The sequence below is a fragment of the bacterium genome (assembly GCA_040755755.1).
In the GTDB taxonomy this organism is placed as follows: Bacteria; SZUA-182; SZUA-182; order DTGQ01; family DTGQ01; genus DTGQ01.
The window spans coordinates 1-115,343 of the sequence record JBFLZW010000033.1 but is presented as its reverse complement, the minus strand read 5'-3'; the positions used below and the strand labels follow the sequence as shown (position 1 = coordinate 115,343).

At 49.4% G+C, this 115,343-nt stretch carries 84 protein-coding genes and 1 pseudogene (1 of these 85 running past the window's edge); 50 read left to right on the top strand and 35 right to left on the bottom strand.

The genetic code is table 11. The features are described from left to right. Positions 1 to 2,876: the 5' portion of a carboxypeptidase regulatory-like domain-containing protein gene (locus tag AB1611_11445; GenBank protein MEW6380205.1), read on the bottom strand. Its footprint begins 2,086 nt before the window's first position; the window shows 2,876 of its 4,962 coding nt (coding positions 1-2,876); it begins with the start codon at positions 2,874 to 2,876; its stop codon lies beyond the left edge, outside the window. Positions 2,877 to 3,311: 435 nt separating this feature from the next. Between AB1611_11445 and AB1611_11440 the strand changes: the two are divergent. From AB1611_11440 to AB1611_11355, 18 genes and pseudogenes are all read left to right on the top strand, one after another. Further along, positions 3,312 to 3,545, top strand: a pseudogene (locus AB1611_11440) (transposase). An 827-nt stretch (positions 3,546 to 4,372) separates the two neighbouring features. Beyond that, complete coding sequence (locus AB1611_11435; GenBank protein ID MEW6380204.1) at positions 4,373 to 10,363, top strand: chitobiase/beta-hexosaminidase C-terminal domain-containing protein; 5,991 nt, start codon at positions 4,373 to 4,375, stop codon at positions 10,361 to 10,363. A gap of 209 nt (positions 10,364 to 10,572) precedes the next feature. After that, positions 10,573 to 10,836: a hypothetical protein gene (locus AB1611_11430; GenBank protein MEW6380203.1), complete on the top strand. Its 264-nt coding sequence runs from the start codon at positions 10,573 to 10,575 to the stop codon at positions 10,834 to 10,836. 175 nt (positions 10,837 to 11,011) lie between these two features. After that, positions 11,012 to 14,683, top strand: coding sequence for a helicase-related protein (locus AB1611_11425; protein MEW6380202.1), 3,672 nt, complete (start codon positions 11,012 to 11,014; stop codon positions 14,681 to 14,683). A 94-nt stretch (positions 14,684 to 14,777) separates the two neighbouring features. Beyond that, on the top strand, positions 14,778 to 14,993 hold the full coding sequence (locus tag AB1611_11420; protein ID MEW6380201.1) for a type II toxin-antitoxin system VapB family antitoxin: 216 nt from the start codon (positions 14,778 to 14,780) through the stop codon (positions 14,991 to 14,993). Next, positions 14,977 to 15,378, top strand: a complete 402-nt coding sequence (locus AB1611_11415) for a PIN domain nuclease (GenBank protein MEW6380200.1) — start codon at positions 14,977 to 14,979, stop codon at positions 15,376 to 15,378. The genes AB1611_11420 and AB1611_11415 overlap by 17 nt, the downstream gene beginning before the upstream one ends. Before the next feature lie 16 nt (positions 15,379 to 15,394). Next, positions 15,395 to 16,918: an AAA family ATPase gene (locus AB1611_11410; protein MEW6380199.1), complete on the top strand. Its 1,524-nt coding sequence runs from the start codon at positions 15,395 to 15,397 to the stop codon at positions 16,916 to 16,918. A 69-nt stretch (positions 16,919 to 16,987) separates the two neighbouring features. Continuing rightward, the gene (locus AB1611_11405) at positions 16,988 to 17,227 is read left to right on the top strand and encodes a DUF4160 domain-containing protein (protein MEW6380198.1); all 240 of its coding nucleotides are present in this window, start codon (positions 16,988 to 16,990) and stop codon (positions 17,225 to 17,227) included. After that, complete coding sequence (locus tag AB1611_11400; protein MEW6380197.1) at positions 17,172 to 17,450, top strand: DUF2442 domain-containing protein; 279 nt, start codon at positions 17,172 to 17,174, stop codon at positions 17,448 to 17,450. The genes AB1611_11405 and AB1611_11400 overlap by 56 nt, the downstream gene beginning before the upstream one ends. A 43-nt stretch (positions 17,451 to 17,493) precedes the next feature. Next, complete coding sequence (locus AB1611_11395; GenBank protein ID MEW6380196.1) at positions 17,494 to 19,407, top strand: DUF1156 domain-containing protein; 1,914 nt, start codon at positions 17,494 to 17,496, stop codon at positions 19,405 to 19,407. A gap of 18 nt (positions 19,408 to 19,425) precedes the next feature. Beyond that, positions 19,426 to 20,616 carry a hypothetical protein gene (locus AB1611_11390; protein ID MEW6380195.1) on the top strand — a complete coding sequence of 397 codons (1,191 nt, stop codon included), beginning with the start codon at positions 19,426 to 19,428 and terminating at the stop codon, positions 20,614 to 20,616. 182 nt (positions 20,617 to 20,798) lie between these two features. After that, entirely contained in the window at positions 20,799 to 21,038 is a 240-nt protein-coding gene (locus tag AB1611_11385; protein ID MEW6380194.1) for a type II toxin-antitoxin system Phd/YefM family antitoxin, read from the top strand. Then, on the top strand, positions 21,035 to 21,433 hold the full coding sequence (locus tag AB1611_11380; GenBank protein ID MEW6380193.1) for a type II toxin-antitoxin system VapC family toxin: 399 nt from the start codon (positions 21,035 to 21,037) through the stop codon (positions 21,431 to 21,433). The genes AB1611_11385 and AB1611_11380 overlap by 4 nt, the downstream gene beginning before the upstream one ends. Next, positions 21,427 to 21,831, top strand: coding sequence for a nucleotidyltransferase domain-containing protein (locus tag AB1611_11375; GenBank protein MEW6380192.1), 405 nt, complete (start codon positions 21,427 to 21,429; stop codon positions 21,829 to 21,831). Before AB1611_11380 ends, AB1611_11375 begins: the two co-directional genes overlap by 7 nt. Next, entirely contained in the window at positions 21,828 to 21,992 is a 165-nt protein-coding gene (locus tag AB1611_11370) for a HEPN domain-containing protein (protein MEW6380191.1), read from the top strand. The genes AB1611_11375 and AB1611_11370 overlap by 4 nt, the downstream gene beginning before the upstream one ends. Beyond that, positions 21,985 to 22,218: a HEPN domain-containing protein gene (locus tag AB1611_11365; GenBank protein ID MEW6380190.1), complete on the top strand. Its 234-nt coding sequence runs from the start codon at positions 21,985 to 21,987 to the stop codon at positions 22,216 to 22,218. Before AB1611_11370 ends, AB1611_11365 begins: the two co-directional genes overlap by 8 nt. A gap of 3 nt (positions 22,219 to 22,221) precedes the next feature. Beyond that, positions 22,222 to 22,452, top strand: a complete 231-nt coding sequence (locus AB1611_11360; protein ID MEW6380189.1) for a hypothetical protein — start codon at positions 22,222 to 22,224, stop codon at positions 22,450 to 22,452. 221 nt (positions 22,453 to 22,673) lie between these two features. Then, a complete protein-coding gene (locus tag AB1611_11355) occupies positions 22,674 to 26,138 on the top strand; it encodes a DUF499 domain-containing protein (protein MEW6380188.1) in 3,465 nt (1,154 codons plus the stop codon). A gap of 91 nt (positions 26,139 to 26,229) precedes the next feature. On the opposite strand, the gene AB1611_11350 is transcribed toward AB1611_11355, so the two are convergent. The 6 genes from AB1611_11350 to AB1611_11325 all read right to left on the bottom strand — a co-directional run bounded on the left by AB1611_11350 (position 26,230) and on the right by AB1611_11325 (position 36,282). Further along, a complete protein-coding gene (locus AB1611_11350; GenBank protein ID MEW6380187.1) occupies positions 26,230 to 28,212 on the bottom strand; it encodes an HDOD domain-containing protein in 1,983 nt (660 codons plus the stop codon). Between the two features lie 13 nt (positions 28,213 to 28,225). Then, a complete protein-coding gene (locus tag AB1611_11345) occupies positions 28,226 to 30,553 on the bottom strand; it encodes an EAL domain-containing protein (protein MEW6380186.1) in 2,328 nt (775 codons plus the stop codon). Then, positions 30,543 to 32,396, bottom strand: a complete 1,854-nt coding sequence (locus AB1611_11340; protein ID MEW6380185.1) for an ATP-binding protein — start codon at positions 32,394 to 32,396, stop codon at positions 30,543 to 30,545. Before AB1611_11340 ends, AB1611_11345 begins: the two co-directional genes overlap by 11 nt. A gap of 58 nt (positions 32,397 to 32,454) precedes the next feature. Then, positions 32,455 to 33,897 carry an aldehyde dehydrogenase gene (locus AB1611_11335; protein ID MEW6380184.1) on the bottom strand — a complete coding sequence of 481 codons (1,443 nt, stop codon included), beginning with the start codon at positions 33,895 to 33,897 and terminating at the stop codon, positions 32,455 to 32,457. After that, a complete protein-coding gene (locus tag AB1611_11330; GenBank protein MEW6380183.1) occupies positions 33,894 to 34,733 on the bottom strand; it encodes an ABC transporter substrate-binding protein in 840 nt (279 codons plus the stop codon). Before AB1611_11330 ends, AB1611_11335 begins: the two co-directional genes overlap by 4 nt. 220 nt (positions 34,734 to 34,953) lie before the next feature. Then, positions 34,954 to 36,282, bottom strand: a complete 1,329-nt coding sequence (locus tag AB1611_11325; GenBank protein MEW6380182.1) for a hypothetical protein — start codon at positions 36,280 to 36,282, stop codon at positions 34,954 to 34,956. A gap of 877 nt (positions 36,283 to 37,159) precedes the next feature. Here AB1611_11325 and AB1611_11320 point away from each other — a divergent pair. Both AB1611_11320 and AB1611_11315 read left to right on the top strand, forming a co-directional pair. Then, positions 37,160 to 37,618 carry a prepilin-type N-terminal cleavage/methylation domain-containing protein gene (locus AB1611_11320; protein MEW6380181.1) on the top strand — a complete coding sequence of 153 codons (459 nt, stop codon included), beginning with the start codon at positions 37,160 to 37,162 and terminating at the stop codon, positions 37,616 to 37,618. A 615-nt stretch (positions 37,619 to 38,233) separates the two neighbouring features. Beyond that, entirely contained in the window at positions 38,234 to 40,231 is a 1,998-nt protein-coding gene (locus AB1611_11315; GenBank protein MEW6380180.1) for a hypothetical protein, read from the top strand. A 126-nt stretch (positions 40,232 to 40,357) separates the two neighbouring features. Here AB1611_11315 and leuS read toward each other — a convergent pair whose 3' ends face one another. From leuS to AB1611_11295, 4 genes are all read right to left on the bottom strand, one after another. Further along, positions 40,358 to 42,928, bottom strand: coding sequence for a leucine--tRNA ligase (gene leuS / locus AB1611_11310; protein ID MEW6380179.1), 2,571 nt, complete (start codon positions 42,926 to 42,928; stop codon positions 40,358 to 40,360). 203 nt (positions 42,929 to 43,131) lie between these two features. Beyond that, entirely contained in the window at positions 43,132 to 43,443 is a 312-nt protein-coding gene (locus tag AB1611_11305; GenBank protein MEW6380178.1) for a type II toxin-antitoxin system RelE/ParE family toxin, read from the bottom strand. Further along, positions 43,440 to 43,664, bottom strand: coding sequence for an addiction module protein (locus AB1611_11300; GenBank protein MEW6380177.1), 225 nt, complete (start codon positions 43,662 to 43,664; stop codon positions 43,440 to 43,442). The genes AB1611_11305 and AB1611_11300 overlap by 4 nt, the downstream gene beginning before the upstream one ends. 264 nt (positions 43,665 to 43,928) lie before the next feature. Continuing rightward, positions 43,929 to 44,570 carry a hypothetical protein gene (locus tag AB1611_11295; protein ID MEW6380176.1) on the bottom strand — a complete coding sequence of 214 codons (642 nt, stop codon included), beginning with the start codon at positions 44,568 to 44,570 and terminating at the stop codon, positions 43,929 to 43,931. Between the two features lie 226 nt (positions 44,571 to 44,796). Between AB1611_11295 and AB1611_11290 the strand changes: the two genes are divergently transcribed. After that, entirely contained in the window at positions 44,797 to 44,931 is a 135-nt protein-coding gene (locus tag AB1611_11290) for a hypothetical protein (GenBank protein ID MEW6380175.1), read from the top strand. 14 nt (positions 44,932 to 44,945) lie between these two features. Here the strand turns inward: AB1611_11290 and AB1611_11285 are convergent, their stop codons facing one another. Further along, a complete protein-coding gene (locus AB1611_11285) occupies positions 44,946 to 45,305 on the bottom strand; it encodes a helix-turn-helix domain-containing protein (protein MEW6380174.1) in 360 nt (119 codons plus the stop codon). Between the two features lie 252 nt (positions 45,306 to 45,557). Between AB1611_11285 and AB1611_11280 the strand changes: the two genes are divergently transcribed. After that, a complete protein-coding gene (locus AB1611_11280) occupies positions 45,558 to 46,760 on the top strand; it encodes a metallophosphoesterase (GenBank protein ID MEW6380173.1) in 1,203 nt (400 codons plus the stop codon). Between the two features lie 17 nt (positions 46,761 to 46,777). Here AB1611_11280 and AB1611_11275 read toward each other — a convergent pair whose 3' ends face one another. After that, positions 46,778 to 46,981 (bottom strand): hypothetical protein, encoded by a 204-nt coding sequence (locus tag AB1611_11275; protein MEW6380172.1) that lies wholly within the window; start codon positions 46,979 to 46,981, stop codon positions 46,778 to 46,780. Positions 46,982 to 47,703: 722 nt separating this feature from the next. Here AB1611_11275 and AB1611_11270 point away from each other — a divergent pair. Then, complete coding sequence (locus AB1611_11270; GenBank protein ID MEW6380171.1) at positions 47,704 to 49,551, top strand: PAS domain S-box protein; 1,848 nt, start codon at positions 47,704 to 47,706, stop codon at positions 49,549 to 49,551. Between the two features lie 262 nt (positions 49,552 to 49,813). Here AB1611_11270 and cas5 read toward each other — a convergent pair whose 3' ends face one another. From cas5 to AB1611_11225, 9 genes are all read right to left on the bottom strand, one after another. Continuing rightward, positions 49,814 to 50,590, bottom strand: coding sequence for a CRISPR-associated protein Cas5 (gene cas5 / locus AB1611_11265; protein ID MEW6380170.1), 777 nt, complete (start codon positions 50,588 to 50,590; stop codon positions 49,814 to 49,816). A 22-nt stretch (positions 50,591 to 50,612) separates the two neighbouring features. Next, complete coding sequence (cas7b, locus tag AB1611_11260) at positions 50,613 to 51,572, bottom strand: type I-B CRISPR-associated protein Cas7/Csh2 (protein MEW6380169.1); 960 nt, start codon at positions 51,570 to 51,572, stop codon at positions 50,613 to 50,615. After that, positions 51,556 to 53,556 (bottom strand): type I-B CRISPR-associated protein Cas8b/Csh1, encoded by a 2,001-nt coding sequence (gene cas8b / locus AB1611_11255; protein MEW6380168.1) that lies wholly within the window; start codon positions 53,554 to 53,556, stop codon positions 51,556 to 51,558. Before cas8b ends, cas7b begins: the two co-directional genes overlap by 17 nt. 3 nt (positions 53,557 to 53,559) lie before the next feature. Continuing rightward, positions 53,560 to 54,333, bottom strand: coding sequence for a CRISPR-associated endoribonuclease Cas6 (gene cas6 / locus AB1611_11250; GenBank protein MEW6380167.1), 774 nt, complete (start codon positions 54,331 to 54,333; stop codon positions 53,560 to 53,562). A 290-nt stretch (positions 54,334 to 54,623) separates the two neighbouring features. Next, positions 54,624 to 55,562 carry a hypothetical protein gene (locus AB1611_11245; protein ID MEW6380166.1) on the bottom strand — a complete coding sequence of 313 codons (939 nt, stop codon included), beginning with the start codon at positions 55,560 to 55,562 and terminating at the stop codon, positions 54,624 to 54,626. A gap of 24 nt (positions 55,563 to 55,586) precedes the next feature. Continuing rightward, positions 55,587 to 58,226, bottom strand: coding sequence for a PEP/pyruvate-binding domain-containing protein (locus tag AB1611_11240; GenBank protein MEW6380165.1), 2,640 nt, complete (start codon positions 58,224 to 58,226; stop codon positions 55,587 to 55,589). A 91-nt stretch (positions 58,227 to 58,317) separates the two neighbouring features. After that, a complete protein-coding gene (locus AB1611_11235; GenBank protein MEW6380164.1) occupies positions 58,318 to 59,322 on the bottom strand; it encodes an NAD(P)-dependent oxidoreductase in 1,005 nt (334 codons plus the stop codon). A 41-nt stretch (positions 59,323 to 59,363) separates the two neighbouring features. Further along, a complete protein-coding gene (locus tag AB1611_11230; protein MEW6380163.1) occupies positions 59,364 to 60,014 on the bottom strand; it encodes an isoprenylcysteine carboxylmethyltransferase family protein in 651 nt (216 codons plus the stop codon). A 25-nt stretch (positions 60,015 to 60,039) separates the two neighbouring features. Then, entirely contained in the window at positions 60,040 to 61,002 is a 963-nt protein-coding gene (locus tag AB1611_11225) for an AfsA-related hotdog domain-containing protein (GenBank protein MEW6380162.1), read from the bottom strand. A 332-nt stretch (positions 61,003 to 61,334) separates the two neighbouring features. On the opposite strand from AB1611_11225, the gene AB1611_11220 reads away from it, so the two are divergent. The 3 genes from AB1611_11220 to AB1611_11210 all read left to right on the top strand — a co-directional run bounded on the left by AB1611_11220 (position 61,335) and on the right by AB1611_11210 (position 63,913). Beyond that, complete coding sequence (locus tag AB1611_11220; protein MEW6380161.1) at positions 61,335 to 61,754, top strand: DUF488 domain-containing protein; 420 nt, start codon at positions 61,335 to 61,337, stop codon at positions 61,752 to 61,754. A 106-nt stretch (positions 61,755 to 61,860) separates the two neighbouring features. Then, positions 61,861 to 62,658, top strand: a complete 798-nt coding sequence (locus AB1611_11215) for a hypothetical protein (GenBank protein MEW6380160.1) — start codon at positions 61,861 to 61,863, stop codon at positions 62,656 to 62,658. A gap of 64 nt (positions 62,659 to 62,722) precedes the next feature. After that, positions 62,723 to 63,913, top strand: coding sequence for a transglutaminase-like domain-containing protein (locus AB1611_11210; protein MEW6380159.1), 1,191 nt, complete (start codon positions 62,723 to 62,725; stop codon positions 63,911 to 63,913). A 25-nt stretch (positions 63,914 to 63,938) separates the two neighbouring features. Here AB1611_11210 and AB1611_11205 read toward each other — a convergent pair whose 3' ends face one another. After that, entirely contained in the window at positions 63,939 to 64,325 is a 387-nt protein-coding gene (locus AB1611_11205) for a type II toxin-antitoxin system VapC family toxin (GenBank protein ID MEW6380158.1), read from the bottom strand. Further along, positions 64,322 to 64,555 carry a toxin-antitoxin (TA) system antitoxin gene (locus tag AB1611_11200; protein MEW6380157.1) on the bottom strand — a complete coding sequence of 78 codons (234 nt, stop codon included), beginning with the start codon at positions 64,553 to 64,555 and terminating at the stop codon, positions 64,322 to 64,324. Before AB1611_11200 ends, AB1611_11205 begins: the two co-directional genes overlap by 4 nt. A 626-nt stretch (positions 64,556 to 65,181) precedes the next feature. Between AB1611_11200 and AB1611_11195 the strand changes: the two genes are divergently transcribed. After that, complete coding sequence (locus AB1611_11195; GenBank protein ID MEW6380156.1) at positions 65,182 to 66,978, top strand: LamG domain-containing protein; 1,797 nt, start codon at positions 65,182 to 65,184, stop codon at positions 66,976 to 66,978. A gap of 207 nt (positions 66,979 to 67,185) precedes the next feature. Here the strand turns inward: AB1611_11195 and AB1611_11190 are convergent, their stop codons facing one another. Next, on the bottom strand, positions 67,186 to 68,814 hold the full coding sequence (locus AB1611_11190; GenBank protein ID MEW6380155.1) for a PQQ-binding-like beta-propeller repeat protein: 1,629 nt from the start codon (positions 68,812 to 68,814) through the stop codon (positions 67,186 to 67,188). A 356-nt stretch (positions 68,815 to 69,170) separates the two neighbouring features. Between AB1611_11190 and AB1611_11185 the strand changes: the two genes are divergently transcribed. Further along, positions 69,171 to 70,862 (top strand): ABC transporter permease subunit, encoded by a 1,692-nt coding sequence (locus AB1611_11185; protein MEW6380154.1) that lies wholly within the window; start codon positions 69,171 to 69,173, stop codon positions 70,860 to 70,862. A gap of 22 nt (positions 70,863 to 70,884) precedes the next feature. Next, the gene (locus AB1611_11180; protein MEW6380153.1) at positions 70,885 to 72,195 is read left to right on the top strand and encodes a nitrate/sulfonate/bicarbonate ABC transporter ATP-binding protein; all 1,311 of its coding nucleotides are present in this window, start codon (positions 70,885 to 70,887) and stop codon (positions 72,193 to 72,195) included. Between the two features lie 10 nt (positions 72,196 to 72,205). Here AB1611_11180 and AB1611_11175 read toward each other — a convergent pair whose 3' ends face one another. Next, a complete protein-coding gene (locus tag AB1611_11175) occupies positions 72,206 to 74,266 on the bottom strand; it encodes a GGDEF domain-containing protein (protein MEW6380152.1) in 2,061 nt (686 codons plus the stop codon). Positions 74,267 to 74,550: 284 nt separating this feature from the next. On the opposite strand from AB1611_11175, the gene AB1611_11170 reads away from it, so the two are divergent. Beyond that, on the top strand, positions 74,551 to 74,700 hold the full coding sequence (locus tag AB1611_11170; protein MEW6380151.1) for a hypothetical protein: 150 nt from the start codon (positions 74,551 to 74,553) through the stop codon (positions 74,698 to 74,700). 236 nt (positions 74,701 to 74,936) lie between these two features. Here AB1611_11170 and AB1611_11165 read toward each other — a convergent pair whose 3' ends face one another. Next, on the bottom strand, positions 74,937 to 77,012 hold the full coding sequence (locus AB1611_11165) for a putative cobaltochelatase (GenBank protein MEW6380150.1): 2,076 nt from the start codon (positions 77,010 to 77,012) through the stop codon (positions 74,937 to 74,939). 4 nt (positions 77,013 to 77,016) lie between these two features. Continuing rightward, on the bottom strand, positions 77,017 to 78,063 hold the full coding sequence (locus AB1611_11160) for an ATP-binding protein (GenBank protein ID MEW6380149.1): 1,047 nt from the start codon (positions 78,061 to 78,063) through the stop codon (positions 77,017 to 77,019). Positions 78,064 to 78,723: 660 nt separating this feature from the next. On the opposite strand from AB1611_11160, the gene AB1611_11155 reads away from it, so the two are divergent. From AB1611_11155 to cobN, 9 genes are all read left to right on the top strand, one after another. Further along, complete coding sequence (locus AB1611_11155) at positions 78,724 to 81,054, top strand: TonB-dependent receptor (GenBank protein MEW6380148.1); 2,331 nt, start codon at positions 78,724 to 78,726, stop codon at positions 81,052 to 81,054. Positions 81,055 to 81,162: 108 nt separating this feature from the next. Beyond that, positions 81,163 to 82,029: an ATP-binding cassette domain-containing protein gene (locus AB1611_11150; protein ID MEW6380147.1), complete on the top strand. Its 867-nt coding sequence runs from the start codon at positions 81,163 to 81,165 to the stop codon at positions 82,027 to 82,029. Between the two features lie 12 nt (positions 82,030 to 82,041). Continuing rightward, positions 82,042 to 82,776 carry an ABC transporter permease gene (locus AB1611_11145; protein ID MEW6380146.1) on the top strand — a complete coding sequence of 245 codons (735 nt, stop codon included), beginning with the start codon at positions 82,042 to 82,044 and terminating at the stop codon, positions 82,774 to 82,776. Between the two features lie 14 nt (positions 82,777 to 82,790). Next, on the top strand, positions 82,791 to 84,575 hold the full coding sequence (locus AB1611_11140) for a TonB-dependent receptor (protein MEW6380145.1): 1,785 nt from the start codon (positions 82,791 to 82,793) through the stop codon (positions 84,573 to 84,575). 26 nt (positions 84,576 to 84,601) lie between these two features. Beyond that, positions 84,602 to 86,371 (top strand): PQQ-binding-like beta-propeller repeat protein, encoded by a 1,770-nt coding sequence (locus AB1611_11135; GenBank protein MEW6380144.1) that lies wholly within the window; start codon positions 84,602 to 84,604, stop codon positions 86,369 to 86,371. A 34-nt stretch (positions 86,372 to 86,405) separates the two neighbouring features. Further along, on the top strand, positions 86,406 to 88,043 hold the full coding sequence (locus AB1611_11130; GenBank protein ID MEW6380143.1) for a hypothetical protein: 1,638 nt from the start codon (positions 86,406 to 86,408) through the stop codon (positions 88,041 to 88,043). 14 nt (positions 88,044 to 88,057) lie between these two features. After that, on the top strand, positions 88,058 to 89,566 hold the full coding sequence (locus tag AB1611_11125; protein ID MEW6380142.1) for an energy-coupling factor transporter ATPase: 1,509 nt from the start codon (positions 88,058 to 88,060) through the stop codon (positions 89,564 to 89,566). A 12-nt stretch (positions 89,567 to 89,578) separates the two neighbouring features. After that, the gene (locus AB1611_11120; GenBank protein ID MEW6380141.1) at positions 89,579 to 90,463 is read left to right on the top strand and encodes an energy-coupling factor transporter transmembrane component T; all 885 of its coding nucleotides are present in this window, start codon (positions 89,579 to 89,581) and stop codon (positions 90,461 to 90,463) included. Between the two features lie 60 nt (positions 90,464 to 90,523). After that, positions 90,524 to 94,477 (top strand): cobaltochelatase subunit CobN, encoded by a 3,954-nt coding sequence (gene cobN / locus AB1611_11115; protein ID MEW6380140.1) that lies wholly within the window; start codon positions 90,524 to 90,526, stop codon positions 94,475 to 94,477. 492 nt (positions 94,478 to 94,969) lie between these two features. Here the strand turns inward: cobN and AB1611_11110 are convergent, their stop codons facing one another. The 6 genes from AB1611_11110 to AB1611_11085 form a co-directional block, all read right to left on the bottom strand. After that, positions 94,970 to 96,433, bottom strand: a complete 1,464-nt coding sequence (locus AB1611_11110) for an ATP-binding cassette domain-containing protein (GenBank protein ID MEW6380139.1) — start codon at positions 96,431 to 96,433, stop codon at positions 94,970 to 94,972. A 10-nt stretch (positions 96,434 to 96,443) separates the two neighbouring features. Then, positions 96,444 to 97,208: an energy-coupling factor transporter transmembrane component T gene (locus AB1611_11105; protein MEW6380138.1), complete on the bottom strand. Its 765-nt coding sequence runs from the start codon at positions 97,206 to 97,208 to the stop codon at positions 96,444 to 96,446. Between the two features lie 43 nt (positions 97,209 to 97,251). Further along, the gene (tsaA, locus tag AB1611_11100; GenBank protein MEW6380137.1) at positions 97,252 to 97,824 is read right to left on the bottom strand and encodes a tRNA (N6-threonylcarbamoyladenosine(37)-N6)-methyltransferase TrmO; all 573 of its coding nucleotides are present in this window, start codon (positions 97,822 to 97,824) and stop codon (positions 97,252 to 97,254) included. 44 nt (positions 97,825 to 97,868) lie between these two features. Beyond that, positions 97,869 to 98,423, bottom strand: a complete 555-nt coding sequence (locus tag AB1611_11095) for a hypothetical protein (GenBank protein ID MEW6380136.1) — start codon at positions 98,421 to 98,423, stop codon at positions 97,869 to 97,871. Between the two features lie 174 nt (positions 98,424 to 98,597). Then, positions 98,598 to 98,735, bottom strand: a complete 138-nt coding sequence (locus AB1611_11090) for a CooT family nickel-binding protein (GenBank protein ID MEW6380135.1) — start codon at positions 98,733 to 98,735, stop codon at positions 98,598 to 98,600. Between the two features lie 130 nt (positions 98,736 to 98,865). Beyond that, the gene (locus AB1611_11085; protein ID MEW6380134.1) at positions 98,866 to 99,612 is read right to left on the bottom strand and encodes an FmdE family protein; all 747 of its coding nucleotides are present in this window, start codon (positions 99,610 to 99,612) and stop codon (positions 98,866 to 98,868) included. A gap of 560 nt (positions 99,613 to 100,172) precedes the next feature. On the opposite strand from AB1611_11085, the gene AB1611_11080 reads away from it, so the two are divergent. From AB1611_11080 to AB1611_11030, 11 genes are all read left to right on the top strand, one after another. After that, positions 100,173 to 101,000, top strand: a complete 828-nt coding sequence (locus tag AB1611_11080; GenBank protein ID MEW6380133.1) for a methyltransferase domain-containing protein — start codon at positions 100,173 to 100,175, stop codon at positions 100,998 to 101,000. A 337-nt stretch (positions 101,001 to 101,337) separates the two neighbouring features. Further along, positions 101,338 to 102,735, top strand: a complete 1,398-nt coding sequence (locus tag AB1611_11075) for a radical SAM protein (protein MEW6380132.1) — start codon at positions 101,338 to 101,340, stop codon at positions 102,733 to 102,735. Then, positions 102,662 to 104,017 (top strand): MFS transporter, encoded by a 1,356-nt coding sequence (locus AB1611_11070; protein MEW6380131.1) that lies wholly within the window; start codon positions 102,662 to 102,664, stop codon positions 104,015 to 104,017. The genes AB1611_11075 and AB1611_11070 overlap by 74 nt, the downstream gene beginning before the upstream one ends. A gap of 5 nt (positions 104,018 to 104,022) precedes the next feature. Then, positions 104,023 to 104,334, top strand: coding sequence for a hypothetical protein (locus AB1611_11065; protein MEW6380130.1), 312 nt, complete (start codon positions 104,023 to 104,025; stop codon positions 104,332 to 104,334). A gap of 169 nt (positions 104,335 to 104,503) precedes the next feature. Beyond that, positions 104,504 to 106,663, top strand: coding sequence for a TonB-dependent receptor (locus AB1611_11060; GenBank protein ID MEW6380129.1), 2,160 nt, complete (start codon positions 104,504 to 104,506; stop codon positions 106,661 to 106,663). A 196-nt stretch (positions 106,664 to 106,859) separates the two neighbouring features. Next, on the top strand, positions 106,860 to 107,861 hold the full coding sequence (locus AB1611_11055; protein ID MEW6380128.1) for an ABC transporter substrate-binding protein: 1,002 nt from the start codon (positions 106,860 to 106,862) through the stop codon (positions 107,859 to 107,861). 37 nt (positions 107,862 to 107,898) lie between these two features. Next, on the top strand, positions 107,899 to 108,966 hold the full coding sequence (locus AB1611_11050) for an iron ABC transporter permease (protein MEW6380127.1): 1,068 nt from the start codon (positions 107,899 to 107,901) through the stop codon (positions 108,964 to 108,966). 26 nt (positions 108,967 to 108,992) lie between these two features. After that, on the top strand, positions 108,993 to 109,757 hold the full coding sequence (locus AB1611_11045; GenBank protein MEW6380126.1) for an ABC transporter ATP-binding protein: 765 nt from the start codon (positions 108,993 to 108,995) through the stop codon (positions 109,755 to 109,757). Between the two features lie 841 nt (positions 109,758 to 110,598). Next, positions 110,599 to 111,009 carry a hypothetical protein gene (locus AB1611_11040; GenBank protein ID MEW6380125.1) on the top strand — a complete coding sequence of 137 codons (411 nt, stop codon included), beginning with the start codon at positions 110,599 to 110,601 and terminating at the stop codon, positions 111,007 to 111,009. Beyond that, the gene (locus tag AB1611_11035; protein MEW6380124.1) at positions 111,006 to 114,377 is read left to right on the top strand and encodes a phage tail protein; all 3,372 of its coding nucleotides are present in this window, start codon (positions 111,006 to 111,008) and stop codon (positions 114,375 to 114,377) included. Before AB1611_11040 ends, AB1611_11035 begins: the two co-directional genes overlap by 4 nt. Beyond that, positions 114,361 to 114,630, top strand: coding sequence for a hypothetical protein (locus AB1611_11030; protein ID MEW6380123.1), 270 nt, complete (start codon positions 114,361 to 114,363; stop codon positions 114,628 to 114,630). Before AB1611_11035 ends, AB1611_11030 begins: the two co-directional genes overlap by 17 nt. 41 nt (positions 114,631 to 114,671) lie before the next feature. Here AB1611_11030 and AB1611_11025 read toward each other — a convergent pair whose 3' ends face one another. Further along, on the bottom strand, positions 114,672 to 114,854 hold the full coding sequence (locus tag AB1611_11025; GenBank protein ID MEW6380122.1) for a hypothetical protein: 183 nt from the start codon (positions 114,852 to 114,854) through the stop codon (positions 114,672 to 114,674). Between the last annotated feature and the right edge of the window lie 489 nt (positions 114,855 to 115,343).

Genomic DNA, 115,343 nt, shown 5'->3' with positions numbered 1-115,343 from the left:
TAATTCCCCATATTGTCAGTGGAAGCTGAAGAGTAAATCATCCCCGGCCACATCCCGGAGGTTGCACTCATCCCATAATAGTCGATCGGCAGTATGGCAGGAAGATCAGATGGGCCGCCACCGTACGAATAGCCAGACTCCGGCTGGGCTGCAACTATCGCTCCGGAAACCGGCTTGCCGGCAGCCAGATCGAGGACCGTACCCTTGATTATTCCGCCCTTCACGAGGGAAAAGTCAAGGCCGGTCTTCTCCTCGCCTTCTGCCCCGGCTACGAGTGCGGCCGAAGTTCCTGTGCCGTATTGGGCTGATAAGTATTCATTACGATAATCAACTGCTTCAAGCCGGTAGATTCCAGCCGCAAGGCCGGTTATCCGGTAGGTGCCGTCCTTGCCGGTATAGGCTTGCGACTGATACCTCGGATAAGCAGTGCAGGAGTCGGAGGACACTGTCTGATCCGCAGTGCGGATTGGCATCTTGCCGCTGCTGCCTGCCGGATCCGAAGAGTCATCGAGGGTAGCGGAAACCATAATCTCAGCCAGGGGCTTGCCATCCCTGGAAGTTACTTTCCCGGAGAGAATCAAACTTTTGGTCAAGACCATATCAGGCGCTGACAGACTGGCTGGAGGGGATACGGCGAGGCCGGATCGGCAGCCGTCCAGGTATTCCTGATTCTGGTCCCAGGCCCTCACAACGTAGGTTCCTTCAGACAGGCCGACCAGGGTGTAAGTCCCGTCCTCAGCGGTCATGACACTCCTGTTGACCGGGAAGGCGTAATAATTCCACGGCCTGGCCGGATCGGAATCAGGATAGCGTTCGAGGTCTGCGGACATTACGATCCCGGCCAGGGGTTTTCCGGCCTTGTCCACAACCCTTCCGCTGATGGAGGCACCCGGATTCATGGAGATTACCATGCCGCCCGTGGTGCTGCCTTCGGTTACTTTGAACGTGCGGGGCTTTTCCTCCCCGGCGTTCTGGCACCAGGCGGCCAGGAAGTTCCGGGTTCCCGTCTGATCCACAGCCACCAGGATATAGTCGTCTTCCGGCAGGCCGCGGATGATGAATTCTCCATCCGTATCAGTCACGTCTTCCGATCCGCTGCCGACGTAGTAGACACCCGGGTAACTATACGCTCCCTTGAATCCCAAATTTGCGGGTGTGGCTCTGACAGAGATACCGGCCAAGGGAGTGGACCCGGCAAGGACCTTGCCTTCCAGACGCCCCCCGCGCTTCAGGGAGATTTCGATACCTTCGAGAGAGGTCTTCTTTTCGGACAGTTCAAGATAATCCAGAGCATCCCCGTAACCCAGGGGATATTCCGGATAGCGGCCACTCAGATACCTGCCCTGCGGATCATACATGGTCAATTCATATTTGCCGTTTTCCAGGCCGGTAAATGCAAATTTCCCCTGCTCATCGGTCTGAACCGGGTTAATCCGGAGGTAGTCCACGGGTGGCAGACAGGAAAGAGGCGAGATATGGGAAACTGTTCCATATGGGGCATAGGATGACAATGACATGGCATCTGCGGCCGGGAGCATGACAGGATACGCTTCGTAATCGTAAGGATCATAAAATTTACTCAGACTGACCTGAATTCCGGCCACCGGAAGGCCGCTGGCCTTGTCGATGACCCGTCCCCGGATGATTCCCCTGCCGATAATGGGAGCAAGCTGGATATTGGCAGAGCCGGTCTCCTTTCCCGATTCCACCTGAACCTCCCTGGCCTGCTCTCTGTCCTGGGTATTCGGACAATAGGCACCCTGAAAGCCCGGGGCATACTGGACCAGGGGAACATAGGTGCCCGGCTCAAGGCCGCTGATGCGGTAAGTGCCATCAGCCTTGCTGACAGCCGGAGAGGATATAACATAAGCCGGATTGTCTCCGGTCATGAAGCAGGTGACTTCGGCACCGGCAACCGGTTTCCCATCTGCCTGGCTGGTGATCTTACCGGAAACCGTCCCGCCGCGCTTCAAGCTCAGGTTGCAGCCTCCTGTTGTCTGACCGGCTGATACCTGATACTGGTCTTCCTGAAGGATGTAGCCGCTATATCCGCTGGTGTATCCTTCGGCCATTGCGCTCAGCCAGTATTCCCCCTCCGGCAGAGCGGGGAAAGAGAAATTCCCGCTGGAATCGGAAAGGACGAGAAAGGCAGGATAATTATACTGACTCGATGTCTGGACCCGTGCCCCGCTGATCGGCAGGCCGGTGGCTGCATCGATAACCTTCCCGGACAGCTTCCCTCCCGGAGTCATGGACAGGGTAAAAGGCCCGGCGGTTTGCCCGGTATGCACCCGGATCTGAATGGCGGAAGTGAAGGATGGATAAGCATAGAGCAGGCTGCCCGCTGACTGAGGGGCATCAAGCCCATAGATCGAAGGCGCATATCCCTGGTCCTTGAGATCGTAGGCCCAGAGCCGGTACCTTCCTTCCGGCAGACTGCCGAGGAGAAAGGTTCCATCCGCCTTGCTCACTGTCCTGTAAACCTGGGGGGGTGATGAATCAGCGGCAGGGCCATAGGGGCTGTATGGACCATACGGATACAGGTAGGGATCAGGATCATTGCTTAATTCTTCAGGCATCCAGGGGGGAAAGGCGCTCAGATCATAAGGGAAAGGGGTATATCCGTAATACCCGTAAATGGAAGCGGTATCCGGCTGCTTCACGGCCAGAACCTGAATATTGGCCAGAGGCCGACCACTCTGATCAATAATCTGCCCCTGGATTGCACCTGTGGCTGCGCTTGCGGTCAGGCTTCCAGCTTGAGCGAGGCTACGTCCCATGATGATCAGCACGACCATCAACCAAATGCAGCCTAACCGGCAAGCGGCGGTTCTCAGGGAAAAACGTACAAAGTCCTCGGATTCATACGTACTCATTGACCTTACCTCCATTCTGTAATCAGGTCTCATGAAAAACATGATACACGATAGTAGTAACCACTCAATCCTGAGATTTATTTCTTATGGATAGTTATATCTTGAAACTTCATCCTGGCTTAAATCAAATTTATACCCTCCTTCCCTGCGGCCTCAAGCCCTGCATGATCATCGAGCATCCCCCGCTCCCCTCCCCCTGCCCTGGAATGATCGTTATGTCTTGGGTAAAAAATAGCCATGCTCCTGCAAAAGCAGGATATGGGTATTTAATTATTTTTCAGTATCTAATTAAGACGCGGCAGGATTGGGGGGGATTACGGCTATGCTGCTGCTCATCCCCCTCTTCCTCTTTTCCTTTTAGGGATTTTCACTTGAGTGAACTACAGATATCAGGTAGGCACAAGCGGCCTGCATCAAGCGGCCTGCAAATTTTCAAGTATGACTTTCAGATTATCTACAACCATTGATTTATGCTTATCTCTATTCCCCTGGGCACACTTCCGCACAGAGAAAGGCGCCATCAAGCTCCATACATTGCTGGACTTGCGTGGCAGCATTCCTTCATTTATCAAAATTACTGATGGCAAGGTTCATGATGTCAATATCCTTGATGAACTGGTTCCAGAACCAGGTTCATTCTATATCATGGATCGGGGCTATATCGAATGGCACTTACAGAAGCCAAGTTGGAACTCATCCACCGCGGCGGTAGCCGCTTTGGACTGCGGTGGCACGACACCGCTTTCCTGGGCATGGGTATGCCAGGCAGGTGATGTGCCAGGACGGGGCAGTATGCCAGGATGTGTGGTGTGGCGGTATGCCAGGAAGTCGTACCTGTGCGGTGAGCACTTCAAAGCAGCTTCCGCTGCGCTCCCAATGTCCACTCCAAAAGGCAATGGATATTATAAGGTACAGATGTTCCCCATCTTGTATGAAAGCCTCCATAACTCCCCTCCCCCTTGAGGGGGGAGGCTGGGTGGGGGTGATGGTTATTTTTCACCTTCCTCATCGAGAAAAGGAACATGGGGAACATAACCCTGGAAAAATCCCTTCCCAGCCCCACCCTGCATATGGCTGTTTCCGGGACTTGGGTAAAGTAAAGGCATTAAATATCTCTTACATTATATTGTTTTCGAGCAAATAGTAGGGTATAGTATTACCATCACTCAAGAGTTCCATACAGCATCATTATTGCTTATAGTTACTTCACTACCGGACACTTTTTATTCCCGACTCTGTATGTGTCTGTAAGTGCAAGTATTTCAAGTCATTCCCGCGTAGGCGGGAATCCAGGGGTTTGCTGTAACCATGCATGGATTCCCGCTTTCGCGGGAATGACAGTAAAAGTGTCCGGTAGTGAGATAGTTACCCGATTTCTGTGTACCGTATGCAAATTTACCCCATGATCAGAGGGGTTGCAGGAAATAAAGAATACAATTCAAGGCATAATTCGAGGCATAGAGAAAACAAGGAGTGTATGAGGTATGCATAAGGTTATGAGAGGTATCATTTACCGGGTTACCCGCTGTCATGATTTTCTTGCAGGCATGATTTTTATGAGTATTTTCCTTGTTCCCTTCCTCATGGTGCGGGCTCTGCCTCCGGTCTGGGCTCAGCAGGAAGGGGATGCGCCAGTCATCAGATCGATAACTCCGGCTTTGGGCTATACCAATACTGCCACTCCGATATCCATCCTTGGAGAAAATCTGACCATAGATACCAAAATCAGCATTTACGAAGAGGATCCTCTGCCGGGCAAAAGCTGCCGGGTTACGGGATGGGCGCAGGGCGTGCATGCTCAGGGGGATTATGTTTACGTGGCTGACGATACCCTGGGCCTTCAGATTATCGATATCAGCCAGCCTGACCAGCCAGCCATCCGGGGAAGCTACGACACTCCGGGCTGGGCCAGCGGGGTGCAGGTTCAGAGTAACTTTGCCTATATAGCCGATGGATATTCCGGCCTTCAGGTCATCGATATCAGCCGGCCCGATGCGCCCGCTTTGACGGGGAGCTATGACACTCCCGGCTATGCCTACGGAGTCTTTGTGCGGGGAACCTGTGCTTATGTGGCTGACGACCGCTGCGGCCTTCAGATCATCGATATCAGCCAGCCTGCCCGGCCAGCCCTCAGAGGAAGCTGCGATACCCCCGGCTCGGCTCACGGCGTTTTCGTGACCTCGGATTATGCATATGTGGCTGACGGTGATTCCGGCCTTCAGATCATCAATATCAGCCAGCCTGCACGGCCTGTCCTTGCGGGAGCTTTCGATACTCCCGGCAATGCCCTGGGGGTCTTTGTCTCAGGTGCCTGCGCTTATATAGCCGATGGCGGATGCGGGCTTCAGATTGTTGATATCAGCCAGCCCGCAAAGCCCGTGCTCAGGGGCAGCTACGGGTATCGAAGCGGCTCCGGCTGGGCCTGCGGGGTGTTTGTCCGGGAGAACATGGCTTTTGTGGCTGACGGCAATTCCGGCCTCCAGGTTATTGATGCCAATAATCCGGCCAGGCCAACCTTGAAGGCATTGTGCCGCACGCCAGGCTCCCCCTATGGGGTCGTTGTCCTGGCTAACTTCGCCTATCTGGCCGATGGCGGTTCCGGGCTCCGGATGGTCAATATCACGCATCTCGACAGCCCTGTCCTGCCCAGGAATTACGATACTCCGGGCTGGGCTTATGAAGCCTTTGTTCATAAGGGTTATGCGTATGTGGCTGACGGTGATTCCGGTCTCCAGGTTATAGGTTTCGATAATAACGGCCAGCCAACTCAGGCTGCAAGCCTGGAGACTTCGGGCCGGACGCAGGGAGTCCGGGCTTTGGGCAATTATCTCTATCTGGCGGACGGTGATTGCGGTCTTGCGATCATCGATATCAGCCAGCCGGTAAAACCCGTGCTGAAAGGGGCCTGCGACACACCCGGCCAGGCCGCTCAAGTGTTTATCACCGCTGACCATGCCTATGTGGCTGACGGTGATTCCGGCCTTGCGGTCATCGATATCACCCATCCCGACCAGCCCCAGGTTGTCGGAAGCTGTGACACTTCGGGCATTGCCCAGGGGGTCTTTGTTGCAGGCAGCCATGCCTATGTGGCCGATGGCGATTCCGGCCTTGCGGTCATCGATATCACCCATCCCGGCCAGCCGAAACTGACCGGGGTTTATAATACTCCGGGCTCCGCTCACGGGGTCTTTATTGCAGGCAGCTATGCCTATATAGCCGATGGTGATTCCGGCCTTCAGATCGCCGATATCAAAAACCCCGAGCAGCCGGTCTTTGCTGGAGAATATAATACCGAGGGCTCTGCACAGGGAGTCTTTGTGCTCGAAGGCTATGCCTATGTGGCTGATAAGGCCTCCGGCCTCGCGGTCGTCGATGTCAAAAACCCCGGACAGCCGCTGCCGATAGCCCACCTCGGCCCGAACCTGACCGGCCAGGCCGCGGGCCTCTGCCTCGACCAGGAGCGCATTTATCTCGCTTCAGGAGCATCCGGTCTTCAGACACTCTCGCGCCCGATTTTCTGGCTCACCCGGATCGAGCGGATAAGCTCCGGAGGAGGGCAGGCCCAGGTAACCATTCCTGCCGGTCTGCCGCAGGGTTTTTATACTGTCAGGGCCACCCGGAGCAGCAGCCTGTCCACCTGGCTGAGCAGCGCCTTTGAAATGACCACCGATAATCCCCTGATCCGCATCCTGTATCCCCAGGGCGGGGAGATATTCAAACAGACGGTCCGGATCCAATGGCTGGCTGATCAGGGCAGCGCCAGTCCGGAGGCGGTATCCATAGATCTCGACTATAGCCCTGACCGGGGAAAAACCTGGAAACCCATAGCAACCGGCGAGAAAAATGACGGGCAGTACGATTGGGATACCAGCCGGATGGCGGACGGGGATGATTATCTGGTCAGGGTGACCTGCAGGGCCGATGACCAGGGAGTGAGGAAAACCATCTCCCAGGCCGTCTCCGAAGCTTCCTTTTCCATCGCCAACAGCAATACCCGTCCGCAGGTTCTGGATGTATCGGCACAGCAGCAGCCGGATGGCCTGGTGGCTATTCACTGCCGCTGCCTCGATACCGAGCAGACCTCACTGACCATCTCCTTTCAGTATTGGGATGGCTCCGAATGGCGTCCGTGCAGCAGCGTGAGCACGGCGGGAAGGCAGCAGGCCGGACTGCCGCTGTCCGCCACCTGGAAGGCCAGGGAGGATGTTGCAGGCCGGTTCTACCCCCAATGCCGGATCAAGGTCACGGCAGATGACGGGCAGGCGGTTGATCATCTGGCCGAAGGAGAAAGCCAGCCCTTTGCCCTCGATACTGCCCCGCCAAAGTCTTCGGCCACCCCGGCCGGGGGCGTCTATGCCAGCCGGACAGCCGTTACCCTGACTGCAAGCGATGATTCGGCAGTGGCCGCCATATACTACACCACCGATGGATCCAATCCCACGATCTCATCACCCCGCTTCAGCGGCGGGCCGATAGCTATTGAGAACACGCTGAGCCTGAAATTCTTCGCCGTGGACAGCTTCGGCAATCAGGAGCCGATCAGGGTGGAAAATTACCGGATGTCCAAAAAAGTCGTTATCCAGGCTCCCGGCCCGGCATGGCCGGGATCGAGTATCAACGTTACCTGCCAGGTCCAGAAGCCGGACGGCAGCATGGCCGATCAGGAGGCGGTCAGATTTACCCTGTTGGTCGATGGAGCGGCGGTTTTTGGACCGGATACTGCGGTCGGCAAGGTGCTGCTGCTGAACAGCGCCCGCAACCAGGCCCTGGTGGAAACCGCTGCCGGAAAAGTGATCATCAGCCTGACCAACAGCCGGGCCGAGGAGGTGCATCTTGTGGTCAGGGATACGGAACGGATGGGGCTTGAGATTGCCTCCCCCGGCAGCGGCCTTGCAGGCCTTGCCATCAAATTCCTTGATCCTGACCTTGACGAGGATGGCGACGGTCTGACGAACCGGACCGAGGCTTCAGGCTGCCTGAAGATCAATAGCTCCGACTCGGATGGCGACGGTTTGCCGGATGGATATGAGTACAGCCACTCCTGCCTCGATCCCTGCGACGCCGGTGCCGGATCAGGCAGCAAGTCCAGCCACGGCCCTTACGGTGATCCGGACGGCGATGGAATCAGGAACCTGGCTGAATTTCGCTGGGGCACTGATCCCTGCCTGAAGGACACGGACGGGGATGGCCTGGATGACGGCCTGGAATGGGGCAAAAATGCTCAGCAGCCTCTGGACAGCGACACCGACGGCCTGATCGATGCCCTTGATCCTGACAGCGATAATGACGGGCTTTCCGATGGCCGGGAATATTTCACCCTGAAGACAAGTCACACCAGCCCGGACACGGATCAGGACGGATGGGTTGACAGCTTTGAGGTCGGACCTGATCCCAACCACCCGACCCTGTGCAGGAACGCGCAGGGGGAGCTCTCCCCCTGTGCTCTTGATGCCGGTAACGATCAGGTCAGGCCGGTTATCAAATCCATCCGGCCCGGATGGTCTGCCGACGGGATTTCCACGCTGACCGTGGATGGAGAAAACCTTACCGCATCCACCCTGCTTGGCATTTTCCGGGATGATCCTCCGGTCAGGGTGGGAGCGTGCGCCATCCCGCAGGGCGAGGCCCTGGGGGTATGCACCCGGGGAAATTATGCTTATGTGGCTGCCGGAAGCTCCGGTCTGGTCATCATCGATCTCAGCCAGCCCGATCAGCCGGTGGTAAAGGCAAATTGCCCCCTGGTGGAGAGTGCCTATGGAATCTGCATGGCCGGAAATTATGCCTGTGTGGCTGCCGGATATTCCGGTCTTTCGATCATCGATCTTGGCCAGCCCGACAGACCGGTGCTGAAAGGGAGCTGCAACACTCCAGGCTATGCCCGCGGAGTATGGGTTTTAGGGAATCTGGCCTATGTGGCCGATGAATGGGCAGGTCTTCAGGTCATCGATATCAGCCAGCCTGACAAGCCAGCCCTGATAAGCAGTCTGGCCACACCGGACTGGGCTTACGGTATCTGCGGGCAGGGGAATTATGTCTATATAGCTGCCGGGTATACCGGTCTGGTGGCCATTGATGTCACCCGGCCCCAAAGCCCTGCTCTGGCGGCTGGATGCGATACGCCAGGCTATGCCGAGGGCGTATCGGTTTTGGGAGGCTGCGCCTATGTAGCCGACGGCTATTCCAGCCTGCAGGTCATTGACCTTACCCGGCCCCGATATCCTTTTCTCATGACCGGGGTTGAGCTGCCTGACCGGATCCACGTGCTGGGACTGTCTTTGAGCGAAGAGTATCTTGTGGGCGCTGCGGGATCGGCAGGTCTGACTATCCTGAGCAGGCCGCATTTCTGGTCTGCCAGGACCACGGAGGTCAATGCTGCCGGTACGCAGATTACGGCGGTTGTCCCGGCCAGAATACCGGCGGGCTCCTATACGGTCAAGGCATCGAATCCTCCCTACGGTGTGGCGGATCCAATCGATATGACATTCGAAGCTACAACCAATACTCCGCCCCAGGTGCAGATTCTATCAGTCAGCCGGCAGGAAAAAGGGGCAATAGCCATAACCTATCGCTGCCTCGATCAGGAACAGTCTCTGGTAAACATCCAGTTCCAGTACTGGGACGGATCCCGATGGAGAGACAGCCGGGCGATAACCGAAACCGGCCCTCAACCCACGGGAGCAGACCTGACAGCCATCTGGCTGCCCGGCGAGGAGCTTGAGGGTCAGGAGCTTGCCGCCTGCCGGATCAAAGTCAAAGCTGATGACGGGCAGTCCGCAAACGGCTTTGCTGAAGCCCAAAGCGCCCCATTCCCCCTTGACACCAGACCCCCGGAAATCACTGTCTCTCCTGTGGGCGGCTCGTTTGCTTCCCCGCAAACCATAGCCCTCAGCACCGATGAAGCAGCCACCATCTATTACACTACCGACGGCACTGACCCGAATACCGGATCGAATTGCTATACCGGGCCGCTGCTCTTTTCAGGCACAACCACCCTGAAAGTTTTCGCTCTCGATTCGTATGGCAACCAGGGGGATATCAGAAAAGAAACCTACACTATCTCGACCGCCAGCCCCCCCCAGAACCAGCAGCCGGGCACACAAACCCAACCGGCAGCAGACACCGGTGGAGGTATCGGCGGAACCGGCGGAGGATTTTCTCAAACCGGCTGGGGATATTCTCCCTGGATCGCCAGCCTCTCCGGAGGGAACTGGCCCCAGTTCTCTTCCCCGCTGCCAGCGTTTACCTTCGGGACCTCTTCCACCTTTGGGACAATATATGGAGCCTTCAGTCCGCTCAATTCATTCAGCAGTTCCCCCTGGCTTTTTGGCAGCGGTTATCAGTATTATGAAAGCAGCGCTCTAGCTCCGGCCAGTTACTCTTACTCCGGCTGGTCCGGCTCCACCTGGCAAGAATCCGGCTGGACCGGCGGGGGCTTCCCCTGGACATCAATCTATACCTATAGCACCGTGAGCGGTTTCTCCTGGTAGCGGCAGAGTTAACTACAGAAGGCAGAATGTGAATTAATATACCCCGGCTGAGAGGATTGAAGGCAAAAAATTGAATCCTTTACTCATGAAATCGGGGTAGTATATAATTACAACAGAGAATGTAATTGCAGTAACAAGCCGCCGGTACTACCAGCAGTCCACCATATTTTGCAGGTTCCCACCAAAGGGAGGAAGGTTATGAGGAAGCAATGCCCAAAAAGGAGAGAGCCGATCTTCTGTCAATAGCCATGACTCTGGCTTTCCACCACTTTCAGGAAAGCTGGGTGAAAGGGTATTTCAAAGAGGAGATGCGGATGATTAAAACAGCCGATTTTATCCAGGAATGGATCGATGAGGAAATCGAGAAGGGAATTCAGCAGGGAATCCGGCAAGGTGTCAAAGAGGCCACGCAGCAGTCAATTATTGAATTTCTTGAGGGGCGGTTTGACATGGTTCCTGCGGAGATTATCTAATCAATCAAGCAGGTAAAGGAGATTTTAAAACTATTGATCCCTTGAGTAAAATCGAAACTTAAACACCAGTATTTTGCAGGTTTCCAAACCAAGGAGTGTAAAGCAGAAGTTCGTTACAATAACTTTGTACAACACCTCTGCTTTTCTCAAAGAGACTTGAAGATAAGGTGCTACCTTGAAGTATCAGATACCCCCAGACTTTCCCGACCGCATCAGGCAGCTTCGTCTCGAGTTCGGCTTAACCCAGAAAAACCTGGCGGAACTCATGTGTGTTTCCTATGCTTCAGTAAGCCGATGGGAAAATGGTCAATCACGACCATCAACGCTAGCCTGGCAGCGGATTCTTCGATCCGAGGCAATGGGAATTGAGGCCTTAAGTATTAACAATAATGCACATTATACGGTGAAAGAGCCTGAAATACCTCATGGAGCATATGGTGCATGCAGAGCAGCACATACAGCGGATGGTGGTAGTGAAAAAGTACAGGCCCCTGATACTGACTTTTCCTCTGACCCTGAAATTGTCCGGGTTGTGGCTGAAGGTGAGCGTCTCACCTATGGGTATCTTTTCAACCCTGTCCTGGCCACTGAGATTTCCCTGGTCGATCCTCTCCCCCATCAGCGGATTGCGGTCTATGAACACATGCTTCATCAGCCCCGGCTTCGCTTCCTCCTGGCCGATGATGCAGGTGCAGGCAAGACGATTATGACCGGCCTCTATATTCGGGAGATGCTGTCCCGTCAATTTATTCACCGGGTGCTGATTATCCCTCCGGCAGGGCTTGTGGGCAACTGGGAGAGGGAGATGCGCAGCCTCTTCAGCCTGCCGTTTCGGGTAGTTGCCGGGAGTCAGGCCAGATCCACTAATAATCCCTTTGTGGGATCTGACAGCGGTCTTCTCATTATCAGTGTGGATACTCTGTGCGGCGAAAGGATGTTCTCCTGTCTTCAGGACTCACTGGTTGCGCCGTATGATCTGGTAATCTTTGATGAAGCTCATAAGCTTTCTGCCGATCAGGAACCTGATTTTCGAATCCGCAAGACAGACCGCTATCGGCTTGCCGAAGCCCTGGCGGGAGCGCAGAACGAAGATCCGCGCTGGCGGCTTGACTGGAGCTGTCAGCATCTCCTCTTACTGACTGCTACTCCTCACATGGGCAAGGATTTCCCCTATTACTGCCTGTGGAAGCTCCTTGAGCCGGAGGTGTTCTCCACCTTTAAGGCATTTCAAGCCTGTCCGGCTGAAAGTCGCAAACGTCATTTCATCCGTCGAACCAAAGAAGAAATGGTACGGTTTGATGGAAGTCCCATCTATCCAACCCGCACCTCGGATACCCTGAGTTATGAACTTTCTCAAGGGGATGTAAGCGAGCAGAAACTCTACGATGAAACGACACGCTACCTGCAGGTATTTTATAACCGCGCCCGGATTCTCAATCGATCTGCTGCCCGGCTGGCCATGAGCATCTTTCAGCGCAGGCTGGCCAGTTCCACCTATGCCCTCATGAAGTCCTTCGAACGCCGTCTGAAAAGGCTTGATGGTCTGATCGATGATATCCGCTCAGGCCGCATTACCCCTGAGCAGCTTGCCATCCTTCAGCAAAAGCTTGAAAATATCCGCGACCTCCTGGATGAAAGGACGGCGGATGAAGAGGATACCATAGAGGGCCGTGAAGAACATGAGATCGCCGAAGACAGAGCCTTTGGAGGAGTTACTGCTGTCACTCTGGCCGAATTGGAGGCCGAGCGGCTCGAGGTGCAGAGTCTTTTCAACCTTGCTCAGCGGGTCCATGAAGCGGGAGAGGATTCCAAATTCGAAAAACTTCATGAGATCGTGCAGGATCCTCGGTATAAGAATGAAAAAATAATTATTTTTACTGAACATAAAGATACTCTTGACTTTCTGCTCCAGAGCTTTGAGCGGTTTGGCTTTACCGGAAAGGTTGCCCGGATTCACGGTGGTCTGCCATATCAGGAGAGGGAAGAGCAGATTGAGTTTTTCCGCAAATCCCCGGATGATGGAGGTGCGACTTATCTTATAGCTACAGATGCAGCCGGTGAAGGAATCAACCTCCAGTTTTGCTGGCTGATGGTCAATTATGATATCCCCTGGAATCCAGCCCGGCTGGAGCAGCGAATGGGGCGCATCCATCGGTATGGCCAGAAACATGATCCGGTTATCATCATGAATCTTGTAGCCGGAAGTACCAGAGAGGGCCGGGTGCTCAAAACCCTTCTTGAAAAACTGGAGCGTATTCGCAAAGAGCTTGGCAGTGATAAGGTCTTTGATGTTATTGGGCGGATGTTCGAAGGGGTATCCCTTAAAGAGTATATGGAAGAGGCAGTCACCGAGGAGGGAGCGGATGCGGCTCGAAAGAGGATTGAATGGACGATGACCAAAGAGCAGGTCCAGGCTCTTCGAGAACGTGAGCAGCGCCTGTTTGGAGATGGCGGTGATGTACGCAGAGAGCTTCCCCGCCTTCAGAAAGATGTCGAGCAGGAGACTTACCATCGTCTCCTGCCAGGGTATGTTCGCCACTTTATCGAAAAGGCTGCACCGCTTGTCGATCTTGGTCTGGAAGGAAATCTCGATGGCTGCTTTCATTTCACCGCCCAAAAGCCCGCCGCTCTCGATTTGCTGTGGCCCGCTCTTGAAACCTATCCTCCTCCCCATCGCAGTTCCTTCACTGTTTACAGGCCAAAAGATACATCAGAGGCCATCTTTCTCCATCCTGGCGATCTTTTCTTCGATCATTTTCGCGAGTATGTCTGCTCTCGCCTGAAGCGGGAAGCTCTCAAAGGGGGCATTTTTCAAGATCCAACCGCCCATCGCCCATACCTGTTCCATCTGCTCCTGATCACCATCGAAAGGCGGTCTCCTGAGACAAATGTCCTTAAGGGACAATCATCGGGTGGAGGGCTTGAAACAGTCAGAGTTCTTCAATACCGGCTTATAGGATTACGGCAGGAAGAGACCGGCCACATCGAAGCCTGTCCGGTAGAGCATCTTTTGCTGCTCAAAGGCGGGTGCGACCATCACTTCCCCCTAGGCGCATCGTTAGCTGCCGCTATCAGGGATTTCAAAGATATGGCCAGAACCTATGTCATTGAGCATATCGCCAGGCCGCTTGCCGAAAGCCACCGGCAATCCCTGCGGGAAACTCTCGCCGAGAGAGAAAGCTTCCTCCGCAAAGGATACGACTATCAGGAAGCGGAACTTGCGGCTATCCGAGCCAGGATTTCCGCTGCCGTCCGTCTTGGGGACCCAGGAGCCAAAGGTGAACATACCAGAATCAGGGAACGCCAGCGCAGGCTTATCCAGCGAAGGGATGAGGCTCTTGCCCGGCTTGGCCGTGAGCCCGAGCTCATCGCTCCCGGTGAGGTAATGTTTCTGGCCCATGCTCTGGTTATCCCTTCTCAGGACCCCGATGATATCCACCGGAGAGACGAGGACATCGAGGCCATAGCGGTCAGGGTGGCATGGTCCTATGAGGAGACACGCGGAGCCACGGTGAAGGATGTCTCAAAGCCGGAAGGCGCACGCTGTGCCGGTCTTTCTGACCGGCCCGGTTTTGATCTTCTTTCCGCTTATCCTGATGGCCGGGAGCGGGCTATTGAGGTCAAGGGCCGGGCCGGGACCGGCGACATCGAGATTACCGAGAATGAATGGATCAGTGCCTGCAACCTGCGCGACCGCTATTGGCTTTATGTAGTTTTCGAGTGTGCGACCCCTTATCCACGACTTATCCGTGTTCAGGATCCATTCAGGAAATTGGTGGCCAGGACCAAAGGAGGAGTAATCGTTGATGAGCGCAGCATTTTCGAAGCAGCGGAAGGAGAACAGTGATTCCCGGGATCGAATGTGATAATCCTTCAAAAAAATTGAAATGCACGATGGCATCTGATATGATGCTTAATATATATGCATATTGGGGGCACCAATGCGAACGACACTTGTTATAAAAGAAGACCTGCTCAATGAGGCCAAGAAGCTGTCTGGAGCCAGGACCAAGAAAGAGGCTGTAGAAATAGCCCTTGAGGAATTCATACGGCGCAGAAAAGCCAGGAAATTGCTGGAACTTGAGGGGAAGGTGGAACTTTCTTTCTCTCTCGATGAGTTTCTGGAAGGGAGGAGGAAGGATGTTCCTCATAGATAGTTCTGCCTGGATTGAGTATTTACGGCCTCAAGGGTCGAAAATGGTAAAAGAGAGGGTCAGGGAAGTTCTTGAGAAAGAAAGTGCGGTCTCCTGCGGTATTGTGGTTGTAGAGATATTACGAGGTGCCAGGGATGAGAAGACATATCAAGTGCTCAAGGAGACGCTTCTCTCACTCCCTCAACTTCCTATCGATGATACCGTTAGTGAAAGAGCGGCTCAATATGGCTTCCTCCTGGACAGAAAAGGAAAAACAGTTCCAACCACAGACCTTCTCATAGCTTCAGCAGCATATGGCCAGGCAATAGTCTTGCACGTAGATCATGATTTTGAGACCATAGGTTCTATTGTCAGTTTACAACAGGAAAGAATAGGAGCACCTGCTTGAGAAAAAGGGTCAGGTGATGGCTGCAAAAAGAAACAACATCTTGAGTGAGCAGATGCCTTTATTTGATCCTCTGCCGATCGAATTATCAGAAAACCTGCGTACCATGAATCCCTGGTGGAAGGATAAACCCGGGCTTCCATCACCCCAATTCCAGCGGTGGCCATTCAAGCGCCTGAAACATTTACTGGCTGAAGGACTGACCCCGGCCACCGTCTTACGGGGGCCCCGTCGTGTCGGGAAAACCATCCTCATGCGGCAGATCATAAAACACTTACTGCATGAGGGGATATCGCCAAACCGTATCCTGTATGTTCCCTTTGATGATCTTCCAACCCTGGCAGGTATTCGAGAGCCGGTGCTGGCGATCAGCCGCTGGTTTGAAAAGGAAATCCTCGGTGATACCTTCAATGCCAAAGCAATATCGGGGCAGACGGCTTTCATCTTCCTTGATGAGGTGCAAAATCTCGATACCTGGGCAGGGCAGATTAAAAATCTGATCGACAACCATGCAGTTCGTGTCCTGGTCACCGGCAGTTCCTCGCTTCGCATCGAAGCCGGGAGGGACAGTCTCGCTGGCCGCGTAACCACTCTTGATTTAGGCCCCCTGCTGCTCAGGGAAATTGCAGGACTTCGCTTTGGCTACTCAATCGAACCACTTTGGCAGGATAATGGATTTGATAAGCTTATGAGCGCGGATTTCTGGAAGCAGGCACAAACCCTTGCCCGAGAGGATGCGCAAATACGTCTCCTGGCTTTTCAAGCATTTTCGGAGCGGGGAGCATACCCGATTGCCCAGGAAAAATGTGTTTCTGCCTGGCCGGAATTGGCTGGCCATCTCAACGAGACCGTTATCAAAAGGGCTATTCAGCATGACTTGCGCATGGGGCCCCGGGGTGCAAAAAGGGATGAGAAATTACTGGAAGAAGTCTTTCGTCTTTGCTGCCGGTATGCAGGGCAGGCTGCTGGTCAATCGGTATTTGTCCCCGAAATTCAACAGGCGCTGGCTGGAAATATTGGCTGGAACAGGATTCTCACCTATTTACGGTTCCTTGATGGTACATTGCTCATACGGCTTATCCAACCCCTGGAACTTCGTTTGAAACGCAAGAAATCGCCGCCCAAGATCTGCCTCTGCGACCATGCCCTGCGTGCAAGCTGGCTCCAGGAGATAATACCTCTTGATCCTGGAGGACTTGCTGCCAATCCGCACCTGACTGATCTGGCAGGCCATCTGGCTGAAAGCATCCTCGGTTACTTCTTCGCCTCTATTCCCAACCTCGATGTCGCTTATTTTCCTCTACGCGGTCCTGATCCGGAGGTGGATTTTATCCTCACCGTGGGAACGCGGCGGATACCTATAGAAGTGAAATACCGAAGACGCATCGATCCCTATGAAGATACCCGCGGTTTGCGTGCCTTCCTGGAGAAGACCGTTAATAATGCGCCTTTCGGCTTATTGGTTACGCTCTGTGATGATGTTACCGTGCCTGACCCGCGCATTATTCCCATTTCGCTTTCATCACTCCTTTGGATGAGGTAAAATATGTGCGGTAATGCGGTAAACCTTGTCTGATTGAGGTTTAATGTGTTTGAATTAGGATAGTACCCTATGTCTCCAACGTTTTTTAGATATAAAAATCTTAGGTTTTATGTTAACAGCAGAGAAGAAAGGCGAAAACACATTCATGTCCAATCTCCGGATGGAGAAGTAAAAGTATGGCTGGAACCTGATATACAATTAGCCAGGAATTATGGGGTAAAAGAGAGCCAACTGAAGGAGATACTCACTATAGTTGGAGAGAAAAAACATGAGCTTAACGAACTCTGGGACAAGCACTTTAAATTGTGAAGTAACAGATATTAATAAAAATGGAATATGGATCTTTGTCGAGGGGAAAGAATACTTCATTCCATTTAAGGAATTCCCTATGTTTAGGGCTGTTACCGTAGAAAAGATCTTTAACATAACCTACTTACCACCGGATCATTTACATTGGAAAGAATTAGACATAGATTTAGAGCTCGATTCAATAGAACACCCAGAAAAATATCCCCTGGTATTTAAAGAATAGAGAACTATGGGTATGGGCGGTAAAACATACCTGCTGAGGTAACATGACTGATAAACCTCGTTTGATTGAAGTTGCCTTTCCCCTGAAACAGACCTCGATGGATTCAGTCCACGAGAAAAATGTCCGGCATGGGCATATCTCGACTTTGCACATCTGGCCTGCACGCAGGCCGCTGGCTGCCTGCCGTGCAGCGCTCATTGCCACACTTCTGCCCGATCCCGGCAACGAGGAAGAGCGCAGGAAGCTTTTGGAAAAGCTTGCCGGTAAGGTCATTCAGGTTTCCAAAAAGAAAAAACTGCCTGGCGGCAAGATCGAAGAGACCATTGCCGAGGAGACAGAGGGCGGTATCCTTCACTGGGGCCGGGAGTCTGGCCCCGATCTTGACTGGTTCCGCCAGGAAATCCGGAAAGTGTATGGAGGCAGGCCACCCAGGGTGCTCGATCCTTTCGCCGGAGGAGGAGCCATTCCGCTGGAGGCCATGCGCCTTGGGTGCGAGGCGACAGCCATCGATATCAACCCGGTAGCCTGGTTCATCCTCAAATGCACGCTTGAATACCCCCAAAGACTTGCCGGGCAATGCAGGCCGCTGCCATCTTTTGCCCTGGATTCCGTGGAATTCATGGAGAACTTTTTCAAAGAGGCAGGGAAATCGGCCAAAGTGAAGCCGGGCACAAGGCAGATGGTGTTGTCTCCTCCACCGGAGGTTGATCTTGCCTGGCATGTGCGGGCCTGGGGCTTTTGGGTGCTCCAGCGGGCCAAGACCGATCTTGAGCGATTCTATCCGGTGGTGGACGGAAAGCCCACTGTCGCTTACCTGTGGGCACGGACAGTGAAATGCAAAAACTGCCGGGCTACTGTACCGCTGCTCAAAACCCGGTGGCTGTGCAAAAAGGAAAAGAAGCGGGTCCTCCTGACTATGGAGCCAAATGCCGACCAGACAGGGGTGGTCTTTGGTGTTGAAACCGATGTGCCAACAGGGGAAGGCAGCGCAGCCCAAAAGCGTGAGCACGACAAGCAGATCGGCGCAGGCACCATGACCGGCTCCGGCGCACGGTGCCTGTGCTGTAAGGCGGCCATCATGACTATGGAAGATATCCGCCTCGAAGGAAAAGCCGGACGGCTTGGGGCAATCATGACCGCTGTCGTTGTGGACGGGGCAAAAGGCAAAGAGTATCGGATACCAACCGGGGAAGAGATTCGCCTGGCAGCGGAGGCGGAAAATGAGGTGGAACGCGTTTTTGCCGAGATTCCGTATGGGTTGCCGAAGGAGCCACTCCCAGGTAAGGAGGCACTTGGGTTCAGGGTGCCTCTTTATGGTCTTGATCAGTGGTACAAGCTCTTTACTCCACGCCAGCTCCTGGCGCTGGGCACTTTCGTCAAGCATACCCGCGCTGCACGCGATGCCATGAGGGGGGAGGGCTATCCGGAGGAGTGGGTGGAGGCAGTGGGGGGGTATTTGGCTCTAGCCATAGATCGTTTAGTGTCGTTCAATAGTGCCAATGTACGATGGAAAGTTGATGCTGAAGCAGTAGTTGATGCGTTTGCACGGTTTGCTCTTCCAATACTATGGGATTATTCAGAAGCAATTTCAATCAGCAAATTTGCTGGCTCTTATCTTCTCTGCTATGAACGAATTGCACTTGCGATTGGCACGGTACTAAGCCTTCAATCTTCTGAGATTCCAAGTATAATCAATAGATCAGCGACTACAGCTAAAGGTTGCGATTCTGATATTGTTATCACCGATCCACCATACTATGATGCCATTCCTTATTCTGATTTAATGGACTTCTTCTATATCTGGCTACGTCGATCACTACCTGGATCATCCCCTGAAATTGATAACGTATTCAATGATACCCTCGCCCCCAAATGGAATCACAACCAAAGCGATGGCGAATTAATCGACGACGCCAGCCGTTTTGAAGGGGACAAGCAAAAATCCAAGGCAGCTTAGGCAGCTTATGAGAATGGTATGTATCGCGCCTTTCAGGCTACCCACCATGCGTTGAGATCCGAAGGCAGACTTGTCATCGTATTTGCCCATAAGCAGCCAGACGCATGGGAAACTCTGGCTTCGGCTATCATTCGAGCTGGATTTGTAGTAGATGGAAGTTGGCCTATTCAAACTGAAATGGGTAATCGCACTCGCGCCCTCTCCTCCGCCGCCCTTGCATCCTCCGTCTGGCTGGTTTGCAGGAAACGGTCTGAGTCTGCCCGGCCAGGGTGGGACAACCGGGTTCTGGAGGAGATGCAGGCAAAAATCACCACCCGTCTGCGTGAGTTCTGGGATGCTGGCATCCGTGGGCCTGACTTTGTCTGGGCTGCCACTGGGCCAGCGCTGGAAGCCTACAGCAAACACCCCGTGGTAAAGAAGGCCAATGAACCTGGGCAACTAATGACTGTGTCAGAGTTCCTGCGCCATGTCCGGCGCATGGTGGTGGATTTTGTGGTTGGCCGCGTGCTCTCTGGCAATGGCGGGACTGAGGCAGTGAGCGGCCTGGACGATGTGACTACCTATTACCTCCTCCACCGTCACGATTTTGGCATGAAGGAGGCACCTGCCGGTGCCTGTATACTCTATGCCGTATCGTGCGGCCTGTCTGACCGGGATCTCGTCGGAACCTACGATATTCTTACCCAGACAGGAAGCTCATCCTCCGATGAGGACCAGGCGGAATCATTGGCAGAATCAGTCGATGGCGATGAAGATGGAGATGGAAATGGAGCCGGTGATACCGATGAAGATATCGACGAGGCCGACTCATCAGGATCTTCAGGCAGCAAGGTAAAACTGAAGCCCTGGAACAGGCGCAGGCAGAAGAAACCGGACCATGCATCACTTACCAAAGCCTCCCCCAATGCACGTCCGGTTCCGCTCATCGACCAGGTTCATCACCTGATGTACCTTTGGAAGGCGGGGGATGTGGTAAAAGTGGATGAATATCTCAATGCGAAGGGGCTTCGCAGGAATGCACTTTTTCACCAGTTCCTGCAGGCATTGATTGAGCTTGCGGCCTCTGGCAGCGAGGAGCGCTCTCTACTTGAGAGTATCAGTAATCATGTAGTGACAAGGGGCCTAGCCAGGAAAGATCGCTATTATCCTGTTGTTGAGTCACAGGGCGAACAAAGGCATACTTTTGTTAGCGGCTTTGCTCTGAAGTAGATATGAGGAAAAAGCGCGAATAGACATAGACGATATAATAGAAGGTAAAACAACACACCTTTTAAGGGCATCAAACTCCGTCATTCCCGCGAAGCAGGGCACTCTGTGGCAGCGGGAATCCACGAGTGATGGTGTAATGGTTATCGCATATGAGCGAGCATAATTAAAGGGATAAAGACCAGATGAAAATATTCACCTATAAAGAAGTAAAGGATAATTTCTCTAAAATTTTAGATATAGTAAAAAGCGGTGAGGAAGTTGAGGTAAGTACTGAAAAGGATAAAGAAATAGTCGCAGTTATAATTCCTTACAACAAATATAAAAAAAGAATGGAAAGACCTCTTGGCATCTTAAAAGGAAAAGCAAGTTATAAAATAAAGGATGATTTTGCAATAACGGATGAGGAATTGCTATCTTTATGAAATATCTGCTCGATACTCACTCGTTTCTCTGGGTGCTGTTTGATGATGATAAGCTATCTGAAAAAGTAAAAAAAATTGTAAGGGAGCCAGAGAATGAAATATATTTAAGTGTCATAACATATTGGGAAATATCGCTAAAATATTCCATCGGCAAATTAGAGCTCGAGGGAATTAGCCCTGATGAGTTACCAATTAAGGCACAAGAAATAGGAATTGAGACATTAGGGATATCAGCAGAAGAAACATCGAGTTTTTATCAATTACCTAAGATAAAACATAAAGATCCATTTGACAGACTAATAATTTGGCAGGCAATAAAAAGGAATATAGTCTTGATTTCAAAAGACGAAGAAATGAATAATTACAAGAAATTTGGATTACATTTATTATGGTAGTAAAGGCTAGCTACAATGGCCACACAAGAAGCACCAGAGGCTGCACAAAGAAAGGAATAATGATTAAAGATGACCATAGCTTTAGAAGAAAAAAAATACTAGAAAAGTTTGCCAGCCAACTCAGAGAAAAGCTTAGTGATAATCTTATCTTTATAAAAATGTTTGGTTCAAAAGCAAGAGGAGATTTCACTCAGGATTCAGATATAGATATCCTTATCGTTGTGAATAGGAAAACCATAGCGGTACGCGATGAAATATATAATATCTTATTTGAACTTGATCCATATTATGAATATAAGATTTCTCTCATTCTCTTTTCCCTGTATGAATATAAAAAAAATGAAGAGATGAAAAGCCCCTTTACTCAACACATTGACCATGAGGGGATCAACTTATGAATAATGAGCTATCCGAGTACCGGTTAAAAGAGGCTCAAGAAAAATTAGAATCTGCTATTATTCTTTTAAAAAGTAAAAAATATAAAGATTCCGTATCCAGATCTTATTATGCTATGCTTTCTGCTGTCAAGGCATTTACTGGCCACAAAGAATATGGATAGCCCAAAGCATTCCGGAGTAATCTCATTATTTAATCTTCACTTTGTAAGTAAAGGTGTTGTTGGAAAGGAATGTGGCAAAATAATAGCCAAAGCAAAGGATATTCGTGAAGAGGGAGATTATGGAGATTTCATAGTTGTCAGCGAAGAAGAAGCAGAGCTGCAGATTATCGATGCTCAAAAAATATTATCAGAAGTTAAACGGGTATTAGGAAAATTGAAAGGATAATGTATGGAAGCAATAAAAAAAATAACAACTATTAAAAATGGCTCTATTGCACTGAAGGAATTAGAGGCATTAAATAACCAAGAGGTTGAAGTTATTATTCTGCCTCTCACCGGTGGCCGGGAGGAAAATAGACCGCAAAGTCAAAAGGAACGGTTATTTCAGTTTAAAGGTGCAGTTGAGTCTGATTTTACTGATACATCAACCAATGTTGATACGTTGATATATGGCAAATGACAATCTTGACAATGTTATCTTACCCATCGACTGTTTCAGAATATGAATCTTACCCTTGAGAAAGAGTAGCGCTTTTCTCCCTCGCCCCTGAAGGGGAGAGGGAGAAAATATCCCTTTCTCTCGCAGGTTTTGAGGTTATTAAAAGGGAGTAAGGGAGTAAGGGAGTAAGGGAGTCATAACCTCCCGAATCCGGCACCGATTGTTTTTGGAGGATTCCCAAGATGAGTAGACCACTGCCGTGGACACCCTGGCACAGGGTTGTCCAGATCCGGGATGACCTGAGATCAGGCGAGCTTTCCCTGGCTGTTTTTGCTGCGGATCTCTATGACGTGACTATGGGAAAAGCACGCTCTGTCTATCAGAATCCGCACGATTTTTTTGCGCTTACCTATCCCACCTTTAATCTTCGCGAACTGGCCAGAGATGTCGTCGGTCGGCTGGCAGGAAAAAACAGCAAAGCCGTGCGCCAGCTTGAGCTTACCTATGGCGGGGGCAAAACCCATACCCTGATCACTTTGTTTCATCTGGTCAATGATCCGGCAGGGCTGCCGGACCTGCCCGCTGTCCAGGAGTTCATACAGCACATAGGATTGCCGATTCCCAAAGCCCGTATAGCTGTGCTTGCCTTTGATAAGCTCGATGTGGAAAAGGGAATGGAGGTCAAAAGCCCCGATGGCAGCATCCGGTGGCTGAAGAACCCCTGGAGTGTGCTTGCCTTTCAGCTTGCGGGAGCAGAGGGCTTGCGGCTGCTTCATGCTGAGGACAGGGATGATGAGCGGGACAGTGCCCCTGCCGAAAACCTTCTGGAAAGCCTTTTTTCAATCCCGGGGGAGAAAGAGGATTGCTCGACCCTGATCCTTATCGATGAGGCCCTGATGTATGCACGGGAGAGGATCGGTCTTGATCCGGCCTGGAGGGGAAAACTCATCAACTTCTTCCAGTATCTTACCCAGGCGGCAACCAAGGTTGACCGGTGCGCAATTGTGGCCTCGCTTTTGGCCACAGATCCCAGAAAGAGCGATTCCTTGGGAAAAGAGATTACCCAGGAGCTTTACGCCATATTCCGCCGGGAGCGGGAGGAGGGCGTGCAGCCTGTGGCCAAGGAAGATGTGGCCGAGGTTTTGCGCCGGCGCTTCTTCAGCCCTGAGTCCATCCGGGACCGGGAGGCTTTCCGGCCTCATGTGGTTGCAGCGCTCAAGGGTATTGCAGCTTTTGACGAGCAGACCCGCAAGGATGGGAAGATGGCCGAAGAGCGGTTTTTGAAAAGTTATCCGTTCCATCCCGATCTGACGGAGGTTTTTTACACCAAGTGGACCAACATGGAAGGTTTTCAGCGCACCCGGGGAGTATTACGAACCTTTGCCCTGGCCCTGCGCGATGCTGAAAAATGGGACGAGTGTCCTTTGATTGCAGCCAATGTCTTTCTGGGTGGCAGAGCCGGAAGCACAGGGATCGGCGAAGCTGCCAGGGAATTGACCACCATTGCAGCCACGGAAGAATATGAGGGAAAGAAGCAGGAATGGACAGGGATTCTCGAAGGGGAACTGGCCAAGGCCTGCCAGATCCAGACCGAAGTGGCCGGGGTGATGTTCCGGGAAGTCGAGCAGGCGGTGCTGGCTACGTTTTTGCACTCACAGCCCATTGGCCACAGAGCGCTGAGGCGGGAGTTGATGCTCCTTCTGGGTGCCACCCGGCCTGACAAGATCGAACTGGAAAAGGCACTGCACCGATGGACCGAGGTGTCCTGGTTCCTGGATGAAGGAGCAGTCAATGATGCTGATATTGGACCTGATGGGCAAAAACAGCTCCCAAAATCATGGCGGCTGGGATCAAGGCCAAACCTGAAGCAAATGCATCATGATGCCTGCATCCGCGTTCCGCCTGAGATGGTCGAGGACAGGCTCCTCAAGGAAATCAGCAGGCTCAAGAGCCTGACCGCGGGTGCATCCGCTGCCGGGGCAAAAGTCCATATGATGCCGGTGAGGCCAAAGGAAATCGAGGATGATGGAGAGTTTCACTATGCTGTCCTGGGACCAAAAACTGTGTCCGATCCCGGAAAACCCAACCCGGTGGCTGTCCGCTTTATTGAAGAAACCACTGCTGCCAGCCATCCGCGAAAATTTCGCAATGCACTGGTACTTGTGGTTCCATCCCGTGATGGTCTTGATATCGCCTGCAACGCCATCCGGGAATATCTCGGCTGGGAAGAGGTACGGTCTCAGCTCAAGGGTCAGGATATCGACCCTGTCCGTTCTGAGGTGCTGAGCGCAAATATCGAGGCTGCCCAGAAGAAAATCCCTGACGCTATCCGGCAGGCATACTGCATCGCAGTGACGGTCTCTGACAAGAACGAAGTCCAGGCCTTAAAGGTATCAATAGATGACAGGCCGCTCTTTACCATTATCAAGGATGATAAACGATCACGGATTCAGGATACCCTGATCAGTGCCGATGCCCTGCTTCCGGATGGCCCGTACAATTTATGGCGTGAGGGTGAAACCTCCCGGTGGGTAAAAGACCTGGTGGGATCGTTTGCACAATTTCCACATCTGCCGAAGATGCTGCGCCAGAAAGAGATTCTTGGCACCCTGGCCCTGGGAGCCAGAGAGGGTTTTTTTGTCCTTCAGACCACCCGGCCTGACCGCTCCGTCAAGACCTTCTGGCGGCAGGAGCCGGACGAGGCATCTCTCAAGGACCCTGGCCTTGAGGTTGTACTGCCTGAAGCAGCAATGCTTACCGAGATTTCCCCTGCCCTGCTGTCCCCCGGCGTGCTTCCAGGGCTCTGGGACGGAGCGGGAGCATCCGGGCTTCGGGACGGGGGAGAGATAGCAGGAGTTCGGGAAGATGCTGAAATAACGATCAGGGATGTCTATGGCTATTTCTCCGGCGGCCATGTGGTGAAGATCAGGAAAAGTGGCTATGAGGAGCCAATAACCATCCCGGGGGCAGAGAAGGCAGTGGTCGATGCAGCTATCGGTAAAGCCATCCAGAACGGCAGCCTCTGGCTGATCTGCGGCCCATCGAGCCTGTGGGCCGAAGAAGTCCCGCCGGGACTTTTGACCGAAGAGGCAAGATTGCAGGGGCCTCCACCGAGCATCACAGCTATGGGGATTCTGCCTGCCAATCTCCCACAGGCCTGGAGTACTCTGCCCGGCCCGACTGGCCTGGCTGGCCAGCCTGGTGCTGGTTCTGCTCAAGCCTGCCAGACTTCGACCGCTTGTGCGATCTCTAATGCCCTGGCCGACAAGGCCGGAAAACCTTACCCCTGGCGAACGGTGCGGGAAGCCATTGATGGAGCAATCCGGGCGCGGCTGCTGGAGCTTACCCTGGATTCCGGCCCCTGGCCATGCGGCTACTCGGAGGCGCAGAAAGTAAAGCTGCGAATTCCGGGCAACAGGCAGACACAGGCACCAGCCGCTCCATCGACCGTATCAACCTCAAAGCCACCAATACAGCCACCCGATGCGTTGAGGCCAGGTGCGGCTGCGGGCGAAGCTGAACTGAAATCCCATGAGATACAGGACCTTGCCGAAATAATCAGTGATCTTGTCGAGGCTGCGGTCGGATACGATCTGAAATTCCGGCTCCGTATCGAGCTTGGCGGCGATCCTCCACCTTCTGCTGAACTGGTGAAGAAGGTCAATGAAATACTGGCAGGCATTTCAAAGAATATTCAATTGCGGTAAGGGGCTCTGAAGACACGCGGCGGAGAGGACCAAAACCCGAAAATTATCTGCCTTGAACCTAAAATAAAGTAATTTGTTTGGATTTTATCTTCTATTCCCGATACACGGTGACTTTATTTCTTTTCTGCTTGGACTGATAGAGAGCCTTATCCGCTTTATTCAAAAGCCTTTCAGGTGTATCCATGGCGTTATTGAATGACGCCAGTCCAATGCTGAGCGTGATCTGGCATTTGGGGAAATTTTTCTGCCTGAGTAGTCCGTATCTTTCCACGATGACCCGGACCCGTTCAGCAAAGGTGAGAGCCCCCTGTATCTCCGTATTGGGCAGAATAACTAAAAATTCGTCGCCCCCGAGTCTTCCGACGATATCGATATTCCTGGAGTTGCTTTTAATAATTGCAGATACATCCTTCAAGACAAGATCACCCACCGGATGACCATAGGTGTCGTTAACCTCTTTGAAGTGATCGATATCAAAGAGAGCGATCGAAAATATTTGCTGAAAGCGGGCCGATCTGTTCACCTCGTTGCTCAATGAGGAATCCAGTTGACGCCGGTTATAGACTTCGGTCAGGGAATCAATTACCGCCATCTGAGCGGTGCACTGAAACAGTTTGGCATTTTCCAGGGCCATTCCCAGATTCAGGGCCAGAATCTCGATTACTTTGATCGTATCGGAGGAGATGGCCACACTGTTATCATGATTATCGATCAGGAGCAGATCGTTAACTTTTTGATCAGTCCTGATTGGGACCAGCAGTGTGTTGCTGCTTTGCAACGCCTTCAGGAAGTTAATCTCAGGCACCGATTCACTCTGACCATTTTTCAGATGAAGGATTTTTTTATCCCGGATAGAGGTGGACAGGAGAGCCCCGATCTCGTCATCCCAAGACAGGCCCAGGGTTGTAAGAGGTGTATTGTCGGGAAACTCGCCGCAGGATGCCTGGGGAATGATCATTTTTTTCTGCGGGTCCACGGAAAACCAGATAAGCCGGGGAAAACCAAGACCTTCTTTTACCCCCTGAAGAGCATTCTGGATGATTTCGGATGGTTTCAGAGTCTCCCGCGCTTTATAGGTAATCGTGTTCAGGGTGTTCAGCTCATGGATATGTTTTTCCAGTCTCTTTCTGGTATCGTCGTACAGTGAATTAATTCTTCCCAGTTCAAGATTCGCCTTTTGGAGAGCCTCTCTGAATCCCTTCAGGTCGTTTATCTGGAGGTTGAATATCTTGGCATTCAGGGCCACTTCCCTGTTCATCTCGTCCAGGATCGGTTCAATCTTTAAAGTATTCAGATTAACGATCTTTTCCACTTCGGGATTGAGTGTGGGATGAAAAAAGAAGTTGAATGAGCCAAGGGCCTGGGTCCAGCAGATAAAGTCAGCCACGGAAACGATAGCTGCCAGCTCATGGATGTCCACATGGCCTTTTTCCGGGCCATGATGCAGCTCGACAGCTTTCTGCAAAGCCGGAGGAAGGTTCCACTTTTCAAAAGCCAGTTTGCCGACTTCAGCATGATTAACCGACAGGTTTTCTTCCTCGAAGTGCAGAGACATGTCCGGGTTCATATTCAAATTCTTCATGTAGGCAAGATACTCATCAACCATGATCTGCTCGATGATGATCTTGCCCACATCGTGCAAAAGACCGGCTACATAGGCCTCATCAGGATTAGGGTATTTGATCAGCGAGGCAATGCTTTTCGCTACCGTAGCCACAGCCAGAGAATGGCACCAGAACTGGGATTTCGGGAAAAGGTAGCCGGCCTTGTTCTCCTGGGCCAGGTTATCGAATACCGAGAAGCATAAAAACAGCTTCTTGAGGGCATCGTAGCCAAGTATGGTCATGGCATGATCTACCGTACTGACCTTTTCCCGCAATGCATAAGCCGCGGAATTGACTACTCTCAGCACCTTGGAAACCAGGGCCTGGTCTACCCGGACAACCTCGGTAAGGTCTTTGACAGAGCTTTTGTCATCCAGAACGATGTTCAGAATGCGGGTTACAATTATGGGCAAAGTAGGAATATCTTCTTTGATTTTGACAATAAGCTCGTTTCGGGAAATCTTCTGCATGGTGAAAGATACCTTAACTTTTCAGGCCCCAGGGCGACTCGTTTATCCATCTCATAAGATGGTCTGCCGAAAGGGGGCGGCTCATAAAATACCCTTGAGCCACATTGCAGCCAAGCGTGGCCAGGCGATCGTATGTTTCTCTATTTTCAACTCCCTCGGCCACCACGGAAAGCCCAAGATTATGACCCAGGTCGATGGCGGTATTCACGATCATGACATCGCTGCTGTTCACTCCCATGCTCATGACAAAGGATTTATCGATCTTGATCTCATGAACAGGTAATCTCTTGACATAGGCCAGAGAAGAATGGCCGGTGCCAAAATCGTCAATGGCCAGACAAATGCCCATGTCACTCAGGCGGTTGAGAATGGACATGGCCAGCTCCGGATTGGCCATGACAGTGCTTTCGGTGATTTCGAGTTCCAGGAGGTCCGGCCTTATATCCCATTTTTCGATCAGGCTCTTTACCTGGTCGGGAAAATTCTCGTCCTGGAGGTTTCGCGCGGACAGGTTGACTGCCATGGTGAGGTTCAGGCCCTGGCTGCACAACCGGCTGCATTGGCGCAGTGCTTCATTCAGCACCCACAGGGTCAGCGGCCCGATCAGGTCAGTCTGCTCAGCCAACTGGATAAACTGGTCAGGAGGCATAAAACCATACTGGGGATGCTGCCAGCGTACCAGCGCCTCCACACCGGAAATATGGCCGGTCTCGATGTCTATTTTGGGCTGATAATACAGAACCAGTTCATTATTGTCGATAGCCCGGCGCAGTCCGCCGACCATGGCCAGGCGGCGGTGATTGTACTGATCACGTCCGGGGTCATAAATAGAGTAGCCGCTCCCGCTATTCTTGGCCAGATACATGGCTACATCAGCCCTCTGGATGAGAAGGTTGACATCTTCTCCGTGTTCGGGATAGAGAGTCAGGCCAATGCCCATACTGACTTCCAGCGATAATCCTTCAAGGATAAATGGCTGCCTGAAATTCTGAAGAATACAGTGTGCAACCCGGGTTGCTCTCTCCAAATCTGCGCCCGGCAGCAGCACGGCGAATTCATCGCCGCCCAGATGGGCCAGAAGGTTCTGTTCCGGCAGTATTTCCCGCAGTCTTTGTCCGATCTGCTGGAGCAGAATGTCACCACTGTTATGGCCGAGGGTATCGTTGATCTCCTTGAACCGGTTCAGATCCATGATAAGCAGTCCAAATGGCTTTCCTTCGCCCTGTCCGGCCACAATAGCCTCCCGCATCCGGTCTTTGAGCATGTTCCGGTTCGGGAGCCCGGTCAGGGTATTGTGCATGGACTGATATTCAAGCGCTGCTGCCTGGGTCCTGGTTTCGACATAAGCCCTCTGAAGCCGGATGCGGTTGATCTGGTTATGGATGGCAATGGATGCCGTATTGGCGATATAGGTCAGTATCTCCAGATCATTTTCGGTAAAGGAGAGATTATCCTCTTTCCAGGTAACGTTGATCACTCCAAGGGGCTGATCTCCCGAAGTCAGGCCGACCAGAAGAATGGGTATACTGATGAAGGACCGGGCATTGACTTCAACCATGCCGTCGAGATATGGGACCTGATCGAGGCTTTTGGCCAGAATCGCCTTTTTAGACCGAAAAACCTCACCCGATATCCGCTCTCCGATCGGTATGCTGGTTGAATTGACTACCTCTTCCGGAACGCCCCGTGATGCTTTGATCCGAAGCAGGCCGCCCTCGTCAAGCATTATGGATATCCGCTGGCATTTCAGCATTTCTTCGGTGAAGGAGACAATGTAGTCCAGGGTCTTTTGAAAATCCTCAATCCCGTTCAGGACGTTGGCAAACTGGTACAGTTCATGAATAATCCTGGCCTGGGCGGTAATTGTGCCCTGCATCCGGAATTTCTGGAGCAGGTGCCTGATGCTGATAATGAAGTCATGCTCATCCTCTATTGGCTTGGTGAGGTACTTATCCAGCAGGTTTTCATTGATAGCCATAATGGCTGATTCCATCCCGGCATAGCCGGTCAGGAGAACCCGGATGCTCTGCCGGGAAATCTTTTTAACCTCAGCCAGGAGCTCTATTCCTTTCATAAGGGGCATTTTCTGGTCACTGATAACCATAGCCACCGTTTCCCGGTTTTCCACCAGTTCCCTGAGTGTATCGAGAAAACTGAAGGGATTGTCAAAAAAAAGAAACCGGTACCAGACCTGCCCATCCGTTTCCTGATTGATTCTTTCCGGAAGGAAAAACTCCAATGATTTCAGGAAATTCTGGTCATCATCCACACAGATGACCAGTTGCTCTACGGGGTCAGATTGTGGAGCGTTATCTATATCCATGCCATTTTCAGTAGGCATTGCTCAAAGCCTCCTCCTTCACCGTTTCTTCCTGTTTCTCTCCAGGCTGCTCGGATTCAGGCACTGATGATTCAGCCTTGATCGGAAAGGTGATTTCAAAAACCGTATGACCACGTCTGCTTTCCACGCGAACCGCTCCTTTGTGCTTTTTGATGATACCGGAGACAATCGACAATCCAAGGCCGGTCCCCTTGCCAATATCCTTGGTGGTAAAGAAGGGATCGAATATTCTTCCTATCTTGTCTTCCAGAATCCCGATCCCGTTGTCAGTTACCGTAACTGCAATTCGATCATTCATCCTGCGGGTGCAAACGGCAATTTTTCCTTCCCAGCCATCGCCCATGGCATCGATAGCATCACAGGCATTGTTCAGAAGATTGGTCCATATCTGATGGACCTCGCTGGTGCAGGGTATCTCCGGCAGATCCGGGTCAAATTCCGAAGTCACCGTCACCCTGTGTTTCAGCCTGTTGTTCAACAGGACCAGGGCAGTATTGACCGACTCGTTCAATTGGGTCATTTCAATTCTGTCCTTATCAGTATAGGCATAGTACTTGAGCGCCCGAACAATCTCCTCGATCTTCCGGGAACTTGTCTGGACGATCCTGGTAGCCTGCGAGATACTTCCTATGGATTCCAGGAGGGAGAAAAGAGAAGAGTTCTTAAAAAGATCAGCAAACCGCCTGACCTTGTCCGGGTCCATAAAGTTGAACTTGGCCAGGGTTCCGGCCGTTCCCCGGTAGTTCGCGATACCCTGTTCCTTCAAGAGGTTTTCTACCCTGCGTATCTCCTGAAAGGTGGCAACCTGCGGGCCATTGGCCGAGACCCGGATCAGGTCCTGAAAGCACTCAACCAGGTTATCGGCAGGTACGTTCTGGTCCTTTTTGAAGGATTCAAGCGCCTGGGGAAGAGAAGTAATCCGATGTTCGAGATTCCTGGCCACATTATTGATAGCTCCAACCGGAGTATTGATCTCATGTGCTATTCCGGCAATAAGAACACCAAGAGAGGCCATCTTCTCATTCAGAACAAGCTGGCTCTGGGTGTTCTTGAGATCCTCGTAAGCTTTGTTGAGTTGAGCAGTTGCCTCCTGCACCTTGGATTCCAGATGCTGGTTGTAGTCCTCGATTTCCCGCTTCGATTTTTTCAGCTCGAGGGTCATATGGTTAAATGCCTGGGCCAGTTGCCCCAGCTCATCGCTGTGGATATCACTGACCTGAATATTATAATTTCCGGCTGCAATCAGCCGGGTTACTTCCATCAACCGGCTGAGCCGCTGGAGGATTACCCTGCGCAACAGGATATACAAAGCGATACTGGCTCCCATGATCGTAAAGACCAAAATGGTGATGATCCGCCGGTCGATAGCTGTCATGATGGCCTCAATGTCCTTGATGGAAATATGCATCTCAATGGCGGCAATAACCCTGGAACCCCGAAGGATAGGAAAAATGGAGCGGATGCCAAGCCTCGTCCGGTCAAACCGGGTAATCTTAAGGCTGGGTCTGGCCAGGTTAATGGCTCTGATCAGATCCTCGTCCCGGGTGACTGTCCCTTCATTCTCCGGATCAGAATCCGCCCGGTTAGTATACTTACTATCATACAGGGAAATGGACTTGATAATTCGATGGTAGGTCATATATTTTCTGACAATGTCCTTGAAACCTTCCGGGTCTCCGAGCCGAAGGTCATATTCATATTTGATATCGTGGACCAGTGAGGCGGTGAGGATCTCCGCAGTTGTCATCTTCTGATCCACAATATTCTGGTAAACCAGGCCCCTGATCATATAAGCGGCAGACAGTATGGCCAGAAGGAGAGATCCGGCCACCATGGCTATCATCTTGCCTCTTATTGAGAAGGAAGTAATTTTTTTCATGGCTGCCTTTCAGAACTGACCGCTACTCTCCTGAAAACGGAATGGTCATTATTTCCCTCAGCCTGCCGTCCAGTTGGAACGTCTGCCGGTACTTTTCTATCCAGACCGACACGGGATTCAGCCCGCTGGGAGGATATCCGCCCCAGGGTTCAAACATGGACTCCACCGATGGATCTTCATTGACGCAAATCCTGGCTGCCCTGGAATTTACGGCAAAAGAGCGGATGAGATCGCCGTCAGTACTCAGGATCGTATCACTGAGAGGAAACTGGTTTCCTTCCAGCCAGTCCCACAGGCTGTCCTCAGTCACACTCCGGATCCAGATGACCGGCCCGAACACTCCCTCACGAACGATGGGATCATGAGGACTGATCCCTTCCACTACTGCCGGTCTGAAATATGCTCCCTCGACATCGCCGCCGCACAAAATCCTGGCTCCGGGTGTTTCCCGAATAGCCCTTTGCAGCATCAGTGCCTGCTTCTCACTGAAAAGCGGGCCGATCTGAATCTCGGGATCCTGAGGATTTCCCATCCGCAAGGTCTGGAAATAATCGACCAGGGCATCTCTGACCTGCCGGTATATCGTATCCTTAGTTAAAACACCATTAATGGAGGTACAGGTCTCTCCATTATAACGGGTAGCTCCCTGGCCGATAATCCGAACCGCATCTTCCCTGGGATAGGTATCATCCAGGTAGAGAAGGCCGTTGCCCTGGCCGTCAAGGATGCAGACTTTTCCGGCCTCAAATGTCTGCATGAAAACCGGCTGGGCATACTGATTGCTTCCGATATAATGAATCAGGTCCACAGATTCCGAAGCACAGCAGGCATCGATAAAATCCCTGGCCAGGCAATTAACGATAATGATCCGTGACGGCGGCGGATCGCTCATGGCAATCGCTTCGGCCAGAAGTGAGCCGGTTGGACCGTTCTGCAGTGAAGGCCGCAGGATAACGCGCGATCCGGCATACAGGGCCGAGGCGATGATGATAATACTGAGTGAAAGGGATGCGTTTTGCGGAACAACTGCCGCCACGCAGCGAAAAGGGCGCTGGGTTACCCGGATGTCCCGTTTGGACACGCACGAATAGGAATGCCTGATGATCTGCTCCCTGAAAGCTTTGTCCTGAACGTAAATCTCGAAATCCTGCAAAAACTCTATCGAACTGTTGACGATTTCCCTGCTGTCCCGGACCACAAAGCCGGTTTCAAGGCAGGTTTTCTCCAGCAAAAGGTCCTGCCTGAGCAGAAGCTGCTCTTTCAGCCGCTGAAGAAAGGCAAAGACTTCCTTTTTCGGCAGCACAGGCGGCTGTCCGGCAAAGGTCGAGAGTGCCTGACCAATGATTTCTCGTGTGGCTAAAGGTACAATGCCAAGAGATGTGCCGGTCACCGGCGAGATTACTTCATGGGGGATCCCCTGGCTCGAAATGGCATTATTGATCAGGTTTCCGTATATGCTGCTCATTTTGCACTGATTCCGATCCGCTTCTGATGCTCATCCATGATACCCCATCGCTGAAAAATCTTTGCCAGTTCACCGCTCTCCTTCATACTCTTCAAGGCAGCATTAACAGCATCGAGGAGTGCTTTATCCTCCCTGCGCACGGCAATTACATAGGTGCCTTCTTCAAAAGACTCTCCGACATTTTTCAATTTCGGGTTTGTGGCACCGTAGGCTACGGCAATAGGTTTATCAAGGAGAACCGCATCCACCCGGCCATCTTCCAGATCCCGGTAGCTGTAGATGATTTCCGGATTGATCGTCACTTCGATTCCGGCCTCTCTGCGCAAAAGGTCCTCAGCCGCTGTGCCGGACAGGGTGGCTACCTTTTTCCCCCGCAGATCTTCCAGGGTAGTGATCCCCTCGGTCTCTTGTCTAACAGTGATCTGCTGAGAGTAGACAAAGTAAGGTTCTGAAAAAAGAACCAGTTTTCTTCGGTCTTCGGTATCCTCGATACCGTTCATGGCTATGTCGAAGCTCTCCTTTTGCAGTTCCGGAATAAGGTTATCCCATGCCTTGATGACTAATTTCTGTCTTACTCCCAGATGCCGGGCAATGGCCTCGGCTATGTCCATTTCAAAGCCGACATACATGCCCGGCCTGTTAGGATCCTGGTAAACGTAGGGAACTCCGCCGATCACATCAGCCCCCCACAACAGGACACCGGCCTTCTTCACCCTTTCGAGAGAGAAATCCTGTCCTCTCTGGCCAGGGTATGAACCCTGTTCGCTTTCCTTCTGGCAGCCCAGAATAAGGATGATGAGTAGCACCGGCCAGAAGTAATACATCAGTTTCTTCATAAGCTCCCTCCTCGTGTGTTTTGCCCTTGAGTCAGTTTCTCAAGAGGACTGGAATATTGCCGGCAGGCTTTTGTTCTGCGCCCTGATTTCTGTCTCGCGGCTCCTGCTCTGCATAATAGCCAAGGAGGGTCTGAACCACGTTGAGATAATCCCTGGGCAGAATGGCCAGCAGAGTTGCGATATTGGGGCCGTCAGCCTGCCCAAGGATCTTTCGCAGATATTACAGAAGCCTGGGAGAGGGCTTCTCCGAGTGAAGATAAGACCTGATAAGGTCATGGACATCCTGCTGGCCGTCAATTCCCTGACTTTCCCGCACAAACAGAACATAGAGGATAATTCCCCTGGCCGTCCGGGCTGTTTCCCGGTCTACAGAGCCGATAAGATCGGCCTCAGGCAGTTGAATCTTATACTCCCTGCCGTAATAAAACCGGGAAAAGCGGTTTCCATAGGCTACCAGGGACTTTTCTTCAATCAATCCCCGGGGTGTATTGCAGAGAGTGTGCAGCTCAAGATCTGATCCATTCAAATTCTTCTCATGGACAGCCTGCTTCGGAAGTTCCCTGCGTATATAATCGACATAACTCAATCCGGGCCGAACCGGATATTCCCGGCAGAAATTTTCCACAGAGGCCCTGGTCAGCAGAAGATCCCGCCGGCGGTTTACGGAGAAAAGTGCCTTGAAAACCGGGGGAGGAAGAATCTCCAGAAGCCTGAAGGAGAGCTCCCGGTCTAACATTACATCACCATACCGTACGATAGCAGGAACTTTGCCTCCGTAAAACTGCTGAGATAAGAAGCGGGAGATAGCGAAGCTTCCCAGCTCGGCCACGTGAGCCTTGGAAAAGGTCTCAAGGTCGATTCCGTACAGGTTCCAGCGGGCTGCACAATCGAGCTTCCAGCTCAGCTTGCCGCGAACCTCATCGATACTCTGAACCATATCCGATTTATTGCAGCGCTCACAGCCAAACCGGATGTCGCGGCCTTTTACCTGAAAGATATGGGTAGCGTCAATGGAGGAACATTTGGGACACTGGATGCGAAACAGGTTTCTCATGGAGAAATTCGTAAATCGCTGAGAGAGAAGCTCCTGCATCCTGGCATAGTTTTCAAAAGTAATGGAAATAAAATCCGCGTAATACCCTTTGCGGTAAGCATGATACGAGTCAAGCACGAGCGGAAAGATATCAAGGGAATGCAGTCTCCTGACGAGAGCCTGGGTAAAGTGCTGCGAATAATTCTCATGACAGTCGAATGGGTCGGGAATTTCAGAAATGGGACGGCCGCAATAGTGCTCGAAGCGGCTCAGCAGTTTTTCATTTTTATTGACACCCACTCTGAGTTGACGGTAATTCAGGGGATCATAACTGTCATTGATGAGATAAAGAACAGTATTCCTGCCCGTGCGCTCGAGATCTTTCTGTATTTTATCCCCTATAATAAATTCCCGGAGAGAACGCTCATCTCCCAGAAAGGCCGTAGTAAAACCGGTAGCTACTATGTAGGGGATTTTCTTCTTTCGCGGGGAATGGCCATTCAGCATGGCAGGCATAGGAGAGCTCTCCGTTTCCAAAGGTATCTGTTTATCCGTTTTCAACTTGCCCAACAGAGAGATTGGGAGTTACATCTACAAGCTGGATTAGTAAATTCCAGGTAATTACGACAGCGATATAAATACGACAGCGATATAAAGGTGATTATGGCCGCTCGTGTTCAGACGGTAATACACTTTTTAAAAAGCCTCCAATCCAAATAATGAATGGAATGGCTAATATATTTGAGCGATTATGATAACAATCTATTTATCGGGAAACCCCGGGGACAACTTCGGGAAAGCGCATGGTTAGTGGAGGTGTGTTGCCTGACACAGTGGTTAAGGGGTGATTTATTATGACCATTCCTCTATCATTAAGTGAAAGTCTCGTTGTAATGTTAGGGTAAATATTGATAAATTATGGTGTTAGAAGAGAGTAAAAGTGAAGGTATATTGATCCCCCTGATTCGAGGAGAAAAAGGGTGACTTACAAAAATGTCTTGCCTGACTACCAAAGAGTAATCGGATAACCAAATGGTTTTTAGCGGGGCAATGTTCGCTGCCACAGGGGTTTTCGATGTGGCGATTTATACTCTTTCCATAAAGTGTCTTGATGGTTAAAATATTTTCGTTTTTATGTAATAATTACTCCATTTAACCCTGTATTTATACAAAATCACAGAGGTGGCATTACTCTTGCTCTTCTATAAAGCCGTAAACAGCAACGGGAAATCACCTGATCAGAAGGGGGATATCCATAAGGAACAGAATGAGAGAAGGTCGTTGTGGAGCTTGAGGGTTCCCGTGGGAAACGTGATTGCGGAAAAAGAGAGTGCTTGATCTTTGTGTTTCTCTTTCACTCTAACTTTGCAACCTCTTGAAAGGAGGCACCACCATGGTAAGGAATCTGAAGAACCAACAAGGTTTTACCCTGATCGAGCTCATGATCGTTGTGGCCATCATCGGTATTCTGTCAGCTATCGCCATCCCCAACTTCATGACTTTCCGGCTGAAAGCAAAGACCTCGGAAGCCAAGGCCAATCTCGGATCGATCCGAACCTGCGAAGAGGCTTACAAGGCTGAACAGGAGACCTATTACGGCACTATCGCCCAGTATCCAACCTCTGTTCCCGGCGCAACCTCGGTAGCATGGACAAGCACGGCTACTGCATTTTCGGCCATCGGCTTTGCTCCTTCCGGTAAAGTATACTACAGCTATGAAGTAACTGCGGCTGACACCTCGGCCTTCACAGCCAAGGCCTATGGAAACCTCGATGATACTGCCCCCAACTCGACATACTCGATCACCAACGATGGTGATATCACCCGAGAAAGCGCTGCCGAGATATTCTAAGCATCTTATACCTATAATCGAAGTCCAGCCATCCCAAAACCACCTGCCGGAAAATCCCGGCAGGTAGTTTTATTCATTTTTGCCGGACAATTTTAATTCCTTCCATTCAAGAATATGGTATAATATAATCTAGGACTGTGCTTTTTTTCATAAGCGACCCGGATAAAGGCCAGACAGACCGCAATTATCAACTGTGATAGTGGTGAAGGATCTGAGTGAAGTGTTGGTGAAGAAAAAAAACTCTGCTTTTTTGATCAGGATTCCCGGATGTCGTATTATCACGCATGGCGTGATTTCCTTACTTATCGTTGTAATTCCCCAAGCATTTGAAGCATGTCCAGGTAAAACATATCGGGATTTGTATTTCAAGGCTCAGGGCATCCGGTAGCGAACTTTTTACTTAAGGAGGTGGTTAACCATGAGGAAAAAAGAACGGAGAGGAGGTGAAGATCGAAACGTAGTAAGGCCAGAAATAAGGTAAACAGTAAGGGAAATTGGAGGCAATAGCGTACGTTATCATTATGATATGGAAAGGATCGTTTGGAGGGGGGGACGTATGGTGGAAAAGTTGTATGTTTGTAGAATTTTTCTCTGAATAAAGAAGGGTTAGGCTTTATGAGTAAAGAAAGGTTAGGGTTTTTAAAGGTTTTGATTTTTTCCTTTGTTTTTATGACGGCAATCGGGTTTACTGTCAGCAGATGTACGGCTCAGGTCCTTGACACCCAGGTTATGCTGACAAATGAATTTTCGGTAGGAATCGGTGCCAATCCAGCCGATCCAGATGCATATCTGGTTGATAACTTTGAGTACTGGAAAGATCCTCGGGATATGGGATGGCAAGTCAAAGAGCCGGCTTATCCCGTGTGGGGCTATAATGTCGGTAAGGTAAAGTTTGCGACCACGACCGTTGACTTTCAAGAGGGAAGCAGAGTTCTTGACGTCTCGCGGCCATTTTCCGTTTTCCTGTTCAACACCCCCTATCAGGGTTACAAGATGACCAAGACCACTCAATACATTGATGCCACGGGAGCCAAAAAATACATCCCTGGTGCCTACAGCGTATTCAGCGTTAAAATGAATGGTGCAGTCGGTATCGAGCCCTGGTGTCTGCCTTCTCCTTTTATTACTTTTGATACAACCAACTTCAAGAACATCACCATCAGGCTCACCGGACGCGGCATCTATCCTCCAACTGAAGGAACACCAGGCAGTCCCCTTAAGGATGGGAGTACTATCACCGTACAAGTCGGCAGAGAGTTCCAGGACGGCACCTGGCACCTGATCTGTGAGGACCTTGAAAAAATTCTGGATAGCCGTGTTACGGGTGAGAACATAACACAGATCAAGTCGGTATCATTAGGTGGAAACCGCTTCAAGATGGATGATGTCATGTTCACCAAACCCGCCAAGTCCGTCATGAATAACGAGGCCCCGTATCTGTTCCGGATCGGCACGATCTACGCTCAGTTGTTCAATCCTGCAGATGTGAGAATTATCTATGCCGAGGATAAAGATCTTGGCATGAATCTCGAATGGGATACCACTCAGCAGAAGTACGTATTCAAGGGCATCCAGGATAATAACGGCATCTTCCACGGCCAGGCTGGTTTTAATCCCAATACCGCCCGGTTTGCAGCGCCCAAAAATCCTCAGACGGACAATCTGTTCTTCAAACTGACCGTTGGAGACCCCCTTGGACCGGTGTATACCGGCGCAGCTCCCATGCCGCTCGATCCGGACAATATTCCATTTATGTATATTCCCCATTATGGAGTTCCCGCCAGCCTGTGGGTGACCAATAAATTCGATACAAATGGCGCTATGGTCAAGGATGCCACAAATACCCTGTATGTCCTGGCTAAGGCTTTGCAGGCGGCTGGCTATACTACCTGGCCGGGAGTCCTGGTCCTTACACCGACCACAGGCCAGGTGCTTGAGGATATGGTCATTTGCTGTCGGGTAACTGACGGGCTTTTAACCGATGAGGAAATTTTCCCGGTTTCTGTGGTCAATTTCGATGTGACCAACCATCCACCCCTCATTGAGCAACTGGAAGACCAGTTCTTCACCGTTGGGGATATGGGTGTCTGCCAGATTACCGCTACGGATCCTGACCTTCAGGACTGCACCCAGCTTACCTATAAGGCAACCCTCAACGGAATTCCCAGCTATCAGTATGGCCCGTGGATGGATCAGATCATCCACCCGGTTGCCGGTACCGTCTCCTTCATACCGCAATTCGAGGGTGCTCTGACCTGTGAAGTGACGGTGAGTGATCCCCGGGGCATGTCAGCAGTCGGCACATTCACTATCTTCTGTGTAAATCCTGGAACATGGCTCAATCATCCACCTGTCGTGACCAGCATAATCCAGTCTCCTCAGGTAATCGATGCCGGCCAGATGTTTATCCTGAACGAATTGAACATTGTCGATCCTGACAATGAAATCCTGTACTACTCCTGCAATGTCGGTGCTGTCGGCAGGGATGGTATCTATACCTTCCAGAGCCAGTTCCCCGGCGAGTACCTGGTACAGATCACCGCCTACGATATTCACGGTGCATATGTTACCCAGTCCTTCGTGCTTCAGGTTAAGCCCTGGTGGTCTTATTGATGATTTATCATCTCACGGATAATTCCTGAACGAAATTACCGGGATGCACAACAAAAAGCGGGCAGCCACTCTTTGAGTGGCTGCCCGCTTCGTTTTTCTGGAGAATCGGAAGATTCAGCGTAACTCTCACTGGACAACGAAGTTTACAATCTTATCCGGCACGATAATCACTTTCCTGATCGTGTGGCCATCGATCATCTCACGGACCCGGTCAAGGCCCCTGGCCGTTTTTTCCAGGTCTTCCCTGGTGGTTCCCGGCTCGGTGGCAAATACTCCCCGAAGTTTCCCATTCACCTGCACCGCGATCTCGATTTCCTCCAGCCTCGCCAGATCTTCGTCATAAGCGGGGTAACTGGCCAGGAATATGGATTTGTCGTGTCCGAGGTAATTTCTCCACAGCTCTTCGGCAATATGCGGTGAAAACGGGGCAAGGGTGATTAAAAACCGCTCGGCCAGTTCCCTGGTGAAGGAATCACGGATCGAGGCAGCCTCATTGATAAATTCCATGAAGGCACTCACGGCCGTATTCAACTTGAAGGAGTTTACCCTTTCTTCGACTTTTTTGATCAGGCGATTGATCAACTGCTCCGCTTTCCTGGATGGTTTCTCAGCCGCAAAATCACCGGCGGTGAAAAACTGCCAGGTTTTTTTCAGGAAGGCATAGCATCCTTTGATGCCTTCATCGTTCCACTCGGAGTCAACGGTCGGATCACCGGCAAAAAGCTCATAGAGGCGCAAAGAGTCAGTGCCGTACTTTTCGACAAGATCATCCGGATTCACGCCATTCCCCTTTGATTTACTCATCTTTTCCAGAGACTTTTGCAGCAGGGTCCCGCATACCGGGCAGGATACCTCATCCCTGCCGAAAGCATCCCCGATCTGGTCTTCGAATATCCATCGGTTGCACGTGCCGCACCGATAAGCGGTCCTGCAGATCATGCCCTGGTTGAAGAGCTGCTCGAACGGCTCCTCGAATGGAACCACTCCCTCATCAAAGAGGAATTTGGTCCAGAAGCGGGCATATAAAAGATGGAGTACGGCATGCTCGATGCCGCCGACATACATGTCAACCGGAAGCCAGGTTTTGATATCCGCTTCCCTGGCTATAGCCTGCTCGTAATGGGGTGAAGCGTAGCGGATGAAATACCAGCTCGATCCTGCCCACTGGGGCATGGTATCCGTTTCCCGCCTGGCTGGTCCGCCGCACGATGGACAGGTCGTATTCCGGAAATCACTGATGGCGGCCAGGGGGGATTCCGCATCGCCGGTAGGCTGATACGACTCGACATCCGGCAATTTGACCGGCAGCTCGTCCTCCGGTACCGGCAGCGTGCCGCACCGCTCACAGTGGACAATCGGAATCGGCTCTCCCCAGTATCTCTGCCGGGCAAAGATCCAGTCCCGCAATTTATAATCAACGGTAGCTTTCCCCTTCCCCTCTTTGGCCAGCTCCTGAACAACCCTTTTCTTTGCCTGATCCACATTCAGGGAATTCAGATAGCTGGAATTGATCAGAGTGCCGTCGCCGGCATACGCGCTGACCAGATTGCCCTGCTCATCCCGCTCGGCCTGCGCGGAATAGATGACTTCGACAATCGGCAGACCGAATTTTCTGGCAAATTCAAAATCCCTCTGGTCGTGGGCAGGAACGGACATGATGGCCCCGGTCCCGTAATCCATCAGAACGTAGTCGGAAATGAAGACGGGAATGGGCTGATTATTGACCGGATTGATGGCATAACTTCCAGTGAAGCTTCCGGTTTTTTCCGTGGTGACTTTTTGTCTATCCACCGCGGACAGGGTCTGGGCTCTGCGGATATAGTCATTCACCTCAGCCTGTCTGTCCGGAGTGGTTATTCGCGGCACCAGAGGATGCTCCGGCGCAAGGACCATAAAGGTTGCACCAAAAAGCGTATCCGGCCTGGTGGTAAAAACATCGAGCCTGGCTTCCTGCTGATCGGTTGTTGTGACGCTGAAATGAACTATCGCCCCTTCCGAGCGGCCAATCCAGTTTCTCTGCATTTCCTTGACCTTTTCGGGCCAGTTCAGGCCATCCAGGTCCTTCAGCAGCCGCTCGGCATAGGCAGTGATCCTGAGCATCCACTGCTTTTTATCGATCCTTCGGATATTCGTCCCCCCGCACCGCTCGCATTTTCCCCCTTCGGTTTCCTCATTGGCCAGGACAACACGGCAGGAATCGCACCAGTTTACCGGCTGCTGCTTCTGGTAGGCGAGACCTTTTTTAAACATCCGCAGGAATATCCACTGGGTCCATCGATAGTAATCCAAATCGGTGGTGGCGACCTCGCGTGTCCAGTCGTAGACGCAGCCTATCTCTTTGAGCTGGCGCTTCATGTTCTCGATATTCTTCCGGGTGCTGATGGTCGGATGTATCCCCTTCTTGATGGCATCGGTCTCAGCCGGAAGGCCGAAATTGTCCCAGCCCATGGGGTGGAGCACCTTAAATCCCTTGAGCAGCTTGTAGCGGCTCCAGACATCGCTGATCACATATCCGCGCCAATGCCCCACATGAAGCCCGGAACCGGATGGATAGGGGAACATGTCCAGACAATAGTATGGAGGCCGGTCCGCATAGACCGGGTTATCAACAGTGTGCAGTTTTTCTTCCTCCCACTTACCCCTCCAGAGAGCTTCAAAGGTATTTGGCTGGTATAAAATATCCTTGTTTTTACTCATTCATTTCACTCCTTAATCCGGTTTTGTCATCAAAGAAGCAAGAGGTATAGATATTATCCATAGCTACTTGTTTTATTCTTATTAACCTGATGTAGAGCTGACTATCGGGCGGTGTTGGCACCACCCTGCCGATTGTAAGCGGGAGGGTGGAAGTCGACTTAGCTTACGCCGGTTTTTGGCGCACGGTCAGGCCAAAAGCCTTGTCAGGCTTTTAATTTTCCCTTCCTTATCCTATGCTTCCAAAAGGATGGATCTCTACTGCAATGCATGACTGCTACTATCAGAATATAATCTTCTTCTCTCGTGTAGAGAATTCCATAAGGAAAGCGTTTGGTAAGGCATCGGCACACATCTTCTTCGATTATTCTAAATAAGGCCGGGTTTGCAGTAATTCTTTGGATCGTATCTTCTACTTCATTGTAGAATGCCAATCCTAATTCAGGACTTTTTTCAGAATAATAGAGGGCAGCTTCACTAAATTCAATGAGTGCCTCGGGATGAAATTTATAGTTCATCTAATAACTAATTTTCTTACACATTCCAAGGCTTCTTCACCAGGTATCGGTTTAACTTTACCGTTTCGTACTTCATCACGGCGTTTTTTTGCCTCGGATATCCAGAGTCTTTCAATTGTTTCCTGCTCGAGGCTTTCTATCAACTTTTCAACAAGCTGAACCCTTGATTCACTCGGCAAAGACATCGCTTGAGCAGCTAGTTCATCAATGGTTATATCCATATAATTTCACCTCTTAAGAAGGATACTACATCGACTATTAAATATTTTCAAGGATACTTAATAAATCGGTCTATCCCCCTCGCATCTTTCCCAATAGACAATTTACTCAAAGCATGCAGCTTTGATAATAGCATTATGGGACAAAAAAGTAAATAATACCGCGAGGGCTGGGTAATCCTCTATCTTATCAAAACACCCTCTATCCCCTGTTGGGGCGGCCCCCATGCTATTATGACCGCCCCGATGCTCACGTCACGATAGTGGCTAAATACCCAGAATGGCTGCCGGTCCCAGCAGGGTTGTAGAGGCAGGCGGCAGAGCGGGGATAGTGGGCAGGGTGGGAGTTGTTCCCGCTGACAGCAATGAGAGTAAAAGCGCCAGGGGAACAGGAAGCGGTGCTGGCGGCGCATAAGCGGCATACGCTGACAGATAGGTTGTATTGGCAATAGGAACCTGTGTCAGTATCCAACTGGATGAAGTCGGCGGCAGGTAATCATAGTCGGAAGGCAGGGTGATTGGCTGGGGCAGGCCGGTTACCGGGTCGATCAGATAATCCGGCGGCCAGGGGTTGATGCCGTATAAAGGATCATAAAAGAGCATGCCTGCCGGAGTGTTATAGAGGAGCCAGGGATTTGACCAGGCCGGATCCCAGGTCAACCCGGGTTGAGCAGGCAGCACCGTGGTTTTTTCCAGATTGGTCACCAGGGGAATAGGATCTCCGCTGACAGGATCGATAGGCGATAGAGCAGGTGACCACAAAGGCCACAGCGTATCATAGGGCGGCAGAGCCACCCAGTTTTGTACCTGAGCAGCAGCCGGAAGACTGGTGGCAAGGATAACGCCGGTCATGACCACAACCAGAAATACAACCCTGCTCCGAAGAATTGCCTGATGTTTTCTGTGCATAGTGAAATACTCCTTTCATCGGTAATCCTGAGTTAAAAAAGCTGGAAAGGTAATACGGTATTTTAATCAAAGAGGAGGCTATTATTTAACCGTCCGCGGTATTTCCGCACCGTGTACTTAGGGAGAAATATCCTCCTGCACCGGACAGGCTTCTTCTCATGAACAGGAAACCCGAATTCCGGGAAAGCCGGAAATAGAGCCTTCCTGTGCCTGAACGAAGCCGTTCATGCTGAAGTTACACTATCCAAGAGGGCATCTTGAGACTTACCAGCAACTGATTTTATTCTATACCTTCGAGCAGTGGATTATCAAATTTTTCTTGGAAATTTTTGGCCAGCAGAGAGCGAGAATGCCATTGTAGATTTTGAGAAGAGATCAGCTCCTTCTGGCAAGCTCAGCCAGGTTTCGCATCTCATCCTCGGTCGATTTCTGCCCCCGTATTATTCTAAAAAGCTGAGGCAGCTCTTTGACCATGTCCTCATCCCGGACAATACCGAACAGCGGATGATTACTCTCAACCGAGGCCAAATCGAAGAAGGTATACCAGTCACCGGTACCAGGCTTCAGGCCGAGCTGTGAGGCCCATAATTGCAGTTTTCTTTCATCTTTCGGAGGTGGCAGGATACCTCGCTCAAGCTTACTCCAGTTACTGGGATCATGGCCGGTTTTTTTACAAAATTTGCATAATCCCATCCCCTGTTTCATTCTCAATTCCTGAATGAATTTCCCAAACATTGGCAGGTCCTCCTTATTTTTTGATGGCCGGTTAATACCCATAAGGCCTAAAATTGCGAAGGTAATAACTCATCGGCATTTTACTCAATTATTATCCATTCATTTTTAAACAAAAGTCGAAAAACGTTCAAATAGTAAACAAAAAAATTTCAGCCGATGTCTATTGGCAGCTTTTGCACTGCCGCTTGTGCAATTTTGTGGTATTATTCAGTGGTCAGTGGTCAGTAAAAAACCAGGTAAAGGAGGTAACCCTTGTCAGCGCCTTTCCTTCTCATCTTTGCCTTTTTGGTGGTATACGGCGGCATGCACGCTTATGCCTATTGTAAGGTGCAGCCGATTCTGCATCTTACCTCAAGTGGCCGGGCAGTGCTTGCCAGCATCATGGTGCTGATGATATGTGCTCCGCTCCTTATCCATTTCCTGAACAAAAGAGAACTGGAGCTTGCAGCCAGGCTGACAGCTTATACGGGATATATCTGGATGGGCTTTCTTTTTCTTTTCTGTACGGTATTTGCAGCAGCCGATATCTATAACCTGCTGATGGGCATTGGCGGGATAATCACGCGGTCAGATGTCAGCCGATTTACCTTGCCGGGGAAAAACTCATCTTTCCTTCTGGCTATGCTGGTTCTGATTATTGGGTGGTACAGCCTTTTCGATGCTCAACGGATCAGGACCGAAAGGATAACCCTGGCCACTTCCAAGCTGCCAACAGGAGTTTCCCGCCTTACCATTGTTCATATATCCGATGTCCACCTGAATCTCACGATGAGCCGTCGTTTTCTGAACAGGGTGATGGCAGCTATCCGTGAGGCCGAACCGGACCTTCTGATCTCAACCGGGGATTTTGTAGATGTGGAAGTCAACCATGTCGTGGATCTGGCTGATTTATTCCAACAGATTAAGCCCCGATACGGTAAATTCGCAGTCATGGGAAACCATGACTTTTATGCTGGCATTACCGAGGCGACCCTGGCTGCCCATCGAGCGGGATTCAAAGTCCTGCGGGGTGAAGGACTGACCGTTGCCGGAATCGTCAACATTGCAGGTATCGATGATCAGATCGGATCCCATCTCAGCCGGACAGCGTCAGGACCTCATAACGAGACAGCACTGCTCGCCGCTCTCCCTCGGAATCTGTTCACGATTTTATTAAAGCACCGGCCTGATATTAATGAGGCGAGCTGTAGCCTCTTTGACCTCCAGTTGAGTGGCCATACGCACGGCGGACAGCTATTTCCCTTCACCTGGGTCATCCATTTCCTGTACCCGCGGCAGAACGGGTTGTATAAGCTCTCTGGCCACAGTTTACTTTATACCAGCACCGGAACCGGAACATGGGGACCTCCGATGCGATTCCTGGTCCCCCCGAAAATCACCGTTATTGAGATAAAGAGGCAAGAGGAGAAAGGGGGCAGCAGTCAGGGTCAGTGGTCAGAAAAAACTGATACCTGATAATTCACAACCGATTTCTACAGGTGGGTTACGATCCAGCTCATGCTCACGATAAAAACTATTACCGGTTTCAGGATATCGAAGTTGTGTCTGGCACCTCGCACCGCGTCATTTGCATCCTGAAGTGGAGTACGGTAGAAAGATCTTACCACCCTGATGTAGCCTAAAAGAAACGATCCAAGAGCAAAAAGCCAGGCTAACGCGGTAAGATATCCATTCATTGCCAAATACCTGATATAATTATTCAGTGCTAATGCTATAATTCTCATAATCACTCATTAACCATCCTTACTATTCGGCGCATCTTCTTTCATGGCAAAAAGAAAAGCCGGGCTAAAAAAATCTCTCTCCTTAACTCAATCACTTTATTATTCGTTAGTCGATAGTATTGATATCTGCTCAGGCAGATAGGCTGGAAGTGCTTAACCTGGAAGAGAAGACAATATATCCCGACCGCAGCAAGAAAGGCTTTTCACCTAACAGCCCAATCCTCAACACCCTGAGCGGTTACTCTTATTGATAAATGCCCAGAGGAAACCCAGAATTTTGAAATCCAAAGAAAGATATTTATTCTCGCCTTTTAACCTCTGGCTCCAGAACGCTTTCCACGTACCTTTGTGACGGGCTAAAACGAAGCAGACTATAAGCTCTGTCATTGTCTGGGAGTATACACCATATATAATATACAGATCCTTACCTGAAAGTCAAACAAATTAAACATCTCGTAAAAATCAGGAGCACACTACCAGGCTTTGTTTTTCCAACCTTATAAAAAATGTGACAAGGCTGGTTTGTTTGGTATATAATAATATAAATGTCTATTGTTTTAGTGAAGGAGAAGGGCCAGAAGCAAAGACGCCACTCCAGGATACGTCAGCTTGTAGGAGGACGGAAAATTATGCTCCGGGCGAGTGAAGAGAGATATCGCTCTTTGTATTTCTCAATGAATGTAGCATTCGCTCTCTATGAAATCATTTATGACCAGACAGGCCAGGCTGTAGACTTCGTTATTATGGACGTTAACCATGCCTATGAGACCATGGTCAGGATGGAGCGGGAAAAGATAATCGGAAGAAAAGCATCTGAGATTTACGGCTCAGGCAGGCTGCCATATCTTGAAATTTACGACAAGGTAGTAAAAAGCGGACAGCCGACCACGTTCGAGATGTTTTCCCCCCTGATAGACAAACATCTGATTGTCTCTGTTTTTTCACCCGGTTCCGGACGCTTTGCCACCATGTTCACTGACATTACCAGATATAAGAAGGTAGAGGAGGCTTTGCGGGAATCGGAGGCGGAATATTCAACCCTCGTGAATCAGGCCAGGGATGGAATCGCCATTATCCAGGATGGCACTTTTCAGTTTGCCAATAATGCCCTCGGAAGTATGAGTGGTTATACGGTCCAGGAACTGCGTGACAAGCCGTTTCTCGATCTTTTAACTCCTGAATGCCGGGAGATGGCCAGCCAGAGACATGCATCCCATCTGGCAGGTGAGAAAGTACCTGCGGTCTATGAGGCGAAATTGAAAGGTAAGGATGGTGTTACGCGGGATGTGGAGTTTTCCATCAGTGTGATCCGGTATTATGGGAAACCCGCCATTATGGCCATTGCCCGTGATATTACCGAGCGCAAGCGGGTGGAAGAAGAACTGCAACGGGTTCAGAAACTTGAATCCATCGGCATCCTTGCGGGCGGAATTGCTCACGACTTCAATAATCTGCTGACAGCTATTGCCGGTAATCTCTCGTACGGCAAATTGTATGTCAAGACGGCAGGTGAAGCTTATGAGTCTCTTACTGATGCGGAAGCAGCCTGTCAGCAGGCCAAAAACCTGACTCAGCATCTACTCACCTTTTCCAAGGGAGGAGAACCGATCAAGGCAACCACTTCCGTCTCGGACCTGATCAAGGACGTTGTCAGCCTCGCCCAATGCGGTTCCAATGTAAGATTTGAGTTATCCCTGCCGGATGATCTGTGGTGGGCTGAAATCGATAAGGGGCAGGTCAGGCAGGCTGTCAGCAACCTGCTGATCAATGCTGACCAGGCCATGTCAGAAGGCGGGATAGTCAGCATCCAGGCCGAAAACGTTCTGATGAGCGATAATAACCGGCTGTCTCTCAAGCCTGGCAGGTATGTAAAGCTGTCCATCAGGGACCAGGGGACCGGCATCCGGAATGAGCATCTCCAGAAGATATTCGATCCCTATTTTACCACCAAGCAAAACAGAAGCGGTCTGGGTCTGTCCACTGCCTATGCCATTATCAAAAAACATGCAGGCTATATCAGCGTGGAATCCGAAGTTGGCGTGGGGACGATCTTCTCAATCTACCTTCCTGCCTCAGAGAGGGAAATCTTCACCGTTTACAGCGTGGCTGAGGAAAAGCCCCCCATCGGTCGGCGGAAGGTCCTGTTCATGGATGACCAGAAGATCATCAGGGATATGGTGAGAAGGATGCTGACTCATTTAAAGTATGAAGTTGAAATGGCCAGCGAGGGTGATGAAGCGATCGAGCTTTTCAAAAAAGCCCGGGAATCGAAAAAGCCTTTTCATGCTGTTATCCTGGATCTGACGATACCAGGGGGCAAAGGAGGCAAGGAAGTAATCCAAAAATTGCGTGAGATAGACCCGCAGGTCAAAGCAATCGTTTCGAGCGGCTATTCCAACGATCCGGTAATGTCTGACTATGCGCGCTACGGCTTCAGCGGCGTAGTCGTCAAGCCCTATGACTTCGACGAATTGAGCGAGACCCTGGCCAGATTAATCCAGGAACCTGCAAGGCCGGGATGATTCCGCAGGAAGAATTGCCATATTTCCCATTCCTCCCTAGGTAGACTTCTCGCAAACGGGCAGCCAGCTATTCAAGGGATCAATCCTGAATCTCGTTTCAATTCCTCATAGGTATACTTATCAGCTCTTGGCCGTTTGTCGTGCCTTGCGCTTTTCCAACCTTAATTTCAATTCCTCGAAGGTATGCTCATATCTCCTGTGCATGGCTCCCATGAGACTTCCAGTCTCTCGTTTATCACCTGGTTTCAATTCCTCATAGGGTTCAAATAAAAACAATATGGTCAGGCAGACCATCATCTGATGATACAACCGCATATTCACTGACATCGGCCGTAAACGGCCTGCCGGATCTCTCGTAGATGAAACTCGACACTTTCAGAAGCTCCCGGCCCTGTTTGAAAGCGGCTGGCATGCGCTCCTTCACGAACTGACAGCCCTGTGAGGCACAAAGGTCGATCCCCCGTTCATTGAGCTTTTCTCCATTGACCATTGATGAAATCCGGTCAGCAATACCCTGCCTGAGCTCATAGTCCCTCTCTCCCCGGTATTGGAAGTCAGCGATAAACTCCGATATTCCAAAATAGAGAGGATAGACACTGAATCCGGAGGCCATCTGATCCTTTAGCATCCTCATGATTGCCCCATCGGTATGCTGAAAATAAATGCGGTATTTGAGACTGCTCCCCTGATCCAAGGGAAGCAAGACCTCCATTGGCACCTGATACGGCACTCTTGCTCCACTGAGGAATCTTGCCAGTATATGGCGGGGATTGGAAAAATCGTTCTTATTTGTCCTGATATAGTTGATGGTCTGCATAAACCTGCGGCCAGGCTGGTGAATGGACGCCGCTATTCTTGTCCGCTCAGGTGACAGAAGGTCGTAATAGCCATCCCGCTCGATGCCAAGGATAGCCGCGATCATGCCACGGATAACAGTCGGCGGAGGAAGGTCATAAGTCAGGGAGGAGGAGTTGGTGTAAAATTTTCTGAAATGAGCGATTTTTCCCAGAATATCAAACACCACCAACCGCTCTTTCATTACCCGCATCACCTCAACACCCTCAAACCTCAAGGGGAATCAATTTACCCCGGATGCGATCATCCTCTCTCCAGCCGGAAATTTTCAAATCTGCATCCTGCCAGAAGAGTATCCGGGAAATCCTGTCGATTTTCGTGCTCAAAAGGGCACTGAGTTGACTGAGGTCGAGCGTAAAAGCGCTGACATCTCTCAACCCTTCCGTTTTATCGAGATTTACCCGGTCCCGTAAATCTCCGAGGAATGTCCGGCAGTCGTTATACTCCACCCTGATATACAGGCGGGGTGTCTGGCCTATCTTGCTTCGGGTAGTTGACTCCAGAGGAATGGCCTTGATCATCGATTCATCAAAAAGTGCAAGATCGTCCAGGCTCAGGGATGTTCTCTCTGCCCTCTTGGCACTGACAATCCCGTGGAAAGCGACCAGAGAGTAGTAGATCCTCCAATCCTTGCCAATAGCACCCTGGACTTTTTCAGCCTCGGAGCTGAAATGAGAGGTGATGGAGCTGGACTCCATCAGTTCCACCTTGTTCAGGGAATATCCCCAGTTGAACTGGATCGGGCCGGTAAAGGTTGCCGAGCCTCCAGCCCCTTCCTTGGCTTTTATCGGCATTGTGGCCCCGAAAAAGCGAACATCAATCAGCCGGGAAAGAAGCCAGTCGATCTGATTTCTCTCCAGCCTGGTCAGATTCAGGCTCTTGGAGCAATCTTGCCGGTATGACGAAAAAAGCGCCTCCAGTCTTTCGGTAACATTGAGCGCTTTATTGTCAACCTTGGCCACGAAAATGTCCTGGCCCTTATAGTCCTGCAAGTAATCTCTGATGTATCGCTTCAGTCTGACATCACTTACCAGATTTCGAGAGGTTTCATAATCCATCCGGGGTTTATTTTCATCATCCGGATCACCGTTGGGATTCGCTCCCTTGGCATCATAGATAAACAAAATATCGCTGTTTTTCGTTATCAGCTCACTCGTCCTGTCCATGGTCGAAAATGCCTCCCTTATCACCCTTGAAATTCCTGGCTGAAGATATGATTTTATTCGTTCTGTAGGCATACCCGGATAGAATGTAGAATACGTTCTGCTGAGAATTCAAGGTCCAGGTATTGATCCGTTTATCGAGCACCCTTTTCACTCCGGCAAAGATTCGCTCATTTTCGGGAGATAACCTCTTATACTGCTTCAGCCTGGCAAATATCTCATTACTGAACCTGATCAGCCTCTCAGCCTTCATCCCCTGGAAATCCAACTTTTCCAGGATCGGCTTGTTTTTTATCCTGGCATTAAACTGAGCACTTCCTACCTCCCCCACCAGGATTCCCAATCCGAAAAGCGCCTCCTGCTCGGCGGTATATTTCATTTCCTGAACAAAGACCCGAATCTCATCGGGAAAATCCTCTAATTGAATGCCATCCATTTTCCTCCATTCCCCCTTCAGCATATCGAGCCTCTCCAGGTAGAGTAATAAAAGGTTAGCTTTCAACATCGAAACAACCAGGGACTGATCGCCGTTTCCATCCCTTCCAAGGTTAAACTGCTCCCCCTGGTCCTGACGGCAGACCCTGGCCAGCCGTATGAACTGCTGAATCAAAAAGGTACAGTCTATCTTCCTGCCGGTAAAAAGCGCATCATAAAAGTCAAGGACTTTTTTAAATTCATAAGGGTTTCTTCTTTTATCAGCCCGTACGGGGAAAAGGTAATAGATGTTGTTCAGCCACAGCTCCCATCGGCTGTTTTTCCCGCCGAACAGTCTTTTACCCACTGCGGAAATCTCACCCGACACCTTTCGCATCATATCCAGCCGGCAGAGAGAAATGTCCTTGATAAGCTTCAAAACCTTGAACTCAGCCTGCGATTGTTGCCAAAACAGAATGTTGAACAGATAGCTTCTCCGCTCCTCCCGGCCGCAATGACCCTGCTCTCCATGACCATTTCCCCCAAACTGATCAAGGGATATTTTCTGGCCATCCGTCCTGAGCGTGGCCTCAAAAGAGGCCTTCAGCCATCGGGCCCATTTGGGGATATCTCCCTGAAACGAAAGGATGAACTCAGGGATGAGGTAGACGCTTTGACTGGCCAGGCGGGTAGAGAGGAAGTTTTTGGTAAAACTTTCACTGATTATCAGAGAACGATAGCAATCCCGGCAGAACGAAAGATTCTTATAAAAGTTCTTTTCCCCTCCCAGCTCCGAAGAAAATCCAATCTTATCCGTTATGTAATAGCTGAACCCAAGCCTGGTGGTATCGGATGACACCTGCCCTTGCCGTCCGCAGATATGACAAACGGAAATCAGGCTTTTACCAAACACATCATCCTGTTTTTTCCGCACAAGATACGCTGTGTAGTCTCCGAACTTCCGAATATCCTCTCCATTAATCCTTACCGTAAACAGGGAAACCTCTTTCCGGGAAATTCCCCGGCTATCCCTGACCCATACCCAAAAGTGCTGGGAAATCATTTTCAGCATCGACTTGCCATCTATCGGACATTTGCCTATTTTTTCCAGAAGGGCCGATCCCGGATAATCTTTCCGGCACCCGGAGAGATTACCGAGATTGAGGATAAATCTGTACCGTCTGGCGGACCCTTTCTGGGTGCCAAGATCATGGAAAAACCTTTCCCTGATTTTCAGCAGGTTAGTTTTCAGCTCCCCATCCGGCAGCGCGGCAATCAGATTGGGAATAGTCTGAGATAAAAGGTAGTCCACATTGCTGGTGGTTAATCTGTCCTGCGGGCTGTTTGCAGTTTCAACGTTGCCGACCCAAAGATATTTTCTGGGAGTCTCCTCATCCATTTCCTCAAAAGAAACATTGAGAACAGTATCCATCAGGTTGAATTCCATGATTCCCAAGTATGATGGTTTGTCACTGGTTCCCTTGGGAGCGACCGGCTCTATCAGGTTATCAAGAAAGCTGTCTTTTGATTCCCGTAAAACCGCTTCTCCGATCTCCTTGAGAGCTCCGATCATCCGCTATTCCTCACCCGTCTCCTGGTGACTGCTCTCCTGATCCGCTGCCACCTCAAAACAGCCAAATCCTTGTGAATTCTTGGCCCCCAGGCCGGTATTGTAAGCGACATCAAGGAGCTCAGCTCTGCCTTCCAGCTCATAGAGCCCATCCCAGGCCTTAATGACAAAATCTTTATATATCAGTATCCGCTCGTTTCTGTTACCGGAAAAAAGAGGGGTTATCGTTAAGGAATAATTGCACTTTTCGAGGTTCAGGATTTCAAACTTCTTTTGAATATTAGCTTCGATCTGCTCCGAAAACTCAGGTTCGAAAGGAGAGAAATAATAGGTTTTTTTTCGGCCATCTCCTTTTTGCATGGTGCTGTAAACTGTTATGGGGGACAGCATCGTGATTTTCATTTTTTCCGGCAACTCCCGGGGTACATGAATATGGATGGACTCAGGCCGCAGTTTATTCCTTCCGAGCATCACAAAATCCTGCCTGATCAAATGCTCAGCCAGGTCCTGCATAAACCAGCCGATAGGTGAAGCGATGACGAATTTAATGTTTTTAGAAAAAATAAATTGCCGGGAACACGTATCTACCAGAGGACTGGTTAAAATCCTTGAAAAGGTGAACAGCTTAAACTTCCTGTTGTGATGCAGGAACCCTTCCTGATGAAGTCGTGTTGCACTTTCCGGGGGCAGATGATGATAAATCATTCCCTGGAGAATCTGATTATGCTCAAAAGGGAGAACTACTTGTTTTTCTGAGGCTAAAGAGACTGTTATTCTCATAATTGATACTCTCTTTATGTTATATTGTTGTATATTTTTCAGTAACTTCGGCTCAGGAAAAAACCCTTTGGAGTAGTTGTCCAGCATTTAGTAAAATGATAATATAAACTCACTTTAATTTCAAGATAAAAATTAAATTATCTGCAATAATATCCATAACAAAACTAATAATCTTAATTTTGAGCAGTTATATTATCTGTCAATATTTAGTAAATCATTAGAGATTTGATAGCGGCATACGTATAGAAGTGAGGTTTGATAATAGTAATTACAAAGGCTTATGATCAATATTATCTGTACGCCATTAGGCCTGATTGAATAAAAGCATAGCTGAGAACAAGAATTAAAAACCACAGATAAGCGGCAAGTGCAGTCGCCCCCAAGGGGAATTTTTTATCTTTGGCCTTCAGAAAAAGCAGGACTCCGATAATCTGAGGCAGGATTGGAGTCAAAAACAGCCAATTGGCATAAAAGACCGTTACCATAAAGCAGGCGGTAACTAAAAATCCCAGTGAAATGCCAGTGCTTAAACCTGTTCCGGCAATCTCTGAATAAAGCTTTTCACCCGGAGCGGCGAACTTGTGCCGACAGATTTTTCTCGCAATTTCCCACTGTAAGTAAGCACATATAAAAGCGGCAATCAACCCGAAGAGAGAAAAAAACGGAAGATCCGCAGCCTTCAGCGAGGAGAACAGATAAACATAAAGAGCCGCCCCCACTTTTAACTGGATAGCCACCATCAGATTCAGAAACATCGTTTGTGCGAATTTTTCCGAGGCATGTTCCAGCCATAAGAGAAAGAGACTATACCCCATAATCATAATGCTTACAATTGTCAGTTTCCAGTGAATCCAAAAACTTAACGATATGACAACCATGCTGGTCCCGGCAAGATACAAGGTCATGTCACGGATCGTGACGATCCCCTGGGGCAAAGGCCGGTCCGGCTTAAACTGCCGGTCATATTCCAGGTCCTTGATTTCATCCACGGTCCTCATAAATAAAAAAAGACCGTAAACGCACACTATTCCTGCCAGGGACTCCGCGAAAGACCCTGCGCGAAAGTGGGAACAAAAGGCATCTGCCGGTTTATCCTGAAATAAGGCAAAGCCTGCAAGCAAAGAACAGAACCAGAGGGCAGCATAAACGCCATACTCCCAGACAGGGAACCGGGCGTTGACATACCACAAAAATACCAGGGCAGGTTTTTTTCTGACGGATTTCTCCATGAAACTCCCTCCCCATAGTGTTGGTCAGGTATTACCCAATATTTTCACAATACCGGTCGATCCATCTATTTCGATATAACTTCCCTCGGGAATCCTTTGAGTTGCATGAGGCAGGGCCACGATAGTCGGGATGCCAAATTTCCGGCCGGTGATAGCTGTGTGCGAGAGCATGCTTCCCCGCTCAACTACCATTCCCCTGGCGGAAAGCATGAGGAAAAGCCATCCGGGGTCGGTCTCTCGTGCAATAATGATATCCTCTTTCGTCACCCTGTGACGTAAGTCCGGATCTAAAATAATTCTCGCATAGCCGGAAACTTTTCCCGAACTTGAGCCAAGCCCTCTGAAAACTTTCAGGTCATTTTTCGCCCGCTCTTTTTCCTGCGGGATGCTTAAGGCGACAATATCAGATGTGGTGAACTCCTTTTCAGGCATGCTCTTTTGAAATTCTTCATATTCCTGTTTTCGCATCCGAATTACAGCGGCAAGGTTATAACTGACTCCGGTGCCTTCCAGATAATCGAAAATTTCATTTTTGGTCAGATAGAAAATATCCTTCGCCTCCGCAATGATGCCACGATGATAAAGATCGGAACCGATTGCCTGAAAAATATTCTTGCTGTAACCAAAAAGCTCGCTTCTCATATACCGTCCTTTTTCCCGGTAATATAAGAACCTGCGAAGCCTTTTCAATAAAAACCGCATAAACCATAACCGAAGCGGATATCCGCTGAGAGCTTTTTTCAGCCCCTCCTCGCCCAGCAGTCGGCTGGTGTGCTCTGCCTGCACAAGAGACTGGGCAGTAAGATCGGAATGGACGTATTTTTGGATCATCCGGATTAACTCCCAGGGGATATCCCTCAGATTGGGTTGTTCCAGCTTCAGTTCCTGGAATCCTCTGTCTCCATATTGATACAGATGAAGTTTTACTTCTTTTATAAAATCAGGGTCTATCTTCTGCTCTTCGATATAATTCCAGATATCTCCGGCATCTTTTTCCTGAAATACTTTCAATAAGACGGGGTCGCTTTTGACCATATCGGACAGCCTGACCACGGAGAGCACGATCTCAACCCCCATAAATTGACTGTCTCCGCACAGAAGATTATTCAATAAGGACTGGTCTATCCCCCACTTCTTTGCATATTTCTCAATCATTTTGTGGAAAAATACCATATATTGATAGTTTATCAGGGTGATTCCCCACCAGTTTCCCGCTTCCCGCCATACGTGACGATAATCCGAAGCTAAAGCCAGGGGGTGCTGGGAATGATATTTTGTTCCTCTTCGTGAGAGCATGAGGTTGTCCCACCACTTCTGGAATCTGATAAATTGAGAATCAAGGGTAAGAGAATTCATGACAGCACGAGACCATGCATAAACCCCAAACCCTATCTTTTTTTTCCTGTGATTGGGGCTGTGATTGAAACGGTGGTCTGGACTATGGTAGTAGGAATCCAGCTCTGCAACCAGACGCTCCCAATCCTGCCGGTAATTATCGAACAGGGGAGAGAGCGCCAGCATGTCATAAAAAGAAGAAACAGCATGGTATATCCTGCCGTCAATGAACCCGATAAGAGAATTCAGGGTATCCGCGACCGTATGCAGATCCCGCTCTTTTACCCCGCACCGGCGCAGGTAATCATAGTTGAGAAGCTGGTAGAAGGTGCGTGCGAAAGAATAGGTCAGTGGAGTAGTCAGACCGGGAAAACTTTCGGATACATTGGCGCTGCTCCATAACCGGCAGCGGGTATAATCGATGGCTATCGGCCGTGACTGGATAAAGTAGCATTCCCCCTCTCCGGTGATTGTCCCTTCTATATCCTGCGGAGTTTTAAAGATACTCTCGATGGTTCTTCCCGTTCTTACCAGAGAGGCGATTTCAGCCTCATTCAGACAGGGAACGGCCCGCTTTTCAGGCGGTACGGATTCCTTTTTCAGACCCCAGCCCTGGCGCTCATCGAAAACCAGCCTGTGGGCTTTCTCCCGGATTTCAGCATGTATTTCTCCTGTCCGGGCATTCATAAAATAATGGTCCGCTGCTACGGTTTCCTGTACTATCCCTTCTCCTATTCCGTATCCCGCGACTATGACACTGTCCCGGGAAATATTGTGCGGATTGACGGTAAACAATACAAAAGAGCGCTCTCCAGAAATCATTTTCTGAATCCCTACCGCCAGGCCGAATCCGCTTAACGGAAGATTCTGCTGATGCCTGTAAAGTATGCTCCTGGCAGTATAACCGGAAGCCCAGCATAAGAGTATTTGATGAAAAATCTGCTCCCGTCTGACAAAGAGAAAACTGTCACTCATTCCGGCAAAGGGATTGTCCTGTGAATCTTCGCCCGCTTCAAGCCGGTTGCCTATGCCTGAAGAGCGGACGGAAACCAGAGTGTCAGGTGAAAAATGCTGATCGAAGCAGGAGAGAATTTCCCTCTTCTGAGCTTGCGTAAATTCACCAGCGGCAATGAGCCGCTTAATGTCCTCTGCGGCATCCTGAATGCTCTTGAATTGAGAAAAATCGATCATCTGCAATCTCTTATGGATTAAGCCGGAAAGATTTTTCATTGCTTCTTCATAAAAACTCCGGGTCAAACAAAAAAAGGGCGGCACGGGGATCTTGTTTTTCCACAAGATGTGCAAATTGAAAAACTTCCACCCCACCATTCGTGGATCCATTTTTTCCTGTATGGAGACAATCTTTTTGGATGGAATTTTTCGTCGCATGACAGTCCTGTACCTCGAGGAAGCTTCCCCCCTATGGCTGTGGCCGGCTCTGGTAAGCCTTGAGCGCCTTTGACAGTACAGCCAGCGGGTCTCTTGTTATTATTTCAGATTTCTCCTTTCCGATTTCGGCAGAGAGTGCACTCACATTGAAAAAATGAGACTGCCCAATAAGCTCCAACCGGGTGGCCAGGGCGGCCGAGCTCCGGAAAGGAAGCAGGCGCAGGAGCTGCGGAATAATCGGCCGGAAGGGAATCCTTGTTCGCGGGAGAGGAAGGCTTAGGGTCTGGCAAATCGCGGTTATAATCTCATGGAAGTGGAGAGGCTGCTCGTAGCCCGCATGGAATGGGGCGCAGAGGGGGGAGCGGCTGTTTGCCCTGGCCAGGATTCGCCGGGCCAGGATGAGAATAATCCGCGCATAGTCATCGACGTCGATTACCGAGAAGGCCTGAAGCCCGGAGCCAACCACTATTCCGGCCTTTACTAGCCTAATCAGGCCGGGCAGAGTATACCTGTCCTCATTACCAAGGATGAATCGCGGCCGCAGAAGAAAAGCGCTTCGGCCCCGACCGGCCATAGCGCTCATGATTGCTGCCTCGGCTGCTGCACGGGATCTGGCCAGCTCTGTCTTCGGGCACAGGGGGGTGTTCTCCCTGATATCTTCCTGCGGTCCTTGCCCGTATACGGACGTGGAGCTTGAATAAATCAGTCCCAGGGTAGATGGGGAAAGCGCTGCCAGAAGCCGCTTGGTGCCATAAACGTTGATGAAATAAAAATTTTCCGGCTCAGAATCGATCTGTCTGGTCGCCAGGTGAATGACTACATGCGGCTCTTCCGGGAAGAGAGATTGAGGAATATCATGAGGCAGGCTCCCTGCAATAACCGTGGCAGAAGGAAGCGGAAAAGGTTCTTTCCCTGTTCGGACAAGCACCCTGGTTTGAACATCCCCTTGAGGGAGAGCAGCAATCTGCCTGAGGAGAGCTGAGCCGATAAAGCCTGTCCCCCCAAGCACCACCAGGCGGAGCTGATCAGATTGCATTTTTTACCTCATCCTTCACTGTCTTCCTGTTCCCCTCATAATTACCAGCAAAATGGTATCAGCCTCTTTTTCCTCTCAAAAGCTTCCCGGTAGCCCCGGATGGCAAAAAGAGCCTTTTCTTCAATGTAAATGCGCACCACGATGGCGGGAAGAAGAAAACCAAGTAACAGGGCCAGGCTTACCCAGTTGAAAAAGAAAATGACCAGGCCGATATGGCTGAGCAGCATGCCCGAATAGGCAGGATGTCTGAGCATCCGATAGGGGCCTGTGGTAATAAGCTTTTGGTCTTCCGGTAACCTGACCCGGTGTGAATAGCTGCGCCCGAGGACCCGAATCGCCCAAAGCCTGATACTGACACCACCCAGGAAAATCCCGATTCCAACCGGAATCCATAAGCCATCCCCGCTCCGCCAGCCTGGAATGGCCAGGGCGGAGATCACTACCGATGCTCTTCCCAGAGCATACACCTCGCACGTTCCGTGATCATGGTGAGTCTTTTCTCGACCTGTTTCGCCGATGGCTACGACTGATTCGAGCAGAAGCCAGATGAGATAAAGGCCAACCAGAAGCAAACCGGAGAACCGCCTGCTTCCGTCCCATCGCGGGAAATTGCTCAGAGTAAGGGCAATAATGGCCAGAGCGAAGGTTATGCCAAAAATACAAGGGATTTTTCCCTGCATTGAAACAGGCACTATCTGTTCGACCTCGCAACTCTCGTTATTTTTTCTTCTTCCATCTTTGTATCTTGTATATTTCCTTATGAACGGCCAATGATTTTATCGATCCTTCCCCCAAAGGTTCATCCCCGGCATATAAGATGACTTCAATTGTGCCCATGACCACCCCTCCAAAGCCGAAGGCTGGCTGACGGCGGGAGTTGAGTCTCAGGGTTTCATGGCGAAATACCGGTCGGCGGAGGGAAAACCGAAAAGATAGGAGGATAAAGGAAGCGTCAAGGGAGATCCCTCCGTAAGTATGGGCTGTCAGCAAAGAGAACTGCCGAATGGTTTCAAGGAGATAGAGCATGGAATAACATGAGCGCTCTTTGCCGGAAAGAATATGACCTTCGGGCGGCTTCAGAAGATCACACGTACACCCCTCCTCCGGCTCCTTTCTCAAATTTGCTATGACCACATTTTCAGGCCTCAGCTTATGCACAAATTTTCCCTCTGGCCGAAGCTCCTGCCGAGGCTGCCCCGGTGGTTCCAATGATCCCGGAGAAGATACCCCTCCTGGAGCAGGCTTTGATGCTGTCAAACCACCTTCCAGGTCAATCCGGCAGGCCGTTTTTTTCTTCTGGAATATCCGGCCTTCAAAGGCAAGGGAATAAGAGGATGAGGATGCATTTTCCTTCGGGATAAGCTCGATCTGTATCGGCACATCCTGTTCACACCAGCGCTGAAAGGAGATATCGACTTTTTTGATATATATCTCCTGATCCCCGGAAGGATTCACCCGGTCATAGGCGGTTTGAGCAAAGAGCTGAAACACGCCTTCGAGGAGCAGTATCCCCGGCACATGGTCGAGCGGATGATCGAAGAAATACGGATGGTCTTTCGGGACCAGCAAAGGAGCGCAGGCAATGCCCCTGGAGCGGTCATAGCTCACCGGACCAATAACGGTATTATCCGATCTCTCATTCGGTGAAGAATTCTTCCACAACGGTGCGGTTTTTCCCAAAAAATTGCTCCCCCCTAGCGAGTGATCCTGCTGATTCCCGGATAGGTGTTTTATGATTCACTGGGTGTGAATAGCAAATTATTTTTTCGGCACAAGCAAAAAATTTTAATGACTTTCCGTCATCCTGACATCCAGAATCATAGACGATCATACATCATCTTGATCAGAAAGGCTGCCTCGCCGTCAGAAAGGCTGCACCGAACATGAGCTATCATGACTGAACCTTCTTTGAAACAGCCGCCTGTTCTGTTCACCATTGGACATTCAACCCGCACCCCCTGGAGGATTTCATCGAAATACTCAAAGCCCGTGGTATTACCCTGATCATTGATGTGAGAACCGTCCCCCGATCACGCCGCAATCTCCAAGTCAATCGGGAGTCGCTCTCTCTCAGTCTGGAAGAAGCCGGCATCCGCTACCGGCATGCTCCTGGTCTTGGCGGTTTGCGGCATCCCCGTGAGGATTCTCCAAATACGGCCTGGCATAATGCTTCATTCAGAGGATTTGCCGATTACATGCAGACGGAAAAATTTGAAGAATCTCTACAGGCAATGATTCAGCAGGCCCAGGGAGAAAAGGCTGCCCTTATGTGCGCCGAAGCTGTGCCCTGGCGATGCCACCGTTCATTGATCGCCGATGCCATGACCGTAAGGGGGATAATGGTCGAGCATATCATGAGCCGAGCTCACCGAAAATCCCGCACCCTTACGGAACGGGCCAGAGTGGATGGCATAAAAATCAAGTATCCATAAATATTAAGCAATGGCATACATTACAACTAAATTTAATTATTGACATATTTATTGATTCTGTGCTATAGTATTTGTGATTATCTGCCATGAGAAAATGAGGATATGCATGAAACTGCCAACCCGACCCAACAAACAATCCTACTGGCAAAGCCAATCAATTTTCTCTTTGCTTTTCATGGTCCTGCTCATAGGTGCCGGTTGCGGTCATCACCATCATCCGGTCGTCAGAGAGAGAGGTAATCCGGAAGCTCAGAAGAAAGCGCAGGTCGAAAAGAAAACCCAGCCGGAAATTCCGGAGACAAATCAGGCGAAGATTCAGATGAAACCAGAGTTCAATATCCAGGGGAAAAGTGAGAGGGGGGAGAAAAAACTTCCATCGGCAACTTTGCCTGCCCGGCCAGATTGGATTGGCCGGCAAACAGCCGTAACAGACGGATGTCTCATTTTTTTCGGGGCGTCCTCAGATTGTCCCACCAGGGAATTGTCCCGCGCTCAAGCCCTGAAAGATGCCCAATTCAAGGCCGTGGACTATATCATCAGCCTGGCCAGATTAAAGTTTGAACGCCTGTCCGTCTCGAACAATCCGGCCAGCAGATTCATTGACCCCGACAGCATCGCCCACAACTACCGGGAATTCCTCTCGGCTGATATGGCTATGAGAGCCAAAGAGAGCGAGGTCTACGAGGAGGAGCAGAGCACACCTGCCGGGATTGTCCACCGAAGTTACATTCTGGTTAGAATGCCCCTGACTGTGGTTAAAAAGACTTTGAAGGATTTCACCAATTACTGTGCGGTCAAGGCCCGCAAGGCAGCAAAGGACGCACCTGATAAAGTGACTCAAAAGCAGGCCCGGAAAGAGGCAGAATTCTGGAAAACGCTAGATCCGGATATCTTTGCCCAATAAATCAGGCAAACAGGCAGCATTCTCTTATTGACTCTCCAGAGCAGAGAAGCTATACTACCCGCGTATGAAAAAATTTGCTCGAAGAGTACCTCCACAGCTCCTTCTGGTTGTGCTGACAGTGATAACTCTGGCCATCGGATTTACGCCGGTAACGGCATGGGGTGAGTTTATTATCCGTGAGATGGAAAACCCTCCTTTCTCCTCCAACGAGCTTTTCCCTGCATACGAAAACTTTCACCATCCGCGTATCCGGGAGCTGCGCCGGCGCTATGACCTGGATAAGGTTGTTGCCGGAGAAACCGATGAATTCCGGCGCATCATGTTACTTCGCAACTGGATTCACTCCACGATAGCCATCGACGATTACGATTCCACGCCCACCCGGATGGAAGCATTTGCCATTCTCGATGCCGCCAGAGCAGGCGGTAAGTTTAACTGTGCACATTTCAGCATTGTCCAGCATGCGGTATTGAACAGCTTTGGCTACCCGACCCGGTGCCTTGGGACTGGCCCGGGAATACGGCAGGAGGGGCTTGACGGCCACCATGCTGTTAATGAAGTATGGGTAAATAGCCTGAGCAAGTGGGTGCTGGTCGATGCCAAGTACGACCTCCACTTCGAAAAAGAAGGTATTCCTCTGTCTGCGCTTGAAATACGCGATGAGGTCTGGGATAACGAAGGAATATATATTGTTCCCGCTTTCGGGCTTGAGCGAAAGCCTGCGGTTCCGCAGATCAATGAGCGGGACTGGGGCATCTGGGCTACGCCGCTTACCTACCGCTGGTGCAGTTGGGAGACCAGCACCAACCAATTCACCTCATTTCCAGCCGCACCAAGTTCCACCCTGATCATGTTCGAGGATGATATTTTCCGCAGGTATACCTGGTACCGGGATGGAAGACCCCACTGGGCTTACGATACCCCCTATCTCATCACAACCACTCAGCGCGACTGGATCTACTGGACCCCCAATGTCATATCATCTACAGTCAAGGTTCAGAATGGTCAGGCTCACATTTTTCTGCTTTCTTTCACGCCAAATTTCAAAAGCTTCCAAATTAAAACTGCCGATGAAGGCTGGCAAGACTGTGAGGAAAGTCTGAAATTGCCCCTTGATAAAAAGCTCAATCAGTTTACCTTTCGCACGATGAATCTGTTTGAAGTCACCGGCCCTGAACACCGGATCGAAATTGACTGGCAGGCAAAGGAGCGCAATTCCTCGAAATCTGATATATCAGGGTCTCATCAGAGTTAAAGCTATATAACAGATATCCGCTTTTTTACCAAAGCAGGTTTACCTCATATTTGCCGAATATCTCATCTTTACTTACAAGATAGGCGCTCTCCACATTTGCTTGTGCAATCAACATGCGGTCAAAGGGATCATTGTGGTGCGAAGGTAAATTGTGTAACTCTAAAACATGTTCTAAACCAATAGGTAAAATCTGCATGTTATTTGTTTGCTGTTGACTTTCAATCAGTTCTTGTAACGGGAGTTGTAGTTTCAATTTACCCAATTGCAGTTTAATCTGCATCTCCCATACACTTGCAACACTCAACACCAAACTATTTTTAATATCCTCACATAGAGTAAGTACCTTTGGTGAAAGTCTGTCTGGTTCACTCGACCACCATATGAAGATGTGTGTATCTAATAACAGCTTCATACTGTTCCCACCCAAAACTGGTCTGGTAAGGGTTCGTCAAAATCATCACTTACCCAAATCTTTCCTTTATTCAATCCAGCAATGCGTGTTTGAGGATGTGGTAAAATGGGAACTATTTTCGCCACCAGCTTATCACCTTCGGCAATAATTATTTCATTACCTGCTGTAACCAGTGACAATATCTTGGATAACTGCGTTTGTACTTCATCGATATTTACTGTCTTGGTCATTACTATTCACTTTCCTTCTTAATGTTGGCTTATTTTTTTGTAACTACTCAGGGGCAAAGGCACAAAGGGGCAAAAACAGAAAGACACAGGGACAAAGGCGGAAAGAGGCGAAGAAGATACAATGAATGCAGAGCGATGTAATCGGAAAGCTGAGCAGCAAACAGGTAAAGTAAATTTGTGCATCTGCGCCTTTGCCCCTTTGACCCTGAGGAGTTACATTTTTTTAAGCATTGACTAAAGTAAGTATACCATGATTACCCATACTAAGTTAAGTAGTTAAGTAGTCAGTAACCAGTTTCGTGAGGGTGACGAGGAAAGTGTCATCGCGGGGGTGACGATTGGTTACAAAAAGCCACCACACTAAAGACCAAAATTAATATATTATCGAATTAATTTATATTTTACTTAATATTAATATTTTATTTTTATAATTATTATTTTATACTTGACAATCATATATTAAAAGTATTAAATTTTTATAGGCATTATTTCTAATACCAATGATTAACAGTTTATGGAAATCGTGATAAATAAACTGGTTTTAAAGTGGAATGGTAATATTAAATTAATAATTATTAATCGATCTAGTTTGTTAAATATTAATTTTAACGTTAAAGGAGGAGATCATGAGAAAAGCATTAATTCTCAGTGTAGTTTTAGGGCTAGTACTAATAGTTGGAATATCAACATCCTTCGCTCATTTGAATGATGGACTTGTTGCCCATTATGCATTTAACGGCAATGCCAATGATGAAAGTGGCAATGGAAATCATGGAACGGTATATGGAGCCGCCTTGAGTGAAGATAGATTCGGGATTGCAAATAGTGCATATGGTTTTGACGGAGTGGATGATTATATTGAAGTCCTTGATCATAGCAGCTTAGACATTGAAAAAGACATTTCGATTACAGGCTGGATTAAGGTGAGTGCAGTTACCTCTGAGTGGCTTGGCATTCTCAATAAGGCCGATCATGATGGCAATGATACATTTGAAATCTGTATAAACAGTGGTAAATATTTACATTTTCCCCTCAACTTCCAGTTCAGCGGCAGGATTGCATACAATAGCGATTCCGGCATATTCGAAGAAGGAGAGTGGCATTTTTTTGCAGTTATATACGATGGTCCTCATGTTAATATTTACATTGATGGAACTTTAAATCAATCATACACCTCTACCAATGAGACACTGCGCTCAAATGATCAAAATCTGATCATTGGCGCTGAAAAGGAATTCTATAACGGTCCACATCATTTCAACGGTGTCATAGATGATATCCGTATTTATAACCGCGCACTTTCCGAATCTGAAGTAATAGTGCTCTACAATCCGCCTCCTACACCCGCTCCTCATCTCATTGGACATTGGGATTTCGAAGAAGGCAGCGGAGGCACGGCTTTAGATCATTCTGGAAACCTTTTGCATGGAACCATATTCAACGCATCTTATGCTGCCGGGAAAGTAGGAGATTATGCACTCGATTTTAACGGTTCGGATAGTTACGTGGAAGTTGGCTACAGCCCTCTTCTCAATCCAGATTCCATTGCCATATCTCTCTGGTTTAAACCTCGCGATACGCAGCAATATTGTGCTGATCTCCTCGACAAGGGGCATGGCTGGGGAACTAATCCCTATTACAGCGGGTATGTACTACAATACGACATCCCTTATGGCTACAGGATTGAGGCTCTTTATGGAAACGGCGCAGGTTTCCCTGGCCTTATGTCAGAACCTGGTTTCAATGATAATCAGTGGCACCATATGGTAGCCAATTTGGGTGCTGCTGGAATGGCCGTGTACATAGATGGTGTTTTGGTTGATGAAGCGCCTGGCCAGGGTGCTATTGCAGGTAATGACTCCCCCCTGTTTTTCGGACGGCACAGATATCTCGGCCGCTTTTTTAATGGCCTTATTGACGATATCCGTATCTATGACGGCCCTCTTTCTCAATCTGAAGTTACAGCGCTCTTCGAGTCTCCTACACTCATCCAATTAGACCAATTTAACGCAATTTCTCGAAGCAACCAAATCATTATCACCTGGAGTACATCCAGCGAGATTGATAATGCGGGCTTTAATCTCTGGCGAAGTGAATCGGAAAATGGAAATTATATGAAGGTCAATCCCGGCCCAATAGAAGCTGTGGGTGGCGCTACCTTAAGCGCAGAGTACTCTTATATTGATGATTCAGCCAAGCCCGGCGTTACTTATTATTATAAGCTGGAGGATATGGATACCAAGGGTATCAGCACCTTTCATGGCCCTGTTTGGGCTGTTCTTCCGCCAAGCAGACCTAGCAGCGAGGGTAGCTACCCTTACTGGTGGTTTGGAATGGATTCAAAAGAATTGTGGTTACCTCTTCCTATTATCCAATATCCCACCTACAGGTATTATCGTTATCCTTTCTGGTGGCTGTATTAAAAGGTAATTCGGGAATAGTTATTAGAGCCGAAAAGTGGGTGCTGCACCTAGTACTGATGCAATCTCCCAGGACTTTTCGGCTCTACGGGCGATAAGGGACACATGGAAAGCTCCAGATAATAAAATGCAAATTATGGGCATCCTTCAGGTGCACCCAAAAGTAGTTTACACTGCCTAAAAAAAGGGACCCAAGGTCCCTCAGAGAGCTTAAGGCCCTTCCGGCACCAGAACCGTGACTCCACCTATCGGCCTGGGAAAATCGATCTCAGCACCCATCATCCTTTGAGCGATGTAATAAGCGCTTGAGGTGGCAATAGAGGCATGGGAGCAAAAAACTGTCCCGCTTTTATCCAGGGTTAAGATACCTTCATTGGTATCAGGCAGCTCTATAATTGAGCTTATCTTGGCCCGCTGCACCCCGGCAATGCCGGGTGGTGACACAACCACCAGCAAAGACTGCAGTGGGAGAAAAAGGGGGATGTTGCCTCTCTCCCGCGAGATTTCATATCCTGCGCTCAAGGTAAGGTATAAGTGATTTTTACTGCTGGAAACGACGCTATTGCAGTTTACTGTAGGTTTAACCTTCCGGGAAGAAAATTTCTCAATCCAGGGGGAAGGGGAATCCGACAGCTTTTTGGCAGCAGCATCGGTGAAGTCCAGCTCCCAGGCAATTGTGCCTGAATCCCCGGAATCTTTGATTGCGTGAAGAGCACTTCCGCTTACGCAGTAGATCGTTCCATCCGGTCCGATGGTTGGTGAGGCAGGCATAGTGCCGACATGCAGTTTCCATACCCTTTCTCCATTTTTATCAAAAGCATGTAACACTCCTGCTCCATCAAGAGCATAGATATGCCTTCCATCGGCTGAAATAGCCGGGCTTGACCCGCTTCCCGCATTTATTTTTGATTGAAAAACCAGCCGAAGCTCGCCGGGTTTGTTATTCTTGCCGGGGACAAAATCAATACCATAAAATCTTCCCTGGATAACACTTCCCCGATCGGCAGACTTCACTGAACCAAGAATATAAATCCGGCCATTGGCCGGATTCACGACCGGAGTATTGGTGATCTTGAATCGATATCCCATAAGCCCGTTGAAGGCTTCACTCACCGTTATCGGGCCATTCTCATTTACCATCCCTTTCCATAAGCCCGGAGGAGCAGGAATCCGGTAGAACTCTCCCGGGGGCGGGCCGGGAAGGTCCAGGGGAGGAGCAGCCATGCGGCCATCCCGGGGGTCGAGTGCATAAACCTGGCCATCAACGTTTATCCCGATAATATGGCCGTCCAGAGAAAAAACGGTTGAGGCGAACGGTCCGTCAATGGAGCATTTCCACTTGAGGGATCCATCCGAGTGGAAGCTGAAAAATTCATCCAAATCCGCAAGATAGAGATCACCATCCCGATCTATCAAGGGAGAGCTGCCAAATGCCCCCCCATCCGGCAGATAGCTTCGCCACAGCTCGTTTCCTTCCCAGTCGAAGGCATGCAGGTTGCCATATTCCTCTTCCCTTCCGGTAGTGAAATAAATATGTCCTTCCGGCCCGATGACTGGCGGGGTGATGACTGCCGAATACTCACCTTCGAGAGCATGCCACTTTGGTTTCAGCTTACTGCTGGTCGTAAAGGGGAGATAATTCGAGTTCCTGGAATCACGGTGTATGGTTGGCCAGGATGTCTGAGCATACTGGAACGGGAGATCCCACCAGACTGAACCCTGATCGGGCTTAATATCGAGCTCAGACAGCAGCCAGTTGGCATCTCGAGCAAACCCGGAACCAGAAAGCCATATGACCATGATTGGAATAATCAGGAATAAAACTATTCTCTTTCGCATACTATGCCTCCCTTTTCTCTTACGATGCACGAGCTAAAGTTGATTGTAAGGTTGACTGTTGTAAATAATTCGGTTAAATATTCTTTTTCTGATGAATATTAAAAATGAGAATTCAGGAGTCAGGAGTCAGGAGAGAGTGGTCAGTGGCCAGTAAAAGCAAGTGGCCAGTGAAGAGCAGGAGAAGTCAGGGGAAAGACCGACTTCATTCTGAGTTTTAACTCGTTTTTCTAATTTGCTTGAAAATATTGGTAAGTTAGGCTACACTGCTGGATCAGCCTTTGTTAACCAGTACGCATGGCAGGGTAATTGATGGGGCGCTCATGAGGCAATCTTTCTGGATTTTTATACCCGAGCAAATGGCTCGCCACCGCATCAGTTGGGGAGATGTGGTGGTATTTATCGGGCTTTGTGTCCTCGTCTATGTCGGAGTGCGCCTGGCCAGCGGAGCGCCGCTCGTGATCGAGGGTCCGGCGGTTTCCCTCTCCCCTGCTCTGCTTCCCCGGTATGCAGCCCTGTCTATCGGACGGATGGCCGCTGCCTATACTTTATCTTTATTTTTTACCTTGATTTACGGCTATATATCTGCCTATCATCGCCGGGGGGAGCAGATCCTGATGCCGCTCCTTGATGTGCTGCAGAGTGTGCCGATTCTCTCGTTTCTGCCGGTAGCGCTGCTGAGTCTGAGTGCCATTATGCCCCAGAAGATGGCGGCTGAGCTGGCTTCCATTATTCTGATCTTTACCAGTCAGGTCTGGCACCTGACTTTTGCCTGGTACCAGTCACTGACCACCATTCCCAAGGAACTGCGCGAGGTCAGCACGACCTTCCGGTTCAACGGCTGGATGCGCTTTAAGACCCTGGAATTGCCTTTTGCCGCTATCGGCATGATATGGAACAGCATGATGAGCTGGTCAGGCGGATGGTTTTTCCTCATGGCGGCTGAAATTTTCACTGTCGGGCAGCGTGACTTTCGCCTGCTGGGTCTGGGCGCATACCTGCAGGAAGCTGCCTGGCGCGGGAACCTAATGGCCATCACCTGGGGGATCGCTACCCTGGTGCTGGTTATTGTTGCTCTGGACCAGTTGCTCTGGCGGCCCTTATTGGCCTGGTCTGACCGCTTTAAGCTCGAAATGGTTGAGAGTGCCAATCCGCCTACCTCCTGGGTTTACGATGCCCTGCGCAGCTCGCGCCTGATTGCCTGGTTCAGCTGGATAGTCCAGGGGCTGATTATCGAGCATCTGGATGCCTGGTTTCTGCGTCACTTCCCTATGCGCAATAGACCTGCCAGGCCGGGGGACGATCACCTTCCCTGGGTTTTGCGTCTCATCGGAGGAATAAGCGGGCTGGGCCTGCTGTACGGTGTCTACCTGGCCGGAAGAATGCTGCTGACGGTGTCTTTGCCCCAGTGGGCAAATATCAGCCTCGGAGTAGGAGCAACGCTGCTTCGTGTTTTCACCTCCCTGGCTATTGCCCTGGCTTGGACCGTGCCCCTGGGAGTTGCCATAGGCACCAACCCGAAACTGTCCACATGGCTGCAGCCGGTGATTCAGATCGCGGCCTCGGTGCCGGCCACAGCTCTTTTTCCGGTCTTTCTGCTGGTTATGATCAGGCTTCCGGGCGGCCTGAATCTGGCCGCTGTACTGCTGATGCTCATGGGGACCCAGTGGTATCTTCTGTTCAACGTCATTGCCGGAGCCATGGTCATCCCCCAGGATCTGAAATATACCAGCTCCCTGCTGCAACAGAGCATGCTGGAGCGCTGGCACACCTTAATCCTGCCCTCGCTGTTTCCCTATATCGTCACCGGTGCCATCACAGCCAGCGGCGGCGCCTGGAATGCCAGCATTGTAGCCGAATACGCCGAATTCGGCGGAAAAACACTGCAAACTACCGGGATAGGTGCTCTCATTGCCAGGGCTACGGCAGCAGGAGACTATCCCCTGCTCCTGGCCGGAACGCTCAGTATGGTGCTGGTCGTGGTCATTATCAACCGGCTTCTCTGGCGGCACCTCTACCGCCTGGCCGAAGAACGATATCGAATGGAGTAGTGATTGGAACGGAGTAACACTCATGCCTGCAGACAATTACCTTTTGGAGCTTCAGCATATTAACCAGATTTATGGCAGTGGAGAGCGGCGATTCACCGCAGTCCAGGACATAAACCTGGCCCTGAGCGAAGGAGAATTCATTGCCCTTCTGGGTCCATCGGGTTGCGGCAAGAGCACCCTCCTGCGGATTATTACCGGACTCCAGCAGCCGACCGAGGGACAGGTGATCTACCGCGGTGCGCCCCTTGCCGGGGTAAATCCCCATGCAACCATTGTCTTTCAGACCTTTGCCCTGTTTCCCTGGCTTACCGTGCTGGAGAATGTGGAAGTAGCCTTAAAGGCCCGCGGTCTTCCTCCGAAGCTGCGCACGACACGGGCTCTTGACCTTCTGGACAGAGTCGGGCTGGACGGATTTGAGACCGCCTACCCGCGCGAGTTGTCCGGCGGCATGCGCCAGAAGGTTGGTTTTGCCCGCGCTATGGCTGTGGAGCCGGAACTGCTCTGCCTGGACGAGCCATTCTCGGCCCTTGACGTTCTCAGCGCCGATTCCCTTCGCGGCGAGCTGCTGGAGCTGTGGACCAGCGGCAGCATTCCGACCAAAGCTATCCTCCTGGTCACCCATAATATCGAGGAGGCTGCTTTTATGGCCGACCGCATTATCGTCATGGATAAAAATCCGGGCCGGATCGTAACTAATCTCAAACTGAGGCTGCCCCAGCCGCGCCAGCGAAAAGCTGCCGGATTTCTGGCAGTAGTGGACCGGGTCTACGGTATTCTGGCTGGTCAGACCCAACCGGAGCATGTCGAGCTGGGTGCAGCACCGGGTGAGCCGGGCGGGAAAACCCGCGCTCTGCCGCACATTGGCCTCACCAACCTGGCCAGCATGCTGGAGCGCCTGGATGAGATGACCAATAACCGGGCTGACATCTACCGGCTGGCCGAAGAACTGAAAGTCGATTCTGATCACCTGCTGCGATTGACCGAGGCTGCCGAGCTTTTGGGATTTGCCACTATTGCCCAGGGTGACATCACTCTGACACCCCTTGGCGAAACCTTTGCCGAAGCCAGCATCCCGGCCCGCAAGGAGATCTTTGCCACCCGTATCCGCAGGCTGCCGATTTTCAAGTGGCTGATGGCCATGCTGTACGTTTCTGACCGCAAGCAGGTGGGGTGGGATATCGTCCAATCCGAGCTGGAAGTCGAATTCCCCCCTGAAGAGGCGGAACGCCAGCTTGAGACAGCTATCAACTGGGGCCGGTATGCTGAAATTTTATCCTATGACGACAGCACGGCCGTGATCTACCTCGAACCCGGCGCAAGCGAAGGGCATTAAGTACGTACCCTTATCCTTCAAAGGCACTGACGGAATTTCTCCCCTTCTGTTTGGACTGATACAGCGCCCTGTCCGCTTTTTGTAAAAGGTCTGCCGGGGTATCCTGGAAATTATTGAATTCGGCAACTCCAATACTGAGGGTGATCTGGCACTTGGGGAAAATGTTTTTCCTGAGCAATCCGTACTCCTCCACAATGAGCCGGACCCTTTCGGCGAAAGCGGAAGCGCTCTCCATCTGGGTATTGGGTAAAATGACCAGGAATTCATCACCTCCCAGCCTTCCGACAACATCGATACTCCGGGAATTGCTTTTTATGATCGTGGCCACATCTTTCAGAATCAGGTCTCCGACCTGATGACCATAGGTATCATTAACCGTTTTGAAGTGATCGACATCGAAAAGTGCGATTGAGAACGATTGCTGAAAGCGGGTTGACCTGCTGATTTCAGTGCTCAATGACGAGTCCAGTTGACGGCGGTTATAGATGTTGGTCAGGCAGTCAACCACAGCCATCTGGCTGATATATTGGAACAGCTTGGCATTTTCCAGGGCCATTCCAAGGTTTACGGCCAGAATGTCGAGCACTTTGATCGTATCATCAGAGATGGCGACGTATTCATCCTGATTGTCGATCAGGAGCAGATCGGTAACTTTCCGGTCGGTGCTGATGGGAACCAGGAGCAGCTCACTGCTGTGCAGGCTTGATAAAAGGGATGATGCGGGAGGCAACAGCCCATCCCGGTCAGCCTTGAGATGGAGGATTTCCCTGCCCTGGATACAGGGAGGCAAAAGGGGCCCGATGCCTTCATCCCAGGTGCCGCCTGCGGCAACATCTGCCGGATCGACCTGGAAATCGCCATAAGATGCTTTGCTGGTGACCTTTTTCCTCTGTGAGTCAACGGAAAACCAGATCAAGCGGGGAAATCCGAAACCTTCCCCTACCCCCTGCAAAACATTCCGGATAATTTGTGACGGCTCCAGGGTCTCGCGGGTTTTGCAAATGATATCATTCAAGGTGTTCAGCTCATGAACATGCTTTTCCAGTTTGCTCTTGGTATCATGGATCTCCTGAATGTGCCGTTCTAATTTTCTTTTCGTATCACTATACAGGGAGTTGATCCTTCCCAGCTCAAAATTCGCTTTTTGCAGGGCTTCCCGGAATCCTTTCAAATCGCTTGCCTGTAAATTGAAAGCCCTGGCATTCAAAACCAGTTCCCTGTTCATTTGCTTCAAAATAGGTTCTATCTTCAGGTTCTTGAGATCGACAACCCTTTCCGCCTGAGGATTGAGCACAGGGTGAAAGAAGAAGCTGAACGAGCCAAGGGCCTGGGTCCAGCAGATAAAGTCGGCTACCGAAACAATGGCTGCCAGCTCATGGATATCCTCGTGGCCTTCTTCCGTGCCATGATGCAGTTCGACGGATTTCTGCAGGGAGAGGGGGAGATTCCACTTCTCAAAGGCCAGCCTGCCGACCAGAGCATGGTTGACCGACAGGTTCTCTTCCTCAAAGCGCAAAGACATATTGGGAGTCAGGTTTAAGTTTCTCATATAGTTGAGATACTTATCAGTCATGATCCGCTCGATGATGATCTTCCCCACATCGTGCAGGAGACCGGCTACGTAAGCCTCGTCAGGACACAGGTATCCGCTCAGCGAAGCTATGCCTTTGGCCACGGTGGCTACCGCCAGAGAATGACACCAGAACTGGGATTTGTTGAAGAAATACCCGTCCCTGTTTTGCCGGGACAGGTTATCGAACACGGTCAGGCATAATAACAGCTTCTTGAGAGCGTCAAAACCCAGAATGGTTATGGCATGGTCTACGGTGCTGACCTTCCCCCGTAAACCATAAGCTCCGGAATTGACCACTTTCAGCACTTTGGCTGTCAGTGCCTGATCCTTCCGGATAACCTCCGCCAGGTCCCTGATCGTGCTTCTGTCATCTAAGACGATGTTCAAAATATGCGCTACAACTGTAGGCAAGGTAGGAATTTCTTCGGTAATTCGATTAGCAAGCTCCAATTCGGTAATAGTGTGCATCCCTGTCACTTCCAAGATTCCTGAATCCATTGGAGAAGAAGATACCATTTGTCAGCTTTATGGGTGTATATCTTAATTTACCATACGCCTTCGGTTATGGCAAATTATCATGCAGATTATGTACCAATTGGAGTCAATCACCGTAATATATTCGATATTAATTTAAATTACAGATAGTTATGGACAGATCGATGTCCGTTGGCCTCCCTGGTGAGGTGAATAAATCTTGAGCAATGTAAACTATGGTGACGTAATTTCTGTGACATACTCCCGGTTTCTCCAGTGACCAAGAGGTGAACAGGCAAGGAGGAATCTTGGGAGAACTGAAGGTAAACATCGTTTACTTCCAGCAAATGGGATACGAAAATGGATTCCTGAAGAAGCCGAATTTGTACGGCTCTTCCGGAAGGCAAAGTTTCATGAAGGGGAAAATGACCCTAAGAGCCCTAAATCCAATATCTTAACACCAGCTTCTCTTGCTGCCTTTGATAGCTGGTTATCCTGGCTTACTAACCCCGCGTTCTTGCTTATGGCAAGCTCTAAATAGGTGGCATCATAAGCGCTGCGTTGGCAAGGTACGGGCCACCTCGTATATCTGGGCAGAGAATCGGGCTCCAGAGGTACTCGAATCCTTCTTCAGGGATATTGCGCCGCCCCGATTTAAGTTAAAGCTTTTTTTGGCACTGCAAAACTCGAGTCATTACTCCACAGCATCCACCATCTCACCCTTCACTGCCTCCATGAGAGTGCTGGCCCTCAAATCTTCGAGAAGGAAATATTTAGCTCCCATCTGGCGGGCTATTTTCTCCGAGAGACCAAAGGACATAAAGCCTTTTTTCTCTACATCAACCACCAACGTCCGTACCCGATCATCTTCTCCGATGATTTCAGCCGCTTTCAACGATTCTCCCAGAGGCTTATCACCATAAAGACTGACGTTGGATCTGCCATCGGTGATGAGTACGAGCAGGGGATAGATAAATGGGTCCTTGCGCAGTTGTGTCTCGATAAGCTGATAAGCCGTGAGGAGCCCGTGGGTAAGAGGAGTTTTCCCTCCGGCGGGCAGATCCTCCATCAGTTTATAGCCTAATTCAATACTGCTGGTGGGAGGAAGAATAACCTCGGCTTTGTCACCCTTGAAGGCAACCAGACCGACTTTATCTCTTTTCTGGTAGGCATCCATGAGGAGAGAAAGAATCGCTCCCTTGGCTGCGACCATGCGTTTGTTGGCGCCCATAGAGCCACTGGCATCGATAGCGAAAATGATAAAGTTGCCGATCTTCTTCTCTCTGATTTTCTCTCTGATATCTGAACTTTCAATGGCAATAGCGACATTCTCTTTTCTGCGCCTGCTCTGATAGGGAGCGGCTGCCCGCAGAGTAGCGTCAAGGGCCAGGTCATTATTTTTCCGGCGCATGGTGCTCATCACATAGCGGCCTGACTTGGTGGCAATTTTTGTCCTGCTCCTTCGACCTGAGCCTTTACGAAGTTTTCTATCCCGCTCAAGATCGAACCGTTTGACGCGAAAGGGCTCTCCTGTTTCAAACACTCTCTCCTTGAGGGGTGCGCTGGCTGGGGCAGGTTCTTGTTCCTGATCGGGGGCATCGTCATGCTCATTCTCCTGCCCTCGCTCTTCTTCCTCATCGGATGGAGAATTTTGATGGTTATGAGAGGCATTTTCCGGTTGTTGACTGCTCGTTTCTTCCTCTTTTTCCTCTTGCGGTTTATGATCCTGGTGGTCATGGTGATCGTGATGGTCATGATCGTGCGATTGGTCCTGTTCCTGCTGAGGTGGAGGCGGAGGAGGAACCTGACGTTTTCGATGAAACAAGACCATATCTGCCACCGCTTCTATATCTTCGGTCTGAACTGCCTTTCTTTCCATAAATGAGGCCAGGGCAAGGCTTGCCCATCGAAGAATGATATCTGCCCTGTGGCCTGCCACAAACGCTTCCATAGCCAGTCTGGAGCAAAGACCGAGCAACTCTTCTGAGATGGTAACCGAAGGCAATCGATTTATGGCCCGTCGTATCTTTTGGCGGGTCTTTTCCTGCTCCTGCTCCCATTCCTGGAGAAAATCGGCAGGATTACGGTCAAATCCCTCCCTGCGGATCATAATGGCTACTCTTTTTTTCTGATCACTACAACCCTCAACGGTTACACACATACCGAACCGGTCGATTAACTGAGGTCTCAGTTCCCCTTCCTCCGGATTCATGGTACCTACCAGAATGAAGCGGGCAGGATGACAATACGATACGCCTTCGCGCTCGACAATATTGACTCCAGATGCTGCCGCATCCAGAATAACATCCACGATATGATCATTGAGCAGGTTCACCTCGTCAATATAGAGAATTCCCCGGTGAGCGCGGGCCAATAATCCGGGCTCAAAGCACTTTTTCCCTTCTTGAATGGCTCGTTCAAGATCGATGGTGCCTACAACCCGGTCTTCGGTTGTTCCAATGGGCAGGTCTACCACCTGGACCTTTCGTCTGACTGAAGGCAGGCTGCCTGTTTGAGTGAGCAGCCTGCTGCACTGTTCGCAAAGGTTCACAGGATCATGAGGATCGCAGGAAAAGGGGCAGCCCTCAACCACTTCTATTTCCGGCAAAAGGACAGATAAGCTGCGCACCAGTGTGGATTTGGCCGTCCCTTTTTGACCGCGAATCAATACGCCGCCAATCTGGGGGCATACGGCATTCAGGAGCAGGGCAGTTTTCATCTTCTCCTGGCCCACTATGGCTGTGAAAGGATAGAGATTTTCCCAGGACATGGCTTTAATTTGCCTCCCTTTTTCCGGTTAAAAACATTTGGCTCAATTTTTCCTCTTCCATACCGATCTTTTGAAAAGGCTTTCGCCTCATGCGATGCTGAAGGGAAAGATCCGCAGCTTCCTGAATATCCGTTTTGTTTACTTCACAGCGGCCGCCGAGAGCAGCCAGGGTTTTGGCGGCCTTCATCATGATAATATCTGCCCGGTGCCCATCTACGTTCATCTCGATGGCAATTCTGGCAATGAGTAGGAGTGTCTCTTCCGGTACCTGAACCTGATCCAATATATCCTCCGCCTTCCGAATCTGATCCCGTAAAGCCTGCTGCTTTGGCTCCCAGACCTTGGCAAAGGAAGCGGGATCGTCTTCGTAGAGGACCCTTCGCTTAATGACCTCAACCCGGGCTTCAGGCTCTAAGATTCCCTCAATATTCACACATAACCCGAATCTATCAAGGAGTTGGGGCCGCAGTTCCCCCTCTTCCGGGTTCATAGTACCTACCAGGATAAAGCGGGCAGGATGGGAATATGATACTCCCTCCCGCTCAATGGTATTTACCCCCATGGCCGCAGAATCGAGCAGTACATCCACAATGTGGTCGTCCAAAAGATTTACTTCATCAACATACAAAATGCCCCGGTTGGCTTCGGCCAGGATACCCGGCTCAAATTTTTTCTCTCCCTTCTTGATGGCTTGCTCAAGATCCAGGGTTCCTACTACCCGATCTTCGGTGGCGCTGACCGGAAGATCGATCACCCGCGCTCTGCGCTTGGTTACGGGTAGTTTTTCACCTGTATTGAATCGCTCAAGACAAACCGGGCACATGTCGGGCTTATAATTCGGCGGACAGCCGCAAGGGCAGTCTGCAACTACCTCTATCTCAGGAAGAAGTTGTGCCAGGGCACGCACAGCGGTAGATTTGGCTGTTCCCTTCTCACCCCTGATCAGAACACCTCCCAGTTTGGGATTAACGGCATTCAGCAGCAGGGCTTTTTTCATTTTTTCTTGTCCTACAATGGCAGTAAACGGATAAATAGTGCGGTCGATTCCCATAGTTTACCTTCCTTTCCAATAGTCTTTGTTTATGCACTTCGATTAATCTCGGCGATAAACCAGTGAAAGAGAAAATAAAAAAAGCCATGAACGCTTTGATCAGGATATTCATAATCCTTTCAAAAAGCCTTCATGGCCTGGCTTACTTATGAGAAAATTAACCTATGATCAATCAGGCCGCTTTCAGCGAAAGGGAACGGCCTCCTTTGGGTTCTTCGCAAACCTTGTTTAAACCTTAACAATGCTTACTGTTTTTGTCAAGGAATTAATAAACATTTAAGGATTTTGAGATTGAAATTACTATACTTAAGAAATCGGATTGTCGGTGAATCACCATCGGCTAATTAAATTTTCTTGACAAGAATAAAATATGCTGGTATCGTTCGAGGAAATAATTCGCTCAGAAGCGAAAAGATTGCAAATGATGTAATCGTCCTGCGGTATTGTGTTGAATAAAAAGGACGATAGCGAGAAAAAAGCCATGAAGGCTTTGTTCCCGAAGTATTCGGGAGGAAAGCTTTCATGGCTTTTTTTTTGGCCTTTAGTCAGAAAGAAAACCCGCAAGAGGAGGTGATGAAGCGTATACAGGAAAGTGGGATTTATCGGTTAAAATTATCGGTCGAAGATTAAATGCTGTGTATTGGGGGCAGGAGAATGATTATGAGAAAGAAAAAAAATGTGGTTTTTATCTTAGCTATCATGGGATTTTTACTGCTTGTTCCCACGCTGTCGGGTGCAAACCAGGAGCAAGATCAAAAGTCACCTGCGGAAAAAGGAGCAGCCGAATCCTCGGCGCGTAAGATAAAATTGGAAGATGTGGTAATTTCGGCTACCAGGACAGAAAAAATTGTACAGGATGTGCCGGTAAATGCATCGGTTGTCACCAGAGAGGAAATTCAAGAACAAAACATTAAGACCATTGACGAGGCCATAAATTACCTTGAAGGAATTTATGACAAGCGGGCTAAGGGATTCATGGACTCAACCCAAAAGGTCTGCATCCGTGGATTGCCCGGCTCTAAGCGGGTGTTGGTCCTTCTCGATAATCAGCCGCTCAACATCGGTTATACGGGAGATGTAGATTGGAGCCTTATCCCCATAGATTCGGTGGAGAGAATCGAGGTCATTCGCGGGCCTTCCTCAGCTCTGCATGGGGGGAATGCCATGGGCGGGGTTATTAATATCATTACCCATAAGCCGAAGAAGCTGGAGGCATGGGCTGAATATGGATATGGGACCTATAATACCAATATTGGGAAAATACGCTTTGGTAATGAATGGGCCAATCGCTTTTCTCTCTTTGCCACCTACGAAAAACGAAAAACGGATGGCTATCGCACAACGCCGGTCACGAAAACCTCCCCCGCCACCAAGAAGCCGAGCAGTACATTCACAATCATTCCAGTAACTGGTGTCCGAACAAGCCAGGACGAGAAGGGTGCCCCTGCGTATATTATTGGTGATGTTGGCGAGAACGGCTGGGATGAAGACAATTTGCACCTTAAATTTGGTTTCAGGCCGAATGACCTGGCGAATTTGACTCTTGGCTACACCTACAATCAAAGTGAATACTCTTATGAAGATTGGCGATTATATCTTCGCAATTCCAGTGGGGCTCCGATACCATTATCTGATCCAAATACATACATCGAATTTGTGGACACCACTGATGGGAAAACCAAATACCTGAAGTCCATCACGGAATATAACTTTCTCAAAGGTCCGGGGGTGACCAAGCATAATGTATTTACGCTTAACTATGACCATCAAATCTTGGATAACCTTCAGTTAAGCTTACGGGGAGGTCTGACCGATCAGTTCGAAAACTGGTACATTACACCCCAAAGCGGAGCAACCAAAGGCGGAGGCTCCGGTCAAATCTCCGATACACCCAGCACTACCACCACAGCCGAGGTGCAGGGAGACTGGACAGGTTTTACAAACCATGTCTTGACTGCAGGCCTATCAAATCGTATGGAAGAGGCGGAAAATGCCGAGTATCATCTGACTGATTGGCGGGATGAAGGCAGCAAGGATCGGAAGACTTATTTTGCCGAAGGAAAGGTGGATTCATGGGCGATATACCTTCAGGAGGAGTGGGATCCTATTGATAAAATTTCGCTCTTTGCGGGAGGCAGATGGGACAACTGGAAGGCCAGAGATGGCCGCAGCGGCCAAGAAGACCCCAATACCCATCTTATGAATACCACCTCGTTCAAGGAGAGAAGCGATAATTACTTCAGCCCCAAGCTCTCCTTCCTCTTTAAACCAGACACCCAGACCGGAATTCGAGGCTCCTGGGGCAAGGCATTTCGCGGACCCAATGTCTATGAATTATACCGCAAATGGATTTCCAGTACGGGGACCGAATATAGGCCCAATCCTGATCTTGATCCTGAAACTACCTCTTCATGGGAAATCGGCCTTGATCAATACTTAACTCAAAACAGCTTCTTCCGCTTTACGTATTTCTATAACGACATTGAAGACCTCATCTATCGGGCCACACCCGATCCCCAAAATAGCAGTATCAAAATTTGGCAGAATGCGGGTAATGCCGTAAGCAAGGGAGTGGAGTTTTCCCTGAATCATAGGATCGGCAATGATTGGGATTACCTTTTCAACTATACCTACACGGATGCCACGATCAAAAAGAATAAAGCCCTCCCTGCAATTGAGGGCAAACGAATTACCGGCATTCCGGAAAACATGTTTAATACTGGCTTGACTTATCATCATAACAAGTTCGGGGGATCGATTCTTGGACGCTATGTCGGTAAAACCTATGGCAGCGATGACAACTCGGATACTAATGTAGGGTACTATAAGTGCTATGATCCCTACTTCATAGTAAATCTTAATTTATCTTATAAGGTATGTAAATACACTGACTTGACCCTGGCCGTAGACAATCTCTTTGATGAAGAATACTACCAGTACTATCAATCACCGGGAATAACCTACACCGCTAAACTCAAGGTGGGAATTTAATCCTCATGAGGAGAGGGGAGAAGATGAGGGAGGATACCACAGCGGTATCTTCCCTCATCCTCGCCATGTTGACACGACTTTTCTTTCGAATTGGGGCGAGAGGGAAGAATGAATAAACAGGAAAAGAGCAGCATGATCGTGCTCAAGGAAATCACCAAAAAATTTGACCGTCTCACCGCAGTAGACAACCTGCACCTTGAGATCGGCCAGGGAGAGCTGTTTGGGCTGCTGGGGCCAAATGGTGCAGGGAAAACCACCACCATCGGCATGTTGACTACTCTGATCAAGCCTACAACCGGCAAGATTTATATCAACGGCTATGACCTCGCCACAGATGCTCTGGCGGTCAAAAGGGAAATCGGCGTCGCTCCACAGCACCTGAATCTGAACAAGGACCTGACCGCTTATCATAACCTCTACTTCAATGGTCGATTGTACAAGATGCCCCACCGTGAAATTAAGCGCAGGGCCGCGGAATTGTTGGAATATGTAGGGCTTACAGAAAAAGCGGACATTCTGGTGGAAAAATTTTCCGGCGGAATGAAAAGGCGCCTCCTTATCGCCCGTGCACTCATGCACCGGCCCAGTATTCTCTTCCTCGATGAGCCTACCGTAGGGCTCGATCCCCAGACTCGACGCAAGATATGGGATCTTGTCAAAAAGATGCACAAAGACGGGGTAACTATTCTTTTGACTACCCACTACATTGAAGAAGCGGAAATGCTGTGTGAGAAGGTCGGTATTATTGATCGTGGCCATCTGATCGAACTCGCCACTCCGGATCAGATTAAAAAAAAGGTAGGGGAGTACACTCTCGAATATTTCGATGGAGAACAAAAGACCATACGAAAATTTTTCCCTACCAGAGCCTTAGCCATTGAGGATGCCAAACAGTTGAGCCGTAATTTTGAGATCAGGCAATCCAATCTGGAAGATGTTTTCATCGAGCTGACCGGCCACAGGATCAGAGAATAGGGGGAAGAGACCTTGGATGCTGTTACCATTTTTTTGCGAGAGCTGGCTGTTTTTAAAAGGACTATTATCAAATTTATGAGCTCCAACCTGGTCAGCCCGCTGCTCTATCTGACCGCCTTTGGCTGGGGACTGGGGCACGGCATGAAAATGGGCGGAGTTACCTATCTTGAATTTATCATCCCCGGTATCGTCTCTCTGACCTCTATGGGAGCAAGCTTTAACGGCATTGCCACCAATCTCAATATAAGCCGTATCTATTTTAAGACCTATGAGGAAGTACAAATTGCTCCCGTACATCCCCTATCCGTTGCTCTGGGGTATATTTTTACCGGTGCCTTCCGGGGATTATTGGCCTCTTTTCTTGTCCTGGTGGTTTCCTTTTTTTTCAAGGTCAAGCTCCATCTGAATCTTTGGTTTTTCCTTGCACTTTTCCTTACCTGTTTTATTTTCTCGGGGTTAGGGGTGTTTGCAGCCATGATCATCGAGACCCATGAGGATTTATCCAATTTTTCCAGATTTGTCATTATGCCTATGACCTTTTTGTGCGGGACCTTCTTCACCACCGACAATCTCCCATCCGGAGTTAACGCAATTATCCGCATCCTTCCCCTGACCCACTCCTCAAAACTGATGCGCATGTCCATTTTAAAGGGGGAATATTCCCTGTTCTCATTTGGAGTTCTTATGACTTATGCCCTGATTTTCTTCATTTTGGCTGTTGTGTCTATCAAAAAAAAGGGAAGTTAGAAAGAAGGTGGAAGATGCAAAAGAAAAAGAGCCTGGACAGGGGAAAATCGATGAAAACCGTGGGAACCGTTTTCCTTGCCATGTATCTGCTCCTGTCTTCCCGGATGGGTTTGACGGAAGAAAAAGAGAGTGTTTCTCGTGAAGAGGAATCGAGTGCAGATAAGATGGTGATTACCCGCGAGGATATCGAAAAACTCAATGTACACGGCATAATAGAGCTCTTAAATCAATTACCGGGAGTAAGTGCCACTGATTCGGGCATTAGCTTCAGAGGGGCAAGCGCAACAGGGATTCTGGTACTCTTAAACGGGCGGCCCCTTAACAATCCGGCAGACGCTCATAGAGGAGTTGACTGGAATATTGTCTCCCTGCACGAGATCGACCGGATAGAGGTTAATAAGGGTGTGGGCTCCGTCGTTTATGGTGACAACATCAGCGGTGGTACTATCAGCATTACCACGAGGAAGGTATCCGATGGTGGTGGCGGCTCTATTGAGGCAGCTTTCGGCAGTTTTAACAGCCAGCTCTATGACCTTAACCTTCGTCGAAAGATCGGGTCCCTCGGTATGGGGCTTTCAACAGGGCTGGAAGAATCCGATGGTTTCCGGCAGAATGACCACAGTTCCTCCAAACGGATCGGAACACGAATAAGCCACGATATCGACAGGGAAAAAATAATGAGTCTGTCTTTCGATTACAGCAAACAAGATGACGAATCACCCGGCAAATCCTATGCTCCTACTCCAAGGGCCGAATCTCATGATGAAACCCTTGGATCAACTCTTCTCCTGCCAATAGGAAGAGTTAAAAGTGCCACTACTTATAGCAGTTTTGAAAAAAATTTCCAGGATCCGGATAAGCACCTGAAAACCAATCTGCAAAGCTGGGTTGCGAATGAAGAGCTGACGACGGCTCTTTCTCCAAAACCAGTGGGAATGATTAATCTTGGGGCCTGCTTTGAGACAGCCCATGCAGAAGGGACTTCGGTTGCGTCCAGGAAAGAGCGAAAATATGCGCTCTATACCGTCAAGGAGGTTCGATTTGAGAGCGTGCCGCTGAAAGCCGATCTTGGGCTGCGCTGGAGCGGCTACTCGGAATTTCCTTCTGCCGTCTATCCACAGCTACAACTTAAGTATGAGCATCCTGCGGTTGCAGTCTGGCTTTCGGTAAACAGATCGAATAACACACCGAGCTTTTACCAAAGGTATTATGAGAGCACTTTCAGTAAGCCGAACCCGGATCTCGGGATGGAAAAGGCTTTGAATTACAGCCTTGGTTTTTCCTCTCAGATAATAGATGCCCTGGAGGGAAATCTTTCCTTTTTTTGGAATACCATAGATGACCGCATCACTTATATTAAGAGGAGTGATGGCTTTGGCACCTACGTGAATTTGGGTTCGGTCACCCAGAAGGGAATCGAAGCGGCATCTACCGGGAATTTTCACCGATTTCTCCAGGTAAAATGCTCCTATACCTTTGTATTGGCCGAAGATGATGAAACCGGCAAACAGCTCACCTATACCGCCAAGCATAAGGGGAATTTTGATCTTTACCTGAAGCCGCTTGACAGATTGTCGCTCGGCTTGACTTCGCGGTATACCTCAAAAAAGTTCACCAAAGCTGATAACTCGGAATATGTCGGCAGTTATTTTGTGGTCGATGCTAAAGCGGACTGTGCTTTTGAAAAGGTAAATCTCTTTCTCAAGCTGACCAATATCCTGGATAGAGATTATGAGATAGGAGACGGCTATCCGGGAGAACCGCTTGCCTGCACGGCAGGAATAAAATATGGATTTTAACCTTCAGATATAATCGGGAAAAGAACATGAAAAACAAAGATCGATTGATCCTCCTTGTGGCTTTCCTTTTCCTGAGTATTTCTGCCCCTGGATGCAGGAGGGACAAAGATGCCAGGATCAGGGAGATAGTATTTACTCGATGCGGTTTGGGAGTGAGTATCTCTCGAAAGATAAGCCTTCAAAAGGTAACTATTGCCTCGGACAACCCGAAGCAGAGTGTCGAGATTCCTTTTGTCGATTCCAGGATGGATGCCCTCCTGTTGAATTTCGCCTGGAAGGAAAACAGGGACTATACTCTCAGTATCAGCCATGGGGGAGGAACCCTTGAGAAGAAGATCCGTGCGCCTCTGTCTCCCTCTGCTTTTCTTCTCTGGGAGAGCCCCCTGGGCAAGGCCGAGGGATTGACCAAATCTGCTGGGGAGGAGTCGAAATATGCTCAAATCAATGACTGGAGCAAGGTGATCTATGAGGAGATAGCCGTATCTTCCGATGGGATGATCGGTGTAGCCAGTTTTGATCGAACCATTCGATTATGGGACAGGTATGGGAAAACGATACTGAACTTCCATATCCCTGCCGGTGTGGGCAGAGCCATAGCTTTTTCCGGGGACAACCGGTACCTTTTGGCAGGAGAGGCCGGACCGGATGGAAAGCTTTACTGTTTTGAAACTTCAAGCGGCAGATTATGCTGGAGTTACAGCACAGCCCGGGAACTGGGCACCACGAAAGAAAGTTACTATTCATATCAGCCCAATGTCAAATACCTGGCTGTCAGGCGGAATACGCTTTTTGTCTCTGCACAGCGAGGATGGAAAGATACCCTCAAAACCGAGCACGGCACCGAATTTTTCTATCCCAGAAAATCGGTTGTGTATGCCTTTGATATTCCAAGTGGCAGAAAGTTGTGGCAGTTTCCGGCTGCAAACAAGGATGCCACGACCAACCTTATAGACACCGCTGTGTTGAAGCTGGCTGTTGATGAAGAAGGAAAGACGATAGTTTTTTCCGGTTGGGGGGGATCGGCTGACGGCAAAATTGTTCAGCAGTATTCGGAAAATTCCCTGTATATTCTCGATGCTCACACCGGCCACCTTCTTTTTTCCTGGGATCTTACGCCCCTTGGTCACTACGGTTTTTACACCACCTCGGTCGGAAGCAGCCTCGATCTTTCTCCCAACGGAAGATTTTTGGCCTGTACCTCCAATGACGGCAGACTGTTCCTCTATGACCATCAGGCCGGACTCAAGGCAAGAAAACCTGTCCTGATCTATGAAAAAGCGCTTTCCGCTCCCATCGAGATAAGCGGGATTCCTCTCTACGCTTCCGGAGGTACGGTAGTGGCGCTCAATGATGGGAGTATCATCGCCAAGATAGGAACGACCTATATAGCGCCTGCATCCGGGCAAAGGGGCAGACCCCCACAGGTAGCTCACCCCCAGGAAAATACCCTTTATAAGCTCGATCCCCAGGGGACCCCCTGCTGGATCTGGCGAGGAGGGGGAGGAATGGAGACGCTGCGCCTGAGCGCCGAAGGCAGGTATCTGATAGTGGGCATGATCCATGACTATGTGAATCAAAGCAGGCAAAATGCCGGTATCTACTGCTTTGACCTGACCGGGACCAATAGGAGTGCGGAAAAGCAGGTCTGGTTTTACTCTGTGGAAGGGATAACGCTGACCTGTGACATCTCTCCTGATGCCCAATATATTGGTGCTGTTGAAGGGCCAATCGATATTGATCCCAGACCTGAATTCAGACAAATAGCAGGACGGCATCGAACTCTTTTGATCAATTAACGGGACTCTCATGAAAAAATCCTGGTATGGTCGAATGCTTTGGATCACTCTTTTGGCTATGGTTACCCTCTTTCCGGCTGTGGTTTTCGCCACCGATTTTCCAATCGTATTCAGCCATGAGATCCCCTACGGTCAGGGGAAGAGCGGATGGGTATGTGAAAACAGCACTGTGAGCGGGCTCCTTCGGGTTGAGAGCCGATATCCTGGCAAACTCGAAATTGATTACCAACTCCAGGTCCCGGCCCATCTTGTACTTCAAAAAACTCCTCCCGACATGAGCGTGGAAAAAAATTCTGCCGGTTTGAAGCTGAAGGCAAACTTCCTTTTGATGACCAGGGGTGATCAATGGTTTAGAGTAATTGAGATTCATCTCCCGCAGGGAATTGCCGAAAATGGTTCTGTGCATCTTGCCGCACAGGCCACAATTCATGGTGTGTCAGACGGGCAGTCCTGGTGTATGCAAAAGGTCATCTCCGTAAAGGTGTTAAATGAGCGAATATTGCAGCAATCTCTTGGAGTAACCGATTTCATTATTCCCGCTGACGAACAGGGCCTGCCACAAAAAAGACTGAAGAAAAACACGATCCTGTTGCATACCGAGAACCTGTTAGCTCGCTGGCTGGGAGGTGAGCACCATGAAGATCCCACACCCTCCGCCTATGCGGCGGTAGGTATTACCAGCAAGCTGGAAGACAGAGTGAATCTTTTGGCCAGGCTTGATTTTCTCGATCCTCGAACCAGACTGAAAGTAGCCGGGTTCGATCCGGTTCTTCCTCAAGGTCATGAGGGCCTTGGCCGGCGAGTCGATGGAGTATATCAAATGGTTTGTCTTCCCCCAAGGGATCAGGAAAAAGTGGTTCTGCCCATCTATGCCCGGGACGGTATGGCCCTGCCCGGTCACTATCTGGCCCGACTCAGCCTCAGGCATTTTGGGACAGACAGCATAATCGGCCACTATGATTACCCGATCGAGGTTTCATCACCCAAATGGGGGCCGCTCATCATGACGCTCTTTTCCCTGGCTGCGGCCGTGGGAATGATACTCCTTATCTATCTGAAGAGAAACTATTTTTTGCGGCTGAAGACCCGCGAATTGATTACCATTGCCCTTTTCGGCACGATTATCTTTGCCGTGGTGAATGTACCGGGAACCCTTTTATGGCGATTTGCCCATATTTTCCTTGGGCCTTTCAGTTTCTTCATTACCGGCTTTTTTCATGAAATTATTTTCTACATGCTGCTCACTTCCTTGGTAGTCCTTATTCCAAAGCCGGGAGCGATTACCCTGGTCATTATTATCAAGTCCCTGATGAGTGATCTTTTGTTCGGAGGATTTTCCGCCACATCCTTTCTCAATATGGGGGTAGCTGCCCTTACCCTTGAGACAGCCTATTACCTGTGTGGCCTGACCAGGAGAACGATGGGAGGGACGGCCAGTTGTGGCCGCCTGCAGATGCCTGCCCGCACCGTGTGGATAACTGCTCTTGTATGCGGCTTGGGGGATATGCTGATTTCTTATGTAAATTTTAATATCTTTATGCTTCTCTATCGTCTTTACTATGCAACCTGGTATATAGCGGTCTATCTTTTCGTCAGCGGTTTTTTATATACGCTCATAGCCGTGCCTTTAGGTTTTACCTTAAGCAGGAGGCTCTCCATCATCGGAGGCTAGTGGAGGGATGAGCAGTGATTGCGGCCTGTGAACTTACCTTTACCTATTCAGGGAGAAACCTTCCCAGTCTTATAGGGATCAACTTCACCATAAAAAAGGGAGAGTTTGTTCTCCTGACCGGCCCTACGGGATGCGGTAAAAGCACCTTGCTCAGGACACTGAATGGTCTTATTCCCCACGAGTCCGGCGGCTGCATGGAGGGAAGCGTAAATGTCTGCGGACTGGATACAAAAAAAAGTTCCATGAGAGAGTTGACCCGGACAGTGGGTATGGTCTTTCAAAGCCCTGAAGATCAGCTCTTCTCCACCCTGGTTGAGGATGAGATCGCCTTTGGGCCGGAAAACTTGTGCCTGAGTAAAGAAGAGATTGAAACCAGGATCAAATGTTCCCTGGCTATGGTAAACATGCACTCCTTAAGAAAGCGGACTACTTCAACGCTCTCCGGCGGGGAAAAACAGAGAATAGCCATTGCCTCAGTCCTGGCCATGCAGCCGCAGATTCTGGTCCTGGATGAACCCTTAAGTCAGTTAGACCCACAGGGCGCCAGGGAAATATTGTCGGTGCTGAGGACCTTAAATAAGAATGGAATGACCATTATAATAGTTGAACATCGTCTCCCGGAGGTTATTCATCTGGTAAGCCGGGTCATGGTAATGAAAGAGGGGAAAATTCTCCTGGACCGGCCCAGGGAGGAGGCTGTCAGACAAACCGCACTCTTTGATGAACTTGGGCTCATCCCTCCCTTGTCTCAAAGGCTGACCCTGGCTGATCTTCCAGGGAAGCTTTCAGCTCGATATGCTCGTCAACAGGACGACTCCGTGTCTGTTGCTGCCGAGGGTCTTTGGTTTCGCTACTCGAAAAAGTCCGACTACAGTTTGAAGGGTGTCTCGGTGAAAATCCGGCGGGGAGAAATGGTAGCTATTGTCGGCAACAACGGTGCCGGTAAATCGACCCTTCTCCTTCACCTGGCTGCTATTCTCAAGCCTGAAAAAGGAAAGGTCATGGTCTCAGGAAACGGCCATTACCGGCCTGACCCTTATGGCCTGGCCGGTAAGGTAGGAACCATGTTTCAAAATCCGGACCTTTTGCTGTTTTCTTCAACTGTCCGGCAGGAAGTGGAATTCGGGCCGAAGGCCCTCTCTTTCCCGCCAGAGCTTATGAACCAGGTTGTCTCAGATATCCTGAAGTCCCTCAATATCACGCATCTTGTCGAAGATATTCCCCAGGGTTTGAGCAAAGGCCAGAGGTTGAGAGTCGCTGCGGCATCTATTCTTTCCCTGCGTCCTGAACTGGTGCTGCTCGATGAACCCACCTGTGGACAGGACAGGGTTCATATTCAGGGTCTCATGGGTTACTTGAGGGAACTTGCGGACACAGGCATAAGTACGGTTTTTATTACTCACCACCTGGAAACAGCCGTGGAGTATGCAGATAGAATTCTGGTGATGAATGAAGGCAGGATATTGTCTGAGATCAGACCATCGGATGAATATAAAAAGTTACAAACAGGGATGTTCAATTGAGGATTGAAAAAGATGCTTCAAAGTAGAGACATTGTTCAAACAGGCGAGGGAAACTCTCTTAGTTCTCTTCTTGATCCGAGAACCAAGCTGATCATGTTGTTCTGTCTGGCCATTATGGTCATCAGCATCGATAATCCCCTGTTTCTTTTGACCCTCTTTTCGGTCCCCTTAGCCCTTTACCCTTTGGCCAGACTCCCGGCTGTAAAATATAAAATTGTGGCTATTATCATTCTCGTCGGATTGTGGGGCACTATTTTCAGTCAGGCCCTTTTCTACCAGGAGTGGCCGCGAACGGTTATGGTCACCTTAATTCCTCAGAACTTTTTCTTTTTGGGCAGGCTGACCGGCGGGCTTTACCTTTACCGCGAGGGTTTTATCTACGGTTTGATCCAGGGCTTGAGGTTTTCCACCATGACCGCTGCCGGATTGCTGCTGTGCTGGACTACTGAGCCGAGGGACATTCTCCTTGGTTCAGTCAGAATGGGGGTTCCTTATGAACTGTCCTTTATGCTGGTCTGTGCCATCCGGTTTTTGCCCATTCTCATGGCGGAGGTCTCGACCGTAATCGAGGTCCAAAAAATGAAGGGATTTCATCCTCTGAAAATAGGGCATCTTACTTCAGCCGGATTAAATACCCTGACCCCGGTATTGGCCAATTCCATAAGGAGAGCCGCCGTTTTGGCCGATTCTGTAGAGAGTCGGGCCTTTCGGGCCTATCCCACCCGTACCTATAGGAATGAGCTGCACTACAGGGTTGTGGATATGGTCCTTATTGGGTTGATCGTCTCAGTGGCTACAGGGATTCCCGCAGTGAAAGTTCTCTGCGGCCTTTACCATCGCCAGATAGTATATCTTCCCGGATTGCGGTGGCTTTATGAGGTCGGCAGGTATTTATAGAGAGTTCAGTAATTAACGGATTTTTTTAGAGGTCTTTAAAACCAGAAGGAGGGAAAAACCATGAAGATCGGCTCTATTATGTGGAACTCGCACGTTTCCGTGCTCATTCGGGCTGGGAAAGGCATTGATGACCTTGAGCTTACTGCTTACTCTTCCAGAGATTTGGAAAATGATCCTCTCCTGATCGATGAAGCCCTCGAAAAAATGGCTGACGTCGATCTTCTTCTCCTTTATCGATCTACTGAAGGATTCTGGGAGGGGATAGAAGAGAAACTGAAGAAGAGAGGGGAAAAGATTCCCATTGTCTGTGTGGGCCATGATCCCTCTTATTGGATGCTGTCTACTGTTTCCCCGAAGATCGTGGCTGACTGCTATCGATACATTACCATGGGCGGGGAGGATAACTTTCAACAGATGATCCTCTATCTGGGAAATCAGGTGCTCAAGGTTCCCCTGGCCTATAACCCGCCTGGTGAAGTTCCCTGGGAGGGGATCTACCATCCACAGGCTCCGGGAATATTTAACAGGTGCGAGGAGTATCTTTCGTGGTATCGCGATCATCTGGGCGGCACGAAAAACTCTTATGTAGGCATTCTCTTTACGAGGCAATCCTGGGCCAATCAAGACCTGGCGGTTGAAAATAACCTTATCTTCGAGCTTGAAAAGCTGGGCTTTGGGGTTATCCCGGTTTTCTCATACAGTGTCAGGGATGAGGCACTGGGCTCTCGCGGCAGCGCAGCGGCAGTACAGGATTATTTTTTTACCGAAAGGGGAAATTCCCGCATTGAAGCCCTGATCAAGCTTCAGGCTTTCTTTCTTGGCCGTCAGGCCCAGGACAGAGGGGGGAATGACGGAGAGGGAAATCTCGAAGGCATAGAGATTTTCAAAAAACTGGATGTGCCGGTTTTTTCCCCGGTAGTTACTACCTATCGCACGGCTGAGGAATGGAAGGAGGACCCGCAGGGGTTGAGTTCGGAGATTGGCTGGAATGTGGCCATGCCGGAGTTTGAGGGGGTGATTGAGCCGATAATCATTGGCGCTATGGAAAAAGAGAACGATGGCATCAAGGCCAGATGCCCCATCAAAGACCGCTGTTCCTATCTTGCCCAAAGAGTTGCCAAATGGATTGCCTTGGCTAGAAAACCTGTTCATGAGCGGAAAATCGCTTTCATCCTTCACAATAACCCCTGTGCCTCGGTAGAAGCATCGGTTGGCGGAGGAGCAGGGCTCGATACCCTCGAGAGTGTTGCTCAGGTTCTCCATGCCATGAAAGAGAGAGGCTATAGGGTAGATCCTCCGGCTGATGGGAAAAAACTGATTGATACTATTATGGAGAGAAAGGCCATCTCCGAGTTTCGATGGACCCCGATTGAAGAGATTATCCAAAAGGGAGGAGCCCTGGACCTGGTCAGCAAAGAGGAATATAACCAATGGTTTGAAACCTTGAGCCCCAGGGTTCAGGAAAGAATGATCGAAGCATGGGGAAACCCGCCGGGTGAGGCCAAAAACGGTGTGCCTGCGGCTATGGTTTATGACGGCAAGATCGTCGTTACCGGCGTGACCTACGGGAATGCCGCTGTGTGCGTGCAACCCAAGCGGGGATGCGCCGGTGCCCGGTGTGACGGTCAGGTGTGCAAGATCCTCCATGACCCCGATATACCGCCTCCTCATCAGTATATGGCGACCTATAGATATCTGGAAAATCGATTCGGTGCGGATGCCATTGTTCATGTAGGCACTCATGGCAACCTTGAATTCCTGCCCGGCAAGGGAGTGGGGCTTTCCGCAGAGTGCTATCCGGATCTTGGTATCGGCCGTTTGCCGCATCTTTATATTTACAATGCAGATAATCCTGCTGAAGGGATCATTGCCAAACGCCGGAGCTATGCCACCTTAGTCGATCACATGCAGACAGTCATGAGCGTCGGCGGACTCTATGAGGGGCTGGAAGAACTGGACCGGCACCTGAGCGAGTATCAGCAAGCCAAAGTTACGGATAAGGGACGATCCCATATATTAGAGCATATGATCCTTGAAGGGATAAAAAAGAACAACCTGGAAAAAGAGATGGGTCCTGTTGATGGCCTGCCTTTCCCTGAAGTGGAAAAGAAAGCGCATGAGGTATTGAGCCGCATCCGCAATACCCAGATTCAGGATGGTCTGCATGTTTTCGGCCAGCCTCCGCAGGGTGAGCGCAAGATTTCCATGATCAACTCCATTCTCAAATACGATGCCGATCAGGATCAGTCCTTGCGCAAAGTAATTGCCGGTGCACTGGGACTGGATATGCACCTTCTCCTGGAACATCCCGAAGAAATGAACGATCGTTATCAAAAGAGCCACGGACAGATTCTGGAAGCGATAGATCGCATAGCATGCCTTTTTATCGGCAGGGTGCTTGAGATCAACGGAAATAACGGGGGGAATGAGGAATCTGAGGGTTCAGATCCTGAACCGCTTCTCTGGCAAGCTATCCGGGAGATTATGGCTTCATCCGGTGGCAGCCTGGCCGGTCAAGAGAAAACTACTCTTTTTGCCCTTGGTCACAAGATACTGGCCCTGAATGGAGCCATCGAAGACTCCAGGGAAATCGACTCCCTCTTACACGGGCAGGAGGGAGGATATATCCCTGCCGGTCCATCAGGGTTAATTACCCGGGGACGGCCGGATATACTGCCCACGGGCCGGAATTTCTACTCCCTCGATCCCTACCGGGTGCCGACTCAGGCTGCCTGGCGGGTAGGCCAGCGGTTGTCCGAGGCAGTTATTGCGAAGCATCTCAAGGATGAAGGAAGAATTCCTCAAAATGTAGCCATTTACTGGATGGCCGGGGATGTCATGTATGCGGATGGGGAAGGGATGGCCCAGATTATGGCCCTCCTGGGAGTAAAACCGGTTTGGCAGCCCAATGGCCGGATAAAGGGCTTTGAGGTCATTCCTCTGGCCGAGCTTGGCCGCCCCCGCATTGATGTAACCATACGCCTCTCCGGTATCACCAGAGACAACTTTCCCAATTGCGTGGACTTAATCGACGAGGCAGTCCAGACGGTAGCCTCGCTGGATGAGCCTTCGGATATGAATTTCCCGCGACAACATGCCCTCCAATACTTAAGAGAGCAACTCGGCCAAAAGGACAACCCTGACGATGAGGAACATTCGGAAATGTGGAGGAAAGCCACGTTTCGCCTCTTTTCCGCCAAACCGGGCACGTATTCTGCCGGTGTGCAGTTGGCTGTGTATGCCTCGGCCTGGAAAGAGGAAAAGGATCTTTCGGATATCTTTGTTTTCTGGAACGGCTATGCCTATGGCAAGGGAGTGAAGGGAGTTGAGGCATTTGGTTCCCTCCATGAGAGCCTGCGCACCGTGGATGCCACCTTCAATAAGGTGGTCACCGATGAAAAGGATCTTTTCGGCTGCTGCTGTTATTTTGGCGCCCATGGTGGAATGACCACGGCAGCCAGGCACATTTCCGGCTATGAGGTCAAAACATACTATGGAGATACCAGAGAGCCCGAGCACGTGGAAGTTCGTGACCTGTCCGATGAGATACGGAGAGTTGTGCGAACCAAACTGCTCAATCCCAAGTGGATCGAGGGTATGAAGCGCCACGGATATAAAGGCGCGTCAACCATTTCCAAGAGAATCGGACGGGTATACGGATGGGAATCCACCACCCGGGAAGTGGATGACTGGATCTTTGACGATATCACCAGGACCTTTGTTCTGGATGAGGAGATGCGCGCCTTTTTCAAGGAGCATAATCCCTGGGCGCTCGAAGAAATCGGCCGAAGGCTGATCGAGGCTGAGCAAAGGGGCCTGTGGAAGGCCGATCCCGAGGTCATGGAAGAACTCAAGAATATCTATCTTGAAATTGAAGGAGATATTGAAGAGAGAATGGGCGATGTAGGCGGAGAATTTCAAGGCGGTGCTATCGATATCATGACAGCCGAGGATGTGGCCGACTGGGGAGCCAAGATGAAGGAAATTAAGGAAAAGTTAAAACCCAAACCTTAAGCACAGAAAACACAGAGGAACTGGAGACAGATCGACCGAGATGAAAAACAAAAGAGCCGGTCCTCGCTTTTCGGAGAGAGGATCGGCTCTCTTTCAACTTGCAGTTTTAATGTTGATGGCTATGCTGGATTTCGTGGTGTTGGTGATCGGTGTGTAAAGTACCATGCTCTTCGGCAGTTAAGTGCACATGTTCATGACGGTGTGTTACCGGTCCGGCAGCGTGTTCATGTTCATGGCTCCGGTCACCGTGGCTATGAGAGTGGGAATGACTAATTTCGGGATGGGTATGTTCGTGGGTATGTTTTTCATGGTTTTCATGGTGTGACATACTCTTTATACCTCCTTTCCGTAGATTTTCCTCTCTTCTCACCGGGGCTGATATCACCCCGATATCATAAAAAAGATGGCGAAATAATCTAAAAGAGGATAAAATTATTATAGATTAACTTATCATGCATTACAAGCATTATCTTATGGAAAGTATCTGAATTTTCATGCCAAATGCCCGAAATGCAAGCTGATCCTCCGGTCACAGATTGCCTCGATCAATTCATCGTCATGGGAGGCGATAACCAGGGCCATACCTTGTTCTTTGTGTTCCCGAAGCAGATGTATGAGCTGATCGATAGAGGCTCCATCCATACCGCTGGTCGGTTCATCAAGGAGAAGCAATGAAGGGTTATTGATTATGCCAGATGCTATAGCCAGTCGCTGCTTTTCCCCCACACTCAGAGAGTGGGGATGCCGATCACGTAAGTGACTCAGGTTAAAACGATCCAGGAGCAGGCTCGCTTTCTCCACGCTTGCTCTTTTCTTCTCGCTGCCCGAAGGAAAAGACCAATTAACCAGTTCTGAAAAGACGCTCCGGCCGAGCAGTTGATGATCCATATTTTGGAGAACCAGGCGAATCATCTGACTTCGCTGCCCGAGAGGGAGAGAATGAATTTTTCGTCCCTCAAGGAGAATATCACCCTGATCGGGAATTAATGCCCCTGCAAGTAACCGAAGCAGGGTGGTTTTCCCTGAGCCATTATCCCCACACACTGCTACAGCCTCGCCCGCATCAACGGAAAATTTCGGGACCTGCACGGCAAAATGACCATTCGGACGAAAGCGAAAATAAAGATCGGATACCGAGAGGATCGGCTGGAAGTGCATTGCGCGACTTTTCTCTTTCCCAGAAGATAGAGCCGGTGATTGGTCCGACCCTGCCCGCAATCCCCATGTTTGGGGCCATTGGGGATTCTGCAAAAGATGAGGTTTACCATCATAGGCTATTTCTCCATCCCGGAGAATTATGAGACGGTCGGCGATTTGGGCGGCTCTGTGGAGGCGATGTTCGGTCAGGACAATGGCCCGATCTGCATGCTGATGGAGTTTCTCAAGAAGAGTATAGAATTGGCTGGCAGACCGTTCATCCAGATTGGAGGTTGGCTCATCGAACAGGAGTATTTGAGGATTCATAGCCAGGTTTGCGGCTATGGCTACTTTCTGTTTTTCTCCTTCCGAGAGAGTATGGATCAATCGGGGCAGTAAGAATTCAGTATCCGTGTCGAGGGCTGCCTGATGGATGCGCTGTCGAATCTCTTCAGGGGGAAGCCCGTGGTTTTCCGGCCCGAAAGCTATCTCATCCTCCACCTTCAGGGTAAAGAATTGCTCCTCTGGTTCCTGAAAAACCACGGCCAGAGAACGCGAGATTTCCCAAAAGGGAATCTCTTGAATATTTTTTCCCAAAAGGGATACCGATCCTTGTATCCTGCCCTGGATATTCCTGGGGATAAGACCACTTAAGGCATGGATCAGCGATGACTTGCCGCTGCCGCTTGGGCCTGCTATCAGGAGGATTTCTCCGGATTGAATCTCCAGGTTACAGGCCTTTAATACCGCCCTTGAAGAAGCCGGATAGAAGAGGGAAAGATTTTGGGCTGAGAGAAGAAGAGATGAGAACATATGCATCAGCGCACTTTCATCCCCATTGTACCAGTATCCATCGGTCAGCCCAGAGAAGGGAGAGGGAGAGGATCAGGAGAGAAAAAAGAAAAAGAAAATCCTCCCGTTGAAAACCGATCCGCTGCCTTGAGCTTCTTTTGGCCGGGCCGCCAAATCCACGGATCGTGGCTGCCAGAGCCAGAGCATCAGCCTTTTTCAGGCTCCGCACCAGCAGCGGGAACAGCAACGCACGACAGGATCGATAGGGATGCAGGATCAACGCCCACCCCCAGACTCCCCTGCTTCGGGCATTATCCCTGATCAGTTCCATTTCCCGCAAGCAGTGGGGGAAAAACCGGATAGCCATAGTCAGCACAAAAATCAAGGAGAAGGGAAATCGCATCTTCTCCAGTGAGTGGATGAAGCGGGAAACCGAAGTAGTGAGCATAAATAGCAGACCGGAGGTTACTAAAATGATGAACCGAAGGATAGCCCGCATTGTGGCCATAATCTCCGGACAATGTGGGCTTTGGAATTTCCCGGACCAGAAGAGGAAAACACTCGCTATGAAGAAGGCAAGGGAAAGTATCAACCCTATTCTCAAAGAGCGAAAAATATTCCATCTCATACATATGAGGGTAACTGTCAATACCAAGAGGCAAAGAAAGAGAAGAGGAAGGCTTTCTATAAATAGGACAATTCCGTTGAACAGGATTAATCCCAGAAGTTTGGATCTGGGATCCAACCGGCAGAAGCCTTCTGATTCACCGTATGCCTCAAATAGTGCGTTCGGGAGTCTCATGGCCATAACCACATGAAGTTATCCAGGCGGGCAGTGCTCATGATCAGTGCTCATGCTCATGAGCATGTTCATGAGCATGTTCATGGCTATGATTATGTGGATGCCCGTGGCCAGATCCGTGACTGTGGCTGTGCCCATGTCCGTGCCCATGACCATCTCCATGATGATGATGTTCTTTCAGGTGCTGTTCGATCCAGGCTGGTACCGTTGCTTCGGCATAGCTGTCGAAATGAGGGAGATAGGGCTTGATGTCCAGGACAGGAGTCCCATCAACGGCATCGATCCCCTTGACAATAATCGTTCCATCATCAATCGAAAAATCCACCAGTTCTACAACGGATAAGCCAATGGGATTCGGTCTTGCAGGCATCCGCGTGGCAAATACTTTGACATCCTTTGGTTTGTGTTTCTCTTTCGGCATTTTCCACTGTCGATACTGGCTGAACCAGAAGAGAACGATCAGATGCGAATATCCATTCAATCCGCCTAATCCTCTCCTGTATTGGGGTTTGAGTTTAATCATGCAGGTATCGGCAGTCCATCCCCGGCTGAGATGACGTACTTCACGAAAATCTTTGACCTCTGAGCATACGATACCGATTTCTTTCAGTTCCATGCAATTTCCCCTCCTTCAAAAGAAAAACCCGAATTAAAGCATGATCAAGCCAAAAGTCCGATGTGACGCAACTCCTCGGCAAGTTTTGCTCCCAAAGCGCCGGCCAGAATCCCTAAAATCAGAGATCCGACGAGTAACCCTGCCATTGGTAAAGGATAGAGATGGATCATTCTCTGGCCCGGAAGACCGAGAATAAGCATAAACGCAAAAGCGCTTACCGGTTTACTGAAATTTAGAATTCCTCCTAAAATGGCAGCTTGCCCCAATCCAAGCTGGAATTCTTTTCCCTTTATGATCCAGAAGACAAGATCGGTCATCACGCCACCGATCAACGGAGCAAAAAAGGCCAAGGGGAACCCGCCCGGTTTTAAAAAAGAAGCCAGGCTATAAATCGACTCGATACAGGTGACACATCCAACCTTTTTAATCCGGGCGAGAGCTATCAGGGTCAAAAGCACCCGGAGCGGACCGGCAATCCAAGACCCAAGGAAAGGCAGTCCGGTTATGGCCCTGGTAGGCATACCGACAAGAAACCCCAGTCCAAGCCCCAGCGCAGAAATAATTCCCATGAGGGTTAAATCTTTATTGGAAAAATACATATTCGCCTCCAGATATTGAGGAACAAAAAAGCCATGAAGGGAGCCGGTTTTCTAACCGGAAGATAAGCCTTCATGGCTTTGATGCTTCTGACTTCTTTTTCGGGTGATGGATAACCGTACTTTGGAAAATATCTCTAATCTGAAAATGTTCCATTCTTTCGGGAACTTTGATAGTTATTCTGTTTTCTCCAGGATAATCTTATGGTTGAGTAGTGAGATTTTTTTAATTTTCCCCACTAAAATTTTTCGATCGCCAAATATATCCACAATCAACAATAAAAAATAAAAAAGCTGCCTGCGGCCGGGCCACATCCCTATGGCTGGATGTGGCCCGTACATAAGGGGAAAATAATGAATCCCACCACGATGGTGGAATCGTGATGGCCGATGGAATAATTATCATTGTAACATCAATAGCATATCAGTCCTGTAAGAGCGATCTTTAGCATGTTCTCTGATTGATCCCTGCTCCATCCAGTTGGAAAAAGCTGTCCTGAGCACAGGAGATGCACATAATTTCTCCCCCCCGGACCCGGACCCGTGGTTCCATGATTTTCTCTCCGCACAGGCTACAGATATGGCTGTTGAATATGGGAGCATATTTTTCGGAGCTTACCCGGACTTCCTGAATAGTTATAAGCTCTTCATGAGGTATGGCCAAAAGATCATAGGAGCTTCTCAGAAACAGCATCTTGAGAAGCTCTCTTTCTTCAGCGCTCCCGTTTCTTCGGGCAACCACTTTGTCAAACAACCCTCTCGCCCCGGGATTGATCTTCTCCTGAAGGGTATATATTTTATCCCTGGCTTTGGGATGAACACAGACCCGAAAAGCCTTGCCTCCCCGTCTGATCAGAGTAGCTGCATTTTTCCCAAGATCTCGAAAAATCAGTGCATTGTTGCCAAAGGTGCAGCCGGTGGTAATCTGAATGCCGTCACTGAAGCAGTTGTGACACTCAACAATGCACGTGACCGTCTCCATACCATCGGTTGTCTCCTCTCCCAATTTCCGGACGGCGAGGCAACCGGCTAGAATGCCCAGGGTAACACAACTGCACAGATGCCCGTGAAACTCGGCTGCTCTTTCCATTAACCCCCTGATATCCTGCTTGTCGATCATTTCCTGAATCTGCTGACGAGGATTTTGCATTACCTTGGGAATACCTGCCAGATCAATACCGTAGCTATACATGATCAACTTTTCTCCTTTCCTGAAAAGTTACAAGATAACGTACCGCGCCATCTTTCATCAGCATCCAACTGTTCAGGGATGCTCTGATAATTCCAGATGCCTGCCAAAAAAAAACCATGAAAGCTTTCGGATATTCCATCCGAAGAAAGCCTTCATGGCTCAAATTTTTTTATTGCCTTCTTCCCTGCATTAAGGGAAGACATCTCTCTTTTTGTAACCGCTCTGCTTCTTCGTGAAACGATCTTTTATACTAAACGATCTTTTATACTAACTACTAAATATCAGAGAGAAGCTAATCTTGTCAAGCAAATTATTTCCCCCAAGGTCCGAGGTGAATTTGGAGGAAAAAATTTTCTTGACAAGGGCGTACAATAATTGATATAAGTTTCCTGAATTGATAAAATCATTAAAATAGAGAAAAAGGTTTCCCTTCTCCTTAAGAGAAGAGAATTTCGAGAAAGAGAAAAGCCATGAAGGCTTTTTCCGGATTGAAATCCGGAATAACCTTCATGGCTTTTTTATTTTTCAGGGCTTGCATTATTTATTAATACCGAGGGGTAATGAAAAAACATCTCAAAACAGGCAGTCAAAATAAAGCTCTCGTCCGCTGGCAGCAGGCTCTCGATCGGTCGGTCTCTTATCGGCGGCTAATAACCGGTGCGGATGAAAAATACTGGGAACAATTTTCGGAAAACTATTTCCAAAACCGGACATCGGGGCCTCATTATCAAGAGGTACTTGAGCGGATTCTGAAGGAAATACCCAAAGGGGACACTCTGATTGAAATAGGTCCGGGGCCTGGTATATTCACCTTAGCCCTGATCACCCATGTTGGCTGGCTGACGGCTGTGGAACCCTCCCCAGCCGCAGTGAATGTGCTCCGCAGCAAAACTGCTCACTTTGATAATCTCAGAATCGTTAACCATTCCTGGGAAGAGGCTGTAATCGAACCGCATGATGTGGTGTTTGCCGCAGGAGTCCTGTATGTATTTTATCATCTGGAAGCTGCTCTCAGAAAAATGATTCATCATGCCCGGCAGGAAGTGCTCCTGGTTACTTTACATGATGAACAACCGATGCTCAATGATATCGCCAGGGTGCTCAACCCGTCAACACCGGCATCGGATCCATCTCCCGATCTTATTCTCGACGTGTTACGAAATATAACGACATCCTTTTCATATGAAAAGTTGAACGGCAGACAAATCTATCACTATCCAAGCCTGGCCGCGTGGCTGAACCTCTGGACCCAGAGCATGGCGCTTACGCCAGAACAGCTCAGCCGGATTAAAGAATGCCTTGAGGCAAAAGGGGGATTTGTCCATGATAATGGCGAAGTTATTCTCCCCCGTGAGCTCAGTACCCATATCATAACGATTTATCCATGAGAATAACCGGAAGAGAGGGTCCCATTCAGAAAGGAGGTGATACCTATGACTTGCGTTCGGAAGCCGAATCGCAAAAAGGGAGCACCACCCTGTGAACCCCATTAAGGAGTAAGTTAGGATAAGTAGTTATTAGGATCTGACGGATCAACTACTTAACCCTCTCTTCCGGTCTCTTTTCATCCTGATAGGTTTCTCGATGAGCGACCATGTCCGGATAATGATATTCAACTTTATATTGAAATAATACCATTGTCCATGGTCTTTCGCAAGTACGAGAACTGCCCGCGAGAAGATTTGATTTTTCCAGGCAGTTCCTCAAGTTTTTAAAGGTGACACTATGATGATTATCAAACTGAAAGATGGAACTTACAATGTTTTTGACACCCTGGGAGGTATGGGGATTTGGAACATCAACAGTGAGGAATTATCGAAATATCTGAACCTGATAAAACAGATCAGAAAGATATCTCAAGATGATGTGAGAAACTACCCTCTCCTGGAATCCGCTATCAGGTCTCCTGGGCTCGATCCCCTTCCTCCAATAAAAACGGATGATCCGTTTATCAATCAGGTTTTTCAGCAAAAACTCCCCCTCAGATGTTTTTTTGATACTGATATTGTTTTATCCAATGCGGAAAAATATGGAGAAGGCATTATTACCCCTCCAAGTGTTTCTTTAGATGTCAATAAGGTATGTAATTTTAGCTGTAAATGGTGTTGTGCCGATTACGAGTCCAGACCTCTACAGCCTGAAATGAGCACGGAAGATATCGCAGACAAGGTCCTCAAGCCTTTGATCAATATGGGAAACCTCAGTTGGTACCTTGTGGGTGGAGAACCGGGGCTGACTCCTGAAAAAACCGCTGCCATAGCCGGCTTTATCACCCGATATACTGCTCATTGCTCCGCAGAACAACCTCTCATCGCTTTGGATACCAATGGGACAAATTTTGTGAAAAATGCTGGGCTCTTCAAGGAATCCGGCATTAATACGATTCAATTCTCTCTAAGCTCTTCCTCCGCGGCGGTTGACCGCTACTTTCGTGGTATTCCTTCGGGTATCAATCCGGTAAGATTGATAAAAGAAGCACTCGCCAAGGCAAAATCACTGAATATGCATTGCGGCATCAATATGGTGATTTGGAAAGAATCCGAAGTGCTGAATAACTTTGAGGATATTGAAGAAGTGATTGATTTAGCTTATACTTTGAATACTGATTTTATCAGAATTACCCCTTCTGTTGCCGTTGGCGCAGCCGCTCGAAACGGGATCAACCTGAGTATCGACGAGATGAAATATATCGCCCACAAAATTTCCCATAAGCGTTATATCATGGATATGATAATGGATGAGATTGCAGGGACAAAGATTATCGGTATATCTCCAGAGTATTCAATGGGAGAGAACAGCGAAATCCCCTGCGACCTGCCTCTTACCTGTCGGGCCGGAACATGTTTTCTTCATATCGATTCATTTGGATATGTGTACCCCTGTGCCCTGGTTGTACCAGATTTTTGTGCCGGAAACGTGCGTCAGGGCGATATAGGAGAAATATGGCGGTTCTCACCCGTTATGCAGGAATGGAGAACTGTTTTCGACATCTGTGAAGAGTGCGCGCGCTGTTCTCAGAGGGATTATTGCATATCCGTATGCCCGGCCCATGCCTGGTTCAAATTCAAGAGCATTGACCTCAGAGAAAGACCCGCAGAATGCCCCGCTGTTCATGCATGTTAATTTTATGAGCTATGGTAATCTTCTGAGGACAAATAAGCCATTGCGCGCTTTGTGGCTTGGAATGCTATGCAGTTCCATAGGGGATTGCTTCCGGGAGGTCAGTGTCCTTGCCCTGGTGATCAGCCTGACAGGTACCGGCATAGAGATGGCAGTAATACTTTTACTGGGAGTCGTTCCTCTTCTATTTGTAACTCCTATGGCCGGTTTACTCATCGACAGATATGATACCCGAAAATTAATGATCGGCGCTGATTTTACCCGTGCCTTGTTAACCCTGGGTTTTCTTGCCATCCATACAGCCAACAGGATATGGCTTGTTTATACCTTAACCGCGCTTATTTCGGTGATAAGCATATTTTATTCCGCTTCCCGGCTGCTTCTGGTCAGCTCTGTCATTAGTCAGGATAACCTGATCAGCGCTAATTCCCTGTTTACGCTGACCAGTGGATTTTGCCTTGCGTGTGGTTCCATTTCAGCAGCCTATTTCCTGAAAATCAATGGCAGGAATATTTCATTTCTATTCGACTCTTTGACCTTCATTGTTTCAGGATCGCTACTCCTGGGCATACAGGATGGCCAGAGGGTTGTTTTATCCAGCCACTGCCGCAAATTGAGTGAGCTTGTCCTCAATTACTGGGAGGATGTGAAGAGGGGGATATCTTACCTGAAAAATAATCCGAGAGTGCATTCCCTTCTCCTGTTCAATGTCACAAGATTTATCGGCTCCGGTGCTCTGTATATGCTGCTGGGCGTTTTCGGAGCAAAGGTTTTTCAGGCCGGAGATTCAGGAATCAGTGCATTCTATGCGAGTTTTGGGATCGGTATCTTTGTCGGTGGGATCATGGCCAAAAAAATCTCTGAGAGGTTAATAAATCCTAACTATTTCATTCTGATTGGCTTGGCAGTGCTGGTTGAGGGAGTGTTTATCATGGCTTTCAGTCACATCAATATTCTCTTTTTATCACTTTTTATTCTGACCATTGCTTATTTTTCAAGAGCATTCTTTCTGACTTTTTATGACGCCCTCATCATGTATTTAGTGGATGATCATTTCCGAGGAAGGATCTTTTCAGTCGATAAGGTATTCACCTATACAACGATGAGCTTAGCCATGATGGCTTGCAGTTGGAGTTTAAGCATTGTGTCTCCCCAGCAACTTGCCTTCATAACCGGCGGATTTCTTTTTCTTAGTGGGATATTGTGGCTCATTTTCGTCAATAAGCGGGGTTTTTCGGCTTCTCTATCACCAGTAATTATTGGTGCACTAGAAATGAGGAGATAGAGATCATGAATGAGCACGATAAACCGGCGGAGTCGCTCTATGAGACAAAAGACACCGATTACCCAGAGCTTTTGGATGCTGCGGGAGCCGCCTTTCGCCATACGGTTCGTAAGATCATTTCCTTTCTTCAACTCAAATCCGGGATGAGTATCCTTGACATCGGCACAGGTAATGGTTATGACCTTGTTGATTTAGCTGAAAGCGTATCACCCGAAGGTAAGATCAGGGGATTATCGGTCCCAAAGAAGGAAAGAATTACAGTGTTGCTCTATCTCCAATACCAGTTGTGCAGGTTTGATGCGGCAGGCAGGCTTTGAGAATAGGGTTATTGACAGAGATAGGGTATGAGATAAAACATTAGTTTGGCCAGAAAAGAGAGGGAGATTAATCGTGATGAAACGTACGAAAAGATCGTTCTTATTTTTTGGGATTATTGCTATATTGCTCTCTAACATTTCCTTGACTGTGGCACAGGAGCAAAAGAAGGTGATAGAACTGGAACCGATATCAATTACTGCTACCAAGACCGAAAAAAGCGTTACCCTGGCTCCGGCAAGTGTAAGTGTCATCAAAAAGGAAGATCTACTGAGGGAAAATTATGTCAATCTGAACGAGGTCCTGGAATCTATACCAGGGGTTTATTCCTATGAAGGCAAGGGAATCGCAACTCCCTGGCCGGTGGTCAATTTACGGGGCTTTCATGGTCATATGAGAACTTTGATCATGGTTAATGGCCAGCCGATCAGTCCCAGCCTCTATTCACTCGCCCTGGTTCACTGGACAGCTATCCCGGTTGATGTAGTTGATCGTATTGAAGTTGTGCGAGGTCCATTTTCTGCCGTTTATGGAGGAGATGCGGTAGGAGGAGTTGTCAATATCATCACCAAGTGTCCCGATAAACTCGAAGTGACGGCTAAAACTGGATATGGGGACAATCAAACCTATAAGGTCCACCTGAGTGGAGCAAATCGCCTGAACGATAATCTCAATATCTTTTTTGCCTTTGATAAGAAAAAGACGAATAATTATGTAACGGACTACTATGTTGCCAAACCTGCCAAACCGCCGGCTGATCCATCTACAGCAACAGCCGTTACCGGTGCCCGAAAAGTGCGCCAATATGAATCCACCGCATATGCCTATGAAGTTGGGCATAAGGGTGAATCTCATTGGGATGAAAATACCTTCACCCTCAATCTTGGATGGGATATCTCCGATGCATCTGATTTAAAATTGAACCTGCTCTTCAGTGAATATGAAGTTGAACCATGTAAGTCCGCATCTTATTTGCGGGACAAAAATGGGAAGGAGGTCCGATCGGGGCTGGTCTCCTTTGAAGAAAATGGGGCACCAGTTTATCTTAATCTCACTTCGGCAAGTTATCTCAATTTTAACGGAGCAAAGGGCACCGGCATCTATAGTACAGAATATGCTTATAAATTTACTCCAGATCTGGATCTTAAACTGAGCCTCGGGTTGACAGACTATAATTACGAAAAGGTTATCTATCCATCCTCCACGGCCACGGAAAATGGCGGGCCAGGCAGTTTTTCTGAATCACCCAGTAAAATCTGGCAGGGTGAAGTGCAGACAAACTACCGGGTTTTAAAAAATATCCTCCTTACGGGGGGAATCAACTACCGCTATGATAAGGGTGATTTCAAAAAGTATGCGGCGGAAAACTGGAGATATCTTGACTCAATAACCACGATGACCGAAACAATATGTCCCGAGAGTAAAAGATATGGACTCTATCTTCAAGGTGATGTCAATCTTTTTGATAAGGTGGATCTGTACCTGGCGAGCCGATACGACCAGTGGAGCTCTGAAGCCACCAGAAAGACCGCTAAAGAGAAAACGCATTTGAAAGCTGACGACCAGGATGCCTTCAGCCCGAAGCTGGCGGTCGTTTACCAGGCACTTCAGGACACCACACTTAAGCTCTCCGCTGGGAAAGCCTTCAGGGTGCCGAATTTTTTTGAGCTTTATCAGCCCTTGACAATGGCCGATACAACCTATTTACCCAATCCTGACCTGGATCCTGAAATTACCTGGTCCTGGGAACTGGGGGTAGAGCAGCGGATTTTTAGCGATCATACTATAATGAATCTTACCTATTTTGAAAACTACAGCACCGATTATATCGATTCCCGGACATGGAAAGATCCTAACAACGTCAAGTTTGCTCAACGGGACAATTTCGGCAAAACTGAAACACGGGGTGTAGAGTTTGAATTATGTCAGAAGCTTACTGACTATCTCAAGGGGTTCCTCAATTACACCTATATAGATGCGGAAATAACGGAGAACAAGGAATATCCGAAAATTGTGGGCAAGAGCCCCCGGTATGTCCCGGATCAGATGTTTAACGCTGGTTTGGATTTTCGTCTATCGCCCTTTTCAGCTTCTCTTAATACCCGCTATGTTTCCAGGATCTATGGGACCAATGAGCATACTACCAAAAATTGGAATGTATATGGAGCAATGGATAAGGTTAATTTTGTCACCGATGTAAAACTTGGAGTCGATTTCCTGAAGAACTATAATGCCTCGGTTTCCGTGAACAATATTTTTGACGAAGAATATTATCAATATTCAAAAGCACCCGGCAGAACCGTTTTCGGAATGCTGGCAACGAAATTTTAAGACTCTCTCACGGGGAGAGAAGAGAGTTTGTAATTTCACCCCCAAAAGAGCCCAAAGAGAAAGGTGATTTGTACTCATGAGAAAGAGAATGAGGAATCAAAACTTGGTATTTGCGCTTATTTTTGTCTTCATTATAGCCTGGCTATTTTGGGGGAGTTTCACGAATTGGCATATTAGATATGCACAGGATAGTTTAATGGTCCGAAGAATCATTACTATCCGGGATTCAGCCGACCGATCCGTAAGGGTGCCTTATCCGGTAAAAACTGTCGTGGTACTGTGGAAAAATCCTGCGGAAGAAATGAAAGCCCTGGGTGCTATAGAACGGATCATCGGCCTGGACAAAACGACCAAAGAGGAGGTTGACAAGGGGCTGTATCCGGAGTTGGCGGATCGGCCCCTTGTCGGCTCATGCAAACAGCCCAACTATGAAAAAATTGCCCAGTTAAAGCCGGATGTTGTCATTATGCTCTCCTCTTATCCTCCTCTTCCTGACGAGATTCAGCAAAAGCTGAAACCCTTTGATATCCCGGTGGTTGGTTTGGACTTCTACCGGGTGGAGGATTACTTCAATGAGGTAAAGATCTTGGGATCGATGTTAGGTCTTGAGAACAAGGCCAACCAATACCTTGAATTCTTCAGAGCACAATACAGGCTGATAGACAGCCGGATAAGGAGCCTCCCCCCCGAAAGGCGAAAGCGGGTCTATTTTGAAGGTAATGATTACAAAACCTACGGCGGTGCCGGTTATGGTGCAGGCATCCCCGGCATAATCAGAGCCGCAGGGGGCCTTGATCTTTACCCGGAAAGTCCTGCCATTGAGTTTGAGGCAGACCCTGAAGATGTGGCAGTAAAAAACCCGCAGGTAATCTTCAAGGGAGTCAAGGGGGGATATTTTTTGAAAAACACCGCTGAATTCGAGCGCCTTCGCAACGAGCTTATGAGAAGACCGGAGCTTGCCGCTACGGAAGCGGTAAGGAACAACCAGGTATATATCATAAGCTGGGATGTCACTGGAGGTGCCCGGAAAAAATTCGGGCCTATCTTTCTGGCTAAGGTGCTCTATCCCGATCTTTTTAAAGACATGGAACCCCTTTCTTTTCTCAAGGAATATTTTGAAGAATATCAAAACCTGAGATTTCAGGGTGTGTATCTTTATCCTGCAGTTTCCGAGCAAACCGGAAAAGACAAACGATAGTGCGCTATCAATTAAGAACAGAGAAATGAGGAAGGTCATGGAAACCAAGCCTGCCCATGTAAGGACAATATATTCAAAATTTGCGCAAAGAAAGCTGAAATACATTGCTGGAGAGTTCTGTATCCTGTTCTTCCTGATGATGATTTCTGTAGCCGTTGGTACGGCTGACCTTGGCCTGAAAGAGGTACTCTGGACCATCACGGCAAGGTTTATAGCCTCTCTGCCGAAAGATCCTCTCTATTATCCGGTTATCTGGCATTTAAGACTCCCCAGAGTCATTATGGGAGTAGTTGCCGGGGCAGGGCTGGCCGCATCCGGTACCGTGATGCAGGCTGTTACCAGAAACCCGCTGGTTAGCCCTTTTACCCTTGGCATATCGTCGGCAGCAGCTTTAGGTGCATCCATAGCTATCATGTTTAACCTGAGCCTTATGGGCCCGGGAAAATTCACGGCTATTATCGTTGCGTTTATCTTCTCTCTTCTGTGTACACTTCTTGTTTTCGCCCTTGCCAGCAAGAGAGGTAACTCCGCTGAGGCTCTTATCCTGGCAGGTATTGTCCTCATGTATTTTTTTAGTGCCCTGACCTCTGTGCTTCAGTTTTTTGCTTCTGAACAGGAACTTACCGCTATGGTCAACTGGACTTTTGGGAGCCTGAGCAGAAGCAAATGGGATGAAATCCTGATTGCGGCGTGCGTGGTGCTTACCTGTATCCCTATTCTGACGCGGTTCTCCTGGGACCTTAATGCTATGATTGCAGCAGGTGATGAAGGAGCGGCAACGCTTGGTATCAATACATCAAGAATCAGAACCATTTGCCTGATACTTTCCTCTCTGGTCACGGCAACAATTATCAGTTTTACCGGCATCATTGGATTCGTTGGCCTTGTAGCACCGCATTTAACCAGATTGGTAATCGGAGGAGATCATCGATTCCTCCTTGTAGGTTCATGCATCACCGGAGCGATCATCCTTACCTTGGCAGATATCTTTGGCAGAACCATCGTCTCGCCAATGATTATTCCGATAGGCATCGTAGTATCCTTTGTCGGCGTACCCATGTTTATCTATCTGATGATGATAAATCGGGAAAACTATTGGGGCTGAGAATAGAAGAGAGGAAAACTTCGTTTATGAGCCTAAGAGTAAAGGATTTGAGTTTCAGCTATGGAAAGGAATGCATATTAAAAGGCATTTCCTTCACTGCTGAAAAAGGAGAAATCGTAAGCATTGCCGGTCCAAACGGTTCAGGCAAGAGCACCCTCTTAAAGTGTATGAATATGATTCTCAGATCTCGGGGTACTATTTTTTTCGATAGCATCGATTTACGAAAAATGAAATCAAGACAAAGAGCACAGATAATCGCTTATGTCCCGCAAAATATCTCGGGTTCATTTCCCATTATGGTATTTGATTCGGTGCTCCTTGGCCGAAGGCCGTATATTGGCTGGAGAGCAGGGACAAGGGATTTGGAGATTGTCTCAAAAATCATTTCCTCCATGAGACTAAGTCATCTTATGTTAAAAAGTTATAACCAGCTCAGTGGAGGTGAAAGACAAAAGGTCTTGATTGCACGAGCATTGGCTCAGGAGCCTAAATTATTCCTTTTAGATGAGCCTACCAGTAACCTCGACCTAAAACACCAACTGGAAGTGTTCGCTTGCCTCAAGGAAATATCAAAGAGAGATGGTATATCTGTAATTATTACCATTCATGATCTGAATCTTGCATCGCAGTTTTCCGATACTGTTATCTTTTTGAAGGATGGTTATATTCATGACTCGGGTAAACCAGAGCGGGTCATGACCAGAGAAAACATAAAAACCGTTTATGGCGTAGACGCCATCATTCACCGGGAATCTGAGAAGCCATATGTGATCCCTTACAAGAATGGATAACATTCTGTAAGCCTTATGGATGCCAGCATTGAGGAGAAGCTAGAGAGTGTGCGCAAGAAAATAGGGCGAGGAAGACCGGGACCAGACAGTCGATAAGTAGGAAGACAAGCTCAGCTATGACCTTGTCGTGTACCGGCATCAGCAGGCTAGAGAAGATGAGGCTCTGCTCAATGGTATCTTTCTCATGGTCAGGAGAATCATGATCCTCAGCAAATGGCCAGCCTCTCGCCTATTGGCTCTCTCGCCAATATACTCAAAGTTGAAACGTTTACAGAGCTGCATTAACCGCGGATTATTCATTTACCAAAAGGATGAAGTCGGAATTAAAGAATATGGAAGTGAAATCGAAAAAGTATTCAATACCTTTATTTCCCGTACAATGGTAATAAATATACCTGCCTTTCTTAATTTCGGCAGTAATGGCACCCGGCTGCCCCATTATGGTAACAGACATTATGGGCGATCAGACCGCACACTCCCCCTTCACAGATACCAATCTTGAAGGCAAAATAGCATGCCCCATCGAGGGGAATTGTTAACTGAATAAAAGTTCAATATTCATCTGTTTCGCAGTATATAAGACCATGTCAAGAGTAAAAAACAGAACATTCCCCTGCAAAGCCGTTCATTTCCCAGCAGTTATGAAACGAGTGGTATACTGAGGTTAAAAAATACAGAAGGATAGGAAAAAGAATTAGGGATTCACTCCGCATTAACTTTTTACTAACTCAGCACTCCACATATAACAATGCGGCATTCGCTCTCAGGCTGCGGCAGGTTGTAGCAAGCTGCGCACTATAAGCGGGGCCGCTTCTATCAGGCAGGTGAAGCGATGTCAATCATGAGCATGTATGATTTTTTGACCGACGTTAATCCTGATTTCGAGTCCACCCTGTCAGTGGACCCGCAAGAAGTCCTGGTCATTTCGGGTGAGAAGGATATTGAAATTCACCAGGGCCTGGGGAGATACGAGGAGCGGATAATATTATCCGATCAATCGAGATTCTGGGTCAAGCTGCAATGGCGGTATTTGAGCGAGCCTGATCACAGCACGCTCTTTGATTTTTACCATGACCCGGCCAAGGGGTGCGGGACAGCCAGGACGTTCTGGTGGGCTCCACCTGTCCAGTATGACAGCCATGTCTATGTAGTCAGGTTTGACTGCCGATGGGAGTCATTCCTGCAAAATTACAAAAACTATGGTCTGGCTAATCTTTTGCTCTCCATTGCAGGGAGGAAACCGGAATTATGAGAACAGGTCTCACACCTCCGCAATTGGAAATCCTGAACGCCTCGGTCAAAAAGGTATCCTGGCTGTTTGAAGTCGATCGGGATAATGACGGCACGGTTGATTACTACTGGTCTACCGAAGGGAAATCCTTCGGCGGCCACAATTACAGCCCGAAAATCATGTCATTCAGCCCCTTGGTCATTGCTATGGGCAGCCTTGAGCTTGGGGTCATTCCGCCCGCACGGGTCACCATTACAGTCAGCTTTTCGGGCAACACGATTGGCGGACTCGGCCCAAGCGCCTTCGAAGATGCATCAATAACCATTCGGCTGGCAGGTGAGGCGAACGGCCTGGAGGCCGAGCTTATGGCCTGGCGGCTGCGGGTGGTTTCAGCCTGGGCGGTCGATCAGGTTTTAACTTTAGAGTGCCAGGACCGGTTCACGATCAACCTTGAGGGCGATTACCCGAACCTGCCCCTGATAAGCGATTTGTTTCCGTCCGATATCATGAAAAATGACAATGTCTGTGTGCCCCTTGTCTTTGGCACACCCTTTTTTCCGGTCCGGTGGATCAGCAGCATGCGGGAGGCCATCTTTGTGGATGCAGCCACCTTCACCACAGCCGGTGACCAGACCGCACTTTTCACCCCCGGGCAGTTTGTTCTTGCCCACTGCGGAGTTGACGGCAATCTGGCCTGCTGGGTGGAGAACAGCTCCTTTAACCTTGGCCTGACCACGGTCAGGCTTTCTGAGGCCAGCGGCAGTCTGACTTCCAATCTGGTCCGGGTGAGCACGGACCACTATCTGCTTGGCCCGGCAGACAAAAGCTACACCATCGACCGGGCAAGGACTCCGCAGGAGGTCAACTTCAAGACGACCTATCTGTCCACGGACTATACCTTCAAGCAGGATTCAGTGGCGGGTGCAGACGGGGCAGGCTACCGGGTGGTTCAGCTCCTGTGCGATGATGCCAATAACGACGGCAGTAACGATGCCAATGGATTCTGGGGCATTGCGGGCAAGCAGATCTACGATCTGCCCCTCAGGTTCTCCCGCAGCGATCTTGCGGGCACGACCAACCCGGCTGACATTGCCACATGGATACTTGAGGACTGGGGCATCCTGCCCGGCGAAATCGACGATGTCTCACGGCTTGAGGCCGCCGCCACATTTGCGGCCAGAGGGCTTGATCTGAACATCGGGCTGTGGTACCGGATGCCGAGGGAAAAACTCATTTCCAAGCTCTTTTCTGTAACCGGCATGATCCCCCTGTACCGGGATAAAATCGGGTTCAAAGTCCTGACCACGGCAAGCCAGATGGCGATTGAAGAGGATATGGTCAAGCCGGGATCCTTTCAGGTTAAGCGGACCTTCACCCAGAAGCGCAAGGACAGCGGCTATGTGACCTGGCAGGTCCCTGCCGAGCCGGTTGACCAGCTCAATAAAACCCTGGTAGCGGTCAAGAGCACTGCCGAAAATTGCTCTGACACCACCATTGAGGCGGAATGGATCCTGGATGCGGTCAAAGCCCGAAAATGCGCTCAGCTTGCCCTGCAGCGAATACTCCTGAAGGACAGGGAAATTACCTTCACTGCCCACAGCAGGATACTGTCCCTTGAGCCGGGAGATATGATAACCATTAATCCCGCCAATTTCGGAGCCGAAGGAGTCGCCTACACATGCCTGATCACCAAGATGACCATCCATGAGGGTTTATGGGTCGATGTCGAATGCACCAGGTTTTCCGATACCCTCGATGACTGGGATGACCTCTCGGCCCCTGAGACCGAGGTTTCGCAAGCCTGCGCTGAACGCGGATATTCGCCCATCTATCAGGGACCGCCTGATGCAGCCGGTTCAACGGCCCTGCGGGCCAACCAGATCACCGGCACAGTCCTGATCGGCAGCGGCGGAACCCTGGCCACCAGCAACAACCCGGCAGTGAATGGCGGCCTTTTGGCCACCAATATGCAGCTTACCTGCTATAGTCCCTCGGGGCAGGTGAGATTTCAGGCCATCTATGGAGGTGCTGATCAGGGTGATGTTACCCTGGGAAACTATGCCCAGGATGCTGGAGCAAAGTGGGACCAGTCAGCGGGAGTGTTTGAAGTCAAGGGCAGGATCAGCACCGGGGAGGGCAGTATTGCCGGATGGAATATTTCAGCCACCAAGATCTCGAAAACCGGCATTGAGCTTGATTCTGCCTTCTCACGGCTGAAAGCGTTCAGCGGCAGCAACTCCGTGGTCCTTGACCCTAATGGCCTGATCGGTCACAGCAGCGTGCTTGGCGATGTTTTCAAGATCCTGACCAATGGCTCGGCACCGGAATTTTCATCCGGCAAGATCAAAGAGTGTGAATATCAGATCTATACCTCCGGGATCATAAAAACCAGTGATAATCCTGCAACCGATGGCGGCCTGCTGATCAATCACACCAGTATGACCGGCTATAATACCAGCGGTCAGATGAGATTTCAGGCTGTTTATTCCGGAGTTGATCAGGGCGATGTAACTATCGGTGATTTTACCGCAGGTAAGGGGATCAGGTGGGACCAGTCAGCAGGGACACTGATTATCAAGGTCAGCTCAACCGGCGGGGTAACTGTTTCCGGCGGCGGAGATATCACCCTGAGCGGAAGCGATACGGACCCTGGACGGCTCAAATTTGCCGGTACAAGCTACGCGGTTGAAATCGGCGGGGATACAGACGGCAACAGGTTTCTGATTAAACCTGATGTCAATAATGCCGTCGATTGTTATGTCGGCCTCAATGGGGCCTGGTGGGGTGATCCTGACGCGCGGTTTCGTGATCTTCGCCTGACGGCAAAACGCCAGGGCTCCCTGTCCTGCGGTGACTGGGCCGGAGCGGTCAATGGGGCAGCGGTGGAGGTTGACGGTGACAGCAATGACCTTGAGCCTGCCATTACGCTTTCCCTGTATGACAAGACGTCCCAGAACCTTCGCCAATATAACATCCGCTCCGGCCTCTTTGGCCCGCAGGACCATAAGGTGCAGGATCTGGGAAAATCAACTGCGGCCTGGGACGATGCTTACGCTGATGATTGGCATAATGTGGCTGATTTTTTCTTCCTCGACCATAGGGGTGAGAACGGTGAAATCATCCCGGTTGATGACCTTGAAATAATCAAAGCCATCAGGCCAAGCGGTGTATTCGACCCACGAACAGGGATGGAAATTATCGATGACAACAGCCTGCCGGAGTGGCTGCTCAGCAGGGATAAGGTGAGCGGAAAAATCCTCTATGATCAGGAGGGCAAACCCTATCTCTCACTCAAGGCTGTAATCAGCCTGTGCCTTGGAGCTATCCGGCAACTCGACAGGAAGATAACAGAAAAATCAGGAGGAAATGGCAATGGACCAGCACAGTAAACAGGACCTTTTCAATTTTCTCCAGAAGTTTTGTTCCGACAACATCAATAACCGCCTGAATGAGTGGATTATCGAGGCTTTCTTAAACCGGGTTTATCAAAAGCTTGAGGCCATCTGCCCGGCAGATAATCCCATCAATAATACCATCAGAGAACCTCACGATGCACTGAGGAAAAAGGAGCCAGGAGTCAGGAGCCAGGAGAGTGTGGCCGGTAAGACATCTACCAGCTATCAGCTCTCGACTGATAAATGATAGCTTCTCGCTTTTACTGATTAACTTCTTTTATCCGTGACCTACTGACGGCCTTCCGGATCGTGGACGACCTTAAAATTCCCCTTGGTATCACATTGGCCGCAGGTAAGATCCTTCAGGGATGGCAAAAACTTATCCAGCAGATTAAAGGTGCAGCCACAGGTCTCGCACATAATCAGGGTCGAGGTTGAGCTGTCGTCTTTCTCACAACTGTCATATAACATTTTAGCAATCCTTATAAAAGCTTATATTATCTGTTTATTAAACAATCCATATAGTCTTTCTTAATTTTACAATATACTAACTAACTTTTCAAGTATAAAGAGAAAAAAAATGGACCCGTTGATTTTATCCCTGTTTATAACCAAAGCCATTCTGATGAACACCGGGAATCTGATCGAGGCCATAGATAAAACAAAATCAAGCTGACTGGAGTTATACCTGACCCCTAATCTTGACAGCGGGGATCAAAGTTTATTACAGTATTAATGTGGGGCAATTGGGGGGGAATTATTTCTGGCCGGTCTTTCATTCCCGTGGATATCTCCGCAAACCCTTTTTGTGTGGTTCAGAGCCTCTTTAATTATCTCACTACCGGACACATTTTTAGAAATAGATTGAGAACACATTAGCTGTCGCTCATGATATACTCTAAGTAATTGAAAAAATAATTAAAAAGGAGTATATCATGAGCGACAATATGAGAACATATA

Coding starts and splice junctions, on each gene's coding strand:
- AB1611_11175 (MEW6380152.1), bottom strand. CDS start 74,266: ATGGATTCAGGAATCTTGGAAGTGACAGGGATGCACACTATTACCGAA.
- AB1611_11420 (MEW6380201.1), top strand. CDS start 14,778: ATGCGAACGACACTTGTTATAAAAGAAGACCTGCTCAATGAGGCCAAG.
- AB1611_11300 (MEW6380177.1), bottom strand. CDS start 43,664: ATGGATATAACCATTGATGAACTAGCTGCTCAAGCGATGTCTTTGCCG.
- AB1611_11355 (MEW6380188.1), top strand. CDS start 22,674: ATGAGTAGACCACTGCCGTGGACACCCTGGCACAGGGTTGTCCAGATC.
- AB1611_11390 (MEW6380195.1), top strand. CDS start 19,426: ATGTATCGCGCCTTTCAGGCTACCCACCATGCGTTGAGATCCGAAGGC.
- AB1611_11065 (MEW6380130.1), top strand. CDS start 104,023: ATGAATGAGCACGATAAACCGGCGGAGTCGCTCTATGAGACAAAAGAC.
- AB1611_11385 (MEW6380194.1), top strand. CDS start 20,799: ATGAAAATATTCACCTATAAAGAAGTAAAGGATAATTTCTCTAAAATT.
- AB1611_11185 (MEW6380154.1), top strand. CDS start 69,171: ATGGCTCGCCACCGCATCAGTTGGGGAGATGTGGTGGTATTTATCGGG.
- AB1611_11285 (MEW6380174.1), bottom strand. CDS start 45,305: ATGTTTGGGAAATTCATTCAGGAATTGAGAATGAAACAGGGGATGGGA.
- AB1611_11085 (MEW6380134.1), bottom strand. CDS start 99,612: ATGTATAGCTACGGTATTGATCTGGCAGGTATTCCCAAGGTAATGCAA.
- AB1611_11410 (MEW6380199.1), top strand. CDS start 15,395: ATGGCTGCAAAAAGAAACAACATCTTGAGTGAGCAGATGCCTTTATTT.
- AB1611_11140 (MEW6380145.1), top strand. CDS start 82,791: ATGCAAAAGAAAAAGAGCCTGGACAGGGGAAAATCGATGAAAACCGTG.
- AB1611_11090 (MEW6380135.1), bottom strand. CDS start 98,735: ATGTGGCCCGGCCGCAGGCAGCTTTTTTATTTTTTATTGTTGATTGTG.
- AB1611_11405 (MEW6380198.1), top strand. CDS start 16,988: ATGTCTCCAACGTTTTTTAGATATAAAAATCTTAGGTTTTATGTTAAC.
- AB1611_11165 (MEW6380150.1), bottom strand. CDS start 77,012: ATGTCCTGGGAAAATCTCTATCCTTTCACAGCCATAGTGGGCCAGGAG.
- AB1611_11210 (MEW6380159.1), top strand. CDS start 62,723: ATGAAAAAATTTGCTCGAAGAGTACCTCCACAGCTCCTTCTGGTTGTG.
- AB1611_11150 (MEW6380147.1), top strand. CDS start 81,163: ATGAATAAACAGGAAAAGAGCAGCATGATCGTGCTCAAGGAAATCACC.
- AB1611_11345 (MEW6380186.1), bottom strand. CDS start 30,553: ATGCCTACTGAAAATGGCATGGATATAGATAACGCTCCACAATCTGAC.
- tsaA (MEW6380137.1), bottom strand. CDS start 97,824: ATGGAACTGAAAGAAATCGGTATCGTATGCTCAGAGGTCAAAGATTTT.
- AB1611_11290 (MEW6380175.1), top strand. CDS start 44,797: ATGCTGAAGTTACACTATCCAAGAGGGCATCTTGAGACTTACCAGCAA.
- leuS (MEW6380179.1), bottom strand. CDS start 42,928: ATGAGTAAAAACAAGGATATTTTATACCAGCCAAATACCTTTGAAGCT.
- AB1611_11025 (MEW6380122.1), bottom strand. CDS start 114,854: ATGTTATATGACAGTTGTGAGAAAGACGACAGCTCAACCTCGACCCTG.
- AB1611_11050 (MEW6380127.1), top strand. CDS start 107,899: ATGGAAACCAAGCCTGCCCATGTAAGGACAATATATTCAAAATTTGCG.
- AB1611_11030 (MEW6380123.1), top strand. CDS start 114,361: ATGGACCAGCACAGTAAACAGGACCTTTTCAATTTTCTCCAGAAGTTT.
- AB1611_11340 (MEW6380185.1), bottom strand. CDS start 32,396: ATGATAGCCATGGTGGCCGGATCTCTCCTTCTGGCCATACTGTCTGCC.
- AB1611_11430 (MEW6380203.1), top strand. CDS start 10,573: ATGCCCAAAAAGGAGAGAGCCGATCTTCTGTCAATAGCCATGACTCTG.
- AB1611_11120 (MEW6380141.1), top strand. CDS start 89,579: ATGCTTCAAAGTAGAGACATTGTTCAAACAGGCGAGGGAAACTCTCTT.
- AB1611_11095 (MEW6380136.1), bottom strand. CDS start 98,423: ATGTATTTTTCCAATAAAGATTTAACCCTCATGGGAATTATTTCTGCG.
- AB1611_11190 (MEW6380155.1), bottom strand. CDS start 68,814: ATGCGAAAGAGAATAGTTTTATTCCTGATTATTCCAATCATGGTCATA.
- AB1611_11365 (MEW6380190.1), top strand. CDS start 21,985: ATGGATAGCCCAAAGCATTCCGGAGTAATCTCATTATTTAATCTTCAC.
- AB1611_11295 (MEW6380176.1), bottom strand. CDS start 44,570: ATGCACAGAAAACATCAGGCAATTCTTCGGAGCAGGGTTGTATTTCTG.
- AB1611_11245 (MEW6380166.1), bottom strand. CDS start 55,562: ATGGAGAAATCCGTCAGAAAAAAACCTGCCCTGGTATTTTTGTGGTAT.
- AB1611_11110 (MEW6380139.1), bottom strand. CDS start 96,433: ATGCATATGTTCTCATCTCTTCTTCTCTCAGCCCAAAATCTTTCCCTC.
- AB1611_11105 (MEW6380138.1), bottom strand. CDS start 97,208: ATGAGACTCCCGAACGCACTATTTGAGGCATACGGTGAATCAGAAGGC.
- cas5 (MEW6380170.1), bottom strand. CDS start 50,590: ATGAAAGAGCGGTTGGTGGTGTTTGATATTCTGGGAAAAATCGCTCAT.
- AB1611_11235 (MEW6380164.1), bottom strand. CDS start 59,322: ATGCAATCTGATCAGCTCCGCCTGGTGGTGCTTGGGGGGACAGGCTTT.
- AB1611_11080 (MEW6380133.1), top strand. CDS start 100,173: ATGAAAAAACATCTCAAAACAGGCAGTCAAAATAAAGCTCTCGTCCGC.
- AB1611_11215 (MEW6380160.1), top strand. CDS start 61,861: ATGAAACTGCCAACCCGACCCAACAAACAATCCTACTGGCAAAGCCAA.
- AB1611_11415 (MEW6380200.1), top strand. CDS start 14,977: ATGTTCCTCATAGATAGTTCTGCCTGGATTGAGTATTTACGGCCTCAA.
- AB1611_11055 (MEW6380128.1), top strand. CDS start 106,860: ATGGTCCGAAGAATCATTACTATCCGGGATTCAGCCGACCGATCCGTA.
- cas6 (MEW6380167.1), bottom strand. CDS start 54,333: ATGAGAATAACAGTCTCTTTAGCCTCAGAAAAACAAGTAGTTCTCCCT.
- AB1611_11320 (MEW6380181.1), top strand. CDS start 37,160: ATGGTAAGGAATCTGAAGAACCAACAAGGTTTTACCCTGATCGAGCTC.
- AB1611_11350 (MEW6380187.1), bottom strand. CDS start 28,212: ATGCAGAAGATTTCCCGAAACGAGCTTATTGTCAAAATCAAAGAAGAT.
- AB1611_11205 (MEW6380158.1), bottom strand. CDS start 64,325: ATGAAGCTGTTATTAGATACACACATCTTCATATGGTGGTCGAGTGAA.
- AB1611_11275 (MEW6380172.1), bottom strand. CDS start 46,981: ATGAATGGATATCTTACCGCGTTAGCCTGGCTTTTTGCTCTTGGATCG.
- AB1611_11380 (MEW6380193.1), top strand. CDS start 21,035: ATGAAATATCTGCTCGATACTCACTCGTTTCTCTGGGTGCTGTTTGAT.
- AB1611_11040 (MEW6380125.1), top strand. CDS start 110,599: ATGAGCATGTATGATTTTTTGACCGACGTTAATCCTGATTTCGAGTCC.
- AB1611_11335 (MEW6380184.1), bottom strand. CDS start 33,897: ATGAGCAGCATATACGGAAACCTGATCAATAATGCCATTTCGAGCCAG.
- AB1611_11200 (MEW6380157.1), bottom strand. CDS start 64,555: ATGACCAAGACAGTAAATATCGATGAAGTACAAACGCAGTTATCCAAG.
- AB1611_11155 (MEW6380148.1), top strand. CDS start 78,724: ATGAGAAAGAAAAAAAATGTGGTTTTTATCTTAGCTATCATGGGATTT.
- AB1611_11160 (MEW6380149.1), bottom strand. CDS start 78,063: ATGGGAATCGACCGCACTATTTATCCGTTTACTGCCATTGTAGGACAA.
- AB1611_11075 (MEW6380132.1), top strand. CDS start 101,338: ATGATGATTATCAAACTGAAAGATGGAACTTACAATGTTTTTGACACC.
- AB1611_11035 (MEW6380124.1), top strand. CDS start 111,006: ATGAGAACAGGTCTCACACCTCCGCAATTGGAAATCCTGAACGCCTCG.
- AB1611_11370 (MEW6380191.1), top strand. CDS start 21,828: ATGAATAATGAGCTATCCGAGTACCGGTTAAAAGAGGCTCAAGAAAAA.
- AB1611_11195 (MEW6380156.1), top strand. CDS start 65,182: ATGAGAAAAGCATTAATTCTCAGTGTAGTTTTAGGGCTAGTACTAATA.
- AB1611_11325 (MEW6380182.1), bottom strand. CDS start 36,282: ATGCCTGCCATGCTGAATGGCCATTCCCCGCGAAAGAAGAAAATCCCC.
- AB1611_11135 (MEW6380144.1), top strand. CDS start 84,602: ATGAAAAACAAAGATCGATTGATCCTCCTTGTGGCTTTCCTTTTCCTG.
- AB1611_11360 (MEW6380189.1), top strand. CDS start 22,222: ATGGAAGCAATAAAAAAAATAACAACTATTAAAAATGGCTCTATTGCA.
- AB1611_11395 (MEW6380196.1), top strand. CDS start 17,494: ATGACTGATAAACCTCGTTTGATTGAAGTTGCCTTTCCCCTGAAACAG.
- cobN (MEW6380140.1), top strand. CDS start 90,524: ATGAAGATCGGCTCTATTATGTGGAACTCGCACGTTTCCGTGCTCATT.
- AB1611_11375 (MEW6380192.1), top strand. CDS start 21,427: ATGGTAGTAAAGGCTAGCTACAATGGCCACACAAGAAGCACCAGAGGC.
- AB1611_11045 (MEW6380126.1), top strand. CDS start 108,993: ATGAGCCTAAGAGTAAAGGATTTGAGTTTCAGCTATGGAAAGGAATGC.
- AB1611_11240 (MEW6380165.1), bottom strand. CDS start 58,226: ATGGTGGGGTGGAAGTTTTTCAATTTGCACATCTTGTGGAAAAACAAG.
- AB1611_11070 (MEW6380131.1), top strand. CDS start 102,662: ATGCCTGGTTCAAATTCAAGAGCATTGACCTCAGAGAAAGACCCGCAG.
- AB1611_11435 (MEW6380204.1), top strand. CDS start 4,373: ATGAGAGGTATCATTTACCGGGTTACCCGCTGTCATGATTTTCTTGCA.
- AB1611_11130 (MEW6380143.1), top strand. CDS start 86,406: ATGCTTTGGATCACTCTTTTGGCTATGGTTACCCTCTTTCCGGCTGTG.
- AB1611_11270 (MEW6380171.1), top strand. CDS start 47,704: ATGAATGTAGCATTCGCTCTCTATGAAATCATTTATGACCAGACAGGC.
- AB1611_11330 (MEW6380183.1), bottom strand. CDS start 34,733: ATGAAGAAACTGATGTATTACTTCTGGCCGGTGCTACTCATCATCCTT.
- AB1611_11305 (MEW6380178.1), bottom strand. CDS start 43,443: ATGAACTATAAATTTCATCCCGAGGCACTCATTGAATTTAGTGAAGCT.
- cas7b (MEW6380169.1), bottom strand. CDS start 51,572: ATGGACAGGACGAGTGAGCTGATAACGAAAAACAGCGATATTTTGTTT.
- AB1611_11315 (MEW6380180.1), top strand. CDS start 38,234: ATGAGTAAAGAAAGGTTAGGGTTTTTAAAGGTTTTGATTTTTTCCTTT.
- cas8b (MEW6380168.1), bottom strand. CDS start 53,556: ATGATCGGAGCTCTCAAGGAGATCGGAGAAGCGGTTTTACGGGAATCA.
- AB1611_11180 (MEW6380153.1), top strand. CDS start 70,885: ATGCCTGCAGACAATTACCTTTTGGAGCTTCAGCATATTAACCAGATT.